Origin of the sequence: Acinetobacter sp. YH12094, from assembly GCF_013419295.1 — a bacterium.
GTDB lineage: Bacteria > Pseudomonadota > Gammaproteobacteria > Pseudomonadales > Moraxellaceae > Acinetobacter > Acinetobacter amyesii.
Genome location: NZ_VPAK01000002.1, coordinates 1 through 115,343 on the forward strand (window position 1 = coordinate 1; position 115,343 = coordinate 115,343).

The window sequence follows — 115,343 nt, forward strand, 5'->3', positions numbered from 1 at the left end:
GCTCCAGCACCTCAGCCAGTGGCAACGCAGTCAGCCGCAGAATATTTGGCAAACCCGCTTTAAGGTTTCCATTGAACAATAAAAAAGACGCCTCGGCGTCTTTTTTAAATTTAGGAAAACTAGGGCTTTTGCAGTTGTGTTAAGGTTTTGCGTGCCAGTCCCGGATCATCTGCAAATACACCATCTACACCAGCTTTATAGAAGTTTTCAAATTCTTTAGCCGCACCGGTATCACAACGTTCGGTTGCCACTGAGCTACATTTTAAATAGTCAGGTAAAAAACCATTTTCAGGTCTGAGCGTATAAGGATGGACTTTCAAACCAGCAGCATGGGCATCTTTGACAAAACTGGTTTGTTTAAACTCAGTGTTTGAAAAGATATACGTTTTACTAGGACCCACACCATCTGCATATTTTGCCACTGATTTTAGGCCTTCTGCTGTTGCTAAGCTTGCATAATTTTGAGGTGAGCTTTGTTGCTGTAAGTCACCCGGTATTGCAGTTGGGCTATCTAATAATTGAATAATTTTGCCATGTTTGAGGGTTTTCTTTTGCGTGAGTTGATCACGTAAGTATTTAAGATTGGTGGTTTCAAAGGACTGTAAATATACAGGCGCGATATCACGTGTATAACTGTATTTAGCAAGCGTGGAGAGTAAACGATCTTCCATGGCTAGATTTTGCTGTTGGAAAAATGTTGGGTGCTTGGTTTCAATATATAAACCAACAATTTTCCCAGTTTTTTTATAGTGAGCGTCGGCAAGTTCAATGATTTGTTCGAGCGTTGGGATGCTGTATTGATCATTATATTGAGTGTTATTAGGGCGATATTGAGCAATACGCTCACGTGCTTTTACATTTTGAGTCAGTTCATTCAAATTAAAGTCTTCCGTAAACCATCCTGTATAGTCGATACCATCGATTTTTTTGGTGGTTTTTCGATCCGCAAATTGTGACAGCGTACTAATATTGGTAGTCCCTGAAATTTCACTTTCATGGCGCGCAACCAGATAGCCATCCTTGGTTGGCACTAAATCGGGTTCGATAAAATCCGCACCATCATCAATCGCTTTTTGATATGCGGCAAGAGTATGCTCAGGTCGCAAAGCACTGGCACCACGATGCCCAACAATGACAAAACCTGTATCAGGCAAAATAGGGGGCTTGGTGACATGGGTTTTATCGTCATCCGAATTACATGCAGATAAACCAAAAACGCTAAAAAGGAGCAGTGAAGACACGCCCCATGAGGATTTCACTTTGCTAGTTATGGCTAGATTTAACTGTTTTGTTAATTGTTTTTGCATGGCTGCCTCTGCATCTTTTTATATAAATGAATGATGTTGCAGGCATACATTGCAGGGCAGTGGCTAAGGCTTCATGACAGAGGCGGTTTTGTCACATAAATTTACTAAAATAGCTGAAGTGGAGGCTCTCCATATTTTCTACATATTTCGCTTCAAGCAAGGTTTTTATGTAGTCTAGGCTTGTAATCAAGCTCATTGTGATTGATTATCAATAAGATTTTTTGAAAAAATTCAATCTATATTTTTTATTTCTTCAATTGAAAAGTGACATGGACTGATGCTGTCTAAGTTTTTTATTTATCGACCGATTTTTGCAGGTGTCTTGGCGATCATCGTCATGGCGCTCGGGCTATTTGCTGTGCTCAATTTACCGGTAGAGCGCTATCCAGATATTGCACCACCACGAATTACGGTCAGTGCAAGTTATAGCGGTGCGTCAGCAGAAACAGTCGAGGAAAGTGTCACACAAGTTCTTGAGCAACAAATTAAAGGAATTGATCATCTTTTATATTTTAGTTCAAGCAGCGACTCTTCAGGCCGAAGCCGGATCAGCATCAGTTTTGAAAATGGCACTGACCCAGATACCGCTCAAGTACAAGTACAAAATGCCATAAATGGAGTAATCAATCGGCTGCCTGAAGATGTGCAGCGCCAAGGGGTAAATGTCTATAAATCTTTGGGTGATACCCATATGGTTATCGGCCTCTATGATGAGACTGGCAAGAGTTCGAATATCGAACTTGGTGACTATATGATGACTCATCTAGAACAGGACATTGCTCGAATTGAGGGTATTGGTGAAGTCGATGTTTTTGGTTCGCAATTTGCCATGCGCATTTGGCTCAACCCACTGAAGTTAAAGCAATATAGCCTTATGCCCAGTGATATCCGTGCGGCTGTTGAATCACAAAATACGCAGGTTGCAGCCGGAGCCGTAGGTGAATTGCCCAGTGTTTCGGATCAATATCTCAATGCAAAAGTCACTTCAGGTACACGTTTAAAGTCAGTTGAAGAATTTGAAAATATTATTGTCAAATCTGCACGAGACGGCAGTTTTGTCTATTTAAAAGATGTTGCACGTGTTGAATTGGGTGCGGAAAATTATTCAGGGGTGAATACCATTAACGGGTATCCATCTTCAGGGATGGGGATATCATTGGCTTCTGGGGCAAATGCACTTGAAACCTCAGCCTTAATTAAGCAAGAAATTGAACAGTTAGCGAAGCAATTACCTGCCGGTTATAAAATCGTTTATCCACGGGATAACACGCCATTTGTACAAGAATCGATTAAAGAAGTGGTGAAAACATTATTTGAAGCCGTTTTACTGGTGGTTTTGGTGATGTTTATCTTCTTACAAAATTGGCGAGCAACGCTGATACCTGCGATTACCGTGCCTGTGGTGATTCTAGGGACTTTAGCGATTTTATATGCTCTGGGTATGACCATTAACACGCTCACCTTGTTTGCATTGGTACTGGCCATCGGTCTGTTGGTCGATGATGCGATTGTTGTGGTGGAAAACGTCGAACGTTTAATGCATGAACAACAGTTAACAGCAAAACAAGCGGCCATCGAGTCGATGCATGAAATTAGCGGGGCATTAATCGGGATTACTTTGGTATTAACCGCGGTATTTATTCCCATGGCGTTCTTTGGTGGCTCAACGGGCGTGATCTATAGACAATTTTCCATCACACTTGTGGCTGCCATGGGCTTGTCACTGATGGTTGCGCTGATTTTAACTCCTGCATTATGTGCCTTAATTTTAAAACCAAATCCGAAACCACAGCGCTGGGCGATTTGGTTTAACACCAAATTAGAGATTTTAAAAACCAAATATTTGACTCTTGCACAAGCCACGGTTCGTTATCGCTTATGGACGGTGGTTTTGTTTGCGGGGCTCATTACGGTATTTGCTTTGTTTTATCGTGCTTTGCCGACCAGTTTTATTCCTAGTGAAGACCAAGGTATTTTGAGTGTGCAACTTAAATTACAAGAAGGTGCACCGATGTCGAAAAGTCGTGAGGTCGGTGAACAAATTAGGCAGTACTTTTTAACTGAAGAAAAGCAAAATGTTGATTTGGTGATGATTCGTTATGGACGAAATTTTTCTGGTACGGGTCAAAACTTAGGGCAAGGCTTTATTGCACTGAAGCATTGGGATGAACGTTCAGGACAACACAATTCAGCGCAAGCGATTCGTGAACGTGCTATGAAACATTTTAAAAAATTTAACAATGCACAAATCAATGTCAGCATGCCGTCCTCTGTCAGTGGCCTTGGGCAAACCGATGGTCTGGAATTTTGGCTGCGAGATATGAATGGTGAAGGCCGTGCTTATCTCGATGCGCAATTTAAAAGCTTGCAAGAAAAATCTTCACAATTCAGCAGTTTCGAAAATTTAGACAAACGCTCTAACCCAGACAAAGCTGAACTAAAAGTGGATATTGATCAAAAACAAGCAATGGCCTTGGGGTTAACTCAAAATGCGATTAATAGCACCATGAGTAGCGCATGGAGCGGTAGCTATATCAACGATTTTATCGACCGTGGGCGCATTAAACGCGTCATGATGCAGGCAGATGCCGAATTCCGTTCTAAACCAGAAGATTTAGCTTATTGGCATGTACGTAATGACCAAAATGAAATGATTCCATTTAGTAATTTTTCAACCATTGGTTGGAGTGGTGGTCCAGAAGTTGTTAACCGTTTCATGGGCTATACCGCATTACAAATGGAAGCGGATACAGCCAAAAATGTCTCAAGTGGACAAGCCATGCAGGATGTTAAAGCTTTAGTTGATCAAGTGCCGGGTGTGGACGTGGCATGGAGTGGGTTATCCTTTGAAGAGCAAAAATCAAGTCATCAAGCGATTTGGCTATATTTGGTCTCGATTGGATTTATTTTCCTCTGTCTCGCTGCCCTATATGAAAGTTGGAGTATTCCAACTGCAGTCATGAGTGCGATTCCACTTGGGATAGGTGGTAATATTTTGTTTAGCTACATGACCGGTTTTCCAAATGACATCTATTTCCAAATTGCTCTACTGACAACAATTGGTTTGTCCTGTAAAAACGCGATCTTGATTGTAGAGTTTGCAGCGATGGCACAAGAAAAAGGCAAACATGTAATCGAAGCTGCAATGGAAGGCGCAGCACTTCGTTTACGTCCTATTTTGATGACCTCTTTGGCTTTTGGTGCGGGAGTGGTTCCTTTAGTTCTTGCTTTTGGTGCAGGTGCAGCCAGTCGCCAAGAGATTGGGGTGAGCGTACTCGGTGGGGTAATATTCGGTACGGTTTTGGTGCTGATCTTTATTCCGTTTATGTATGTCATGGTTCGTTCCATTTTTAAAATCAAACCGGTGTCTGAGTCTATGAAATAACCGTTAGACAGTATTTAGTTCTACAGAAATCCACCGTTAAAGCTTGGATACTTGGCGGTGGTTTTTTATTCTGGAGAATTTTTTGGCGGGGAAGAAATTCCACTGAGAACTTTTATAGATATAGAGATCATATTGAAGTGATTTGAAACTCTTCATTTTATCCTTCAAAATGTGTTTAACAAATAAAGATTAAAATTTGAGTGAGTTGAATGGCGGATTTAATACAAAGACAGCGTGATATTTCCGCTTTGTTGCAACAACAAAATTATACAGAGGCCGTTGGTGTTTTACAGCCTCTGAACTATGCTGATCAGGCCCGTTTAATTCAGCAATTTCCAATTGAATATCAAATTGAGTTACTTTCAGGTTTAGCACATCAAGGTTTGGTTTTTGAGTTTTTCCCTTTTGAGTCACAGCGACAGCTGATTTCGCGTTATCCACTGCGTCTACAAATTGAATTATTTGATGACATGCATTCTGATGATGCAACGGACTTATATAAAAGCTTAACAGATGCAGAACAAGATCGAATTTACCAACAACTTGATCAAGATACACAAGAGCATTTAAAGGCGTTATCTGCTTATGCAGAAGAGTCTGCAGGCGCAATCATGAGCTCAGACTATGTCAGTATGCCTGCTGACTTTACCATGCAACAAGCCATAGAGGCCTTGCGCCATGAACCGCATGACCGTGAAACCCTGTATTTAATTTATGTCACCAATGATCAGTCTCAATTAAATGGGGTGATTTCACTGCGGCAAATTTTGCAAGCCGACCGTGATGCACGGATTCAAGAGGTGATGACCAAAGATGTAGTGACTGGTTGGATAGACGAAGACCAAGAAAGTATTGCACGTAAACTGGCTGAATATGATTTTATGGCCTTGCCGATTGTGGATCATGCCAAGCGTTTGATGGGGATTGTCACCTATGATGATGCGATGGATGTGGTACAGGCTGAAACTACCGAAGACTTTTTAAAAGCTAGTGCAGTGAGTACCGAACCAGGTATGAGCATTAAGAAAGCACCGATTTTAAAGTTGTATCAAAAGCGGGTGTTTTGGTTGGTGATATTGGTCTTTGGCAGTTTATTGTCCGGTTTAGGTATTTCCTATTATGAAGATATCATTGCCGCACATATCGTCTTGGTTTTTTTCTTACCCTTACTGGTCGGAAGTGGAGGCAATGCAGGTTCTCAGTCTGCGACCTTAATGGTGCGAGCGCTTGCCACAGGGGATGTAAAGATTCGTGATTGGTTTTATTTGTTGGGGAGAGAGACGCTTGTTGCTCTTTGCTTAGGCGGAACCATGGCCATTGCTGTATCTATTTTAGGCTACTACCGTGGTGATGCAACCGTGGCCTTGGTCTTGGCACTGAGTATGATGGGTATCGTATTGCTCGGTTGTTTAATTGGCATGAGTTTGCCTTTCATACTCAATAAGTTAAAGTTCGATCCTGCAAGTGCTTCTGCACCCTTGGTAACCTCGATTTGTGATGCGACAGGCGTGGTGGTGTATTTGATGATTGCTTCACAATTGCTCAATTTATAGAGATTAGCATTTTGCTACAGATTGAAGACTTCTAATATGTTTTAATCTCAGTGATTTACACGGTTTTTATTGGATAAAACATGACTGAACCATTAAAACAAAAAATGTCAAAGCAAGAAGTCATTCGTCTTGAACGCGATCTCGCAAAGTTTGCCAATATGATGGACTCCGTGGTTCGGATTCCATTTACTCGACAAGGGGTAGGTGCGGACGTAGCGTTGAGTACCATTCCCGTAGCTGGTGATATCGCAGGATTTGTCTTGACCTGTTATGCCGTTTATAAAGCCAAACAGATTGGCGTACCACAAGCCAAATTAAATGGTGTGATGAAACTCGCAGTTATAGATGCTGTCGTGGGGTTTATTCCTGTTGCAGGGACGATCTTTGATGTGTTTATTCGACCGAGCCGTAAAGCTTTAGATGTTGTACATACGCACATTCGTGAAGAATATCAAATCAGTACAGATCAACATGTGGTACATCCGTTTTTACATGAAAAATTAGAACAGAAACAACAGCAATCTGCTTTTTGGCGCAACCCTGTGGTTGCATGGATATGGATCCATATCCCAGATATACTCGGGATGATTTTCTTATTAGTCTTTATCTTTGCAATTTATATGGGTGGTTCATTGCTTTGGCAATGGTTAAAGGCCAATGGAGTATTGTAGATAGAAATGCCTTGTTGCTTGAACGCGATCACTGAGACGCTATTCAATTGAAAGATCGTTCAGCTGAAAGATTATTGATAAGACAGTAAATGTTCGGAAAAAATTAGACTTAAAAAAGCCTCCATAGGGAGGCTTTTTTACGACATACATTAGATGCTCGATTATGGGCAATCTAATTGTTGTAATGCCGCAACACGTTGTTCAATCGTTGGGTGTGTTTGGAACAATGCAGCTAAACTGAAACCTTGTTCTTGACCCGCAGAAATTGCAAAGGCTTTCATTTCTTTTGGCATTTGATCTGGCATTTCAGATTCTGCTTGTAAACGTAACAGAGCAGAAATCATCGCTTGTTTACCTGCTAAACGCGCACCAGCTTCATCGGCACGGTATTCACGGTAGCGAGAGAACCACATCACAATGGCAGACGCTGCAATACCAAAAACAATATCTAATACAATCGTAATGACAAAATATGCGATACCCGGTGCTTCACCATCTTCACGACCAAAAACATTACGGTCAATGAAGTCACCTGCTACACGCGCAAAGAACATCACAAAGGCGTTGACTACACCTTGCACCAATGCAAGGGTTACCATATCACCATTGGCTACGTGACCAATTTCGTGAGCGAGTACGGCACGGAGCTCGTCTTTGTTCATACGCTCAAGTAGACCGGTAGAAACTGCTACTAAAGCATCATTTTTATTCCAGCCTGTTGCAAAGGCATTTGACTGGTACGATGGGAAAATACCCACTTCTGGCATTTTGATACCAGAACGTTGTGCTAGTTGCGCAACTTCGTTAAGTAACCATACTTCAGCTTGGTTACGTGGTGCATTAGGGTCAATCAGCTCTGTACCCGTGGTTTTCTTCGCCATCCATTTTGACATGAATAGTGAGATCATTGAACCCACCATACCGAACACAAAACAGATTACGAGCAAGTTGCCTAAATTTAAGCCGCCCGCACCGTGGTAACTACCGACACCGAAGAGTGACAAGATTATGCCAGCTACAACCAGTACCGCGAGGTTGGTCAGCAAGAACAAACCAATCCGCATCATTGGGTAAATCCTCTTATTATAGAAAAATGATCTGATTTACAAATAAAAATCATTAAACTCAATATGAGGTGAAAGTCTTAAAATTTCAAGGAAAAATTAGTAAAACAGATGCAATTTTACAAAATCAGTGAATTTATTCATTGAAATAAATACGCGCTGAAGCAGACGCATTTGCTGTGGCAAATGAACCTGAAGGTGCGTCGGTAAAACTACCATTGTCTGTTTGAATAATTTGACGTGCCGATGATTTAGCAACCGTAGGGGCAGCAGCATGATAATTATCCGAACTGGCAATAATCCGACCACTATTTGAAGCGATATTGGAATTGCTCGAACCTGATACACTTAAACTACCAGCATATAGGTTGTTGTAGCGGCTAGTGACACGGCGGACATAATCTTGTGTTTCGCGAAAAGGTGGGATACCACCATATTTTGCGACATTGCCTTCACCTGCGTTATAACCAGCTAAGGCAAGTGAGGTGTTACCATTAAAACGTTTCAGTAGCCAAGATAAATATCGCGCACCAGCCATAATGTTCTGATGAGGATCATAAGCATTTGTTACATTGAAGCGACGTGCCGTGGCAGGCATGAGCTGCATTAAACCTTGGGCGCCAACAGGTGAACGAGCATTAGTGTTAAAGCCTGATTCGGTATGCATCACCGCTTTGATTAGACCTTCGGAAACACCATGTTGGGCCGCTGCTTGTTTAATAATATTGTCAAAGGCATTTTTATTCCTACTATAGCTGGGTAACACAGACGCTTCATTTGAGCCCCAGTTACTATAACTATGGATATTACTGTCCGGATAGTAGGTTTTTTTTTCAACTTTTAGATTGCTATAGCGGCCTTGTTTATTGGTCAGTAACGTTGTGCCATTACTTTCACGCAATTGATAAATCGTTTGGCCGGCAAAAATGTTTGGTGCTGCTAAACTGATAGCCACACTTCCACCTAATAACAGCCCCAAAGTCCAAGTAATGTTTTTCATTTTATTGTGAAGAAAAATTCTGTCCCCAAACAGTTAAAGAGAGTTTATCAAAAAAAAATTAGATGAAAAGGCTTCAAGGACTGATTTCTTCTTTACTTTGTAAAAATCAAGTCATTTTGATGATTCAATAATCAAAAAAAATATTTATTTTTTTTTAAGGAGCTTAACTTGACACACTTAAGTTATTGATAATTAAATTTATTTAAATTGATCAAAAAATGATCAATTTAAATAAAAGCCTTAAAATAAGGGCGGCTCACCTTGTCAAGTCATTTAGAATCCACAAAGTTATCCACAGCTTTTGTGGACAACTGTGGAAAAGTCCAAAAGATAAGCATTTGGGCTAAAAAATGAACTGTACCGTATAGAATATTGCACTGAAGATTACGTGATCATGACAGTATTTCTACTTTTTTCGGAAATTACATTCTTTTGATGCGAGAAGTCTGCGAATCGGATAAAATTGCGCGGTATTTTTTTTTAGGTTTAACTCGTCTATGTTCTCGCCAGTTGAGTCCGAACAAGGATTTAATTTCAAACCAGAACTACCAACTAGCTCTGCGTATTATCGTCTATTGAAAAAGCTACGCCGTCAGGTCGGTCATGCCATTCGTGATTTTAAAATGATCGAAGAGGGTGACAAAGTGATGGTCTGTATTTCAGGCGGTAAAGACAGTTATACCTTGCTCGACATTTTGTTGCAGTTTAAGCGTATTGCGCCGATTAATTTTGATGTGGTTGCGGTCAACCTTGACCAAAAACAGCCGGGTTTCCCTGAAGACGTATTGCCACGTTATTTAGAAGAAAACAAAATTCCGTATTACATCTTAGAAAAAGATACTTACAGCATTACCAAACGTTTAACACCAGAAGGTAAAACGTACTGCGCAGTGTGCTCGCGTCTACGTCGTGGTTCGTTATACGGCTTTGCTCAAGAAATTGGGGCGACGAAAGTGGCTTTAGGTCATCACCGTGATGATATTTTGGCGACGTTCTTTTTGAACTTGTTCCATGGCGGCAGCTTAAAAGCCATGCCACCGAAATTATTGTCTTCTGACAAAAAGAACATTTTGATTCGTCCACTGGCTTATGTGGAAGAAAAAGACATTATCAAATATGCAGAAATGCGTAAGTTCCCAATTATCCCATGTAATTTGTGTGGTTCTCAGGAAAACTTACAACGTGCGATGCTAAATGACATGCTGCGTACTTGGGATAAAGAATTTCCAAAACGTTTACACAGTATTTTTGGTGCTTTGCAAAATGTTTCGCCCTCACAACTGGCTGACCGTGAGTTATTCGACTTTGAAGCCCTAGATGAACAACGCGAATTTGACTTTAAAAATAGCGAAAGTTGTTCAACTGAAGAAGGTGAGTCAGAAAGCAAACGCATTAATATGGTGAACTTAGGGTTTATGGCAGATTAAGTGGAAAACCTCATCACGCAAAAGGCATTCTACGGAATGCCTTTTTTATGCTTATGATTTTTCTCATTTTGTTATTAAACAGTTAAATATTGAACGGTGCGTACAAAAAACTTTAGCCTTTTAACAAATGATCATGCTATAACAAACCTCAAGCAAAATATGCTTGCACTGATGTTGTCCGGAACGGCAACACACACGAACAAAATAAATTGAGGAAAGATCATGCCTGCTTTTTTAACTGATGATTGGTTTTCAACTGTAGAAACTCTGACAGCTCAAGCTGGTGATTTAAACTTACCACCTGCATTGGCTAATCTTGCAATTAACCTTGTGGTTGCTGACGCTGCAGGCAATACTGAATTGTCATTAGACGGTGGTGCAATTAAAAAAGGTTTATCTTCAAACGCGAAAACAACTTTGAACATGGATGCTGAAACTTTACGTAAAGTATTCCTTGAATTTGATATGGCTGCAGCGATGCAAGCGTTTATGACAGGCAAAATAAAAGTACAAGGTGATATGTCACAATTGATGGCATTGCAAACAGCAAAACCAAGTACTGAGCAAAAAGATTTATTCAAAAAAGTACTTGAGCAAACTGCTTAAGTCTAAAACGAAAAAAGCTTACCCGAAGGTAAGCTTTTTTTTGTGCGCTCACATGTAAATGTTAGGTGGACGCATATTAGATATTCACCAGTTGAGGTGTGGTTTTAATATGTTCCAAATAAGCACGAATACGCGTGACATATTGCACAGCTTGACGATAACGACCATTGCTGGCCTTGTTACGGTCTAGATAAGCATATAAATTCACCCACTTATTCGGGTTTTTACCCTGAGATTGGATGCGCTTTTGAATCTGACTTACAGCACCAGGACCCATGTTATAAGCCACTAAGGCATACCAATTACGATCAGGGTACGGAATGTTACTATAACGGTTTAGCATTTGGTCATAGTACTTTGCACCACCTTGAATGCTTTGAGTCGCATCTGTACGGTTGCTCACACCCATGGCTTTTGCTGTACTGTTGGTCAGCATCATAATGCCACGAACACCCGTTGGGGATACCGAGTCAGGTTTGAGGTAAGACTCTTGATAACCAATCGCTGCCAATAAATGCCAGTCTAGATCGTATTGCTTGGCTGTGTTTTTAAAACTTGCCTTATAGATCGGCATACGTTTACTTAAATCACGTTGAATCACATTCCAAGAATCTTGTTTGACCACATTACGGTTGTAGAATGATGCCAACTGTCCAATTGCGCCATTTTGTTTGGCACGGCAAATAAAACCACTCGCGGTTTGGCTTAGTGGATCATCTGCATTTTTAAATACCCAGTTTAAGTTGCTGTTTAAACCATTCTTTTTTAAAGAAACGGTATCACCACAACTGGCTGAAAATGACGTCAAATGCTTGGCTTCAATGGTACTCATTTCGGCAGTGGTCATAGCAAAATTGGCTTGACCTTTGGCAACCATTTTTAAAGCAGTGGCATTATCATTCACTGTTTTAAAATCTAATTGGACATTTAAACTTTCTGCATAGTTACGTGCAAGGTCGTAACCAAAACCATGTCGATGTTTACCATCCTGAAAAACAATGGCAGGATTGGCAACTGCAACAACAGTGAGTTTATTACTGTTGACGACAGCATCATATTGATGTGCTGTTTTGCTGGCATTAATACTGTGAAAAGGAATTAAGATAGTACTAAGTGCAAGCGCTTTAAATGGGAGAGAGTTAAAAGAGTTAAGGCAAAGCCTCGACCCAGAAGTTGAACTACTGTGCATGTTGTCTCCGCTACAAGTAATTTATGCCCTAAAAAGCAAAGGCAAACAGGCCTCAGACTTTTTCAAGTTTGATAAATTCAATAAGGGTTGGGCAGTCATGACGTCATTCAAAAATGACTAGGGGGTTTCGGGAAATATGTAGAAAATCTACACTGGATAAAAATTAAACAAGCCTAAAAGATGTGCGAATAATAATGAGCAAAAAAATACTTGTCAAATTTTGTACGAAAAAATATTAAAATATGTAACATAAACAATTGATTTTGTTTGGGAATAAATTTTATATACTTTGCCTGTGTAGAAATGGAGGATAAAATAGGCATGTTTTGTAAAAATCAGCACTTGCTCAAGGCCTAAAAATCATCATGAAATCTAACTTAATTACCCGTGGTGGACACGATTTATTGGTCGCTGAACTTCAACATTTATGGCATGAAGAGCGACCTGAAATTACCAAAAAAGTGAACTGGGCGGCTAGTCTTGGAGATCGTTCGGAAAACGCGGATTATCAATATAATAAGCAATTGTTACGCAAAATTGATAGACGTGTACGCTACTTGGGAAAACGTTTGGAAGAGCTTCGTATTATCGATTACTCACCCGAACAAAAAGGGAAAGTCTATTTTGGGGCGTGGGTCGATATTGAAAATGAAGACGGCGAACAAAAAACGCTAAGGATCGTGGGGGTAGATGAAATTTATGATCATCATCCGCAACATATCTCAATTGATTCACCTATGGCTCGGGCACTCTTATCCAAGCAAGTGGATGATGAAGTCGAAGTCCTAACCCCGCTAGGAAAAAAATGTTGGTATATCAATTCAATTCGTTATGAAATGGGCGAAAGCACTGAAAAACAATAAACTGCTTTTATTTTGTTCAATTGGACGTGTTTTTTACAAAATAATTTGCCATTGCTGAATTTTATTTATATGATGGCGGCCATGGAAGCGTGGCAGAGCGGTTTAATGCACCGGTCTTGAAAACCGACGAGGGCGCGAGTCCTCCGTGAGTTCGAATCTCACCGCTTCCGCCAAATTGAAATTTCTAACATTGTTTAACGCTATGTGAAATTGATTTATTAGGTTAAAGTTAGAAACTTGCGGTATATTAAGTTATAACGTAAAAAAAGCAGTAAGACATGACCTTACTGCTTTTTTTACGTTATAACTATTCATTCAATTTTTAAAATGAAAGCTTTACAGCCTAAATAAAATTAATTCCAAATAAAATGTATAAGCTAACTCGTTATTTTACTCAGTAAGAATTAAAAAAAATTGATGAATTACGCCCGATTATAAAATATTGAATCGTTTAGAAAAAATACAATATAGACAAATTTAATAATCTATTGTTTATGTTTGCAGATCCTGCAGCAAGAGAATCGAAACCTCCACCAACTAAAGGATCATTTTTTCCAATGATATATTCACTAACGAAACTGAAATTTTTATAATCGAAAGATGAACCAATTACGCTTCGAGTTGAATTATTGGCATCACTATATCCTTTAGAATAGGTGCTATACATCGCATACGGCGATATATTTAGACCTTTATACACATCTCTGAAGGTATAGCTTAAGTCTACAGTATAAAAATCACCTTCATTTGCGACCATATATTTATCATCAAAAGAACCATAGGTTGATTGATTTGGATAAACCGTATCTTTAGAGTTAATGTCGTTTTTGCCAGCTGTAATCATAAGCTTCAAATCATCGTAGCTAACTTGGCTAAATAAACTCCATGCTTTATGATTTCCATCGAGATTTAAATTTTTATTTTCAATTGTAGAATACCAATATGATCCACCAAATGACGTTTTAAGATGATCAGAATTAAATAGGTCAACTTCTTGGTTAATCCGTGATACCCACATATCTTTTTCTTGCAGATTTGTATGTTCAGCTTGATTAGATTTAATTAGATTAGCCGTGTATCGTGCAGCTTCGCCATTTGATCCATGATATTTACCACCATCTTTTGGAAAGTAAGCTAATTCTATGGTTGTAGATTGACTTGGTTTAAATTGATAATTGACACCTAAATTATGAATGTCTTCAATACCAACTTGAGTATTAATACCACCAAAATAATTACTCTCCCAAAATCGTGAAGGACCAAATGGAAGGCTTTGGACGCCGACTTTAATTTCATGACTTTCATTGAAATTATAACTAAGCCAACCATCTACTAATGTCGAAAAATCACAGATTTTATCGAACTGATAACAGCGATATTCCATATGTCCTTTGATCAACTGATTTTCATAATCGAGATTAATTTTAGCAGTATCAAATTTTAAACTATGGTCATTTTTTGAGTAATCTTTATCCTGAATTTTTGCACGTAAAAATCCCGATAATTTAATTGAACCCGCTGTCGTTTCTTTGTCACCAAATTCAAAATTAGAGGCATGAGTTTGGGACACCATGACACCAAATGATATCAGGGTAATTTTCATTAATTCCATAGTAAACAATCCATTGCGCGTAAAAAGGCCATTTCAAATGAAATGGCCGTGTGAAATGTAAAATTAATTATTTGAGATACTGTTTGACGTTTGTGGCTGTGAAATTTTCACTTGTTTTGGAAATAATTTGACGCAGATAAAATAAAGAATTGCGGTAAAAATAAGACCTGCTATCCATGATAGATCTACATTACCTAACATTTTCGCAATACTACCCGTATAGAGTTTGGAGTCAATGAAAGGAAGCTGGAAAACAATACCTGCAACATAGCAACCAATTCCGACCATATTCCAGCGACCGTACTTTCCATTTGGGTCAGAAAGGTCCTTAATATCGCATTTCTCATGCGAAATAAAATAATAATCAATAAGGTTGATTGCGCTCCAAGGAATGAAGAACGTTAAAAGAAATAAAATAAATGATTTGAATGCACTAAGAAAAGAATGTTCACCCAAAATAGCGATAATTGTAGAAACAGCAACAATTCCAATAACGGCAAGAAGTCTTTGCGTTTTAGTGATGTTTAGTGTGCCTTTAAAACTACTATAAATAGTTGCAAGGCACATAAAGCAACCATATGAATTTAAGGTGGAAATTGTAAGTTTTCCAAAGGCAATACAAAAGTATAAAATAGCTGCTATCGTGCCAACACTACCTAAGCCAATCACATAAGCAACTTCATTTCCAACAAAATTACCTTGAGCAATTTGAGCAATAAATACACCTAGTGTCATCGAAATTTGTGAACCAATAAACGAACCTGCAGCAACAGCCCAAAAAACTTTGGAAGAGGAAGTTGAACTTGGTAAATATCTCGAATAATCGGCAACATATGGCCCGAAAGCAATTTGCCATGATGCAGAAAGTGAAATTGCTAATAAAAAAGACGACCAGTTGAAGTGTTTAACAGTAAACAGGCTGGCGATGTCAGCCAATAACATAATTTTTGCAAAAATAATGATGAATGTAATAATGCCTAACACACTGGCAAGTTTACCGATCCAGTGAATAACCTTATAACCGACGGTAGCCAACACGATAATAATTGCAGCGAAAATCAAAATACCGACAAGATTGCTAGTGTTCAACAGTTTGGCAATGGCTTGCCCAGAAAGGACAGTTCCTGTGGCTGTGAAACCGATATACATTAAACAGACCAGAATAATGGGTATACATGCCCCATATACTCCAAACTGAACCCGGCTTGAAATCATTTGAGGTAAGCCTAATTTAGGGCCTTGGGCCGCATGTAAGGCCATAATCGTTGCACCAAAAGCTTGGCCGATAATTAATCCAATAATGGACCAAAATACATCTCCCCCCAGCACAACAGCTAAAGCACCCGTGACGATAGCTGTAATTTGAAGATTTGCACCAAACCATAATGTAAATTGGCTAAAAACGCTGCCATGCCTTTCATTTTCAGGAATAAAATCAATTGAACGGTTTTCAATAAAGTTATTGCCTTGTTGTTTTTCCGTTTCTACATTTTGCGTCATACGAATTTCCTTTCGTCGTAGAGATTTATCCCGCGGTCTTATTTAGTGACCTATCTCAGTGATCTAATATAATTCACAAAAAATGATAACGAGTAACTAATATTTTTATGTGATATGGACTAGCATTTTTCAAGCAATAAGTTGTTAAACATGAGTAAACATGTATATACAATTAATTTGTTTATAAAATAACCTGAGCAAAAAACCAAAAGCAATAGTTAAAAGTACAATAATATAAAAATAAAAATAAAGTATTGAAAAATAATATAAATAAAAATTTAAGAATTTTATATTTTATTAAAAGATAAAATGTTTAAAAATATTTTGAAAAAATAAATCTACCTTAAACAAGGTGTTATACCTTTTTTTAGAAAAATGAGTTTACATTAATAATTTAATTGTATATACAAGTATATATATGTATTTATGTCATAAAATTTAAGGAAGAAATTATGCCTAATAGTTTTAACCCGCCACTTGGGGGTATCAAAATTTTGGATTTGAGTAGAGTATTGGCTGGTCCACACTGTACAGCACTACTCGGGGATATTGGTGCTCATGTCCTAAAAGTCGAGACACCAATGCATGGTGATGATAGTCGTCATCTTGGTCCTTTCAAAAATGGGGAGAGTGTTTACTTTGATTTGATTAATCGGGGTAAAGACAGCTTAGAACTTGATCTAAAAAATGAAAATGATTTACAATTTTTTTATGAACTCGTTGCTCAAAGCGATGTAATTGTTGAGAACTACAGACCAGGCGTAGCTAAACGTCTTAAAGTTGATTTTGATACTGCGAAAGAGATTAATCCTAAAATTATTTACGCAAGTATTTCCGGATTTGGTCAACAAGGACCTTTATCACAGTTTCCTGCTTACGATATTACTGTGCAAGCAATGTCTGGATTAATGAGCGTGACTGGCTTCCCTGAAACTGGACCAACCAGAGTGGGTGAATCTATTGGCGATATATTTGCGGGGACATACGCTGCTTGGGCAATTAGCAGTGCCTTATTTGCAAGAGAGCGTGGTGCTCAGGCTCAACATATTGATGTCGCAATGTTTGACGTTATGCTCAGCATGCAAATGACAGGATTGGCAAATTTCTTTGCTAATAAAAAAGCGCCTACGATTGTAGGTAACCGACACCCTGTATCGACACCTTTTGACACTTATAAAGCTAAAGATGGATTAATGGTCATTGCAGTGGCGAATGATAAATTATTTGCAAAATTATGCAGTGCAATGTCACGAGACGATTTGATCAATAGTGAATTATTTAAAACTGATCCACTACGTACAAAAAATGAGTCGAAACTTAAACAAGAAATGGAAAGTTGGCTTAGTGAATACTCTGTTGATGATGCATGTGAGCTATTACTAAATCAAGGTATTCCAGCGGCACCAGTGTGGAACTTAGAAAGTTCAGTGAATAGTGAGCAGTCGAAAGCGCGTGAACTATTTGTTGCAGTTGAGGGTTCGGATATCCCAATAGTTCCTCAACCTGTATTTTTCAATGGCGTCAAACCACACGCTACCCAGCCGTCACCTAAGTTAGGTGTATCAAACAAAAAATATAGAACCAATTAATATCATAAGGACATGAAAATGAATTTTTCAATGAATGAAACAGAACAAGCCATTGTTGATATTGCGACAGATGTATCTCGTAATGTACTCAAGGAAAATGCGCAAAAATATGATGAGGCTGAAACCTTTTGCGTAGATAGTCTAAAAGCACTTGGTGATCTAGGGTTTATGGGCATCAATTTACCTGAAGAATATGGTGGTTTAGGTATTTCAAGTATTGCAATGAGTCATATCGTAGCCCAGGTGACAGCAGGATGTGCTTCTACAGCCTCAACGTTAACAGCTCATTTTCTTGCGACAGACTCAATTTTAATTGGTGCTAATGAAGCGCAAAAACAAGAATATTTACCACGTTGTGCCGATGGAACCTTACTTGGTGCATTTGGTTTAACAGAGCCTGCCGCAGGTTCGAATCCAGCTGGAATGCTTACAAAAGCTAAAAGAGAAAATAATGGATGGAAAATTAAAGGAACCAAACATTATATTACCAATGCCGCTGAAGCTGATTTTATCGTGCTATACGCCAAAACCAATGAAGAATTAAAGCATAAAGGGATAAGTGCTTTTATTATTCCGAAGGGTACAGAAGGTGTCAGTTTTTCAAATCCTGAAAAAACCATGGGACTTAAAGGCAGCCATATTTATGAGGTTTCATTTGATTGTTGGGTACCAGAGTCAGCGTTGATGGGGCTTGAGGGCAACGGATTTAATACCGCAATGGAAGTATTAGATCGTGGTCGTGTAGAAGTAGCTGCAATGGCCTTAGGTATTAGTCAAGCTGCAATCGAGTATTCTCTACTATGGGTAAAAGAGCGAATGATTGGTGGAAAACCATTGTCGTCATATCAGAATACCCAATGGAAAATTGCTGAAATGCATACGCAATATGAAGCCGCAGAGTTATTAACGTTAAAGGCTGCATATGCACGTGATTTTCGCGAACGATACAGTTTGGAGTCGGCTACTGCAAAACTTTTTGCTTCAGAAGCATGTGCATTCATAACGGACAACGCTTTGCAATTACATGGAGGTTATGGCTTTATCCGAGACTTACCTTTAGAGAGATTTGTAAGGGATGCGCGTATTTTAAGAATATTTGAGGGAACTTCAGAGATTCAAAAACTGATTATTTCACGAGCAGTTATATTGGGCTAATAGTATTTCAGTCTATACATCTATTGTTATTTAAAGAGGCATATATTGCCTCTTTTTTTTGTTTTAATTTTAATTTAAGTAATACAAACAATACCTTAGGTTTAATTTTTAATATTTTTAAAATTAACTATTGCATAAGGCAAAATGATTGGTATATAAATGTATATACAAGTACATACATTCAAGATAATTATTTATAGTCAATAGAAAGGAGTCGATTCAATGACTAATTCAGCAAATGCTACTAAGTTTCGTGATGTCGAAATTCGTGCGCCACGTGGTACAGAACTCAATGCTAAAAGTTGGTTAACGGAAGCACCTTTACGTATGTTAATGAACAATTTAGACCCAGATGTTGCTGAGAATCCAAAAGAATTAGTGGTCTACGGTGGTATTGGTCGTGCCGCACGAAACTGGGAATGCTTTGATAAAATTGTGGAAACACTTAAAGAATTAGAAAATGATGAAACATTGCTTGTTCAATCAGGTAAACCAGTCGGTGTGTTTAAAACGCACAAAAATGCACCTCGTGTTTTAATTGCCAATTCGAATATTGTTCCTCACTGGGCAAATTGGGAACACTTTAATGAATTAGATGCGAAAGGATTGGCGATGTATGGTCAAATGACCGCTGGTTCTTGGATTTATATTGGTAGTCAAGGCATTGTACAGGGAACTTTTGAAACCTTCGTTGAAGCAGGTCGTCAGCATTATAATGGCAGTCTAAAAGGTCGTTGGGTTGTTACAGCAGGTTTAGGTGGTATGGGGGGGGCTCAACCACTTGCTGCAACTTTAGCTGGGGCATGTTCTTTAAATATTGAATGTCAGCAATCACGTATTGATTTCCGTTTACGTACGCGTTATGTAGACGAACAAGCCACTGATCTCGACGATGCTTTGGCTCGTATTGAAAAATACACGGCAGAAGGTAAAGCAATTTCAATTGCACTTTGCGGAAATGCCGCGGAAATTTTACCTGAAATGGTACGCCGTGGTGTTCGTCCAGACATGGTTACAGACCAAACAAGTGCACACGATCCATTGAATGGATATTTACCTGTGGGTTGGTCATGGGATGAATACCGTGAAAAAGCTAAATCACAACCTGCAGATGTAGTGAAAGCCGCTAAACAGTCTATGGCTGAACATGTAAAAGCCATGCTTGCTTTCCAACAACAGGGTGTACCTACATTTGACTATGGTAATAATATTCGTCAAATGGCAAAAGAAGAAGGCGTAGCAAACGCTTTTGATTTCCCAGGCTTTGTTCCCGCTTATGTACGTCCATTGTTCTGTCGTGGTATTGGTCCATTCCGCTGGGTTGCGCTATCGGGCGATGCAGAAGATATTTACCGTACGGATGAAAAAGTAAAAGAACTTATTCCTGATGACGATCATTTACACCATTGGTTAGATATGGCTAAAGAGCGTATTAGCTTCCAAGGTTTACCAGCACGTATTTGTTGGGTAGGTTTAGGTCAGCGCGCAAAACTTGGTTTAGCTTTTAACGAAATGGTGCGTCAAGGTGTGGTAAAAGCACCGATTGTTATCGGTCGAGATCACTTAGATTCAGGCTCTGTAGCTAGCCCTAACCGTGAAACTGAAGCTATGCAGGACGGTTCAGATACAGTGTCAGATTGGCCATTACTGAATGCTCTGTTAAATACTGCTAGTGGTGCAACATGGGTATCATTACATCATGGTGGTGGTGTGGGTATGGGCTTCTCTCAACACTCAGGCGTCGTTATTGTTTGTGATGGTTCAGCAGAAGCAGATGAGCGCATTTTGCGCGTACTCACCAATGATCCGGCGACTGGTGTAATGCGTCATGCAGATGCAGGTTATCAAATTGCGATTGATTGTGCGAAAGAGCAAAACTTAAATCTACCTATGGTTTAAGAACAATTTGAGAGGTTATTCATGCAAGTGAATAACCTCTTTTTAATTTAATTAATCTTTATAAATCAGGATGATTCGAATGAAAACGGTCTGGCAAAATTGTCACATTGCAACAATGGTAGATGCTCAATATTCAATCATTGAAGATGCTGCTATTGTGACTCATCTGGGTAAAATTGAGTGGATCGGATCAGTTGCAGATTTACCTAAAAATTTAAATGCCATCAATGTGGATTTAGATGGATTTTGGGTCACACCGGGCTTAATAGATTGTCATACGCATAGCGTGTTTGGCGGTAATCGTAGTGTCGAATTTGAGCAACGGTTGAAAGGTGTATCCTATGAGATGATTGCTGCACAAGGTGGCGGAATCGCAAGTACAGTAAAAGCTACACGTGAGACTTCAGAAATTCAATTGCGTGAACTGGCGATCAAACGCATAAGAAACTTGCTTAGAGAAGGCGTGACCACATTAGAAATTAAGTCTGGTTATGGATTGGATTTAGAAAATGAAAGAAAAATGCTACGTGTTATACGGCAAATTTCAGCCATTTTGCCTGTTACTATTAAGAGTACATGTTTAGCTGCACATGCTTTACCGAATCAATATAAGAATGATAGTGATACATATATAGAATTTATTTGTGAGACTTTACTTCCTCAACTGATTTCTGAGGGATTGGTTGATGCGGTAGATGCATTTTGTGAACATTTAGCATTTTCACCAGCTCAAGTTGAAAAGGTATTTCAGGTTGCTCAGAAACTAAATATTCCTGTCAAAATTCATGCAGAACAATTATCAGAATTGCACGGTTCAACATTAGCTGCACAATACAAAGCGCTATCCGCAGATCATTTGGAATATTTGACAGAAAGTGATGCCGAAGCAATGGCTAAATCTGGCACTGTAGCTGTGCTATTGCCAGGTGCATTTTATTTTTTGAGAGAAACCAAACACCCCAATATTGCAGCATTGCAAAAGCATAATGTGCGAATTGCCTTATCTACAGATTTAAATCCCGGAACTTCACCAGCTTTGTCACTTCGCTTAATCATGAATATGGGCAGTACATTATTTAGACTGACGCCTGAACAGGCTCTAGCAGGTGTAACTATTCATGCTGCACATGCATTAGGGCTAGGTCAATCTCACGGTAGTCTTGAAGTTGGTAAAGTTGCAGATTTTGTAGCATGGGATATTCAACATCCATCTGAAATTACCTATTGGCTCGGCGGTGATCTTGATAAGCGTACTATCTATCAAGGCCAAGAGCGCAAATTCTAATGTAATAAAGTTTCGAATCATTTTTAAAAATTACAGTTTATTCGAGCATATAAGTTATGGAAAACAACTTTATTTGGACTGGAAGATGTGATGGCAGTGATCCATCACAATTAAGAATTCATCAAATTATGAATCAAAGCAATTGCTTTGACATGGTAGTACCCACCTTTACACTCGTCGGCTTTTGTTCAGATGAGGGGGTTAATCGAAATTTTGGACGTGTGGGTGCTGCTGAAGCTCCTGATTTAATACGAAAGCAATTGGCAAGTTTGCCTATAGTGCATGAAGTTGCTTTGCACGATCGAGGTAATATTTCTTGTCTCGACGGTGATTTAGAACAAGCACAAACACATTTATCTGCTGAGTTAGTGGATCTACTAGAAAGTGGTCATGCGCCGATTGTTTTAGGCGGAGGGCATGAAGTTGCTTATGGCAGTTTTAAAGGTCTTTTTGATTTTGTTCAAAAAAATGAACCTCATAAAACAATCGGGATTATAAATTTTGATGCACATTTTGATTTGCGTAATCACAGTGTTGCAACATCAGGCACGCCGTTTTTACAAGCGGCAAAACTGAGTCAAGAATTTAATCAAAACTTTAATTATTTGTGCTTGGGCGTAGCACGACATTCCAATACCAAAGAGTTATTTTCAACTGCAGATCGATTAAATTGCACATACATTTACGATAACGAATTAAGACAACCTTCTAGTTCACAAGTATTGAGCACAATAAAGAATTTTATAGATCGAGTAGACATTTTATATGTGACAGTCGATTTAGATGTTTTTTCTGCTGCAATTGCACCCGGTGTGAGCGCTCCTGCTGTCAGGGGAATAGATGTAGCGTGTTTCGATGAACTTTTTAGTTTTATCCATTCATCTGGGAAAATTCGATTACTGGATATTGCTGAATGTAATCCACGTTATGACATAGATCAACATACTGCAAAATTAGCAGCTTACATCATTTTTAACTACATTTTTAAATAAGAAATAAATCTTAGGGAGTTATACTCAATGAATGAATTGAGTTATTTAAATGGAAGTTCAGGTGCTTGGCAGACATATTTAGCGCAAGTTGATCGAGTTGCACCTTATTTGGAGCATTTAAAAGATTATATCGATACGTTAAAACGACCAAAACGCGCTTTGATTGTTGATGTGCCGATTGTGATGGATGATGGATCAATTCGTCATTTTGAAGGATTTCGTGTGCAACATAATCTTTCGCGTGGTCCGGGTAAAGGCGGAATTCGTTTTCATCCAGGTGTAGATTTAAATGAAGTTATGGGGCTGTCGGCTTGGATGACGATTAAATCTGCAGTATTAAACTTGCCATTTGGTGGTGCAAAAGGTGGGGTACGCGTCGATCCATCAAGTTTATCTCCTAGAGAATTAGAACGACTTACTCGGCGATATACTAGTGAAATTGGACATATCATTGGACCGCAAAAAGATATACCTGCACCAGATGTTGGGACCAATCAGCATGTGATGGGCTGGATTATGGATACTTATTCATCAAGTCAGGGGTATACGGTTACAGGTGTGGTCACAGGTAAACCTGTGCATTTAGGTGGATCTTTAGGTCGAATTAAAGCAACAGGTCGTGGGGTATATATCTGTGGTGTAGAGGCCGCAAAAAAAATAGGGTTAGAATTAAAAAATTCAAAAGTTTCAATTCAAGGCTATGGCAATGTAGGTAGCGAAGCGGCATTACTTTTTTATATGTCACAAGCTAAGATAGTATCAATACAAGATCATACTGGAACTATTTTTAATGATCAGGGTATTGATATTACTCAATTAAATGAATATGTTAAAAAGTTTGGTGGTGTATCGGGCTTTCAGTATTCTACAGATTTGAGCAATGAAGAGTTCTGGGATGTAGAAACTGATATCGTCATTCCAGCAGCACTTGAAGGTCAAATTACATCAGATCGAGCTAAAAGAATTAAAGCTTCTATTATTTTAGAGGGTGCAAATGGTCCAACTTATCCAGAAGCAGATGACATATTAATTGAACGTGGCAAAATCATTGTTCCTGATGTGATTTGTAATGCTGGTGGTGTAACTGTGAGTTATTTTGAGTGGGTTCAAGATATTTCAAGTTTCTTTTGGTCTGAAGAAGAGATTAACCAAAAACTGGATACTTTGATGATTAATGCGATGAATGAAGTGTGGAACACTGCTACATTAAACCATTGCTCATTGCGTACAGCAGCTTATATTTTGGCTTGTGAACGAATTTTGACAGCAAGAAAAGAGCGAGGGATTTTCCCTGGATAAACTTAATAATTGTTTAGATTTTGAAATAGATTTAGCAAAGTGCATTCATTTATGCACTTTGTATCCTTAATACATCGATTGAAGTTGAATAATAAAATAAGAAAGGGAATCTCTTGAAATTTGAAAATCAATCTGAGATAAATCTTCGTTTTCAACTTTTAATAGTTCATATTCTTTTAAGCAAAAATGGGTCTGATTTACTTTAATAATTAAATCAGATTTGTCTGCATTGAAAATAAAAATTATTTTTAAGTCGCCATTTACACTAATATTCAAGTCTTTTGAATGATAGTTCATGGCCGCATTGAATAGGGTAGGATTATAGATCAAGTTAAAGTCACGAATGGGACCATCTATTAATTCAGAGGCAATGAATGCATCACCTGAAAAATGATAAATTTCATTCTTCTTTAAATTGACTTTATCTTGAGTCAACTGGTTATCTAAAATAAATCCTTTACCTTCTAATAAGCTAATTAATCTATACTTATTTTCAAATTTGGAAAAAACGCTATTTTGATTTACATCCGCAATGGATATACGCCAATCAAAGTTTTCCAGCGAGGAATGGCTAGACGCCAGTTGTAATGTATAACCTTGTTTATTTTTCCAAGGCATCCGCAGATATTCAGAAGTGTTGAAGACTTTTATCTTCATGAAGTGAATTTTCCTTCAAGTTGATAACGACTACCTGGATAGATCAATCGAGCACTTGAAATAACATTATTTTTCGCCCAAGTTCGGCGTTGAATAAATAAACAAGGTTCAGTTTTAGTGATTTTTAACCATTTGCATTCTTGAGCTGATGCTAAGATAGCTTTAACGGTATGTTCACCTTCAGTCATTGGAGCAAGTGACATAAGATAAGCATTTGGTGTAAGTTCAGTAAAATCTTGCTCAAGATAATCTGGAATAATTGCTGCGTTTACCAAGCGTTCTTCAATTTGCACAGGAATTTCATTTTCATAATGAACAATAATGGAGTGAAATAGTGTTTCGCCTTCACGTATTTGCATAGTCTGTGCTTGAGTGAAATCGGCTTTTAAACTTTCCAATACTAGAACTTGGGCGCGATGTTTATGTTTACGCGCTTTTATTTCATCAGCAATGTTATTAATTTCAAAAAGTGCAGTATGACGTTTTTCTTCGGCTACAAAAGAACCAATTCCTTGTACACGAACTAAAATACCTTCAGCCGTTAATTCTCTTAGGGCTCGATTTACAGTCATTCGGCTACAGCCAAGTAACTTTACCAGTTCACTTTCCGAAGGAATTTTTGTGTTTACCGTCCAGGTCCCATTGCTAATATTGTTGTTAATTAATTGTTTAACTTGCATATAAATGGGGATTGGAGAATTTTCATCAAATGTCAAATCAGCATTTTTATTATTTTGATTAATTTGAACCATTATTCACTCGGGTAATTAAGACTAATTGTACAATTTTACTTTTAATTTTTTAACTTGTATATACATCTGGATATTCTTTTAGTGAAATTAAAAAATTTAAATAAAATATATAGTTAATTAAATATTTAGATTCTCTATATGAATGTTGGTAGAAAATTTGAATCTGATCTCTTAGCGAAATTAAAATTTAAAATGTGAATTGGCTCTAGTTTTTATAGATAATATTTTAACTGTTATGTTGGCATGTGAGAGTGGGAACACGAATTAATATTTAGAATCGCCTAAATTTTGTATGAACGATTCGCCAAGTGTTCAAAATAAGGCAAAATAATTTGCCAATCTGAATTTTTATTTATATGATAGCGGCCATGGAAGCGTGGCAGAGCGGTTTAATGCACCGGTCTTGAAAACCGACGAGGGCGCGAGTCCTCCGTGAGTTCGAATCTCACCGCTTCCGCCATATTCAAAAACCCCAATGTTTTACATTGGGGTTTTTTTATTGCCTAAATTTTTGAATAGTTTTTTTCTACAGGCGAAGTTGATATACAGCATGAATATGACATGCTATTAATTATTCACAATAAACAGAAAACATAATTAATCGATTTAGAAAAGGAATTCATCCATGCAGAAACCAGAGCTTATTCATGAACTGGAATGGCAAGCGCGTTGTCAATTGGCGGCACTGTATCGCTTAGTGGCTTATTATAAAATGACCGACTTAATTGATACTCATATCAGTCTGCGTTTAAGTCATGAACCTGAGCATTTTCTGATTAATCGTTATGGTGTGACCTTTGACAAAATGACGGCTTCTGATTTGGTCAAAATTGATCATGAAGGAAAAATTATTGAAACTTATGATACAGGGAAGATGGTGAATGTTGCGGGCTTTGTGATTCATTCTGCCTTACATCATGCGCGTGCAAATATTAATTGTGTGATTCATACGCATACTGCCGATGGCGTGGCGGTTTCTGCACAGGAACATGGATTATTGCCAATCTCACAACATGCGTTAAAGTTCTATCAGAACATTGCTTATCATGAATATGAGGGCATAGCCTTTTCAACTGAAGAGCGTGAAAGATTGGTACAAGATATGGGCAATTTTCGCTGCATGATTTTACGCAATCACGGCTTGCTTGCGACTGGAGAGAGTGTAGCACGGGCATTTCATGAAATTTACTTTTTAGAACGGGCTTGTCAAATTCAAGTAAAAGCGTTGTCGAGTGATACATTGCATTATCCGAGTCCTAAGGTTTGTGAACATACGTTGCAGCAGTTTGAAAATCCGATGGCCGAGCCAATTATTCAAGCGGCTTGGCAGGCGGCTTTGTCTTTAATTGATGATCAGCAATCAGATTATTGTCGCTAATATAATTTTCAATCATCAAGGTTGTAGATTGAAGGCACTGTGCCTTATGTGCAGAAGAATAGTCATGGCATGAGCAACGCGTTATCATGTTCATAGTGGAATTATGAGATGAACTATGAAAATCGTTGCAGATGAAAATCTGGCATTTACTGAGTATTTTTTTACCGAATTTGGTGAAATAAAGCAAGCGGCAGGTCGAACATTGACCCATGAGGATGTCAAAGAAGCCGATGCATTATTGGTACGATCAGTGACTCAGGTAAATGCAGAATTAATTCAACAGACCGCACTCAAATTTGTCGGTAGTGCTACAATTGGAACAGATCATTTAGATATTACCGCTCTAGAAAAGCAGGGCATTGCTTGGTCAAATGCCGCAGGTTGTAATGCACAAGCGGTTGCCGAATATGTGATTACAGCATTGCTCTACATTAAACCTCAACTGTTGAATGCAAATGAACAATTTACCTTGGGTATCGTTGGTTTAGGTAATGTCGGTTCACGTTTGGCCGTCATGGCAGAATTATTCGGTTGGAATGTCATTGGCTATGATCCATTTGTGCAATCTGATCATGTGAAACAAGTTGAATTTGCAGAACTGTTAAAAAAAGCAGATGCGATTAGTATCCATGTGCCACTAACTAAAGTGGGGGAATATCCAACCTGTCATTTAATTAATGCTGCTGCACTTGCCGCTATGAAGCCTTCAGCGATTTTGATTAATTCCGCGCGTGGGCCAGTGGTCGAAGAAGCTGCCTTAATTGCCGATATTCAACAAACTCAGCGTAAAGTGGTCTTAGATGTTTTTGAACATGAGCCAGAGATTTCAGCAGCGTTGTTGGATTTAATTTACGTGGTGACACCCCATATTGCAGGCTATAGCTTGGAAGGTAAAGCACGTGGCACACAGATGATCTATGAAGCATTCTGTCAAACTTTCAATCAACCGATAAATAAAGCTTTTGAAAGTCAGTTGCCCGTCTGTGAGCAGTATTTTACTGGTGCTGACTTTAAGACGGTATTACAGCGTTATTTAAAAGATATTTATGATATCGCTCGTGATGATGCCAACTTACGTGCTTGCCTAAAAGACGGTAAGGTGGATCAAAAAGCCTTTGATTATTTACGGAAAACCTATCCTTTACGCCGTGAATGGGCTGCACATGGAGGCCCAGCAGCATGAGTCAAATGAACTTTCAACCGAGTTGTGAACTCACTGCACTTCGTGCACGTGCCACGATGTATGCTCAAATTCGCCAGTTTTTTGCTGCACGTGATGTGCTTGAAGTGGAAACACCTGTGCTTTCACAAGCGGGTGTCACCGATGTGCATTTAGCATCGGTACAAGCTCAGCGTCATGTGAATGGTCAAAAGCAAACGCATTATTTGCAAACTTCACCTGAATTTGCCATGAAGCGTCTGTTGGCAAGTGGCAGTGGGCCTATCTACCAAATCTGTAAAGTTTTCCGTGATGATGAACATGGACGTAAACACAACAGTGAATTCACCATGTTGGAATGGTACCGTCCGGGTTTTAGCTTAAAAGACTTGATGTTTGAAGTGACTGACCTATTGAATGAAACTTTGAAACAGCGCTTTGGTGAAATTCGTCCGACTATTTTGAGCTATAAGCATGCCTTTATGGATCGTTTGGATTTGAACCCGTTACAAGCTTCTTTACAAGATCTAAAAGATTGCTGTCGTCGTGTGGGGCTAAGCTTAGATTTGGGTGAAGACCGTTTAGGCTATATCGATTTATTGTTTTCGCATTATGTTGAGCCGAGCCTCGGTTTTGATACGCCAGTGTTCCTTACTGATTTTCCACCGGAAATGGCTTCTTTGGCGAAAACCCGTGTGGACGAAGATGGTGAGTTGGTTGCAGCACGATTTGAGCTGTATATCGAAGGTTTAGAGTTAGCGAATGCTTATGATGAACTGATTGATGCGGATGTTTTACGAAGTCGTTTTGAGGCAGATAATGCAGAGCGCGCTAAACTTGGGTTGCATGTGATGCCGATTGATGAATATTTGCTTGCTGCATTACCGCATATGAGCGAGTGTGCAGGTATAGCCTTAGGTATTGATCGATTGCTAATGGTGGCTATGAATCAGCTAAAGCTTGAAAAAGTCATTAGTTTTCCAGCAGCTGTGTCATAAGTGAACTGAATAGCTGCTGTCTATAAATGCTTATACATTTTAGACAGCAGCATAGCTTTCAAATTTAAAAAGGCCTATCAACGTATAGATTGTGATTTAGCGATAATATGTCTAAATATTTATAAAAGATGCAATTTAATTACAGCAGATTAGCTAAAATTTTATATAAATTATCAATGTCACAATAATAAAAAGAGTAATAAAGGCTATTTCAAGACCTTTATTTCTTTGAATTTTTTTATGATAGAAAACAATGCTGAGTGGGGAAAGAAAAAAGGAGACAATTATCGCCCACAGCCAGTTTAAATTTGGGCTTCTATCAATACTCCCGTCATTCTGTGTAGTCCAGTCTTGATGTGGATGAATAAAATCCACAGCAGCGCTCGCCAATAGAAAAATATTAATATATAACATAACTCCCAAAACTATATAAAAAGGAATAGAGCTTATAAATGAACGCTTAATTATTAAGGAGCCTAGGGCTAACATTCCAAAAAATATCATGATGAGCTGTGGCAAACTTTTTAAAAGGGTTTGGGTAAAGCCCATCCCTACTAGGAGTCCGCAAAAGACAATAGCAATCAATATATTGGAAAGTTGTTTCTTCATTATTTTTATTCTTTTTACCAGTCTTAAATTGGGTTGAGTATCAGTATTTAATTTTCAGAGATGACACTAGATTATTTCAATTTTTCATTTATTTCAAAATACTTCGGCAGGCTTAACAGCAATGATGAAAGTCAATCCTCTCATTTCTGAGAGGATTTATTTTAAGCTGTAGGCGTGTTATGGCCGAGTTCATGCTTGAATTGTCCGATAGCTTCAATTCGTTTCTGAATCAACATTTCACCAATATCAGGGCCTTTCACATCTGAAGGTAAGTCAGAAGCCTTGATATTACGAACCACCTGCATGGCATCTAAAACGTATTGAGCTTGCGGATAGGCACGATCCTCTAAACCTAAGCGACCACGTGAATCACATTCACAGGCTTGTACAAAGGCCTCTACGCGTTCAGGACGGCGTAGCACATCCAGACGTTGTAACAGGCGCCACAAGGTACCCGGTTTTAAACTCAAGGCTTGATGGCATTTTAAATGTTCTTTACACACTGAGATAGCCAATTGTTTGGTATTGGTGGGAACACGCATACGGTCACAGACATCAGTAACTGGTTTTACACCACGCTCTTCATGCATGATATGGCGCGGTAACTCATCTACTGGAGTAAGTGCTTTGCCTAAGTCGTGTACCAGTACAGCAAAACGAACATCCAAAGAATAATTTGCACGACACGCTTGTTGTAGCGACATCATGGTATGAATGCCACAGTCTATTTCAGGATGATATTCAGGACGCTGTGGAATACCGTATAACGCATCAATTTCAGGGAACAAGACTTTTAAAGCGCCACAGGCTCTTAATACCTCAAAATATTCATCTGCGTGGTCTTCCATTAATGCACGAGACGTTTCCTTCCATACACGTTCAGGTGTAAGGGCTTCAAGCTCGCCAGATTTGGCAAGCTCTTGCATCAGTTCCAATGTTTCATCAGCCACTTTAAAACCTAAAGCTTTATAACGTGCCGCAAAACGTGCAATACGCAAAACCCTTAATGGATCTTCGACGAAGGCATCAGACACATGGCGAAGGATGCGTCGCTCTAAATCTTGTTGACCATGGTAGGGATCATAAATCTGACCTGCATCATCCATGGCAATCGCATTGATCGTGAGGTCACGTCGAATGAGATCTTGTTCGAGTGTGACATTGACGTCGGTATAAAATTCAAAGCCATGATACCCATGTCCAGACTTACGTTCTGTACGGGCTAAGGCATATTCGTCTTTGGTCTCTGGATGAAGAAAAACAGGGAAATCTTTACCCACAGGTTGATAACCTTGAGCAAGTAATTGTTCCGGCGTTGCACCGACAACGACATAATCTTTTTCGTGATAGGGGTGCCCGAGCAAGTGATCTCGAACTGCACCGCCTACTAAATAAACTTGCATGAAAAAACCTCTATTCTTAGAGCAATCATGCTACAGAACAGAGGTTTTCTCAAGTCACAAAGTGTGTTCAGGTCAACTAAATTAGAGTGCTAATTTTTCGTTTTCTTGAATCTCTGCAACAGTTAATGCAGTCATATTCACTAAACGGCGAGTTGTCGCAGTTGGCGTTAAAATATGAACAGGTTTTGCAGCACCCAAAAGGATTGGGCCAATCGTCACGTTACTACCTGAAGTTGATTTCAACAAGTTGAACGAAATGTTCGCTGCATCCAGATTCGGCATAATCAGCAAGTTCGCAGAACCTTTAAAACGTGAGTTCGGGTATGCGAAATGACGAATATTTTCATCCAATGCAGCATCACCATGCATTTCACCTTCAACTTCAAGTTCAGGTGCAATTTCTGACAAAATATCATAAACCTTACGCATTTTTTGTGCGCTAGGATCATTTTGGTCAGAACCAAAACTTGAGTGAGAAAGCAATGCTACACGCGGCGTAATACCAAAACGGCGTACTTCTTCAGCCGCTAAAATAGTCATTTCAGCCAACTGTTCAGCTGTTGGATTACGGTTAATGTAAGTATCAGCAATAAACAAGTTACGATCTTCAAGCATCAATGCATTCAGCGTGAAGAAGTTATTGCGGCCTTCTTTTAACCCAATCACATTGCTGACGAAGTCTAAGTGAATGTCATAGCTAGAATAAGTACCACATAGCATACCGTCAGCCACACCATGACGAACCAGCATTGCAGCGATCAGGGTAGAGCGACGACGTGCTTCACGCTGTGCGTATTCAGGTGTTACGCCTTTACGCTGCATGATGCTGTAGTAATCATCTGCAAACTTATCGTAATCAGGATTTTTCTCTTGATCAACGATAGTGATGTTCACGCCATCTTCAAGACGTAGACCTAATTTTTTGATGTTTGCTTCAATGACTGCTGGACGACCGACAAGAATTGGTTTTGCCAAACCTTCATCAACAGCAATTTGTACTGCGCGAAGTACACGTAAATCTTCACCTTCAGCATAGGCAATGCGTTTTGGATCAGTTTTTGCTTGCGCAAAAATTGGTTTCATCATGAATGCAGAGTTATAAACAAACTCAGACAAACGTTGACGATACGCAGAGAAGTCTTGAATTGGACGAGTTGCAACACCTGAATCCATCGCTGCTTGTGCAATTGCAGGTGCAATCTCAAGAATCAAACGTTGATCTAATGGGCGTGGAATGAGGTAATCACGACCAAATGAAGCAGATTTTTCACCATACGATGCAGCGTCTGCTTCAACATGCGCCATGCGAGCAATCGCATGTACACAAGCAATCTTCATCTCTTCATTAATTGTGGTTGCGCCCACATCTAGTGCACCACGGAAGATATAAGGGAAGCAAAGCGCATTGTTCACTTGGTTTGGATAGTCTGAACGACCAGTTGCCATAATCACGTCTGGACGTGCTTCATGTGCATGTTCAGGAAGAATTTCAGGGTCAGGGTTAGCAAGGGCAAAGATGATCGGATCTTTCGCCATGACTTTAACCATTTCTTTGGTTAAAATACCTGCTGCAGAAAGACCAAGGAACATGTCCGCACCTTCCATTACATCAGCAAGCTGAGAGCCTTCGATGTCTTGAACGTATGCCTTTTTCGACTCATCCAAGCCTTCACGTTTAGTCGTCAATAAACCGCGTGAATCTGCCACAACGATGTTTTCTTTTTTTACGCCAAGTGCGCAAAGTAAGTTCAAACATGAAAGGGCAGCAGCACCTGCGCCAGAAGCGACAATTTTGATTTCTTCAATTTTTTTGCCATTGAGTTGAAGTGCATTCAGTAATGCAGAACCCACAATGATCGATGTACCGTGTTGGTCATCATGGAACACAGGAATATTCATGCGTTCACGAAGTTTTTGCTCGATGTAGAAACACTCTGGGGCCTTGATGTCTTCAAGGTTGATACCACCAAAAGTTGGTTCTAATGCTGCAACGATATCTACGATTTTGTCTGGATCGTTTTCAGCAATTTCAATGTCAAAAACATCAACACCAGCGAATTTTTTGAATAGAACGCCTTTACCTTCCATAACAGGTTTTGACGCTAAAGGACCAATGTTACCTAAGCCCAGTACGGCTGTACCGTTACTGACTACAGCAACAAGATTACCGCGCGCTGTGTAAAGTGCAGCAGTAGATGGGTCGCGTTCAATTTCTAAACAAGGTGCAGCGACACCTGGCGAGTATGCGAGGGCTAAATCGTGTTGGTTGACCAATTGTTTGCTTGGTGTAACGCTGATTTTCCCCGGAGTTGGAAATTCGTGATAATACAAAGCCTGCTGTTTTAAAGATTGATCGTCCATCTGTATCTCGATTGTGTTTTGTTTATCCAATATAAAGCTGCAATGCTTGCTTTATCCGCTTGAATATAACATTAGTTGCACAGTTGGGACAGTCGAAGTCGCGTCTTTTTCAGACAATCTTATAGCTCAGGCATAGTGACTTATATTAAGTAAGTATAAGCAGGCGAAGAGATATTATTTTCAAGGAACACGGTTGCCTCTTCTTGTGGCAGTGGCTTAGAGAAAAAATAGCCTTGAGCAATGTCACATTCTAAGTCTTGTAGATACTGTAACTGCTGTTCAGTTTCAATCCCTTCAGCGACTACCGTCATGCCCATCGCTTTACCCATGGCAATCATGGCACTAACGATGGCCAATTGTTTATTTTCACCAATTTTAGAGATAAAACTGCGGTCTATTTTTAATATATCAATTGGAAAATCAGCTAGATAGGATAGAGAAGAATAGCCCGTACCAAAGTCATCAAGTGAAATATTGATCTTACGTTTTTTTATTTCATTTAATAGTTCACGTACTGAATCTAGATTTTCGACCAAAGAAGATTCTGTAATTTCCAGTTCCAGACTGGCACCATCAATCTGATTGGCATCTATCGCTTCATCGAGATCATTTAATAATTGTCCACGGCGCAGTTGCTGTGCAACAATATTGACGGATACACAAATATTTTGATAACCCAAATTATTCCAAAAGCGAATTTGCTGCGCGGTTTTTTGCAGGACAAAACGCCCGATATCGGAAATTAAACTGGTTTGTTCTGCTAAAGGAATAAATAAGCCCGGTGGTATTAAGCCTTTTTCAGGATGATTCCAGCGCACCAAGGCTTCAAAACCGTAAATATTTTTATCACGGAAATTGATCTTCGGTTGGTAATACACCACCAGCTCATTATTTTGAATGGCTTTACGTAAGTCTCGTTCCAAGAAGATCCCTTGCTCTAATAATGCGGTATTTTCATTGGAATAATAACGTGTAGTATTGCCTCCCAAATTTTTGGCTTCACTCAGCGCTTGTTCTGCACAGTTATTTAGATAATCTAGCTGACGGCCATGCTCAGGGTAGAACGCTACACCCATAGATAAGGTGATGACATGATCTTGGCCAAAAATATTAAATGGAATGCTAAAGGCTTTATTGATGCGTTCACAATGCTCTTGCACAGAAGGGCGGATGTGTGAAATTTCATACACAATCGCAAAATCATCGCCATTTAAGTGTGCGACAAACAGAGCTTCGGCATTGGTTAGACGTAAACGCTGTGCGACTTGGCGTAACAGCTCGTCACCACCATTGTTGCTGAGATATTCATTTAATGGACGGAAACGGTCGATGTTTAAACGAATGACAGCCAACTGTTTAATCGAATCTTGCTGTGAAACTAAATATTGATGCAGTTGATAGTTGTAATAAAAACGGTTCGGTAAATCCGTTAAGGTGTCATAGTTTTCTAAATAAGATAATCGTTGTTCTTGCAATTTACGTTCGGTTAAATCTGAGACAATTCCAATGTAATGGGTGACGCGATTTTGATCATCGGTAATCGCATTAATATGCATCCACAGCGTCAGTTCTTTACCTGAAAGAAATTTTTCGTGCAATTCACCATCATACTCACCAATTTTCAGCACTTGTTTAATGATCGAGTAGTGCATACTGCGTTGAATTGATTTGTAATTTGCAGTGATATCAAAAAGATGTTTACCAATAATTTGGTCGTAGTTAAAGCCGGTTAATTGTTCGTAAAATGGATTGACTTCGATATAGCACAGCTCTTCATTTAAAATGAAAATCCCTTCAGCAGCTTGTTCGAGTACACTGGCTGCAAGTTTTAAACGTTCTTGAGACGTCCGTTCCTGATGAATGTCACGACGAATACCGACCATGCGCAAGGGCTTACGGTTATCTGGATCGCGTTGAATGACCCGCCCAATATCATGTACCCAACTCCATTTTCCTTGACTGTTTTGAATTCGATAGGTGGCCTCATAACGATCTTTAAATCCACGTAGATGTTGAATCATTGCCGACTTAAAATGAGGAATATCATCAGGATGGATCACATGCTGTAATTGTTGTTGATGCTCTTTCGAATGTCTAAGGGTTTTTTCTTGCTTATAGTTGGTGACAACGATTTTACGATCTTTGATATTCCAATCCCAAGGACGTAAACCGGCGATTTCATGCGCAAGGACTAAATTGGCTTGTTGGTTTTCTAAATCCTTGTTCATTTGCTCAATGTCGAAGGTCCGCTCTTTAACTTTCTGTTCAAGGATTTGGTTACCCAGTTGTAGCTGTAATTCGATGTCTCGTGATTTGTTGACTTCATCTTGGAGCTGCTGACACAGTTCATCAGTCCATTTGACTTGTTGCTTGGCACTATCGACCAGTAGGTTATTTTTAGCATGTAAGGTCGATACACGACGGTGAATCCGATACGACGTCATGGCGCACATTAGAATCACAATGAGCCCAAAATTAATACTCAGGCTAAATAAGTGATTTGAACCATCTAAGAAAAAGAACTGTGCAATCAGATACGGCACAATAGACGGGATGAAGGCCAAACAAAAATAATTGAGTTTTTGCGTTAAATAGGTCAAACCAAAGGTTTGTGTCACGATCAAGAGTAGGGCGGAGAGCGTTAAGGCCTGAATCGGTTCAAAGCTTTGATTGGTCGCAGGTAAATAGTAAAAAATTAAAAAGATACCGCTCGCAATCAACGTACCAACTGAAAAACACTGAAACTGTAGCCAACGATGCGCAATCATCAGTGAATATTGTTCGGGTTTAAAATAAACGGTGCTCATCAGCCAGCATAAACTGACAAAAACTTCTGTAAAAATAAACCAAATATTGAAATACAAAGATGGCGATTTATAAAAAATTTGATATATCGAAAAAATATATAAGCAAATAATCAGGATACTGACTAAAAAATAGCGGCTATGGCGAATCGTGTTCGCAATTTGAGCAGTATGATTGTACTGCTTGATATATTCATCTTGTTTATACGTCATGAATATAAAAACCCTGCCTTAACTAAATCTAGATCGTTGTATTTGTATTGTTCCTGAGAGTATTTGTTTATTCTTGGTAACAAATCATTTGTTTTTATTGACTCTAGGGTAATTGCGTTACAAATAAAAAGCAATATCAAGGATGCCATCATTGATGCTTTCAGATGAACTATCGAGTAAAAATTAAATAAATTTATAATTTAAAATTGAAAGTGCAACTACAGGTGCAGTTTCTGTGCGAAGGACACGTTCACCGATACACCAGTTCACGAAACCTTTCTCATTTGCTGCGCTGATCTCGGCTTCGCTCAAGCCACCTTCAGGGCCAATCAGTAAGGCAAATTGTGGGTCAGCATCAGCTAATACATCAATTTCATCTTTATTGGGTGCGAGTACCAATTTTGTTGTCGGTAGGTCACTTTCCAACCATTTTTCAAGGGAAAGAGGCGGAAGTACTTTAGGAACAATGTTGAGTCCACACTGTTCGCAAGCAGCAATAGCAATGCCTTGCCAATGGTCAAGTTTCTTTTGATCACGATCGTACTTCAAACGCATCTCACAACGTTCTGAAGTGAGTAGTTGAATTTCAGAAACACCGAGTTCCACCGCTTTTTGAATCGCATAATCCATGCGGTCGCCTTTGCTCATCACTTGACCCAATAGTGCCGTAAAATGTGGTGTGCGATTGCTTGGATTGAATTGCAAAACTTGGACGGCAGCCGACTTTTTAGCGATTTCAACCAATTCAATATGGTATTCGCCACCTTGCCCATTGAACAAAGTGGCTGTTTCGCCCACTTGAGCACGTAAAACTTTTACCCAGTGATGAAACACTGTTTCCGTTAATTCAACAGTCGTACCAACAGTTAAATCAGCTTCAATATAAAAACGTGGCATTAAAGTTTTACTCTCAAAAAGGTCGAAATGTCTTATGCAAGACCGAGGTCTTTCACAAGTTGACGTGTAGGGTCAGTGGTGTTCATGGTGTAGAAGTGCAGGCTTGGCGCACCACCAGCAATCAGGCGTTCGCAAAGTTTTACAATCACTTCATGACCAAAGGCTTTGATTGACGCTGTATCGTCGCCATAAGTCGCAAGCTGTTTGCGAATCCAACGTGGAATTTCTGCACCTGTACCATCAGCAAAGCGAATTAAATTACTTGCATTGGTAATAGGCATGATGCCTGGAGCGACAGGAATGTTCACGCCTTCTTTTTGAATGCGCTCTACAAAGTAGAAGTATGCATCTGGGTTAAAGAAGAACTGTGTCAAAGCTGCGTTTGCGCCTGCATTGGCTTTGTCGCAGAAACGTTTGATGTCGAGATCAAAGCTGTCTGCTTGCGGGTGCATTTCTGGGTATGCTGCAACTTCAATTTTGAAGTGATCGCCAGTGTGCTCACGGATGAAACGCACAAGATCTGTTGCATAAGGCAATTCGCCCAAGCCCACTTGACCAGACGGCAAGTCGCCGCGCAGCGCAACAATACGGTCAATGCCTTGCGATTTATACAAATCCAGCAATTCAGCAATACGTTCTTTGCTGTCACCAATACAAGACAGGTGAGGGGCAACCGGTGTGCCTTTACCGTTGAAATCATTCAATGTAGACAAAGTGCGTTCACGGGTAGAACCGCCTGCACCGTATGTTACAGAGAAAAATTCAGGATTTAATAATTGAAGTTCTTGGTGGACAACTTTAAGTTTTTCCGCGCCCGCATCAGTTTTAGTCGGGAAAAACTCAAAGGAAATAGGAATCTGTTTTGACATGTTCAAATCCTTTTTTATAAATACTTATTAATATTTTTGACCTCTCCTAAATCCTCTCCTGAAAGGAGAGGACTTACTCTCGTGAATATCCACATTTTAATGAATATTCCCTCTCTTGCACTGAGCTTCAAAGCAGTGCTTGAAGCTCGCTCAGGAGAGGGTTAGGGAGAGGTATTTATAAAACTTAGTATTTATAAGCCTCAGCTTTGAACGGGCCTTCAACTTGAACACCGAGGTAATCCGCTTGTTCTTGAGTCAAAGTCGTTAATACGCCACCGAAACCTGCAACCATTGCAGCAGCAACTTCTTCGTCTAATTTCTTAGGAATAAGTTCTACGCGGATCGCAGCTTGTTTTTGATCTTCAGGAAGATCAGCAAATTTTTCAGCGAATAGGTGCATTTGACCCAATACTTGGTTGGCAAAAGAACCATCCATAATACGTGAAGGGTGACCGGTTGCATTACCAAGGTTCACCAAACGGCCTTCTGAAAGAAGAATAAGGTAATCATTTTCATTTTCTGAACGATACACTTGGTGAACTTGTGGCTTAACTTCAACCCACTTGTAACCACGTAGGTAGTTTGTATCGATTTCAGTATCGAAGTGACCGATGTTACAAACCACAGCGCCCGCTTTTAATGAATCAAGCATTGCAGCGTCACATACGTGGTAGTTACCAGTTGTTGTTACGATCAAGTCAGTATTTTGAAGAAGATCAAGGTTGATGTCTTCTTTCTTACCCGTTTGAATGCCATTTTTATACGGAGCAACAACTTCGAAACCGTCCATGCATGCTTGCATTGCACAGATAGGGTCAACTTCAGTGACACGTACAATCATACCTTCTTGACGAAGTGATTGAGCAGAACCTTTACCTACGTCACCATAACCGATTACAAGTGCACGGCGGCCAGATAAAAGCATATCTGTACCACGTTTGATTGCATCGTTTAGTGAGTGACGGCAGCCGTATTTGTTGTCGTTTTTAGACTTAGTGACAGAGTCATTTACGTTAATCGCTGGAACTTTTAAAGTACCGTCGCGGTGCATTTCGTAAAGACGTTGAACACCTGTAGTGGTTTCTTCTGTAATACCGTGGATTTTAGCAATCACTTCAGGATATTTTTCGTGAACAAGCGCAGTTAAGTCACCGCCATCGTCCAGAATCATGTTGGCATCCCAAGGTGTACCGTTCACATTGATTTGCTGTTCAAGACACCACATGTATTCTTCTTCAGTTTCGCCTTTCCAAGCAAATACAGGAATACCCGCAGCAGCGATTGCAGCAGCAGCGTGGTCTTGAGTAGAGAAGATGTTGCAAGAAGTCCAGCGAACTTCTGCACCTAATTCAACTAGAGTTTCAATTAAAACTGCAGTTTGAATGGTCATGTGGATACAGCCAAGGATTTTCGCACCAGCAAGCGGTTTAGCCGCTGCATAGCGTTTGCGAAGACCCATTAGGGCTGGCATTTCTGCTTCTGCAAGTTTGATTTCTTTACGGCCGTAGTCAGCTAGTGAAATATCGGCAACTTTATAATCTGTAAATGAAGCATTAACCGCGTTCATCACGATCTCCTTAATAAAAACAATTGATCATTATGTTCGCGGATGCCGTTGTTGATTGGAACGAGTGTCCAACCGAATCGTCGAGCCTAGCGATCTTATATTTAGTGCCTATAAGAAAGTCGCAGCATCCCTCGACTAGGGCAGTATTGTACTTGGAAATAGAGTGAGTTCCAATCAAAAATTGGTTAATATGTAGATGAATAATCTGATAATAAAAAGATAATAACGTACATATCATGAATATATTAAAATTTAATATTTTCCTAGTTTTACTCGTATCTTCACAAGCTGTCTCAGCAAGGCGAGGCGACTTTTCACCACAAGATATTTTTTTTCTGCCTTTAATTTTGATTGGGGTTTTATCCTTATTTAAATTTTCAGGCTTTATTGAAAATTATACGAAAGGCTTAAATTTAACCCTTAGAGTAGTCATAAAAGCAGTGAGTTTTATTATTTTGATTGGCATCATTGCCCTTATAATTATCGGGATAGGGCTAATTTCTGAGTATATTCCTGAAAAATGGTCGATGATATTCTAGTGCAATTTTAAATATAAAAAATTGGAAGCTAATAATGAAAAAATTAACTGCATTCATATGCTTGTGTTTTTCAGCACTAACATATGCCAACGATTCAACAGGCTATGTGGCAACAGGCGGTGTGCAATACCTGAAAAATAAAGATATTCAAATGTTCAGTGAAGACCTGTTTATTAGTAAAAAAATCATCAAGGTCGATTACCAGTTCAAAAATTTAAGCAATAAAGATGTGACTGAAACGGTCTTATTTCCGCTGCCAAAAGTTGAAAACTTCTTTGAATCTGATTTTGCCAATACAGAAAAGCTGCTCAAAAGTTTTAAAGTTCAGGTGAATGGAAAAACGATTCAGCCAGAAATGCATGTGCGCACTTTTATTCAAAAAGATGAAAAAACAGCCCGATTGATATGACGGAGAGTTTTAAGCAATGCGGGTTTACGGAAAAAGACATGCTGAATCCGTGGAGCAGGCAAGATGATGAATATGAAACATTCGAGACAAAGCTCAGAAACTGTAAAAATGCAGCGCTGCAAAAAGTATTGCCCAATGATTCGAGTGAAGAAATTTCATGGTCATCTCAGGTGATTTACAGCTGGAAGCAAACCTTTAAAGCCAATGCGCTCACACGTGTACAGCATCAATATGCACCGCTGGTGGGCGGGTCTGTGGCTTTATATCCTGATGAATATAATCAAAGTTATTGTATGGATCAAAAGTTTAAGGCAGGACTCAGAAAGGCCAAATCACAGCATGCACCATTTCAAGCACTGGGCTATATCTTAAAAACTGGCGCCAATTGGGCAAAGCCTATTCAAGATTTTAAACTGACTATCGAGCGTGATGCAGGAGAGCTGGTTTCTTTTTGCTGGGCAGGTAAAGTGAAGAAAATCAGCGCTACGCAGTTTCAAATGGTTGAAAAGAATTTTGTACCGAAACAAGATTTGGACATTATTTTTGTGAGTAAACGTCCGTCATAAGACACAATCCAGCAAGAGATATAACCAAAGTAATGAGCCTAGAAAAATTTAAATCATATGCTGCATATTTCTTGGGAATGTGTGCCTGTTTATATGGTTGTTATACTTTTTTCTATGAAAATGACAAATGGCATTTGTTGCTGTTTTCAATAATGTTGTACGGCTTGCTGTATGCAGTATTTAGATTTATCAGCAAAAAATCATGGAGCTGGTTGTGTCATGGCCTCAGTTTTATTGTTTTGTATAGTACTGTTTTAGCCATATTTTTTAGTTCAAGTTTTTTACAAATTAAAGAATTTCAACTGACTCATCCCAACTGGATTTTGGCAGATCAGGTTCAGATTAATCAAGTTGAAATTGATGATTATAGGCAAAGGCGTTCACTGCAATATGCGTATACGCGAGTGCAATACCAATACATGCTGAATGAGCAAATAAGTACAGGTGTTGCAGATAAACTTGACCCGCAATATATGCTTTGGTTTCTTGAAACGTCGCAGGATTTAAAAGTCAGAGCAGCACTCAAAACTGAGCATGCAATACATCAGCAGCAGTATTCAGTGTATGTAAATACTCAAAATCCGAATCAATCACGATTTTTTCTTAACCAAGACTATTTTGAACTTCGTAATTCAGGGTTTGCATGGCTGATTTACGGCCTTCAAATGCTGTCCTTGGTTTTAGTTCTTATCGTTGTCATTTTGCTGTGGGATGCCTTTTCTGATTCGAAAGAATCTAAGACCGCTAAAAAAAGTAAGACTAAGCCTAAGGCAAAGGTGTAAAAAGCTAAACCTGATATGGAGTAAACATCTTCGTCCTAAAAAACTTCTGCACTAGGGATAAATTTTTTTTGATGCGGCATAACTATGTTTATAAAAATTGCCGTACAAATCGCGCTGATTTGTTTATTATCACTGCAAATTTAAGTTGTGAGTTCTTATTATGTCTTTGGAAATGCCTGAAGAATTAGCCAATCTTGAAGCCAATGGCGGCATTTTTGCAGTATGGATGCTGTTGCAGCATTTAGGCATTGATGCGGATGTTCAACAGTTGGTCGAAGTCTGCGGCTATGAGGCAGAGCATGGCACAACCACCATTGGTTTAGCTGTAGGACTGAGAAAGTTTGGCTTTCAAGTAAAGTTTTACACAGAGCATGATCCTGAGTTGCAAGACAGTGAAAAACGCAGCTATGCGGAAGCTGACCAATTGGAACTGCCTATATTGCCTGCAATTGGCTATGCACAAATTCAGCAGGCTTTTGAACAAAATCAGTTTGTGATTGTGTATTACGATACTCTAGAGGGCGTGGGGAATCATTCTTTGGTGTATGACATTGACGAAACTGAAATTAGTTTCTTTGACAGTTTTGATGCCATGCCAGCAGAGGTATTTGAACAGCAGCGTGGAGCAGAAGGCATTTGCCGACAAGTGATTACTGTAGATGTAAATGACTATGTGGCGAGCTGAGTCATTTTGTTAAAAGCAAAAAGCCCATCATGAGATGGGCTTTATTTTTTAGAAAATAATTGGATTACTGCTCAGCCACATTGGCTTTTTCATTCCAAAAATCTGCTTTTTCTTCATCAGCGTCGATGCCTAATCCATTAGCATAAATAAAAGCCAAATCACGCATGGCTTGAACTTCACCTAATTTTGCAGATTGTTCAACCAGTTCAATGGATTTAGCGACATCTTTTTCCACCACATCGCCGCGACGGTAAAAATTGGCCAATTCTAAAATTGCAGCAGGATGGTCATGTTTTGACGCTTGTTCTAACCAGCGGTGCGCATGCTCAAAATAGGTTTTAGATTCTTCAGGATCTTCTTCGAGCATGTCTTTGGCATAGACTGCATAGCCTTCACCCAGCCAATACATTGCTTCTACATGACCTAACTGAGCTGCTTTGAGTGCCCATTCTTCAGCAAGTTCAACATGCTCATCATTTTCACTTTGCATATAAATTTCAGCCAGTTCAAATTGAGCATCTTTATTGCCTGCCATAGCGCGGTTATATAAAGCAGGAGAGATTGAAAGTTCAGACATGTGTAATCCAAAAGAGCAGAATAGGCATAGCCTAATCGGTTGGCATGAAAAAAGCCAATCCGAAGATTGGCTTTCAATGTTTAGAGAAGCTTGTCTAATGAATTAAAATTTCAATAACACTGCTGACAATACAAATACGACAACCAATGCACCAATAATTTTCCAAAAGTATTCAGCGATATAACTAATACATAGCCCGACAAATAAAGCCGCAATGGTCAGAGCGCCAAACCAATAACTGATGTTATTGCTCGGCGTGCCAAGTGAGAGGCAAAGTAGTAAGGCGATGATCAATAGCGCCCAGCCGACTAGCGTGGCTAATCGTGTTTGGCCCACACTTAACTCTTTGCTGTGAAACTGCTTTTGATGTTTAGACATGCTGCATGCCAAGGCAAAAAAACCTAAGCTACTCAGTGCCCAAATCAGAAGAAAGAACATCATGCTTCAACCTCCTTTGTGCCACGTACTTTTTTAACAGGCAGCCCTTGATGCTTTTTCACTTTGTAAAATGAATAGGCAAACAAGATAGCCAAAAGCCACATTGCAAGATCAAAGGATGCAATCATCCATTGGCCATTTGCCATGGTATTCCAAAGCGCTTGACCACCAGTCATGAAGTTTACAATCGGCAGTAAGGCAAAAATTGCTGTGGCAAAAGCTAAAAGTTCTAGCCACGCTTGACGATGCGTACGGAACATCGCATAAATAAGCGTTAGTAGCCAAACAATAAAGAAACTACGAATTTCTAATTCCGAGCGGTTTTCAAGCTGTGCGGGAATAAAACGGTTGGCATAGAAAAATGCTGCGCAGGTAATGGGTAAACCAATAATCGCTGCAATATTGGTCACTTCAACCGTACGATAACCAAATGATTTAAAACCTTGTTTCTGTTGTTGCGGCGCACGTTTTACACACCACAGAATGAGACCTGTAGCGACCATCAAGGTGCCTACAATCCCTGAAATAAACAGCAGCCAACGTAGAGCTAAGTCTACACCACGTGCTTCATGTAGCGTGGTCACTACATTGTAAATACCCATCGGTACAGAAGGGTGCTTTAACTTGGCACTTTCGTCAGTTAAGTCTTTGCCTGTTACGCCATCAAATTGTTTACTTGCATAGACATTTCGATATGCAACACTTTCACCATGTAAGGCGCGTAGCTCAATTTTAGCTTGGTCTGTATTCGGTGCAATGATGCTAACGGTACTAATAGGATTAGTTTTCCATTCAGCCTGAACCGCAGTCACGATTGGTGCTAAGTTGGTCAACGGCGCAGCAACAACAGGTTGCTCTTCATGTTTAGAGCGACGATCTCCTCGACCTTCACCACGGCCCTCAGCGCGATTTTCACCTGGGTTTTGTGCAGAATTGGCACGGGCTTGCTGTGGGTGTTCGCCACGTTCTTCGCGTCCTTGAGCAGATTCACGTCCTTCAGGTTTATTTTCTTGAACCAAAGCACGATTTTGTTCTTGTAAAAATTGTCCCCGGTTTTCATAAATACGTTCAATCCCCCAAGGCATGATCGTAAATAACAGCAGCAACAGGCCACTAAAGGTAATCATGATGTGGAAGGGGAGCGCAAATACTGCGGTTGCATTATGTGCATCGAGCCAAGAACGTTGTCCTTTGCCTGAACGGAAGGTAAAAAAATCTTTAAAGATTTTTTTATGAGTAATCACACCACTAATGATGGCAACTAACATCAACAGTGTCGCTATCCCGACAAACCATCGCGTCCACATACGTGGCATACCATACAGTTCGAAATGGAAACGATAGAGAAAATTACCACCACGCGTATCGCGCGGCTCAAGCACTTCACCTGTAGCACTATCAATGTAGATTTGTTTACCACCACGGCGTGCGCGAGGGTCTTCACCTTGTTCACGAACGGTAATTAATGTGGCATTTTGACGCGTATTCGGCAGCAAAATATTCCAAGCACCTGCATTCGGATGATTTTGCTGTAAATAATTCAGTGCGACTTCAGTTTGTTGGACTTGTGAACTGGCTGGAACAGATTGATGCAGCTCAGGTGTCATCCAAACATTGATTTCATTTTTAAAGAAGCTCAGGGTTCCGGTCAGGAAAATAGCGTACAGCAACCAACCTAAGATTAGGCTAGCCCATGTATGCAGCCAAGACATGGACTGGCGCGGTCCCTCTACTTTTGCATCAACACGCATTTTAGCTTCCCATCATCATGTAAATGGCATACAAACATACCGCAGGGATCACAATGCCTAAAGTTGCTTTGAGGGTTTTATTTACCATAAAGACCCAAATAAATGCACAGCTCCACAGGATAAATGAAATTAAAGTTGCACTCATGGCTGCACTTCCACGGTCTCCGCTAAACACATCTGCGATCACGATGGCCGATAGCATCGCGACAACATATCCGCCCACTAAAGCGAGGGCAAAGCGATAGAAAATCATCAAGCGATAGGTAAATAGAGAAGGAGTGTCTTTACGCGTTTTAGGCAGCGCAGATGTGAGGGGTGTCACAAGTGCCTCAGGTGGTGAGCTATTCATAAAATACTTAAGCGCTTGGAAATTGTATTAAAGTTAATCTAAATGATAACAATTATTATTAATAATTAGAATAATGTATTCACAAAATTATTGATTTTTCAGTATGCTGAGTAGAAATTGATTTAAAAAGAGGGGAATTAAAGGCAAAAAAAATAGCGACCGGAGTCGCTATTTTAGAATGCAAGAATGCTTAATTGTCTACATTATTGCTCTTGTTGAATGCCTGCAACTAACCAGTCTTGATCAGAACCCGCAGGTTTAACAAAATGCCATACTTCAGCAAATGGCTGTGGCAGGCTATTTAAGTCTTCACTTACCGTACCTGTAAAACGCACACTTACAACGTATTGACCATTTTCGTTAGCAGAATCGACCACCATAGCATTTAAGTTAGAAAACTCAGCAACGTCTTCATCTTTATTCGCCATAATGTCGTTATACATAGACTGGTAAAGATCAGGCGTTAAGTAACGCTGAATTTCAGAAATGTTGCTTGCTGTATTCATCGATTGAATGTGGTTAAAACGCTGACGTGCAACACGTAAAAATGTTGCTGGTTCTGTACCATCAGGCAATTGATTGCCGCTGTTGGTATAGGCAGCACCAAAAGGCGCGTTCGTTGCTGCAGCTGTACCAAATGGAGCATTTGAAGCTGCTGAATTACCGCCTACAGAATTACCAAAAATATTCGTATTGTCATTACCTGCACGAGGTGCGCCATTTTGCTGGCCAAACGGTGCATTGTTTGCACCGCTGTTTGGCGCATACGGATTGTTAGTGGCTAGTTTTTTTTTTGCGCCCATCTTACGGAAAATGAAGAAGGCAACAGCAGCGGCAAGTAAAATCCAGATCCAGCCTGGAATACCACCTTTCTCTTCCTGTTGTTGAACTTGCGCTTCAGAAGCTGCTTGACCGTTATTGTCATCGGCCATCGCATTTGCAGCGACAGCACCAATTGCAGCACCAGCCACACCAGCAGCAACCATTCCGCCCACATTCGAGCCAGATTTTGCTGGAGCGCCAGCAGTTGCAGGCTGTTGAACAGGAGCAGATTGACGAGGTTGCTGATAAGACTGAGTTGGAGCAGCTTGACGGCTCATACCATGGCTTTTACCACCACCGGCACGTTTCGCTTCTGCAATCGGCGCTACCAAAAGGGCTGCTGTTAAAAGAGCAGTCATCAAACCACGCTGTCGAACTTCCATCAAATTTTCCTATATCTATATAAATTTAAAATAGCCATCTAGTTATGCCGCCATTTGTACTGAATTTCAATAGAATATCGGTAAAAAATTGAAAATTCATTCAAAATAAACGATTCAACGTGACTAAGACTCATCGGTAAGTGTAATTGCCTGACTCAACGCCTCATGTAAACGTGCCACAGAAATAATCTCTACACCTGAAATGGGTTTTTGCGGTGCATTACCACGAGGTAAAATAATGGTTTTAAACCCATGCTTAATGGCTTCTTTGAGTCGCTCCTGTCCATTGGGTACAGGGCGGATTTCGCCTGAAAGGCCGACTTCACCAAATACTGCCAAATGCTGTGGCAGGGCTTTAGCTCTTAAGCTAGAGGCGCAGGCTAAAAGTACCGCAAGGTCAGAACCGGTTTCTGTGATTTTTAAACCACCCACGACATTGACATAGACATCTTGTCCTGCAGTTTGTACGCCACCATGACGGTGCATAACGGCTAAAAGCATGTTTAAACGGTTTTGTTCTAAACCTAAGGCCACGCGTCGAGGTTGTCCGTGCGCATCATCTACCAAAGCCTGAACTTCAACTAAAAGTGGACGTGTACCTTCACGGCTAATCATGACAATGGAACCCGGAATGGCTTCATCATAACGACTCAGGAAAATAGCGGATGGGTTTGATACCTCGCGCAGACCTTTATCGGTCATGCCAAATACACCAAGCTCGTTGACTGCACCAAAACGGTTTTTCACTGCACGAATCATACGGAAGCGCGAGTCAGACTGACCTTCAAAATACAAAACACAATCGACCATGTGCTCAAGCACGCGAGGGCCTGCCAAAGAACCTTCTTTCGTTACGTGACCGACAATAAACAGTGCAGTGCCACTATTTTTGGCAAAGCGAGTCAGGAGTGCAGCCGATTCACGAATTTGGGAAACACCGCCCGGCGCAGACTGGAGTGTCTCGGTGTATAGGGTTTGGATCGAATCTAAAATGGCAACGGCAGGGCGTTCATGTGCCAAAACTTCACAAATACGCTCGACACAGGTTTCGGCCATGACTTTGAGTTGATCGGTCGGCAAATCTAGGCGCTGGGCACGTAGAGCCACTTGAGACAAAGATTCCTCACCAGTGACGTATAAGGCAGAACTTTTACTCGCCGCCATATAGGTTGCGGTTTGTAGCAAAATAGTGGATTTACCAATGCCGGGGTCACCACCAATCAGCACTACTGAACCTGTGACCAGTCCACCGCCGAGCACACGGTCAAATTCACCAATACCTGTTGCCATTCGAGTTTCATGCGAAACTGAAACTTGATTTAAGGTGGTCACAGCGGCAGCTTGGCCTGCATAGCCACCGCCCATTTTAGGTTGTGCACGGTGTGTAACGGCGGGTGCAATATTGACTTCGACTAATGAATTCCATTCACCACATTCGGTACATTGACCGGCCCATTTGGGATGATCAGCACCACATTGTTCACATCGATAGACACTTTTTGCTTTCGCCATAATATTTACTGTGCACAAACTCAAATTGAGTCACAGCATAGCGGTGAATACATCGAAAAACCAAGTTTTTATCGCATGAAATGACTGATGAAGGTCAATTGATGTCGTTTTATTTTCAATAGCTGCACTTTTACATAGTAAGCACTTTATAATAGCGCATTATATTTTTTGAAATGGGTCACCACATGACTGAACTATTACGACATATCGATGCCATCGCACGTGAAAAAAATCGTGATGTGTTATTTGTGCATTTTGAAGAATATGATCATCAACATCCTGAAAAAAATACGGTGCGTAATGATGTTATGCACTGGTTTGACCTGCAAAATATCGACTATTTCCCTTGTATGGGGCTAGAAGGTGAGTCTTTAATCGATAGCTATACAGGTGATTTATACCTTGACGTGCCTTTTGATAAAAGCAGCCCTGCATATAAAACCCTCAGTGAATACCTTGAAGATGAACAAGGGAACATGAAAATTCAGGGGGTATTGTTCTTTTCTTTATCTTTGGAAATTGCCCTAGAAATCGAAGCTGATCTGATGGAAGCCAGTGCTGTAGATTCTGAATATGCTGAAAATGAGTTTGGTGACCAATTTGGTGAAGGCTTTATTGAAGATGCTGAATCATATCCAAAAGATGAAGCAGCCAATGAAAGCAAGACGAAAAACGACAAATTTGATGATGGTCAAATTGGCACAATTCAATAAGTAAATATCGATTTTCAGTCCGAATAAAAAAGCCACGTGAATTCACGTGGCTTTTTGTTGAGCAGGATGCAGGTATTAGTACAACTCACCTGATTTACGACGTTCAATAAAATCTTTCGATTCTTTCACAATGATGCCTGAGAGCAATAACAGTGCAATACAGTTTGGTGCAGCCATCAAACCGTTAAAGGTATCGGCAAATAGCCAAACGAGATCAAGTGTTACAACACAGCCGACAAATACTGATGCGATGTAAATTAAGCGATAAATCATTACTGATTTTTCACCTAACAGGTAAGTACAGCATTTTTCACCATAATAGCTCCAACCCAGAATGGTTGAATAAGCGAAGAAAATAATACCGAAAGTCACGACCCAACCACCGAAGCCAGGAAGTAGTTTGTCAAAAACACTAATCGTCAGTACGGCACCCGTTTGATCACCAAAGCTTTGTCCCGCCATGATGAAGCCCATCACCAGTACGATACCTGTAATTGAGCAAACAATGATAGTGTCTAAGAACGTACCTGTCATAGAGACAAGACCTTGACGTGCTGGATGGTCAGTTTTTGCAGCAGCAGCGGCAATAGGTGCTGAGCCCATACCTGCTTCATTAGAGAATACACCACGTGCCACACCATAACGAATCGCGGCACCAATCGCACCACCCGCAGCAGCTTCGCCCGTAAATGCATAGCTAAAGATCATTTTTAGTGCAGGAATCACCAATTCAAGGTTGGTGAAAATAATGATTAAGCCACCCAATACATAACCTACCGCCATAATTGGAACAATAAATGAAGAGGCTTTAGAAATGGATTTGATCCCGCCTAAAATAACGAGGGCAGAGAATATGGTGATGACGATTGCAGTGGTGAGTGTGCTGATCCCTAAGCTGTTTTCCACAGCAAGCGCGACAGTGTTGGACTGTACTGAGCTACCAATACCAAAGGATGCCAAAGTACCAAATAGGGCAAATACCACTGCCAACCATTTCCACTTAGGCCCAAGTCCACGTTCGATGTAATACATCGGACCACCGTTCATTTCGCCATTTTCATTTTTATGACGAAACTTTACAGCGAGTACACCTTCACCATATTTGGTTGCCATACCAAAGAGCGCGGTTATCCACATCCAAAACACTGCGCCCGGACCACCGAGCACACAAGCGGTGGCTACACCGGCAATATTACCTGTACCAATGGTGGCAGAAAGTGCGGTCATAAGTGAGGCGAAATGAGAAATATCGCCATCATGTTGATTGGCTTTAGGATGCTTGCCAAAGACTTGTTTGAATGCGAAAGGCAACATGCGAAATTGCCAGAAAAGTAGTCGGAAGGTGAGGAATATACCTGTTCCGACAATGAGGACCAACATGTACGGGCCCCAGACCCATCCACTGAGTGTTTCCATGATATTTTGAATGTCTTGCATAGTATCTTCTTCTTATCGGCCCTGAGTGAGTGAATGCTACATTTTTGATATCTGTAGCAATTGATATGCCATTGTTAGAAACTTCCATGATTTTTGGCATAAATTTTTATCGTTGGTAAAATATTTTTTGCATAAAATTTAAGTTATTACAAGTAAATTGTTGTTTTATTGGTCGCTTTAAAATGTGAGCTGGCGCTAAGATTTTTATATATAAGAAAAATAAATTAACTTTGTCACTTAATCCGAAAATATAGATGATGAAAAATAATTTTGTATTTTCTGAAATTTTTACGTTAATTTGTCGCAATTGGAACGCGAAGTTGAATTAAATAATGTCAAATGAAATTCATGGATCGCACGCTGATAGCGGCGATTTGAAACGAAGCTTGTCCAACCGACACCTGCAATTGATTGCGATTGGTGGTGCGATTGGTACAGGTTTATTTATGGGGTCAGGAAAGACCATCAGTTTAGCTGGTCCGTCCATCCTTATTATCTATATGATTATTGGTTTTATGGTTTTCCTCGTCATGCGTGCATTAGGCGAGTTATTACTATCAAATCTTGAATATAAATCTTTTATCGATTTTGCAACCGACTTAATCGGCCCGTGGGCAGGTTATTTTGTGGGTTGGACCTATTGGCTGTGCTGGATCACTATAGGGATTGCAGATTTATCGGCCATCATTTATTACCTGCAATTCTTTAATGGAGGTAACCCGTTCTCGCCCGAAGAAGGGGTGATGATCAGTGTTGCCGCCATTGTTTTTATCATGGGTTTAAACCTTGTTACGGTTAAACTTTTTGGTGAATTAGAGTTCTGGTTTGCACTGATTAAGATTATTGCAATCGTGGTGCTTATTGGTGTTGGTCTTTGGATGATCTTTACCGGGTTTACCTCATCGACAGGTGAAATCGCATCATTCACACATTTATGGTCACATGGTGGTTTATTCCCAACAGGTGTTACCGGCTTCTTGGCAGGTTTCCAGATTGCTATTTTTGCCTTTGTCGGCGTAGAACTCGTTGGTACTACGGCAGCAGAAACCAAAGATCCAGAACACAACTTGCCTAAAGCTGTGAACTCGATTCCGATTCGTATCATTATTTTCTATGTGCTTGCACTTGTGATTGTGATGTCCGTTACGCCATGGAATGCCATTGACCCAAGCATTTCACCATTCGTGAACTTGTTTAGCCAAGCCGGTATTGCTGCTGCTGCGATTATTATGAACTTGGTGGTGTTGTCATCAGTTATGTCATCGATGAATAGTGGTGTGTTCTCGACTTCACGTATGTTGTTTGGTTTATCTCGTGAAGAGCAAGGTCCAAAAGCGTTTGGCCGTCTAAACTCACGTGCAGTTCCTGCAAATGCGTTGTATTTCTCGGCAGTTTGTTTGTTGTTAGGTGCTGCATTACAGTATTTCGTACCGAACACTGTTGAAGCCTTTACATTAGCAACCACACTTTCTACGATTTTATTTATTTGCGTATGGCTCATGATTATCTGGAGCTATATCGTTTACTATAAAACTCGTCCTGAGCTGCATGCGAAATCAACCTTTAAATTACCAGGTGGCTTATATACTTGCTGGCTTGTGATTATCTTCTTCATCGGCATGATTTATGTCTTGTCGCTAGAAGCAGATACCATGAAAGCGCTCATGGTGAGCCCAATTTGGTTCATCATTTTGATTATTGGTTATTTTGGTTTTTATAAGAAAAAGCACCATTAATTTACATTTTTGATCTGATGTAAAAACATAAAAAGTTGCTCCTGAGGGGGCAGCTTTTTTATTTGGATATGGACTTATTTTAAGTTAAAACAGACTGTTTATTAGCGTTTCGATTTGTATTAAACAGCATTCAAATTGATAAGCTATTTCAGTGAAATCAATAGCCTGATCGAGCTAGAAATAAAGACAAATAAGGATTGAAAACAGCACCATCAAATTTTGCTTAAATTTAGTGCAGAATGGCAAAAAGCTCACTTGGATTTACAGGGCTTTTCTTTTATCCGCGGGTTGATCACGTTATACTCGGAAAAATCTTTTCATTAGGTACGTTTATGTATCGTTTTATGAATTATAAAATTATTGTATTAGCAAGTGCTGTGCTGCTGACCGCTTGTGGTCAGTCTGGTGCATTGCATTTACCTTCAGATGCAAATGCAGATAAGCGCGCAAAATATCTGATTTATCCAGATACGCCTGCACAGCAAAAGCAGGAAAAACAAGCGGATTCTGTTCCAACTGAATCGGAATCTTCAAATTCTAACCCTACACCTTAATGCTTTTATAGAAAGGATACTTTCATGAGTTTCACCCGTACGAATGGGGTATTGCATGCAGAGCAATGTTCTTTACAACAGCTTGCACAGCAATATGGCACACCGCTTTATGTTTATTCAAAAGCTACTTTTGAAAAGCATTATTCAGATATGGATCGTGCATTTAGCTTTATCGACCATCAAATTTGTTTTGCGGTAAAGTCAAACTCTAATCTTGCGGTGTTAAACGTACTTGCCAAGCAGGGCGCTGGTTTTGATATCGTGACGGGTGGTGAACTCGCACGTGTATTAAAAGCCGGTGGTGAAGCTTCTAAAATTGTATTCTCTGGTTTGGGTAAAACTGAAGCCGATATCCAAAAAGCGTTGGACGTGGGTATTGCATGTTTTAACGTGGAATCTCATGCAGAGCTAGATCGAATCCAAAAAGTTGCTGCGGCAATGGGTAAGAAAGCACCGATTTCATTGCGTGTAAATCCAGATGTGGATGCCAAAACGCATCCTTATATCTCTACGGGTTTAAAAGAAAATAAATTCGGTATTCCTTCAGACAGCGTTTTTGACACCTATGCGTATGCGGCGTCATTGCCAAATCTTGAGATTGTCGGGATTGATTGTCATATCGGTTCACAGTTGACTGAAACTCAGCCTTTTGTTGATGCGCTTGATCGTGTCATTGTGATGATCAATCAACTGAAAGAGATGGGTATTCAGCTAAAACACATTGATATTGGTGGTGGTTTAGGTGTGACTTACAAAGACGAAGTTCCGCCTACCGTTGAAGAATATGCTCAGGCAATGCGTCCGGCTTTAGAAAAATTAGGCCTTAAGGTGTATATGGAGCCGGGGCGTAGTATTTCTGCAAATGCAGGTGTGTTGTTAACTAAAGTTGATTTGCTCAAACCGACCAATCATCGTAATTTTGCCATTATTGATGCCGCAATGAACGACTTAATCCGTCCCGCTTTATATGAAGCATGGATGGATATTCAGGAAGTAACGCCTCGTACAGATACAGAAAAGAAAGACTGGGATGTGGTTGGCGCGATTTGCGAAACCGGTGATTTCCTTGGTAAGCAACGTCAGTTGGCGATTCAAGAAAATGACGTGCTTGCAGTATTGGGTGCGGGTGCTTATGGTTTTGTCATGAGTTCAAACTACAACAGCCGCGGACGTGCTGCTGAAGTAATGGTTGATGGTGATCAGTCTCATTTGATTCGTGAGCGTGAAACCATCGAATCATTGTGGGAACGTGAGCGTTTATTGCCTTAAGGAGAAATTCGAGATGTTATTAGAATTTACCAAAATGCATGGCCTTGGCAATGATTTTATGGTGGTCGATCTAATTAGCCAACGGGCTTATTTAGATACAGTGACGATTCAGCGTTTGGCCGACCGTCATTTTGGTATTGGTTTTGATCAGCTTTTGATTGTAGAACCACCTGATTTACCCAACGTCGATTTTAAATATCGTATTTTTAATGCGGATGGTTCTGAAGTTGAACAATGCGGTAATGGCGTACGTTGTTTTGCGCGCTTTGTGCATGAACGTAAGTTGACCAGCAAAACCAAAATCAAAGTACAAACCAAGTCAGGTATCGTAGAGCCTGAATTAGGTGCGAATGGTTGGGTGCGCGTTAATATGGGTTATCCACGCTTTTTGCCGCATGAAATTCCATTTATTGCGGAAGAGCCTGAAAACTTATACGACATTGCATTGGCGAATAATGAACAACTCACCATTGATGTGGTGAGTATGGGTAATCCGCATGCAGTGACGATCGTTCCTGATGTCATTACCGCAGACGTTGCTAAAATTGGTCCACAAGTCGAATCGCATGAGCGTTTTCCACAGCGTGTAAATGCTGGTTTTATGCAAATCGTAGATGAGAAACATGCACGTTTACGTGTATTTGAACGTGGTGTCGGTGAAACGATGGCCTGTGGTACAGGTGCTTGTGCAGCGGCAGTATCTGGTATGCGTCGTGGCTTATTAGCCAATTCGGTCGAAATAGAGTTGGCAGGTGGTAAGCTGCAAATTGAGTGGCAAGAAGGTGGTGTGGTCTGGATGACCGGACCAACCGCAACAGTTTACGAAGGACGCTTAGATTTAAGTTACTTCCAAGGTTAAACTCCAAGCCCTGATTCATTCAGGGCTTTTTTCATAAAATAAAAAGTGAATAAAAAATTATAATTCAATTGGATTGGAATCAACATGGAACAAATAAACGAAGAAATAAAAGAAGAAATCTTAGAACAACTTTTTCATAAAGCCTTACATGAACCCGCGTATCGACCCGAATTTTTAGCTCAGTTATTGGCAGCCAATGTGTATTGTGTGGGAACAACAGGGGGACGTGATTCACGTATTGCCGAAGATTTGATCTTGGATGAAGGTGACAGTGTTCAATTGAAATCATGGGAAGATGAAACATATGATTGCGTCATTCCATTTTTTACGTCCTTGGAAAAAATGCGGTTGGCAATATCTGAAGAGGAGTCGTATATCCGGCTACCAACCAAGGCATTATTTGAAATGACTTTAGGAGCAAGGCTTGTATTGAATCCACAATCACCTGATGCGACGAAGGACTTTGTACCAGAAGAAATTCAACATTTGCTGAACGGGCAGTATATTCAGCCCTCAGAAAACTATGAAGTTACGGAAGATACGGAAGTTTTAATTGGTCAGCCGGCGGAATATCCGCAGTTTATGATTGATCAATTAAGCATTTTTTTCGGCACAGAGCGTGTGGTAAAAGCTGCTTATTTAGCGCAAATGCTGAATCAAGCTCGAGATGATTCACCGACTTTGTTGATCGGATTAGATTTAGAAGCAGGATTATCTGAACAACAAATTCAAGAATTGCACAGTAAAATTGGTCGTATCACACAGGATAGTTTAAAAGAGCAATGCCCAGTGGATCTGATCCATGTCAATACGCACAGTGTGGATGGTGTAGAAGGGTATTTGCTTAATGAAACGCAAGCTTTTTACCAACGTGTTGATGGTAAGCCTAAGGGGTTCTTTGCTAGACTCTTTTCATAAAATAGATATGTAAAATCGCTTTAGTGAACGTACTGCAACGCTAAAGCACATGTTGAAATGGGAGAAGACAGATGACGATGGATCAGAGTCAACTACTGACTATGTGGTTGAAGGAACGTGAAATTCAAAATCAGTCTAAACATACATTGCAAGCGTATGAGCGTGATGTCAGTGATTTTCTCCAATTTTGTACAATACGCAACTTGCCACTGCATGATGTCGAAAAGTCAGATCTGCGTGAATTTGTCGCTTATAAAGTGGAACAGTTTCAGCTCAGTCCAAGTAGTTTGCAGCGCATGTTATCTTCGATACGCCAATTTATGAAATGGGCAGAACAAGGAGATTATCTCAATTTTAATCCTGCAGATGACTTTCAGCTCAAACGCCAATCACGTCCTTTACCTGGATTGGTCGATATTGAAACCATTAAACAAATCATGGAACAGCCTGAGCCAGAAAGTGAAATTCAACGGCAGCTTTGGATACGTGATAAAGCGATTTTGGAGCTGCTATATTCAAGTGGTTTACGTTTGGCTGAAGTGCAGGGCTTAACCATTCGAGATATTGATTTTAATCGCCAACTGTTACGTATTACGGGTAAAGGGAATAAAACCCGCATTGTACCTTTTGGTTCTAAAGCCAAAGAGGCTGTGATGCATTGGTTGCAATTATATCCTGCATGGCATGGTGATTTTGTCCCAGAAGCCCAAGTTTTTATCACTCAAAAAGGTAATCCACTGGGGGTAAGACAAATTGAAAATCGGGTTAAATTTCAAGCTCAACGTGCAGGTGTAAATGTCGATTTACATCCGCACTTATTGCGTCATTGCTTCGCCAGTCATATGTTGTCCAATAGTGGTGACTTGCGTGCTGTACAAGAAATGTTGGGGCATAGTAATTTAACCACCACGCAAATTTATACCCATGTGGATTTTGATCGATTGGCACAAGTTTATGATCAAGCCCATCCACGGGCGCAGCATAAAGATTCGTAACAATTGCAAAAACGACTTTGGTACTCAGTGGTCTAAATTTTGCTTAAATTCACAGGCTAGATTTCACATTTTGCATCCTAAAGTGGTCTACTTCATGAAAATTAAATAAGGATGTGAAAAAATATTGGTAAAATTGACCGACATTTTGAACTATTGTCGCATTATAAAAATTCAAATTATCGGGTATAAAAATTGTCCATTATTGAATTGACGTAAGTGCCGAAGTGAAATTCGCTATTTACTAAATTGCTGTACCGTTAAAAAAATATATAGGCCATACCATGATTTCAGATATTCAAGAAAAATATGACCAGTTAAATGGTCAGCAAAAAGAAATTTTTGCAGGATACGGCTTACGCCAAATCAAGCACTTCGTTGAAATTGGTTTGCCTGAAATAGAAGCTGTATTACCTGAAGGTGCGCAGCTACAAGGGATTAATGCCGATGGAAAAGTTCAGGCGTTTAATGCGGCGACGGGCCAATACTTTATTTGGATTTCGGATAAACAATGGCAGCTTACCAATAAAGCAACTGCTAAATTTGACAGTAAAGAAGATGCCCTCACCATTTGGCGTATTTTTGATTTGGCAAAGTATGAACTTATTGACCTAAGCCACATCCATCGTGACTTTTTGGAAAATCAGCCAGCCTAAACCATTGGTCAAATAAACAACTCATGGGCTATCTTCATTGGTTTTGGATGTTTAGCCCTTATATCACCCGCACCATGACATGTTGTGATGTTTATGAGCAGAGCGTTAAAGTGTCTACCTCGTTTGGTTTTAAGCTTTCAAATAAACATTTGAGATAAGCTAGTGGACGTCTTTGCAAAACTTATGATGCTAAACAAAATCTCTAAATGCCAACCCTTTTCGCTGCTCAGTGATTTAATTCATTCAGTCTTGATAGTGTGAGCCTAAAAATCAATGGTTTTCCTACTTGAGCAATTGAGCTTAAAGACCTCCTTAATAGTTCTCATCCAATTGCCGCAAATCATTATTTTTCTTTGCTTAAAATATAATGAAATACCGCATAGCTAGGTTTTTGCATTCGAGGCTGTGAATAACTGCGTTACTACGTGGTCATTCTTGTAGTATCAGCCTCGTCGTTTCTAATGCTTGAGTTGCTCGTTGGCAGATCAATTGTTTGGTTACAAATCTTCTAACGGTAACTGGAAGCTTTGTTTGATGATTTGGCTAGGTAAATCAGTCTTTACACTAGTGATGCCATTTTTCTTGGTTAAGTGCGTAGACTGAAATTTACGGTAACTTTCTAGGTCAGGAACTACAACTTTGAGCATTGCATCGCACTCACCCAAAATAATGTAGCACTCCATGACTTGAGGAAGTTCTTTCATCGCTTCGATAAAAGTATCGATGGTTTCAGCATCTTGCCCAGTCAACCAAATACGAGAGAATAAAATCAATTGAAAGCCAATCTTTTGTGGATCGACCACGGTGGTGTAATTCTGAATCACACCTGCTTCTTCGAGTAATTTGACCCGACGTAAACAAGAAGAAGGAGAGAGTCCAATTTCCTTGGCTAAGTCATTATTTTGCATACGACCATTATTTTGAAGTGCGCGAATGATATTTTTATCAATACGATCCAGTTTAACTAGAATTGACTTAGAAGATGTCTTCATGAAATAGAATATAATTCTAAAAATAATATCTATTATAGAATATTTGATATCCTATTTTAAAGCGATTCAAACATACTAATTTCACTTTCAGGACATAGAAAGGGAAAATTGAAATGTCTGTATTTGCTTTATTTGCCTTAACGGTAATTCCCCTTATTTTCACACCAGGACCCGATATGCTTTTTATCCTGTCACAAGTGATGGGTAAGGATGCAAAAGCAGGCATGATGGCTACAGTAGGTGTGTGTTCAGGTTATTTGGTTCACTCGATTTTAGTGGCATTGGGTATTGCTGCGATTATCGTGTCATTTCCACTACTGTTTGAAATAATCCGCTGGTTGGGGATTGCTTATCTTTTATATTTGGCGACGCATTTGCTGCGTTCAGTATTTAGCAGTAAAAAATTAAGTATTGAGAAAAAGTCAGCGTCCAACCCGATTAAAAAAGGCTTTTTTACGGCTTTACTGAACCCGAAAGGAATGTTGATATATTTTGCAATTTTGCCGCAATTTATCGATAAATCAGCGAATACCGTGAGTCAAGGTTTGATTTTGTCCTTCATTTTTATTGGGCTGATTTTTGTGGTGTATTGTAGTTTAAGTGTGGTCTTTGCACGTATTACACAAAAAACTGAAATTGATGAACGCAAACAAAAGTGGGTTGATGGTACATCAGGTGGTTTGTTGGCTCTTGCTGCGACATGGTTAATTGCCAATTAAAAACAGCAAATGTAAATAGAAATAAATGCCTTAACTAAAACCTTCGTGAAAGCGGAGGTTTTTTTATATGTGCTGAATATCGACACATATTAAGAACAAGAAAGAGAGAAAAACCCACCAATTAGCTTCGGAAAAGTGAAATTAGCGCAAAATTCATTATGCTTCTATCTTAAATGACAAGTTTAGATATGTTGCCGAATGTGTAGAGGGAAAGCTCTATTTCAGAAAGATTGATCGAAAATTGATATTAAATCAGATCTTTTGATGAGCTAAATCAAGTAAAAAAATAATAAAAATCAATGCTTAAAAAATAACTGAATAATGCGTTTTTTTGGATAACTGAAGCATTCTTTAAAAAATGTGAACGATAAGTTCAAGGAAATTACGCTTTTTTACAGGTCTTTCGATAATTGTGACTTGACCGAAATGCCGTACACATTGCAAGATAGGGCACCTAAAAAATTTAAAGTGAAGAGTTAATATAACTTTTCTCAACATTTACATTTGCTAAAACAGCCGAGGATTACATGAAGGCTCTTGTTGCTGTAAAACGTGTGGTTGATGCCAACGTTAAAGTTCGCGTTAAGCCGGACAACAGTGGTGTTGACTTAACGAACGTTAAAATGTCAATTAACCCATTCTGTGAAATCGCAGTGGAAGAAGCGGTTCGTTTAAAAGAAAAAGGAACTGTTTCAGAAATCGTTGTTGTTTCTATTGGTCCTAAAGAAGCTCAAGAACAAATCCGTTCTTCTATGGCGCTTGGTGCAGACCGCGGTATCCTTGTTGAAGCTGACGACAGCCAGTTAGGTGCACTTGAAGTTGCAAAAATCCTAAAAGGTGTTGTAGACGCTGAACAACCTCAATTAATCCTTCTTGGTAAACAAGCAATTGATGACGACTCTAACCAAGTTGGTCAGATGCTTGGCGCGCTTTTAGGTGCTGGCCAAGGTACTTTCGCTTCAGAAGTTAAAGTTGAAGGCGATAAAGTACAAGTGACTCGTGAAATTGACGGTGGTTTACAAACTGTTGAACTTGCACTTCCTGCAATCATCACAACTGACTTACGTTTGAATGAGCCACGTTATGCTGCTCTTCCAAACATCATGAAAGCGCGTAAAAAACCGCTTGATACTAAGTCACCTGCTGATTATGGCGTTTCACCTGCGACTAAGCTTAAAACTGTTAAAGTTGAAGCTCCTGCAGAACGTAAAGCGGGCGTACAAGTGAAGTCTGTAGACGAGCTTGTAGATAAATTGAAAAACGAAGCGAAAGTGATCTAATACAGAAGGATAAAAATCATGAGTATTTTAGTTATCGCTGAGCACGACAACAAAGCACTAAATGGTGCAACTCTTAACGTTGTTGCTGCAGCGCAAAAAATCGGTGGTGATATCACTGTATTAGTAGCTGGTTCAGGCGCTCAAGCAGTTGCAGACCAAGCAGCTAAAGTTGCGGGTGTAAGCAAAGTATTACTTGCTGACGACGCAGCTTATGCTAATCAATTGGCTGAAAACGTTGCTAAATTAGTTGCTTCTATCGGTGCGGGTTACACTCACATCCTTGCTGCTTCTACGACAACGGGCAAAAACGTACTTCCACGTGCTGCTGCGCTACTTGACGTAAGCATGATCACTGACATCATTGCTGTTGAAGGTCCTAAAACTTTCAAACGTCCAATCTATGCAGGCAACGCGATTGCAACTGTAGAGTCTGGCGAGTCTGTTGTAGTTGCGACTGTTCGTGGTACTGCATTTGATGCTGTTGCAAGCGAAGGCGGCTCTGCTGCAGTTGAAGCTGTTGCATCTACTGGTGATGCTGGTATTTCTAAGTTCGTTTCTGAAGAAATCGTGAAATCTGAACGTCCAGAATTAACAGCTGCGCGTATAGTTGTTTCAGGCGGTCGTGGTGTTGGTTCAGGTGAAAACTATCACACTGTTCTTGATCCATTAGCGGACAAGCTTGGTGCTGCGCAAGGCGCATCTCGTGCAGCTGTTGATGCTGGTTTCGTACCAAACGATATGCAAGTGGGTCAAACAGGTAAAATCGTTGCTCCTGACTTGTACATCGCTGTAGGTATCTCTGGTGCGATTCAGCACTTGGCAGGTATGAAAGAATCTAAAGTGATCGTTGCGATCAACAAAGACGAAGAAGCGCCAATTAACTCAGTAGCTGACTACTGGTTAGTGGGTGACTTGAACACTGTAGTTCCAGAATTAGTATCTAAAATCTAATTTCTGAACACAGTTCAAGACGCTCCTAAGCTTATGGCTTAGGAGCGTTTTTTATTGCGGAATGAATAGTCTGGTAGATCTTCTTGATCATGCTTAATCGATTAACCATACGTGAATGTACATAAATATGCATTGCACTTTTATTTTTCATATTTATGAGAGTGGTGGATTCTTAATTTCGTACTTCAAAATTCTTACGATATTATTTCTTGTTGTCAGTATTAGGCACTACTGTAGCGTAAGCTAAACGTATGTTGAAACTTAAATGGTAAGTAAGCAGGCGCAATCGCTTGGTAATAGGATGGAAATTAATAAATTATAAAAATACAAAGATTTAAAATAAAATAATAAAAATTTATCCTTCAAGTTTGAATCTTAAACTTAAAGCAAGTTTAAAGGATTGTGTATTTTGTGTTAACATTGCTTTTTTATTGAACTTGCCCTCTAGGCGGAGTCTCCCTTTGAAATTTGATTTTCAGTTACCAGTCAGTGTATTGGTGCTGATGATCTGTTGTTTACTTTTTCCTGTTTTACAAAGTATCTCTTTTCCTTTATTTGATGGAATGACTGTTACAGCAGTTGAATCGGTCCAAGCATTGTTATTGCTGTTTTTTGCGATTTTTACTTTTTTCTATATTCGACCACTTGAAATGCAAGATGGAAAGAAACAATTTTGGTTGTGGGCTGTTGCATGGTGGTTGTTGCTATTTGGTCGTAGTATTAGTTGGGGGCGTGACTATTTTCCTGATGTGCCTAAACCGTATTTTCGTTTAATTTCGGTATTCATGATTGCACCAGTCGTCTTTATGCTATTTTCGCCTTATTTGCGTCAAGAAATTGTACATAAACTAAAAACCTTGGCTTTGCCAATTTGGCCATTCGGCTTGGTGATATTGGGCTTATTTATTTCTGATGCAGTTGAGCATAGTCGAAGTCTTAGTTTTTTATTTTTGTACGATTTGGCTTATAAAGATTTCATCGAAGAAGTTTATGAATTTCCGCTTATTTTTGGTTTGTTTCTAACAGCATACCCATGGTTGCAGCATGATCATGTGCCTCAAGAATTAGAGGTCATGCAATATCATAAAGAGTGATTTTTATCACATTTATGGGTCTAAATTTGAAGCTTCGAAAAGAAATATTTTGAACATTAAACAACCTCTATTCGTAGAGGTTTTTTTCACAGCAAATAAAATCAAAATGCTTAAAATAAATACAAAAAATCATGGTTCTAGTGCAAGATGATTGGCACAAAAATCAGGGTTTTTATGCTATACTGTCCGACTTGATTTTTGATATTGGTTCAGTATTTTTTGAACTAATTTTTACAGATTTACGATATATAAATGCGGGCAGAATTCTGCTTGTATAACAAGGAGTATGCATGAGCGTATCGGAAATTAGACCGATTGCCATTGAGGATGAACTGAAGAGCTCATATCTCGATTATGCAATGAGCGTGATTGTGTCACGTGCGTTGCCAGATGTCCGAGATGGTCTCAAACCTGTTCACCGTCGTGTGCTTTTTGCAATGCACGAATTGGGCAATGACTACAACAAAGCTTACAAAAAGTCTGCCCGTGTAGTCGGTGACGTCATCGGTAAATATCACCCACATGGTGACTTAGCTGTATACGAAACCATTGTTCGTATGGCTCAAGATTTCAGCTTACGCTATCAATTGGTTGATGGTCAGGGTAACTTTGGTTCTGTCGATGGTGACAGTGCAGCAGCAATGCGTTATACCGAAGTTCGTATGCGTAAATTAACCCACGAACTTTTAGCGGATCTTGAGAAAGATACCGTAGAGTGGGAAGACAACTACGACGGTTCTGAACGTATTCCACAAGTCATGCCAACACGTGTGCCTAACTTGTTGATTAACGGTGTAGCTGGTATTGCTGTAGGTATGGCAACCAATATGGCTCCGCATAATATGACAGAAGTCATTAATGCATGTCTTGCTTATGCCAACGATCCGCATATCAGCATTGAAGGGTTAATGGAACACATTTCTGGTCCAGACTTCCCTACAGGCGGCATCATTTACGGTAAATCAGGCATTGTCGATGCGTACCGTACTGGTAAAGGTCGTTTGCATATCCGTGGTAAATATCACATTGAAGAAGACCAAAAGTCGGGTCGTAGCACGATTGTCTTCACTGAAATTCCTTATCAAGTTAACAAAGCAAAAACCATTGAACGTATTGCTGAGTTGGTAAAAGAGAAAAAACTTGAAGGTATTTCTGAACTTCGTGATGAATCAGATAAAGAAGGGATGCGTATTGCAATTGACTTGAAGCGTGGTGAAAACGCTGAAGTGATTGTAAATAACCTATTCCAAAATACTCAATTAGAAAATTCATTCAGCATTAACATGGTTTGCCTCGATAATGGTCAGCCTAAGCTAATGAACTTGAAAGATATTATTGCAGCGTTTATCCGTCACCGTCAGGAAGTGGTTACACGCCGTACTATGTTCGAATTGCGTAAGGCACGTGAACGTGGACATATCTTAGAAGGTTTGACGGTTGCACTCGCAAATATCGATGCGATCATTGAAACCATCAAAACATCTGCAAACCCAAGCGAAGCACGCGAACGTTTACAAGCGGGCGAGTGGGCAGGCGGTGGTGTTGTTGCCTTGCTTGAAAAAGCAGGCGCGGTATCTGTCCGTCCAGATGAAATTGAAGGCGAAGATCCAGCACGTCCATTTGGTTTAACAGGTGATATTTATCGTCTGTCTCCAACTCAAGTAGGTGCGATCTTAGAACTTCGTTTACATCGTTTAACTGGTCTAGAACAAGACAAGTTACAAGCTGAATATACAGAAATTCTTGGTCAAATTGCTGAATACACTGCAATTTTGAACGATTTCAACTTATTGATGAACGTGATTAAAGAAGAATTAGCTTTAATCCTTCAGCAATATGGCGATGCACGTCGTACCGATATCGTGGAATCACGTATCGACTTCTCTCGTGAAGATTTAATCCCTGAAGAGCAAATGGTACTAACTGTTTCTAAATCAGGCTATGCAAAAACTCAACCATTGTCAGACTACGCTGCACAGCGTCGTGGTGGACGTGGTAAGTCTGCAACTTCAATGAAAGAAGACGATTACATCCAACATTTGATCGTGACTTCAAACCACGCAACAGTGCTTTGCTTTACCAATGTAGGTAAAGTTTATCGTCTGAAAGTCTATGAAGTGCCTCAAGCATCTCGTGGTGCGAAAGGTCGTCCGATGGTGAACTTATTGCCATTAGATGAAAACGAAACCATCACCGCTATTTTACCAGTGGTCGATGCGCCGAAGAAATTTAAAGAACGTTTGGCTGACTTTAAAGCATTTGTAAAAGCCAATAGTGCACAGTTACAAACCAATGAAGTGATTAATAGTCATTTTGCGGGCTTAGAAGCTGCACTTGCTGAGACTGAAGATGGTGCAGATGATTTATCTGACGCACTTCGTATTCAGTTGAAACAATTGGGTCTAGAGTTATCTACGACTGATCTTGATGATGAAATCATCAATGACTTTGCACAGCAAGCGGAAGCCGTTCGTAAAAACTTCTACGTATTTATGGCAACAGAATACGGTACGATTAAACGTGTTGAGTTAGAACAATTCTCGAATGTTCGTTCAAACGGTCTACGCGCGATTGAACTCAATGGTGATGACACCTTAATCGGTGTTGCCATTACCGACGGCGAACAACAAATCATGTTGTTCTCAAACGAAGGTAAAGCCATTCGTTTTGCAGAAACTGACGTGCGTTCAATGGGTCGTTCTGCCAAAGGTGTTCGTGGTATGCGCGTGACCATTGGTGCAGCAGCTCAAGCTGAAGACGCTGAGGATGCGGATGTAGAGTCTGATGATGACGATACATCTGATTCAGCTCTCATTAGCCGTATAGTGTCATTGGTGGTTGTTCCGGAAACTGGTGAAGTACTTTGTGCTTCAGCTAATGGTTATGGTAAACGTACACCAGTAGATGACTTCCCAACTAAGAAACGTGGCGGTAAAGGTGTTATTGCAATCAAAACATCTGAACGTAACGGTGAACTTGTTGGTGCGGTAGCGATTGATGCGTCTAAAGAGCTGATGTTAATTTCAGATGGTGGTACGTTGGTTCGTACACGTGCGTCTGAAGTGGCACAAACAGGTCGTAATGCTCAAGGTGTTCGTTTGATCCGTTTAGGTGAAAGCGAAATCTTAGTCGGTGTTGTGGCGATCGAAGCAGTTGAAGAAGACGAAACTTTTGAAGAAGTGGAAGCAATCGAAACTGAGCAACTTGTAGATGACTCAACGATTATTGATCAAAATGACAATGAATCAGATCTCAATGAGCCTGAAGAAGACTAATTGAAGATTGAGAAAAGAGGGCGCTACGGCGTCCTTTTTGATAGATGAATAGTATTAACAAAAATTTATATAAACAAGAATAGTGACTTAAATGTATTTCAAAAAATTAATTAGAACCAAAGGAATAGTCATTTGTTTTGCATTAATGGGATGTAGTGAGCCGACGTCTGTAGAGTTTAATGAAGGTATAAAAAAAGAATCATCTATTCCTTATAAGCTGACACCTTTGCAACTTAAACACATTGAGCAATTGTATGTTGCTATACGTGATAAAGATTTAGATCAAATCTAGAAAATAACAGATGAGAAGTTTTATCAAGCTTTGTTAGAAGATCCAACATTATTACCAGAAATATCTTCATATATTCCATATTTTGAAAAAGTTTTAGATTATAAAATGTTGGAATATAAAAGTATTAAAAATAGTGTGCATGGTGAACTAATTGAAGCAAACCTTAAGTATGAATACGAGCAGCAAACTGTATTTTACACCGTATTATTTAAACAAGATGATCCTTTGGCTAAAATTATCGGTAGTCATCTAAAGTTGGTACTTAAATAAACCCTTAGAATTTTCAGTGGTACTTTATTTAAATACATTAAAAGTGAAGCTCATTTACCTTGCGTAAGTGAACAGAGTTTAATTTAATGTACTGTCAACAAGTTGGAAAGAGAAAAGTTAAAGAGATATCTTAATTTTAATATCAACTTTGAAGTTTTATATATACTCAAAAGCTTAAATTAGGAATAAGTGTGGTTATGAAGGCAAATTTTTTGTTACTAGGTTGTGTCATAGCGTTGTCAGGTTGTGACCAAATTGGCCAAAAAGCATTAAATGCAATACCAGACCCAAGTGTTGAACAGACTGAAGTAGCCCAAGCTGCCTATGATCAATTACGTGAAGGCAATTTTGATAAGCTGTACACTTACTTTGAACCAGAACTCAAAGCGAAGTTTGAACAGAATGAAAAAGAGCTGCGTAAATTTGCACGAGGTATTCCGAAACAAGATTACTCACGTAAAAATATAGTGGCTAAGCACATTGAAAAATCGACTGAAAAGCCGTCTTTATATACAGTTACTTATGAGTACGGTTATACCAATAAAAACCTTGTACAGTATGATGTAAGTTTTGATAAACCCGCAGGAAGTAACAAAATTCGAGATTTTAATATTTCAGTTTTTGGCGAAAAAAATAAATAAAATTAGGTAAAAAATAAAACAAACCTGTAAAAAAGGACGCCTAAGCGTCCTTTTTTATGTCATCAAATTAAGCGGCATCTTTTAGATGAGAGGCATAATTTTTTTGTTTTTCAGTATCAAATTGGCCTTCCCATTTACTGATCACCAGTACCGCAAGCGCGTTACCAATCACATTCAGTACAGTACGTGCCATATCTAAAATACGGTCAATACCCGCAATGAATGCCAGACCTTCAAGTGGAATACCGACACTGCCGAGAGTCGCCAGTAAGACCACGAAAGAAACGCCAGGTACACCTGCAATCCCTTTAGAGGTAATCATCAAGGTCAGGACCAGAATCACTTGTTGGGTGATTGTCAGATCAATCCCGTAAAGCTGAGCAATAAAGATAGCCGCAATACTTTGATATAGGGTCGAACCATCGAGGTTAAATGAATAGCCAATTGGAATCACGAAACTGGTAATCGGTTTCGGAGCACCGTAAGCTTCCATTTTTTCCATAATACGGGGGAGGACAGTTTCAGAACTTGCAGTTGAATACGCGAGAATCAATTCATCTTTTAAGATCTTGATAATGGCCCAAACACTGAAGCCACAGAACTTGGCAACGGCACCTAATACTATGAAAATAAAGAAGAAGATTGCACCATAAACTAAAACTGCGAGCTTAAGCAGTGGCACAAGAGAGCTGAAGCCGAAATTCCCAACAGTCGCTGCAATCAAGCCGAATACACCAATAGGTGCAAACATCATGATCATGTGCGTAACTTTAAACATCGTTTCAGAAACAGCGGTCAACACTTTAATTAAAGGTTGTTTTACTTCTTGATCAAGCGCACCTAAACCTACACCAAACATCACAGAGAAAAAGATGATTGGGAGCATTTGACCACTCGTCAAAGCTGCAAAAAAGTTAGATGGAATAAGTGAAAGTATCGTTTGAACCAAACCATGAGAATGTTCACTGACTTCATGTGTTGTTTCTTGATACTTTGAAATATCGACTTGCGTCAATGCAGACATATCAATGCCGGCACCAGGCTGGAATACGTTGGCTGCAACTAAACCGACTATAATAGCAACGGTAGTAATGATTTCAAAATAAATAATTGTTTTGAAACCAAGTTTACCTAAGTTACTACCGTGACTTGTATTGGCAATACCTAAAATAAGCATCGACACAACAAGCGGAATAACGATCATCTTAATGAGGTTAATAAAAATTGAACCTAAAGGCGTCAAAAAGTTATTAACTAAAGCATCACGATATTCAGGAGAATAATGTAGGAAAGCACCAACAAGTATACCTAGAATGAGAGCAATCACGATTTGCCAGGCAAGGCTCACCTTAATCTTTTTCATACATCAGCTCTTATGTCAGATTTGGGAGAAAAAAGCCCACAGTCATCCACGAACAAATGTTGCAGACAGACTGAATCCGCCATGACAAAAAGTTCTGAATAATTTGGGAGATAAATACGATAATATTTTGCAGTTTATATGAGAATACAGCCAACGATTTTGATCAAAACCAAACTGTTTGATCGATAAATTATCATTTTTAGTTGTATAAGCGATTTGATTATTAAGTTTAATTTATAGAACGAATAAAATTGAGTTATTAATGAACACTTCACAAAATCTCTGATTTGCCTAGAAAGATCGAAAAACTAATTGTGAGCCTGTATTTTTCATTTTTATATAGAAGTTTGCTTTATACTTGTGAGGCAGATAAATCAGTGAAAATTCTATAAATCACACAGATTATCCGAACTAAATTTTAACTTTATATATTTTAATAATAACCAGAGGGCTTTTACGGTGTTGAAAAAATTACTCGTCATCATCACTTTAATCTTACCTATAACGGCTTGTGAAAAAATCGGCGATTTATTGATTGCAAAATTCGAATCAAGCCTACCAAGTGAGACAAGTTCACAGCGTGCGAAGTCAGAAAAATTATTCGCAGCACTACACCAACCCCATCAAGACAGCTTTTTAGCATTGGTTGAAGAAAATGTTCGTGATGCGATGCTAGCAGATCCAGAGCTGTTTTCACGTATGAAAAAGCTGATTCCTGCAGGTCAACCTAGCGCTGAAGCGGAAGTGATTCAGCGAATGGCAAATACTCGGCTGGGAGAAGGTAAGACCACAACAATTGTGTATAAATATGATTATCCGCAAAAAGAACTGTATATGAGTGTGGTCTTTGCAGGTCATGATGGAGACGATAAAGTGAAAGGATTCTGGCTTGAAAACGCTGCAGAAAAAGAATCAGATGATTTGGTTACTGAGATCACCTCAGATGCAGATGATTTTAATATTCAAGTGGATGAAGCATCGACTGTGACGCCAACAGCTTACAGTTAATAGGTGGCAGAAAGAATTAAAATTTGAGACATGCTAAGAAGCAAAGCGTTCGAGTCTATGATGAATAGGTTTGAACGCATTTCGCTTGAGACCAGACATGTCTTACAGCACAAACAGTTTTATCTTTTGGCAAAATTTAAACGCCAGACAGCAAGACATAAAAAAATCAGTCCAATAGCTGAAAGGTAAAGCAGTTTAGGAATGACGATTGCTGTTGGCACACCCATCTGATTGAGTTGAAGGAACATTTGAATGCCTTGGGTCGAAGGTAATGCTTGAGCGAGTATTTGCATCCATTCAGGCATAGCTGCATGTGGCCATGCCGTTCCCGAAAGTAAAAATAGCGGAATAGAACTAAAAACGATGACATGTCCTGCACGTTCTGGCAGGTCAAGAAAGGTGGCTAGATAGAGCGTCATCGCAATAATACAACTGAGGAAGATGGGTACAGCAATGAACATGCCCCACAAATTTCCACCCCGTGGATAGTCATTCAGCCAAAAGGTAAAACCAAATAAATAGAAGCACCCCAAAGTTCCAATGGTCAAAATACACAAGAAAATGCCAGCTAATTGTGTATAGCTTGGACGCCATGTGGTGTTTTGTCGATAGGTCGCAATAAGCATGCACAGACCCAATAAAATCGTCTGATGAATAATTAAGGGAGCAACCGCTGGGAAAATATAGCTGCCATAGCCTGAAAGTGGATTAAATAATGGAATCTTATGGATAGATAAAGCTGGGCTAAAATCGGATATGTTCTGAAATTTTTCTGCATATTCGCCGAGAGCATTTTCCATCGAACTGGCTAAACCTAAGCCAATTTTTTGCGTCTTTAGAAAGTTTGCAGCACTGAGATATAAACCAATTCCACCTGTTTCACCACGGCGAATGCTATTTGAAAGATTACTCGGCAACAGTAAAATCCCGTCAGCTTGCTGACTTCGGAGCATATTTTCAGCTTCCGCAAAATTACCAGTCACAGCTCGAATTTCTACATTGGGACTATTGGCTACAGCACCAATAATCGTATTGGTGAGTATGCTTTGTTCCTCATCCACCACAATGATAGGGAGCGATTCTGCGTGTTCCGCTTGATAAGCAATGGGATAAAAAAAACTGTAAAGAAAAACAGAAAGCACTAAGGTGGTAAAAATCGAACTGTGCTTCACAATATCTTTAAAGCTTTGAATATAGTGTCTGAGCAAAGTTGATAGAAATGACACGATTTTATTCATATGATTTGCTCCTTCAGTACTTTCCGTAAAAAGAAGCTGGCAAGAACCAAATAGAACAGACAGTAAATGATCAGGGTGACAAGCGGTGTGATTGAAATGGAGATTGGGCTACCAATGACCCATTGTTCTGTTTGTAATTTGGCATAAGGCGTATAGGGAATAATATTGGCCCAGAATTTTGTAAACATCGGCGCGTTATTCAGCGGCAATGTCACCCCTGCAAAACTTAGTGATGAGCCACCATATACCGCTATAAAACCAAAGGACTTGGTGAGATCACGTGTCGCCAAAACTACAGTAGAGCTGATAAAGGCATAGGCTGTATAAAAAAACAATTGCCCGAGCAAAATGAGCAATAATGAACCCTGAACAAACCAACCTCGAAACGCGATTAGCCACAACATCCACGCCCATGTCCAAGCGGTAAAAATGAAAACATAACTGAGATTTTTAGCGATTAAAGCTTGAAAGATAGAACTTGGATTCACCCATTGATTTACAGTGCCATATTTGATTTCTTGACCAACCGAAAATGCGACACAGCAACACAGTAATAAATGCAGAATCGCAGGAATCATATAAGGCTCTAAATAGAACTCATAATTTAAACCCGGATTATATAAGGGTGAAATTTTAACATTGGGCGTCGGTGCATCGAGGTAGGGGATGCTATTTTCTAAATACTGATGACCACTAAAATCGGCCATGGCTTGCAGTGTACTCAGTAACATGGCTGATGAAATACTATTGCCGACACTAAAATAGCTTTGGTTATAGGCAATGCTGATTTCTGCATCTTTTGCTTGAACCAGTCGTTGCTCTGCGCCAGCAGGAATATGAATATAGCCCCAAATGTGGGTTTGATTTATCAGCTTTTCAGCATCGTCCATACTAGGTGTAATGGTAGCTACTTTTAAAGTATGGTTGAGCTGCGCAAAATGAGTAATGTTACGGCTTAAACTGCTTTGATCTTGGTCTATGATCGCGATGGGTAAATGATCTGGTTTGCCTTGAGCAAACATATTAGTAAAGAGCAAAATCACAAGGGCAGGGGCAAGTGTGACCATACACAAGTCCCATTTATGCTGCATCAAATAGCGAAACTCACGCAGAATGCCCCTAAACATTATTTATGCTCTTCAATTTTAAACAAAACGCTCATACCCACTTTTAAGTCAGCAATCGGCTGAGCGGGTTTTAGTTGGACTTTAAAACTACGAATGTCATAGCCGCCCGTTTGTCGCGTGGTTTTAATCGTTGCAAATTCACCTTCGGCTTCTATGTGATCAATTTTAAAATCGGCAGATTTGTTTAGCGCCGGTATAAATCCTTGCATGGTCTTGAGTTGATACACTTGAGCATACTGGTCTTCACGAACATTTAAGCTAATCCACAAGCTATCATTTTGAATCAGACTCACTACGGGCACACCCATCGCAACTAATTCTGAAACTTTGCCATAGGTTTTTGAAATGGTGCCATTGGAGGGTGCAAATAACTTGGTTTCAGCCTCAAGTGCATTGGCTTCAGCCAACGCGGCTTGCGCAATCTTGACTTGGGCATCTGCCGAGCTTTGTTGTTGCGGTGTACTGCCACGTTTTGCACGCGCATATTGTTGATAAGACGCTTCTGTCATTTGTGCAGCAGACACTGCGGCAGCTTGCATTTCATCACGGCGTTGTCGTGAAATGACACCTTCTTTATAAAGGTTTTGACCACGTTGGTAGGTGGTTTGCGCCAATTGTTGCTGTGCTTTTAGACTTTGCCAATTGGCATATAAACTATCAATATTTTCTTGTTGAGAGCCACGTTCAGCTGTGGATTGCAGTGCTTGCGCAGATTGGAGTGCAGCTAAAGCCTGTTGTTTCTTTGCATCGACTTCGGGGCTGGTTAAACGAACCAGTGCTTGACCTGCTTGTACTTTTTCACCGTCATGCACATATATTTCTTCGATACGACTGGGTACTTTGGTACTAATGTGGATGGTTTCAGCCTCCACTCGACCTTGTAATTCAACCTGCTTGGGCTGATAACTTTTCCATAAGCCAAATGCAATCAATGCCAAAAGCAGAACTAAGACAATGCCAATCACGAGCTTGATCAAAGCAGATTTATTGCGACTTTGCACTGAGCTTTTTTTCGTCTCTGCATCAGTATTGGTATTCACTTTCTTTGGAGTATCCTCAGCAGTATTTGCTGTAAACGAAACGTTTGAACTCGAGACATTGGATTGGGATGTTTCAGCATTCGCAGAGGCATCTTCTTGGTGATCAGTTGGTTCCTGATTCATATTGTTTCCCCTCGGCTAAACTTAGCGAATATAGTCGGTGTGTGATTGATTGATATAGCTTTGGAACTGGTCAATGCTCCCGTGACTTTGTAGCAGTGTTGCGAGTGACATCACGTATTTATAAGCATTGAGCGCCATTTCACTTTGTAGCCCACTCAGTGCATTTTGTGCATCAATGACTTGTGTGGCTGTTCCCATATCTTCCTTAAATGAAAGTTGTTGGATTCTTAAATTTTCTTGTGCGGCTTTTAGATTTTGCTGTAACAACAGGTGACTTTGCTGAGCGCTGGTGACTTCATTAAATGAGCTATAAATCAGGCTTTCAATTTCTTGTTTGGTACGCTCAGTCATTAACTCAGATGCATAGCGTTGAAGTTCAGCAGCTTGTACGGATTTGTTTTTATCAATACCTGAAAATAAGTTGTAGCGAGCGGCAACACCAACGATCCAGTTTTGTTTATCGTCGAGACTATATTCGCCAAATGCAAAGACGTTGGGTTTTTTTGCTGCGCTTTGGGCTTTCACATTGGCACCGGCCAATTGACTGTCCAATTGCATTTTACGTACCAAACTAGACTGATCCTGATAACTTTTCAGCAAGGCGGTTATATTTTGATTGTGTTGCTGATTGATAAATAATGGCGTTGAAAGATCAGTAATTTGGCTGCTTTGCATTAAGTTGTTTAACTTAAATAAGCTAGAGCGAAAATTCGCTTCAGTATTTTGAAAAGTTCTGAGCGCATTATTCTTCGCCACTTCAAATTGCATACGCTGGCCTTTGCTAATAAAACCCTGTTGTTCCATTTTGAGTGCATTGGCATAGTGTTGTTGCATCGCATTTAAATTGAAGCGGCTGCTTTCGACTAATTTTTTTTGTAATTGAGCATTGAAGTAGGCTTGGATTAATTCAAAACGTTGCACATCTTGTTGTTGTTCACTGCTTATCGCGCTGCGTTTGGCTTGGATATTGGCAATTTCCTTGGCGCTAGACGTTAACCCACCGGTATACAGCGGCATCATTACGGAAACGGTAGGGCGGATCACTTGATCATCTAAGACCACTTGGGAAGAATCTGGAATTAATCCGACACCATCACGGATTGGCTGTTGCAGACTGTCTTTTAATGGGTCTGCCAAATCACTCGGTAAGCTTTCATCAATTTTATTATTAATGCCATTACTCAGCGTTTGTTCTAAGTTATTTTTTAAGGCACCGAGAGGAATATCGAGTTCATTATGAAAGGCATAGGCACGGACGTTTAAATCCACACGAGGTAAACCAAGCCCTTTAATGGCCTGAGCTTGAAGTTCGGCAGATTGTTGTAGTGCTTGGTTGGCCTGAGTACTATACGAACTAGTGAGTAGACTTTGTTCTGCTTGGCTATAACTGATACTTTGCGCAAGTACCGTGGGGCTAAAAAAGCCACTGAAACAACCAAGGCCAAGCAGTAAACCTGAACGAAATGTATGTTTAATTTTTATAGAATAATCTGTTCGAGGTAAAGGCATAAAAACACACTCACAGCTAGGATGGGTTCATTATAGTCATTGTGATGAAGTTGGGTAAATTCACTAAGTTGTTGTATTGTTTCATATACATATGTAAATAAATTTTATCTTTGCAGCGCACGTCATTTTTCGCACATCAAGACCTTAAATTAGCATCAATTCAAGGGATAAAAAATATCAGTAAATCTAATAATTTGAATTAAGAAGAATTAATTTTGATCTTTATTGAAATTTTGACTTTAAATGTCAGACAGCATTGGAATATTTTCAGCTTTAACTACTGCAAGCACGCGTCAGATATGGTTAAATGCCATCATTTTATTGTGTTTCACTTTGAAAGGAAAACTCATGCGCGCGTACAACTTCTGTGCTGGTCCTGCTGCATTACCCACTGCCGTTTTAGAAAAAGCTCAAGCTGAAATGCTTGACTGGCAAGGCAAAGGCCTTTCGATCATGGAAATGAGCCACCGTAGTAAAGACTATGTTGCTGTGGCAGAGAAAGCAGAAGCTGATCTTCGTAAGCTGATGAATATTCCAGACAACTATAAAGTGTTATTCCTTCAAGGTGGCGCATCACTTCAATTCTCTGCGATCCCATTAAACCTATTGGGTAAAAACAGCAAAGCAGACTATATCCACACTGGTATTTGGTCTGAAAAAGCGTTGAAAGAAGCACAGCGTTATGGCGACATTAATGTCGTTGAAGCGGGTACCACCATTGACGGTAAACTTGCGATTACTGATCAAAGCACTTGGAACTTATCTGATGATGCGGCTTATGTGCATTATGCAGATAATGAAACCATTGGTGGTCTTCAGTTTGCCAACATTCCTGAAACAGACAAACCATTGGTTGCCGATTTTTCATCAAGCATTTTATCTGCACCATTAGACGTCTCTAAGTTCGGTTTAATCTATGCAGGCGCTCAGAAAAATATTGGTCCGGCTGGTTTAACTTTAGTGATTATTCGTGATGATTTATTGGATCAAGCGAAAGCAGATATTCCAAGTATCTTGAAATATTCAGCTCAAGCGAAAAATGGTTCAATGGTGAATACACCATCAACTTATGCATGGTACTTATCTGGCCTCGTTTTTGAATGGTTACTTGAGCAGGGCGGTGTAGACGCAATTTATAAAGCGAATATGGCAAAAGCTGAATTGCTTTATGGTTATATCGATTCAAGCGATTTTTATGCAAATCCAATTGCAAAAGAATTCCGTTCAATAATGAACGTACCATTCACTTTGGCGAATCCAGATTTGGAAAAACAATTCTTGAAAGAAGCTGAAGAAAACCACTTGCTTAATTTAGCCGGTCACCGTTCAGTGGGTGGTATGCGTGCAAGTATTTATAATGCTGTTCCGCTAGAAGGTGTTCAAGCACTGGTTAACTTTATGGATGACTTTGCAAAACGCAACGCATAATTGTAAAGGCATAAAAAAACCGGCAAATGCCGGTTTTTTTATTGAATAGATTAAAAAATAAAAGTATGTAAAACGTATGCACAAATCAGCATACCTAACATAAAAAATAAGCAGGACATTGGCTCGATTTGATATCGAGATTCCATGTGATGGTCAACTTGCGATAAGTTTTCTTCTTGCACGACTTTCATAGATATTCTTTCCGATCTATTTATCGTTAATTACTATTTCTTAAACGCATTTTTAACATAATTATTTGATTAAATAAAGTACTATCTGCCGTAAACTTACTAAACTATTTAGTTTATTTAAAAATAAGCAACTGAATTGATAAATTTAGTTTCATAAATTTCCTATCTTATTTATTTATATTAGATTTTTATATTTTATCCTTTGTAGATGGATTTATTTAGCAGCATTATTTTGAATTTAATATTGTGGATAAGTTATTTTAATTTGAATTTAAAAATAGAATATATTGACTGGTTTATGGATAAGAAATATTCAATCATTTAAATATTCAGCGAATACACATGATTAGCGAGAAATAAAAAAACCGCACTGAGGCGGCTTTTTTTATTTGAAATAGGGTTTTTGAATTCAAATTAGGCAGATTTCGCGTAAATATTGGCTTGTATCCACAGGTTGCCACGAATATATTGCCCAACATTGAAATCTTTATGCGCCGGATTTCTTGTTGCAACACGAACAATCACCGCTTCTTGGTTTTCTTCGTGGATTAAGGTCACATCATACAGCGTATAGTCTTGCTCTTTAAATTGCATGGCAGTTTTGCCAACAATATGCCCTTGGAACCATGCTTCGTCTTCTTGTCCGAGGTTTTCACCATATAGGTATGCAACCATTTTAGAAAAATCGACGGTGACTGGTGCTTTGTCATCTTCAGACTTTGGTTGCCACGCTTTAATTTGTTCGTGTAAGTCTGCAGGGGCAACACCGTTGTTTGCTGCCAATATATCGTTTAAAGCACGATGATGTTTAATCGATGCAGGATCATCAACAACAAGCTGTTCATGTTCTGCGACAGCTTCGAGTTCATAGGCCCAAGCATTGAGTTGCACACTGTAGGTTACATCTTTTTCATATTGGTCGTGATTGACGCTATATAAACTATCAAAAGCATACACACTGGTATTTGCGCCTAAGTCGAGGCAAAGCACAGCTTGCGTATTGGATTTACAGGTAATAATACGTTCAATGGTGGCTTTGGTTTTATATGGGCTATCAAAACTTGGAAATGCAGTTTTAACGGCTTTAGGTTTATTATTTTCTACAGCAATCACTTGGCAAAGTTGAATAGACGCTAGAGATGGACCTTGAATCAGCCATGTACTTTGATCCATATCAGATTCTTGTGCACATAAGCCCATCGGCATAATGGGTGCATCCAATGCCTGACCCAGCCAAACTGGTACATCCGTTGTCGGGTTGCCTGTAAGCAAATTCCAATGTTCAACATGACTACCAAAAGTTTGATCTTCAATAGTGATAATTTCAGGGCTATTTTGTTTTTTCATATGCACAATTGATATTGGGTTGGTTTCATAATTAATAAATCGAGGGTTATTTGAAATTTTCAAGTCACCGACGTCATATTTATCATGAAATCATGCATAAAAAATGTTTTCAGTAGGATTTAAATGTTAAAGCATTGGAAAATAGGCTCAACTTTGGCTCATTTTGCAGCTTTTCGATTCTCATGATTAGAGAAATGTAGATCCATTCAGCGGATGCAGATCCCCAAATTGTCATGTAGATTTGTTACTATGAGTTATGTTTAAAAGTGAATGGAAAATCAGTGCTACCATTTAAATTATGGGTGGATGCAGATGCGTTACCACGCATTTTACGTGATGTAATTATTCGTGCTTCTGATCGTTACCAGTTAGAAGTCACTTTTGTCGCCAATCAAAATGTTGGGATAACGCCTTCGGTCCGAATTAACTCGATTCAAGTCATGAGTGGGGCAGATGCAGCGGATAAAGAAATTATTCAGCGCATGAAAGAGCACGACATCGTGATGACACAGGATATTCCACTTGCTGCTGAAGTGATTGAGCGGGGCGGTATAGCGATACATCCTCGGGGTGAGATTTATACCACAGCAAATGTCAAAGCACGTCTACACTTACGCGACTTTATGGATACTTTACGGGGCGCAGGTGTGCAAACCGGTGGTCCAGCACCGATTTCTGAACGTGATAAGCGCGAATTTTCTAGTAGCTTAGATCAAACCATTCAAAAGCAAAAACGTAAAACGGCGCAGAAGTAAAAACCATGCCATCTAAAACAAATCTAGCGACGACCTATGCGTTGTTGGTGTTCATTTGGTCGACTACGCCACTTGCCATCGTTTGGAGTGTCAGTGATATCAATGCGTTTTGGGCACTGACATTACGCTTTTTTATCGCATTACCCTTGGCTGTCGCATTATTGTTTATTTTTAAACATAAACTTCCGATGGATAAAACCTCGCTGCACAGTTATTTGGCGGGGGCATTTAGTTTTATTGGTTCTCAGATTTTTACCTATATGGCAACGGCCTATCTCAGCTCAGGCATTATTGCCCTGATGTTTGGTTTGGCACCAATTATGACGGGTCTGATCGGTCGTTTCTTCTTTCATACCTATCTGCATCGCTTGCAATGGATGGGGATGTTGATTGCCGTCTGTGGTTTAGCCATTATTTGCTTAGGCGGCAGTGATCAGCACGTACAGCCTGTTGGCATCGTCTTAATGTTAATGAGCGTATTCGTCTACTGTATGTCGATTTTTTGGGTGAAAAAAGTCAATGCGCCATTGCAGCCCATGTCTCAAGCCACGGGTTCGATTCTTATCTCAGCCCTATTTTCTGCTGCAATGCTACCGTTTATTTGGCAATATGCACCGACACAGATGCCTTCGACCAAAGCGCTCATCGGCTTATTTTATGCAGTGATTATGGCTTCATTGATTGCAATGTTTTGTTATTTCAAACTGGTACAAAACATTAAGGCGACAACTTTATCTTTAACAACAGTTCTCACACCCATGCTTGCTATGCTCTTTGGTGCTTTACTGAATGATGAAAAATTATCATTGATGGTTTTACTTGGTGCTGTGATTCTATTATCAGGCTTGTTTGTTTATTTTTATAAAGATTTTCGGGCGAACAGAGAGCTCGCCCACAAATTAAAACATTGATTAAAAATCACTCTTTGTTTTGGGTCAGTGCGATACACTCTGCAAGTTTGACGCGGTCTTGAGGGAGCAGTGTGATAAAATAGGCACCCGTACGGTACAAGTTGCTTTCTTCTTCACGGCTATAAACCACTTGTGCAGTTGCCGCAATATGGAAGAAATTTTCAGGGTGGCTTAAGGTCACATGGATATAAGTACCTTCTTTAATCGCGCGTTCGCTAAAAAAGCTCAGACCGGTCTCGGAAAAATTCACATGCTCAGGCACTGGTAACATGCTTTGTACAATTGCGTCGTATAAAGAACCCGTAATAAGGTTTAACTTTTGGTTAAATAAGGATAAGATTCGAGCAATTTGTTGATCTTTCTCAGCTAATTGTTCTAATTCGTAGTTGAGTGCATGATCAAATTGATCTAATTCAGCAAGTAGTAGAAAATAGCGCGGCAATACAAAATTAGGATCGTAAGGATCATTCAGTGCAACATCATCAGAGATAATCTGATAGTTGATGCGCAAAGCAGCATCGATACGCGACATTACACGGCGTTCAGTTTGAACGCTTTGATGCTGTAAGTTTTCCATAATATATATTACCTCGGACTAGATGGTTATGTTTAAACCAATCTCGCTGTATATAGGGTTGAGATACACTCGCGCTCGGCGCAGTAACCACTTTATTTCTTTTATTGCTCTGGTATCCATGATCGGCCTCACGCTTGGTGTGGCAGTCCTTATTACAGTTTTATCTGTGATGAATGGTTTCGATCGTGAGCTGAAAACTCGTGTCTTAGGAATGATACCTCAAGCCACTGTTTCTTCAACACAAATTTTAACAAATTGGCCTGAACTTGCAAAAAAAATTGAGCAGCATGAGCATGTTCAAGGTGTCGCACCATTCACCCAATTACAGGGAATGTTGACGGCACAAGGTCAAGTGTCTGGCATTATGGTCAGTGGGATTGAACCGCAGTATGAAAAAAAGGTATCAATTATCCAAGACCATATGGTGGAAGGTAGTATCGATAACCTGAAAAAAGGTGAATTTGGTATTGTGCTCGGCAAGCAAATGACAGATGCCTTGGGTTTAGGTTTGAATGACAGTGTGACCTTGGTGCTTCCTGAAGCAACACCTTCTCCGGCTGGGGTCGTTCCGCGTTTTAAACGATTTAAAATTGTTGGTATTTTCAGTATTGGTGCGGAAGTTGATTCGATGATGGGCTATGTGGCCCTGAACGATGCGTCGACTTTATTAAGACTGCCAGATGGTGCACAAGGCATCCGTATGAAGTTGGATGATATTTTTGCAGCGCCACAAGTATCTCAAGAAATTGTGCGTGATCTACCTGCAAACTTCTATGCTTCAGATTGGACTTATACGCACGGTAATCTGTTCAGTGCGATTCAAATGGAAAAGGCAATGGTAAGTTTATTGCTGTTCCTGATTGTATTGGTTGCAGCATTTAATATCGTGTCTTCATTAGTGATGGTGGTCACTGATAAAAAATCCGATATTGCCATTTTGCGTACACTAGGCGCTTCACCGGCTACAATCACACGAATCTTCATGGTGCAAGGTACAGTGATTGGGGTGATTGGTACGGTGTCAGGGGCGATTTTAGGGATTATCGCTGCATCGAGTATTAGTAATTTAGTCGGTTGGTTGAATACAACATTGGGCTTAAATATGTTTGATGCTTACTTCATCAACTATTTACCGTCTTATTTAAGATGGCAAGATGTTGTGGTGATTGTATCTTTATCATTGGGTCTTAGCTTTATCGCGACTATTTATCCGGCATTACGTGCAGCTAAAGTTCAACCTGCAGAGGCTCTACGCTATGAGTAATTTAGTTTTAGATGCCCAAAACATTACCAAATCTTTTACCGATGGGAAGTCTACAGTCGATGTGATTCGTGGACTTTCATTACAAGTCAAAGCAGGTGAGTTTGTTTCGATTGTGGGGTCAAGTGGTTCTGGTAAAAGTACGTTGTTGCATGTATTGGGTGGCTTAGATCGTCCAACATCGGGTCAAGTGATGATTAATGGTCAACGCTTTGACACTTTAGGTGAAGCAGAGCGTGGTTATATCCGTAATGAGCATTTAGGTTTTGTGTATCAATTCCATCACTTGTTGCCTGAATTTACCGCCTTTGAAAATGTGGCAATGCCATTGATGTTACGTAAGTCGAGTAACTTCAAAGAAGTGAAGCAGCAAGCTGAATATCTTTTGGAACGCGTTGGACTTTCCCACCGCATGACGCACAAACCGGGTGAGCTTTCAGGCGGTGAACGTCAACGTGTGGCTTTGGCTCGTGCATTGGTAGCAAGACCTAAGTTGATGATGGCTGATGAGCCAACAGGGAACTTAGACCGCAAAACCGCGGTGAAGATTTTTGAGTTGCTATCTGAGTTGCGTAAAGAATTTAACATGGCAATGCTAATTGTGACCCATGATGAATATTTAGCTCAATCTGCTGATGCGATTTTGCATATGCAAGATGGTTTATGGGTAGATGACTAAGCGCTAAATTGATTTTGTAAAAAAAATTAGTGGATTAAGATTGTTTGATTGAAGCTCACCGCGGTGGGCTTTATTATTGCCAGCACATAATAAAAATAATGACGACTCATGTTACAAAGTTTTTGTATTGGCTGGATTTTAGGTATTTCTTTTATGGGGTTCATGTTTTGGAATCCACAACTCTCGACAGCTCAGTTGCTTTTTATTGTCCTGATTTGGCTAGTGCTACAGCTCTACATTTCACCAAAACTAAAAAGTATCTTTTCGAAAATCTTACAGCTCAGTGCAAATCTTTGCATAGGTGCAATTCTCGGCTTTAGTTTCGCCAATACTCAACTCGATCAGCGTTTGGCATTGGTTGAACATCAGAGCAGACAAGGCGAGTTTATTGCGTATATTCCACAGATCAGCCAACTCAAAGACCAAGCAATTCAGCAAAAAATTGAAGTGCTCAATCTGAATCAGCAGATTCAATATTTTATGGCGTATTTACCCAATTCAATTTTGCAAAATAATGAACAGACGATTCAGTTGGTCCCTGGACAATACTATCGTATGTATGGTGAGTTAAGACCTACCCAAAGCTATGTGACCGAAGGTGCATTTGACCAAGAAAGGTGGAATATACAGCAAAATATACATGCCAGTTTAAAGGTGAAGTCGGTTGAATTGATACCACCTCAACATATGACTGCGATGGGTTATGGCCAGCAATATCAACGACATCAAGGTGTGTTACATCAGTTCAAAATAAAAGTCGAAAAGCAGCGTTTATATTTAAGAGCGTTTATATACCAACAACCTCTGCAGAATCATGGCTTGCTGTTAGCGCTGCTTACAGGTGATAAAAGTTTACTCACTGAAGGCACCAGTGAATTATTTCAACGCTTTGGGATGAGTCATTTACTGGCGATCTCTGGTCCGCATGTACTGGTTTTTGCCAGCATGCTTTGTTGGGCGATGCAGTTAGGTATCCGTAAATATTGTCCCAAAATTTATCTCAAATGGCCTAAACAATATGTATTGGTCGTGCCCTTTATCTTCTGTGTCCTTCTATATTGCGCATTTACTGGCTTTGAAATACCTGCACTGAGAACGCTGACGATCTGCCTAGTTGCCAGTAGCATGCTTTTGTTACGGCAAACCATTCAGCCTTTTCAACTGCTGGTTTTTAGTGCAGCTATTTTATTGCTCGTGGATCCCTTTAGTATTTTATCCGCGGCATTTTGGTTGTCTTATGGCGCCTGCTTTATTTTACTGCGGATTTATCAAACCTTAAGGAAGCATTTACTGGCTCAAACGGACGCCAGTTTTTGGCAAAAGTTAAAGCATTCAATGTGGTTGATGGTGGAATCACAATGGAAAATCTTTGTCGCCTTATTTCCATTGATGGTGATTTTTTTCAAGCAAGTGACTTGGATTAGCCCATTAAGTAATTTATTCGCCATCCCGTGGTTAGGGGCTGTGGTGGTTCCTTTAGATATCATCGGAGGGGCACTTTCTTATATTTCTACACCTTTGGCGCATTTGGTTTTTTTATTCAATGATCTGTGTTTGGAAATATTGCATGTGTTTCTCTATGGCTTAGATCGACTCTTTGCACCAAAAATGCAAGATGTCGCATTGACGTCAACTCAAATCATACTGTTGATACTCGTTATAGTAATCTTATTTTTACCTGAAGGTATCTTGCCAAAATATTGGGCGGTCATTGCCTTTTTTGTTCTGTTTATCCCATGGAGAAATTCAGCAAATTTTCAGCTTTCAATTTTAGATGTGGGGCAAGGGCAGGCGATTTATATCCGATCTGTAGATCATCATATGATGGTGGACTTCGGTGGAAACTATGATGAAAATAAATTTAGTGTTGGGCAAAATATCATCCGGCCATTTTTGAGTGTGCAAGGTGTCCATCGACTAGATTGGGTGTTATTGACTCATTTAGATCAAGACCATAGCGGTGGCTTTTTCTCATTGGAGCAACAGCTTGATATTGGGCAGCTTTCAAGTAATGAGCGGGTACAAACCACGAACCAAGCTCCACAGCGCTTATGTCAGCGTGGTCAGCAGTGGAATTGGGATCAGCAAGTCTATTTTGAAATACTCTCGCCAAAGCCTGAAGATCTGACAGATGCCAAATGGAATCCCAATGAACGTTCTTGTGTTCTATATGTCACGATCAAAGGCGTCAATGGCCCACGACATTTTCTATTGATGGGGGATGCGGGTTGGGAGACTGAATATCAAATATTAAGTGATTATCCAGACCTAAAAGTCGATGTCTTGGTGCTCGGACACCATGGTAGTCGGCACAGTTCATCCTATGCGTTTTTAAACCATTTTAAGCCCAAGTTGGCGATTGCTTCTGCGGGGCGATTTAATCGTTATGGACATCCTGCAAAGATGACCCAAACACGTCTCAAACAATTAGACATTCCACTTTTGCAAACTGAGCAAAGTGGAAGTATCCATTTCAAGCAAAATAAACAGCAAATTGAACTAATTGAAGAGCGGACAAAGTATAAATGGCTCGATCTATATCGCAGGCTATCTAAAGAATCTGAATAGAAAACTGCTTCAAGTATATTGCTTGAAAACGTCAATCTGTCACATTTTTCATTTTTTGCTGTCTTTGATATTCCTCACGAATATCACGAATGCGTTGAGCGGCTTCTTCATCACTAATATTGTATAGATTTCTCAATTTTGGGTTGGCTTTAAAGCGTTTATAGCTCCAGTGATAATGCTCTGGATAACGATGAATTAAATCTTCCACTGCTTTAAAAATAACTATCGAGCCATCATCTGCATTGCCTTGATAGATATTCTCATCCATAGGTTCGATATGCATATCAAAACCATGATTATCGTTTCGAATGGCATACAGTAAGAGCGCACGTGCTTTGGTTTTTTGAATTAATTTTGCACTTAAGTTGCTGGTTTTTAGTGGAATACCAAAGTATGGAATCATTTCGCCGCCGGCATTGGGGGTATGATCTGGCAAGATCACAGTCGTCCCACCTTGTTTTAATGCTTTGAAAATCTGACGTACACCTGATTCATCCGTAGGAACCAATATTGCTTGCTCACGGCTTCGAGCAGCACGGACAAAATTGTTGGCAGATTCGCTTTTTACCGGCTTGTACATGATGGTCATTTGAGTGTACTGCGCAACCCATGCATTCATGATTTCCCAAGTACCAAAATGTGGTACTACGAGTACAACGCCTTTTTGTAGGGCGAGCGCTTCATGTAAATATTCAGCGCCATGTACGTGATGAATTCGTTGAATATTTTTTTCTGTACTTGCACCCCAAATGTTAAAAAATTCAAAATAAGAACAAAGTTCGTTTCGAATCGCTTGTTTAGTGAGTTGAATGCGAGCTGACTCTGATAATTCAGGCAATGCAATTTTTAGATTGCGTTGAATCGTAGAGTAGGTTTTAGAGATTTTTAAAACATTGACTAACCCAGCCAAACCTTTTGCAATTAATCTTGAAATTTGAATAGGTTGACGGCTGATAAATTTTAACAGGTGATATGTGGTGTCCTGTGAATTTTGGTCGGTCATCTTATTTAAGTCTGAAAGAAATGAAAGAAAATTTAAAATAATTATAGGGGAAAATGAATTGATTAGACAGTTATAGCGATTAGCGTGTATATAATGACTACAAATTAACGATCAAATGGGTTTTTTTATGTCCGAATGGCCACCAAAACCTGAAGAAAAACAGCAAAGTTCTTCAAATAATATTCAGCAGCCAACTGGAAATGAATGGAAAATATTAGAAAAAGCGGTGCTTTCTTCCGTTGAAGAACAACGTAGGGCACGTAGATGGGGTATATTTTTTAAATTTTTAACCTTTGCTTATTTGCTATTTATTATCATTGCGATGGCAAAAAGTTGCAGCATGTCGTCATCTGATCCTGCAGCAACAGCGGGTTCACATATTGCCGTGGTTGATATCATTGGGACCATTGCAGCGGACAAGCAAAGTGTAAACAGTGCAAATACCATCAAAGCTTTGAAAAAAGCTTATGAAAATAAACAAAGCAAAGCGGTTGTTCTAAATATTAATTCACCGGGTGGTTCACCTGTTCAGTCTGATGAAATTTGGCAAGAAATTCAGTACTTGAAAAAAGCCCATACCGATAAAAAACTGTATGCCATTATTGGTGATACAGGCGCTTCAGGTGCGTACTATATTGCGTCTGCGGCAGATGAAATTATTGTCAATCCTTCAAGTTTAGTGGGTTCGATTGGCGTGATTATGCCGAATTATGGTGTTAGTGGTTTGATGCAAAAATTCGGTGTAGAAGATCGCACCATGACTTCGGGTGAGAACAAAGCCATTTTATCCATGACTCAACCTGTTGATGCAGCACAAAAAGCACATGTTCAAGGTGTACTTGATAATGTTCATGCGCATTTCATTAATGCAGTGAAGGAAGGTCGCGGTAAGAAATTAAAATCAAATGATCCAGCTATTTTCTCAGGTTTATTTTGGACGGGTGATCAGGCTGTGAAGCTAGGTATTGCTGACCGTACAGGTAGTTTAAATAGCCTGAAACGTGAATTGAAAACTGAAAAAGCCGTGAACTACACCATTGAAAATAGTCCGTTTGATTCTGTACTAGGTCGTATGGGGAGTTCATTTGGTCAAGGTTTGGCAAGCGCATTGTCACAACAGGTTCAATCTGAAAACAGCACGAAATTACAATGAAACCGTTAATTCATTTTGCGCACGCCAATGGCGTGCCATCACGGGTTTATCAAAAATTGTTTGATTTACTGAGTGATGAATATGATGTGATCTATGTGCCGTTACTTGGGCCTGATAAGCGTTACCCAATCGATAACCATTGGAAGAGCTTAACACAGCAAGTCATTGACAGTATTGTACGTCAGGCCAATGGTCGTAAGGTTATTGGATTAGGTCACTCATTAGGTTCGGTTTTAACATTTCAGGCTGCTTTACAACGCCCAGAATTGTTTGAACAAGTGTTAATGATTGATCCGCCTATGATCATGGGGAAAGAGTCTTTTGCTTTGCACATCGCAAAACTCCTCAAACTTAAAGTCCTCGATAAAATGTCCCCAGCAGGATTGTCGAAGCGTCGTCGTGATCATTGGGACAGCCGTGAACAAGCAGCAGAGCTTTTAAGGCCGAAAGGTTTTTATAAAGATTTCGATCCAGACTGTTATCAAGCTTATATTGATCATGCCTTGATGGACGATAAACTGCGTGGTGGGGTGGAATTGACGATTTCACGTGATGATGAAGTTCATATTTTTCGAACCAATCCTTCACTGTGGTGGTTACCTCATGCTCAACCGCAAGTACCTGTACAGCAGTTAATTGCAGAGCAGGGACCATTTTTAGCTCGGCACTTTCCACAAATGGTAGAGAAAAAATTTGCGATTCCATTTAAAGTTGCTGCGGGGAGTCATATGTTCCCCTTAGAACATCCTGTAGAAACTGTGGAATTGATCAAAGATTTACTTAAATTGCCTAAGCGTCATCATTGAACCTTAAAAACGACAACACAAAAAAACCACTCTATAGAGTGCTTTTTTATGAATGAAACATTCTACTTTCTACTTTTGAGATTTATTTCGCATTTTCAAATTGTAAAACAACTTTGTTGTTGGCATCTAAAAATTTCAAATGATCTTTAGAGGCATCATAATGAGTAACTTGGCTCAATGCCTGCGAAAAATGTTGAGGAATATTTGTCGCAGTCAAACACGCTCTTTGTGTTGTAGCAAGGTTTGAAAATTGGATTTTTGTGTTTTGCACAGCGTAACCGCCCATGAATCGATTACAACCATCAGAACCACTTACACGAGTATCGTCGAAAGTGATGGTGGGTACGTTCGAATTGTTAGGGTCAGCTTCAAGCTTAACGCCTTGAATTTCACTCGCAACCCAATTTTTGTTTTGTAATTTATCTAAATTACGATCAGTAGCCGGATTTGATGTCGTAGCACAACCAATCATACCCAGTGTTATACATGCACAAGTCGCCAGTGTGATGGATTTTAACATGTGATTTTCTCCACTTTTGTTTGAAGGATGTAATATTTCTAGATTTATAAGGTTTTCTAATTGCAATATAAGCTTATTATTTTAATGTTGCTAAAAGTTTTAATTTAACTAAAAACTACATATTGATCATAAAGTTGAACATTCTGCAAAAATGGATTTTAGATTTTAGATTTTAGATTTTAGATTTTAGATTTTAGATTTTAGATTTTAGTAATAAATAGAGTTTTATTTGGTCCTTAAAAAACAAAACGCACCCTAAGATGCGTTGATTGTTAAGTTATACAGTTGCTTAGAACTTACAGAATTGAACAGGTTGTTGCAAAGGCTCACCACGATATAAAACACCGTTTTCAGTGTGTTGAATGGTGCCATTACAAATCCATTCTGCCACTTGAGGGTAAATCACATGCTCAAGCACGTGAACCCGATCTGCCAGACTTTCAGCATGATCATGCACATTGACTTTAAGTACGCCTTGAGCAAGCGCTTGACCAGCATCCAGCTCTGCAGTCACATAGTGAACTGTACAGCCATGGAAGACATCACCGGTGTTTAAAACACGTTGATGAGTATGCATTCCTTTATAATTTGGCAGCAGAGAAGGGTGGATGTTAATCATTTTTCCTTCCCATGCTTTGACAAATTTTGCGCTTAAAATGCGCATAAAGCCTGCCAAAATGACCAAATCAACATCCCAGTCGAGCAGTTGTTGATGCATCACATCATCAAAAGCTTCACGACTTGGATATTGCTTATGTTCAATGACTGCAGTTGCAATCTTTGCTTTTCTTGCACGTTGCAGTGCAAAAGCGTCAGGTCTATTGGAAATCACCCCAACGATTTGACCTGATAGATTGGCATCGATCAGGGCTTGCAGGTTAGATCCGCTGCCTGAAACAAGTACAGCAATTTTAATCATGAACGTTGCTTATGCGAAAACTACACGGATTTTTTCGTCAGCGCCTTCAACAGATTCAGCATTATCTGCAATGTGACCCATTGTGAATGCTTTTTCGCCAAGGCTATTGAGTAATTCAACAGTTTTGTCAGCATCGGCTGCATCAACCACGAGAACCATACCTACGCCACAGTTAAATGTGCGGTACATTTCAAATTGTTCAACACCACCTTCTTTTTGAAGTAGTTTGAATAATTCTGGCCATTCCCAAGATGCTTCATTGACTACCGCTTGAGCACCATTTGGCAGTACGCGAGGTAAGTTACCCGGTAAACCGCCGCCTGTGATGTGCGCCATAGCGTGTACATCCACTTCTTTCAATAACTGAAGAATTGGTTTTACATAAATACGTGTTGGTTCCATTGCTGTATCTGCAAGTGGACGACCATCAACGATTTGAGTAAGGTCGACGTTTTTCACATCTAAAATTTTACGAAGAAGTGAGTAACCATTTGAGTGTGCGCCAGAAGATGCAACACCAACTAAAACGTCACCCGCTTTAACTTTAGAGCCATCAATAATTTTACTTTGTTCAACGACACCTACGCAGAAACCTGCAAGGTCATAGTCTTCGCCTTCATACATACCTGGCATTTCAGCAGTTTCACCGCCAACCAATGCACAGCCTGCAAGTTCACAACCCGCACCGATACCAGTCACAACATTTGCTGCAACGTCAACGTTGAGGTGGCCAGTTGCATAGTAGTCAAGGAAGAACAGTGGTTCAGCACCACATACAAGAAGATCGTTTACGCACATTGCAACCAAGTCTTGACCAATTGTGTCATGACGGTTCAAATTCAATGCTAAACGTAATTTTGTACCAACACCATCTGTGCCAGATACGAGAACAGGTTCTTCATAACCTTTAGGAATTTTACAAAGAGCGCCGAAGCCGCCTAGACCGCCCATTACTTCAGGACGTGCAGTACGTTTCGCGACAGATTTGATACGATCGACTAACGCGTCGCCCGCTTCAATGTCGACACCTGCATCTTTGTAGCTTAAACCAGTGTTTGGGGTAGAAGTTGAGTTGCTCATAATGAAGTCTCCGCATTCGCGCGGGGATTATAACCTGAATATGCAAAACTCTTATGCTATTTCGCACTAAAATGTTATCTTTATTAAAATATTTTCCTTTCTATAACGATTACATTGAAAAAAGGTGACTTTATATGGGTGATCGCACCTTGCGCCGAATATTTATTCTTGCTGGGATAGCATTGATCATATGGGTTTTATACTTATTAAAGCCTGTAGTTGTTCCTTTTATCGGCGCATTTCTAATTGCATATTTATTTAGCCCTTTAGTCGATAAATTACATAATATTGGCTTGCCGCGCTGGTTATCTATCAGTTTGGTCTTTATTGGAATTGGTGTCGCTATATTCCTTTCAATGTGGTTCCTCGTACCACTGGTATGGGAACAGTTGATGTATGCGAAAAACAATATTCCAAGCAATATTCATTGGGTCAACTATACATTCCTGCCGTGGTTATCAGAGACATTTAATCTTGTACCGATGGAAATTGATACAGAGCAAATGTCAGCAGCGATCATGGAGTATATTCAAACCAACTATAGTGCAGACAGTATCCAAGCCATGTTGTTAAAAGTGGCACAATCGGGTCTGAATTTCATACAGATTGGTGGCACGATTGTCTTAATTCCAATCATAGCTTTCTATTTCTTATTAGATTGGGAGCGTATGTTAGAAAACATGCGTCGACTTATTCCACGTAAATATGAAAAAAGCACGCTCACAATCGTGGGCGAATGTCATGAAGTTTTAGGTGCATTTGTAAAAGGCCAATTCTTGGTAATGTTCTTATTGGGCGTTGTTTATGCGGTTGGACTCCAATTAGTCGGTATTGAGGTTGGCATCATCATTGGGATGATTGCGGGTCTAGCCAGTATTATTCCGTATTTGGGTTTTGCGGTTGGTATTATTTCGGCAATTGTGGCTTGCCTGTTCCAATTCGGTTTGGATTGGGTGCATTTGGCCTTAGTATTGGTGGTATTCATGGTAGGGCAGGCAATAGAAGGTTATATTTTACAGCCTTTCTTATTAGGCGACAAAATTGGTTTGTCTCCTGTGGCAGTGGTATTTGCAGTCCTTGCAGGCGCGCAATTGGCAGGACTCCTCGGAATGCTCATTGCACTACCCGTTGCAGCGATTATTGTGGTCTTATTACGTCATGCACGCGAAAATTACGAGAAAAGTAATTTATACCGAAATGATGTACTGGTTGTAAATGATGCTGCAAGTGGCACTTTAAACGTAGAAACCAATCAAGTTGTTGTTGATATTGAGCTCAAAAATCAGTCTGCAAATTCGCTGCAAGATCCTGAAATTTCGAGTAACATTGAAAGATCAGAACATAAAGATTGATAAGGCTAAAATATAGATATGCGTCAATTGCAGTTAGATATAGAACCTCAACTCGATGCCCGAATTAGTGATTTTTCTGGGCCGAGTTGGGGGCATGTAATCGATGGTGTTCGTCAGTTACATGCTGGTTTAATGAATCGTTTCTATATCTATGGTGGAGCTGGCACAGGAAAAAGCCATTTACTGTCTGCAATATGTGACTCCTACTTAGAAATTGGCAAATCAGCAATTCAAGTTTCATTGCTTGAATTGCTAGATGCTCCCACTGAAGCGATTACTTCGCTCGATCGCTATGACTTGGTGGCTTTAGACGATATTGAAGCGATTAGCGGAGTTCCACATTGGCAAAAAGCTGTTTTTCACCTGATTAATTATAATAACGAAGAAGGTGGTCAATTGGTCTTTTCATCTCGGCTGGCGCCTATTGAACTCAAACTTGAACTGCCAGATTTACAGTCTAGATTAACTCAGGCTGTCAGTGTAAAAGTGCCAAATGGTAGTTTATACGCAGACCGACAAGCACTCGTAAACTCTGTTTTGGCACGACGTGGCATCCATATGGATCAACAAATTGTGGATTATTTGTTGGCACATGGGCCGCATCAGGCGTCTATTTTACTTCGCTCTTTAGAACAACTGATTCAGATGTTAAAAGGTGAAAAAGTTAAATTGAGTCATGCAAATTTAAGACAGATTTTTGCCCTAATTGATGAATATCGGTAAGCAATAAAAATTCTTGAGTAATTACTCAAGCTGTGACAAAGTACATAAAAATATTTTAATGTTGCAAGGATTGTGCAACTTAAGAATAAAAAGATAAAAAATATTTAAGGAGATGGATATGCTCAAACAGAGCATAGGCATTGGCATGCTTCTCATGGCAGGTCATGCATTTAGCGCAGAAATTACCGTTACAACCACTGAAGATGTTGTAAAGGATGACAAGGAATGTTCACTTCGTGAAGCCATAGAATATATCAATAATGGTATGCCAGAAGCCGGATATAATGGTTGCGGGGGTAAAGACGCCTATGCCTCAATTTCTCTGAAAAAAAATGAAGTTTATAAACTCACTAAAAAAATTGATATTAAAGCAGAACTGAATCTGAAAACGGCGTATGAAAGTAACGTCAATGAAGATGTTGTACTCGGTCTCAATAATGCCGTCATTGAAATGACCGGTAAGGATCAAATTTTTAATATTAATGATGGCGAAAAAGAACTACTTGCGATCAATTTTAAAGAAATTTCATTTAAAGGATGTAAGCAAGATCAGTGCGCTGATAAAGGCGGCATCCTTTTTAATAATGAAAAACTCACACTTGAAAATGTAAAGTTTGAAGATGGCTATGCACGACTTGGTGGTGCAATCTACAATGTTGGATTTTCAGAAGATGGTGCAGCTGTAGCAAGCCGTCTATATATACGAACCACGATTTTTCAAAACAACAAAGCGGTAGATGGTGGTGCAATTTACTCAGAAGCACCGGCTTATGAAATCTATACATCTTTGTTCAAAAATAATGAAAGCACTTCTGGTCGAGCGATTGTTTACAATCAAAATGGGCTCGCAGACATCAGCAAGTTGGTGTTCAGTAACCCTCAAAATATCATTGCCAATAGTACCTTTTTCAAAAACAAAGGTTTTGCTGTCAACTTACGTGATGGTTTAGCACTCAATAATATTACAGTACTGAAGAACAGTGGCGGTATCGAACTAAATAGTACCTCTGAGCATGCTTATTTAGCCAATAGTGTGGTGATTGGTAATGCGCTCAGTGGTACCGCTCAAGATTGTAAAGTCGTGAACTCAGGAACAGACAAATCTGTTTTTTATAACAACTTAGTGGCTGCGAGTTGTCCTGTTGGACCTGCTGCAAATTTAAATGATGTATGGTCTGGGACAAGTTTAATCGCGGGTGAAGATGAAGGTAGCTGTAAAACCTTAACAGAAGATCGTAATGCACTTTTCTGTCCATTTACCACAGCAAATAACGCATTTATTGGTTATTTACGTCCTCGTATTTTATTAAATTACGAAACGATTTTCTCAAGCTCGATATTAAATAAGGGGAAGACCACAGCAAATGGCAATGAGCATCATGTGTATTGTGAGTCTTCTGATCAGCGTGGAAAAAATCGTAATTTGGATGATGTTTGGTGTGATCGTGGGGCTATAGAAATTGTGGTTCCTGTGAGCATGCCTCGCTTAGGTAAAGACATACGTACAGGTGAAGTGGCGAAGTTTAATATCTTAGACGCTTTAGGTGACAGTGATTTAATTCCAAAAGAAGAATGTACAAAAGTGATGGGTATGGCAAATCCAACAGGTGAGCCATGGCAAGATGGTTGTCCAATAGTTGTACAAAGCACCGAATCAAAAGGTAAATTTACACTGAATTTGAATGGTGATTTTGAATACACGCCAAATGGAAATTGGCATGGCGCAGATATTTTTGAATTGCGTGTGGTGACGTCTTCAACCCGTTTTAATACTTCGGCAAAAAATTATTTAGCTGCAGAAGTGCGTATTTTCCAAGAACCAAACAATGAAATGGAAAGTAAAACAGTTAAAACATCAGGTGGTGCTCTAGGCTGGGCAGGTATTTTTGCACTACTTGGCTTAGTTGGATTTCGTCGCTTTAAAAAATAGTCTGGATAGAATTAAGGACAGCACATGAAAAATTATAAAAAAGGATTGCTGGCGGTCATGGTCCTTGCGGCTATGTCATCTATGGCAGCGACAAGTAACATCATCAAAGTTACGACCTTTGAGGATGAAAATGGTGAAAATCTCAATCAATGTTCTTTACGTGAAGCGATTGAAACTGCACGTAAAAACAAATCTTTTGGTGGATGTAATGTCGGTAACCCAAATAATGGGCAGACCGATTATATTCAACTTGAAGCAGGTGAATATCTTCTGACCAAAGGTGAGTTAGTTCCGCTCAATCAGATCGTGATTGAGGGGAAAAGTCGCTTTAACTATGATTCAAAAAATTTACTGACGCAGAAATTTCCTGCCTATGAAGATATTAGAACGACGATTAATGCCCAAGGCAAATCGCGTATTTTTAATACTTCACGCTCAGAAGCCAACTTTATCGTCAATAATGTACGCCTTACTGGCGGGATGGCAGAAGACCGTGGTGGTGCCTTGTATTTAGGGGGAGCATTTACTTTAAATAATGGTGCAATAGAAAACTCTCAGGCCAAAGTTGCTGGCGGTGCTATCTACTCCGTTGCGCATAATATGTCGAAAAAAACATTATTGGTGAGCAGTTTAGTTCAGGGTAACGTCGCACCTAAAGGTAGTGTTGTAGCTATGGACTGTATCGGGAACTTGGGGGATACCCAGCCTGAAATTGTGTTCCAGCAAAGCAGTATTATTCAAAATGGTTCATCGACGAGCAATAGTGTGATGGACTTCTGTGGAAATGCCAAGGTTGAACTGACAGCAAATACGATTGCAAAAAACCAAGCAAATCCAAGTACGGGTAGTATTATCCGTGCCATTTCTCAGGGAACGGAACGTTTAAGTGCTTTTTCTAGCTTCGTTTTAACCAGTAATACAATAGTCGAAAATAATGCGGCGAGTACCTATTATTATGACAAGAATGGTACGAAGGCTTGGTATTTCAATGTATTGGCCTACAATACTGGTGGTAAATCTTGTCGTTATCTCAATAACGCTGTACCTGATAATAGTCAAAAATTTGTTGCAAGTAATAATGCATTTGAACTGGCAGCCGCACAGTGTGATTTACCCGAAAGTGTGCTGAATAGTATGGAAAGCTTTCTGCAAAACCATGATGTAAGTAGCTATGCTATGGGGACTTTGTTAAGCGCCCTACAAACAAAATCTGCTTATAATTTGTATTTACCTTTGTATTATCCGAAAGCGATCGGCAGTGGTTTTGACTTAATCAATCTTGGCTTAGACGGCTGTAGTGATGCGGATCAACGGGGCATTTTGCGGATCACAGATGGTACTTTACAGTTATCACCTACGCAAAGAAACACATGTGATATTGGTTCGGTTGAGTTAATGAATTTAACCGCAGCAGATATGGCAGATATTACCAATGAGTCTTTAACAGCTCTGCAAGATAAGTATCAAAATACAATTGATGCTTTGAAAAAGGATATCGACGATCCAGATTATGCAGAATACAAACTTGCCAATCAGGATGATTTAACAAAATACGAAGCGGTATTAAGTGCATTAAAAAATAACCTCAAATATCGTGCGGTTTATTTTGATCCATTCCCAGCATCATTACCTCAAGAAGAGTCTGTGAACGGAAGTGCTGAAACACGACAAATTGCATTAAATGCTGACAACTATACCGTGACGACTTCACCAATCGGCATTGGTAGTGAAATTACGGTGTCTAGTACAGGCGAAGCAAGTATTGTGGGTAATCCACCACATGACCTGCACTGTGATTGGGATGCTGGAATAAAACAAATCGTTATATATCGCACCAGTGGGGCAACAACAGCACCTACCGAATACGGTTTTTGTAAATATACGCTAAAACAAAAGACAGGGAGTCAGGCGGAATCCTCTGGTGTGGTCCGTGTGGCATTTAAAAATATGACCCCAGTGGCCAAAGCTGCTCAATATACAATTAGTCCGTCAAATAATTTGTCTGTTACCGTCAATAATTTATTAGAGAATGCTAATGATGATGGTGATGGTCCAGTTGCATCTATGCCAGCGGGTAAATCGGTATGGCATAAAAATGAAGAAGGCCAAATTATTCCCATTCGCTTTACGAAAATCCCAGCAGGTTTAAACTTTGAAGCTGAGTATAGTGGCAGTTGCCCAGCAAGTTATTTAAAGGAAACCTGCTACGGTGGAAAAATTACCTTCTCAGTAAAAAATGGCTTTAGTCAGTTTGACTATCCTGTTGAATATAGCGTTGTCGATAGTGACGCCATTGCATCAAACAATGCAATTTTGACCCTTAAGAATACCGCGAAAAACACCAACTCTTCTTCTAGCGGCGGTGGTTCGATGGGATTATTTGGGCTGTTGACACTGATTGGTTTAGGTATGTATCGTCAACGTCGGTTGAGCAAGTAAGACAATAAAAAAGCCTCGATAAGAGGCTTTTTTATGGCTTAACTAATGTAATTGATTTGATTTTCACAAGATAATGTTGTTATTGATTAGTGAACGACAGCGATAGGCTGTAAATATTTGTTGATATACTCATCGCGAATAGCAGGTCGTTCATCAGGACTAGCTTTTTGCATACGTGTCGCGAGTTCTTTACGTTCTAAAGTACTCATTTTTTGCCAAGTTTCGCGCATACGCTGCTTTTCACTATCTGGAAGTTGAGTGAACCAATCCATGCGCTGTTGCAAGCTGACACGTTGATCTGCAGGAATCTCTTTGAGTGCCTGATACTTTTTAATTAAAGCCTGTTGTTCTGCTTCAGATAGCGAATCCCAAGTTTCATTGATTTGAGTATCTGCATCTTTTGAAAATATCCAAAAGCGATCAAAGCCAGCAAAACTGGTTTGCAAAAAACTAAAAGCACAGAATGCAATTGCTAATTTTTTAGCTGCCATGTGGAACTTTGTCCTCACCCAGAACCATCAACATTTCAAGATCTTCCACCATTTGAGGGGAGAGCTTAGGGGTTGAAATCACCTGATTTTGTGGTTTGTCATCCAGTACAGTCGCATTCGGTAAAATGACAAAACCTGCAATTGCTGCTGCAAGTGCAAAGCCAGACATTTTCCAGAAACCATAACGAGAAGTTTCGCGCTGATGAATATCTTCAAGCACGTTATTCATGACAGTTGCTTTGTCTTTATGGTGCTGTGCGAGTCCATCAAGTTTGGAAGTTACTTGCTTTAAGAAATCATCTTGTTTCATTCGGATGATCCTCCCATATGTGGATTCAAATGTGCCAAAGCGGTACGTAAACCTTGAATGGCACGGTGGTAATGTGTTTTCACACTGCCTTCGGAACAATTCATAATTTCTGCAGTTGTATGCGTATCAAAGCCTTCCCAAGCTCGCAACATAAATGCTTGTTGCTGGCGGACTGGAAGTTCTGCGATAGCATCTTGTATTTCCTCTGCAGTGACAGCCTGATCCAGAAAGTCGAAAGGGTTTGGTGTAGTTTCATCTACCACATCCTGTATCTCGACATCGTCGTCATCTAGGCTGACTTTTCTAAATAGGGAAAACGGCTGTGAACGACGTGCTTCTTTTCGACGCCAGTCTTGCAGCTTGTTATTTAAAATGGTGTAAAACAGGGGATACCATTCCTCTGTGGACTTTTCAGCATAAGCTTTATGTAAGGAAATAAAGGCTTCTTGCACCAAGTCCATGGCAATGCCATGTTGACCGTGCGTTGCACTTTCCATCATTACTAAAGCACGCCCCGTCACTTCATTCATGAAGTTTTTCAGGCGAGACTCAGCCGTGCTTTTTAAAACACTGCTGTCTTGCGTCTCGGACTTTTTGGGTGCTAAATCCATAGAGATGGAAAATCCTGTCATCGGATACCCACCATTATTTCCATATTCATATACAAATAACGATGGAAATAACGGTTAGGTTGACAAAAAGAATTATTATTTTTTCTAGTGTAGTCTATTTTTTTCAGGCTTAAGCGCTAAATACAATAAAATAACGATTTTACTGACGCTGACGTACCATTTCAAAAAAACAGATCGAGCCAGCAATGGCTACGTTTAGTGATTCTTGACCACCCGGTTGAGGAATCGCAACGGCTTCGGCATGTTGTAATGCATACTCAGAAACACCTTGACCTTCATTGCCTAAAATCCACACACATTGTTTGCGTAAATTTTTGCTATATAGGTTTTCAGACTGATGTGAGCTTGTTGCATACACTGGAATTTTGAATTTCGTCAAAATATCTTCAAGGGCAATATTTTCAAAGGTATTTAATGAAAAATGTGCGCCCATACCTGCGCGTAATACACGCGGTGACCAGAGCGATGCAGAGCCTTTGGTACAAACAACTTGTTCAATACCTGCTGCGGCAGCAGAACGGAGTAGGGTGCCTACATTTCCTGGGTCTTGAATGTTGTCTAAAATTAAGGTGTCTTCACTGAAGTTAAGCGCTTCACTAGAACTTGGTAAATCCACAATCGCTAAGCAAGCAATAGATGTTCCAAGTGTACTGATATCTTTATATAAAGATTCACTTAGAATGAACACAGCACCTTGATATTGTTCCGCAATGCGGTCGAAATCGGCATGGTTAATTGCTTGTTCAGTGGTGAAAATCGATTTGATTGGACGTTTTGAGTCTAACCATGACAACACCAAGTGTGTGCCTTCCAAAACAGTTTGACCTTGTTTTTTACGGTAGGCATTTTGTTCGATTAAGCCACGGAGGTGCTTAATTTTCGGGTTGTCTTTTGATTCGAGATAAATCAGAGCCATGAGGGAGATATCCACGAAAGTCAGCAAAAATACTGACTTTCGTTATAAGAAATTAATTATGGTATGACGTAACTAGGTCAACTTCGTTTTTAGAACCAATAATCACAGGAACACGTTGATGAAGTTCTGATGGTTGGATGTCTAGAATGCGGACACGGCCTGTTGTAGAAGCACCGCCAGCTTGTTCCATCAACATACTCATTGGGTTTGCTTCGTACATTAAACGTAGACGACCTGCTTTTTTCGGATCTTTGAAGTCGTATGGGTACATGAAGATACCGCTACGGCAAAGAATACGATGAATATCACCCACCATGCATGCGACCCAACGCATATTGAAGTCTTTTTCACGCGGGCCAGTTTTACCTGCAAGAAGTTCGTCGATATAACGTTTTACAGGTTCTTCCCAGTGACGCTGGTTCGATGCATTAATTGCATATTCTTTAGTATCTGCTGCAACCGCAATCGCATCTTTAGTTAATAAGAATTCTTTGCTTTCTGGATCAAAAGTAAAAAAGACTACGCCAGCACCGACAGTTAGAGCCATCATTGTTGATGGGCCATACAGTACATAACCTGCAGCCGCTTGGTTAACACCCGCTTGCATGAAATCTTCAGCTTGTGTTACGGCATTTTTTGCAGGAAGAATTGAGAAAATTGTGCCAACACACATATTGATATCAATGTTGCTTGAACCATCTAATGGGTCAAACAAGACAAGATAATCGCCATTTTCTTGAGCTGGCGTGAATTCATCTAATTCTTCAGAAGCCAAACCACCGACATGTGGATGAACTTTCAATGCATCGATGAGGTAATCATTTGAAATGACATCAAGTTTCTTTTGTTCTTCACCTTGAACGTTTTCGTGTTGCGCGCTACCCAATACACCAGCCAAAGCACCTTTTTGTAATAGAAGGTCAATGTCTTTGCATGTATTACCAATTGTTTCAATAACTTGTGCTAATGCAGGAGTAAGATTACCACTTTGTTGTTGTAGAAATTGGGAAAGGGTGAGATTTGACATAACCGGAAAACTCCAAATATTAATTTATCAAAAATGATAAAAATGTGATTGTGCAACATTTTAGATGAGAACGAAGGAAAAGAAAAATTAAACTAGACTATTTGTCGTGATTTTACCCTTGCAAGTCCTGAATAACATGCTATGTTGAATCTAATGTATAAATCGAAAGACAGGGAGCACAACAATGACCACACAAAAATTTGATGCGACTCCGACTGCAACTGAGGGATTGAATTTAGACGATATTTCTGCGGATACCGTTAAAGCTGCATGGAGCAGTTACGAAGCAAAAGCAGAGTATAAAAAGTTCAATAAACATGACCTCATTGAGTCGATGCAAACAGAAAAAGAAAATGCTGAACATCCGGAAGCAGAAGCGTAATGATTTGGATTGTTAAGCTAATTTTCTAGTTGGTAAAGCTAAGGATCTCGTTTTAAAAGTCGTTCATTTGCATTTTTAATTGGATATTTTCTTAAAGTTCTAAAGTTGCTAACTGAATTTATCCTGAGTTAAAGGGCTAAATTGAGTTAAAGCAAAGAACGTTGAATAGAACGATGAAAATGAAACAATATAAATTAAATGATACGGGTTAAATAAAAAAGCACTCATTAATGAGTGCTTTTTTATTTAGCTCAGAATTTTTTCAAGTCTTATTTAAGCAGCGGAGGAACAGCTTCGTAGTTAATTTCTACGCGGCGGTTTTCTTTCCATGCATTTTCATCATGACCCGCATTGATTGGCATTTCTTTACCATAGCTAACTGCTTCAAGCTGATTTGGACTTACACCCGTTGTAATCAGGAAGCTTTCAACAGCTTTGGCACGACGTTCACCAAGTGCCATGTTGTATTCACGAGTACCACGTTCATCGGTGTGACCTGTTAAAGCAACGCGTGAGTTTGCATTAGCAACAAGGAACTGTGCATGAGCTTGAAGGGTTTGTAAGTCTTCATTGCTAAGCTCTGTACTGTCGTAGTCAAAGTGTACTACGCGCTTCGCTAAAAATGCTTTATTCGCTTCAGTTACACCTTTAGATGATGCACCCGCTAGGTTTTGTGCATTGAGTGCTGCATCTTCACTTAAACCAGAAGTGTTTACAGTGGTTGAGCTATTTGGGTTTTGTCCTGCTTGTACGTCTGCTGCAGGTTTACGGCTGGCACAACCAGTCATTACTAATGCTGTAGCTAAAACAGGTAGCGCAATCAGTTTCATTGCTTTCATATTGGTCTCCATGACGGTTATTTATGATGTTTCATTAAAAAGTTATTGTTGAATAAATCATGCAGTGTTTATTTCGGTGCCCAAGCTGGTTCACGAACTTCACCTTGTTCACTTGGTAAGTTCATGCGGAAACGACCATCTAAAGACATGATCGAGAGCAAACCACGGTTTGCTTCACGTGTTGCATACACCACCATTTGACCATTTGGAGAGAAGCTTGGGGATTCATCTAAACTTGTTGGTGTTAAAATATTGGTTACACCAGAACCAATGTCTTGAACCGCAACTTTATAGTTACTACCGCTAGGACGATGCACCAAAGCTAATTTTTTACCGTCCGCACTTAACGTACCACGCGCATTGAAAGCGCCACGGAAAGTTAAACGTTTTACACTTTCAGCACTTAAGTTGTAGGTATAAATTTGTGGAGAGCCACCACGGTCAGAGGTAAAAATAAATGATTTACCGTCAGGGGCATAACGTGCTTCTGTATCAATCGCTGTGTCATTGGTCATGCGTTTTAATTGGCGAGTCTGTAAATCCATTTGATAGATTTCAGGATTGCCATGCATTGAAGCGGTAAACAACATCGATTTACCATCAGGTGAGAAGCTTGGTGCACCATTTAGACCACGGAAACTTGCAACTTTTTCACGGCTACCAGTTGCTAAGTCTTGAATGTAAATTGCAGGGCGTTTGGTTTCAAAAGAAACATAAGCTAGCTTTTTAGCATCAGGTGTCCACGCAGGGGACAGGATTGGATCACGTGAAGTCAAAATGGTACGGGGTTGTTCACCATCCGTATCTGCAATTTGTAGGGTATAGCGCTGATCTGGTGTTGCTGCATTACGCAATACATAGGCAATACGGCCGCTGAAGTCACCTGGAATGCCAGTTAAAGCTTGATAGATCGCATCACTGATCATGTGCGCTGCTTGACGGTAACGTGAAGCAGGTACAGTAAGTAGTTCATTTAACAGGTATTGTTTTTTTTCAACATCATACAGTTGGTAGTGAATTTCATAAGAGCCATCTGCCGTTGTTTTTGATGTACCTGTCACGACATAGGGTACGCCCGCAGCTTTCCATGCTTCTGCATTAGGTGAATTTATTGTTGCAGTTGCAGGCAAGTTTTTAGAAGCACTGGTAAATTTACCTGAGCGGTTCAAGTCATTTTCAACCACTGGATAAATATTTGAGTCATTACTAAAAGGCACGATCGCAATTTTAGGTGCTTCTTCAGGAGCTTTAGTGATTTCGAGGTGAAGCTGCGCATGCGTTTGAGTCACTAAAACTGGGCTCAAAGCAGTGAATACGGCTAAGCAAAGAAGATGTTTACGCGTCATTTCCATCATTCGCTAATTACTCTAAAAATGTGAGTTATTGTCTGTATTTGGTTGTGTCACATAATGGCATGATTTTGGGATATTGAAAGCACAACATTATGATTAATCTGTTATTCGTCTGTGAATTCGTGTCTAAATGTTTGCCTATTTTGATGATGCTTAATTATAAAAATATAAGGTTCTGCTGAACTGATGTCCTTATTTAGAGTGGAAAGACATATAAATCAACCGAGATTCACGGAGAGCATCTGGATTATCTGGTAAGTCAAAAGGCGCAGAACGGCGTATGGCTTTTTCAATACTGTCTTTAAATTCCTGATTTAGTGTGTCTCTAATGACTATAGATTGAATAGAGCCTGATGGCGTTAGCGTAATTCTCGTGTGGGATTTTTGCCCAGTTGATTCTGCTGGCGCTTGCCAGTTGCTAAGGATAGTTTGCTGTATTATTTTTTTTGTATTAGATGCAATTTTTTTTGCTTCAGCTTTTTTTTCCGCACTTGCTTCAGCTTTCCGTTTCGCTTCAGCAATTTTGTGTCCTTTTTCGAGCCTGTATTGCTTAGAATCTACATTTGCTGTAGACATGGGGGCATTCGCGGAACTCACCGCTACTTTTTTGGGCGGAATTTGGGCAGCTGTTTGAATGCTGGTAGGGGTTGCAAAGGTTAATGATGAGCCTGCGATTACAGAAAATAGAAACGAAAATTTAAAGAAATACATGAGTTGAGCTCAGTCCAATTGGAAAATTAAAGATTTTGATCGGCAGTATTATTTAGAAATAAATCTAGAAGTGAAGCTTTGCACTTGTTTACGTTCCTCTGAATCAGATGGCATAGGAAAAGGTGCTGCATCTCGGATCGCGGTTGCAATACTGTTTTTCATATCGAGATCATCTGAATCTATATTAATAGAAAGAACGGAACCGTTGTCTGCGAGTTTGATATGAGCAGTTGCAGCTTGCCCCGCAGAACCTATGGGAACATGCCAAGCACGTCTAATTTTATGTTCAAAATCTCGTTTAGCGGATAATCTAATATTTTTTAATGCCTCGTTTTGCTGTTTGGCGTCTTTATCTAATAATTCAGAGGGCGTTTGTGAAATGGCTTCTGGTGACTTCTGTATTTCTTTATGAGGCGCATTAAGATTATTTTTAGGCTCATTTTTTGTTAACAAACTATTAAATTGATTGGCAGAAACATGGTCAGGCATGGTTGAAGAGTGGATGTAAATTGAACGACTTTCAGCAAATGTCTGGGTGCTTATAAATAAGAGTGTCGAAAATAAAAATAATGTTTTCATGTTTTATGATTCGGCCAAGTAAATAAAAAATCCCCACAAGGTTTGCAGGGATTTTAAAAATTAACGTGCAGATGTGAAAGTTGAAGTAAAGTTTCGCGCTGCAGCTCTAGCATCAGGATCGCTTGGCATTGGATAAGGTGCAGCAGCATGTACGGCAGCTTTAATACTGGCTCTCATATCAGGATCACTAGAGTCGACCAAGACAGAATAAACAGAACCGTTATCTAAAAGTTGTACTCGGGCTTTCGCCGTTTTACCAGCAGAGTCAAAAGGTGTATCCCATGCACGGCGGATTTTGTTTTCAAAATCACGTTTAGCAGTTGAGGCAATTTTCTTCGCTTCAGCCTTTTTCTGTGCGGCTTCTTCAGCTGCTTTTTTAGCTGATGAAGCTTTGGCTTCTTCGGCTGCACGTTCGCGTGCTTCGGCATCGGCTTTAGCCTTTGCATCTGCCTTGGCTTTTGCATCGGCATCTGCTTTACGTTTTGCAGCTTCTGCATTGGCCTTGGCTTTCGCATCAGCATCTGCTTTACGTTTTGCAGCTTCCGCATCAGCCTTAGCTTTGGCATCAGCATCTGCTTTACGTTTTGCAGCTTCTGCATTGGCCTTAGCTTTGGCATCAGCATCTGCTTTACGTTTTGCAGCTTCCGCATTGGCCTTGGCTTTCGCATCAGCATCAGCTTTACGTTTTGCAGCTTCTGCATTGGCTTTAGCTTTTGCATCAGCATCAGCTTTACGTTTTGCAGCTTCCGCATTGGCTTTAGCTTTGGCATCGGCGTCTGCTTTACGTTTCGCCGCATCTGCATTGGCCTTGGCTTTTGCATCTGCATTGGCTTTTGCCGTTGCTGCAGCTTTGGCTTTGTCAGCTTCTGCTTTTCTTAATGCATCGGCACGGATTTTTTCAGCCTTGGCTTTTGCATCAGCATCTGCTTTACGTTTTGCTGCGTCAGCATTGGCTTTCGCCGTAGCATCTGCTTTTGCCTTAGCCGCATCCGCTTTGGCTTCTTGTTGCGCTTTTAGTTTTGCAGCTTCAGCCGCTTTAGCTTGTTCTTGAGCACGCTTTGCATTGTCCGCAGCTTTTTGTTCAGCAAGCTGCTGTGCTTTTGCCGCAGCGCGTGCCTGTTGAGCAGCAATCTGTGGATCTGCCTTAGGTGGTTCTGCTGGCTTAGGTGGTGCAGCCGTTGGAATCTCGGGTGCTGGTTCAACGCTAGGTTCTGCTGTTTGCGTGATTTGTTCAGCTACATTTTCATGCGCGGTTTCATCAAACTCTGTGACTTCACGTGTTACAGGTTTTAAATCTTCCGGTTTTACCAAAACAGTGGTTATTTTTTTAGGGGGCTCAGGTGGTTTACTCATGCCCAGATAAAGCAAGCCAACCACTGCAATGACATGCACGCCAAGCGTGAAGCCTATTGCAACAGCTTTTTGTTTAAACGGTGGCTTTTTCAAATTGTTCATAAATTACTTTAATGGCTCAGTCAGTAAACCTACTTGTGTTAAACCTGCATCTTGAAGGGCAGACATGAGTTTCATGACTTCACCATAAGGACGAGATTCACTGCCGTTAATCAGGACACTCATTTGCTTTTTCTGTTCGTTGGCTTCATTTTGCGAAGCAGTTAAAACAGATTTTAGTTCATCGAGTGTGAGTACATCATTCTGATGATTTTTATCTTCGAGTTTGATCGTCCCATCCGCCTCAAGTGTAACAATCGCAGGGCGATCTTCCGCTTGCATAGGCGTGCCATTTGCCTGTGGTAAGTCGACTTTGACACCTGTGGTGATCATAGGTGCAGTGACCATGAAAATCACCAATAGAACTAACATGACATCAATATAAGGTACGACGTTCATGTCACTTTTTAATGGTTTTTTGATGCGCTCAAAGCGTCCAGAACGTTGAATAGCCATTAGTCATTGTCCTGAGTTGAACCTACAGACTGGCGTTGTAATAACGCAACCATTTCTTCGGCAAAAAGCGCACGATCGTTATAAACGGCTTCACCTTTGGCTGTGAAATGGTTAAATGCAAGTACAGCAGGAATTGCCGCAAAAAGACCAATGGCCGTTGCAATCAATGCTTCTGCAATACCCGGAGCAACCGTAGCAAGGGTGACTTGGTCAACATCTGCCAAACCAATAAAAGCGTTCATAATGCCCCAAACAGTACCGAATAAACCGACATAGGGTGCAACCGAGCCAATACTCGCAAGCGCGCCTAAACCATTTTCTAAATGTCCTTGGTCACGGCTTAAACCCACACGAAGAATACGTTCTGTACCTTCAATTGATTGTTCTGCGCTGGCATTACGTTTTTTAAGTTTGAAAAACTCGCCTAAACCTTGATAGAAGACATCTTCAAGGCCAACACGTTTCGAGTTGAGCTGAGCATTGTTGTATAAAGTGTTGAGTTCGGCGCCAGACCAAAAGATTTTTTGGAAATGTTCATCATCGGCCTGCGCTTTTTTATAACTCATGTGTAACTTGGCAATCAGATACCAACTGAATAACGAAGCTAACAGCAGCAGGAGCATTACCAGTTGTACGACAGGACTTGCTTGTAAGATGAGGTCTGAAACTTTGAGTGTTGATTCTAGTTGAGTTGCCATAGTTACTACATGTGCCAAATAATTTTTTTAATCTTGTTCCAATTCTTTCAGAATCAGTTCACGTATTTCATCAGGAAGGCGACGGGGTTTCATCTCTGCACTGATACATGCCAATTCTACCTCACCTGATGCCAGCATAATATCACCACGATAAATATTTTGTTGCAACACAAATGACGTAGCCTTACACGAAACTACACTTGCTGTAACAGTAATCAGGTCATCCATTAATATAGGACGTGAATATTTCACATTAATTTTATGAACGACAAAGTTGTAATCTTTTTGATGCCAATAATGGTCTACACCTGAAGCGCGCAGCCATTCTGTGCGGGTACGTTCCATAAAGCGAATATGATTTGCGTGGTAAACAATGCCACCTGCATCTGTATCTTCAATATATACACGAATGTTGAATTCGAATTTATTCGCCATGAGAGTGTTCCGTCTTTATAAAATCTGAAAAATATTGTTCTGCACTTCAGCATAGAATTAGAGCATTTAAAAATGGCGATAATTCAATGATTCGTCAAGTGCTTCAATGACGGGCAGTTTAGCACCGTGAGTCATCAGTCCAATGGCACAAGGTTTCAACTCACGTAAATCTTTAACTTTCGTAGTTGTCATTATTGGTTAAAAAAGAGACTACTTTTAATTTGTTTGTTCATCTAATTTAAATTTTGCATCGACAAAATCCTGTAGATGAGCTGCTAAATATCCCGCAATATGAAAGTGAGTTTCTTCCATTTTCTTTTTCTGTTGCTTTGGGAGTAATGCCTTTAAAGATTCATACATATACGTTAAGCAGCAAAAGCCAAGGCCAATAACTAACATAAGTAAAAGTTTATTAGCTAGATCTATCCAGAAAAACACATAAACGAGTATGACTAAAGCAAAGAATGAGAGGCTGAAATAAAATGTATTAATTTTTGCTGGCTTAAAGTTTTCCTTGACCAAAACTTGTACGTCGTCGTGATAGTACGTCCCAATAAAAATGAGGGCAGAAGTATAGTTGAAGCTCAGGTTTTTTATACGATATGCAGAAGGCGATTGTTTAATAGTTAAGATATTATCTTCACTTACTTCTATGGTTTCTTTGCTAAGAATGTTTTCACATTCGACAGTGATAAAATAATTGTATTCGGTGTGGAATAAACTTTCAAAATCACTCATTTGTTTAGGGCTAAATGAACTGATGGGTTGTTCTCTGGGAATGTTTTCAATGGCACTGTCTAATGGAAGGTTTTGAATGTATTCGCTATTAATTTTGTTAATTATTCTATTCTCAAGATTTATCATTTTAGTTTGCTGTTTGTAGTGGATTGAATTTATTTAAAAATTTAAATAAACATTCAGGGAGAATTTAACTCCCTGAAGTCGTTTGGTGAATAATCAGCTATTTATCTTTAGGTTCGGGAGGCGTCATCCCAAACTGTAAATACGCCATATTGGTGGCAATACGCCCACGTGCAGTACGCATGACATAGCCTTGCTGAATGAGGTAGGGTTCGATCACATCTTCAAGCGTACCTGAGTCTTCTGCCATAGCTGCAGCTAGAGCTTCTACACCTGCAGGGCCACCATCAAAACGCTCTAGAAGCATTGATAAATAACGACGGTCTAGCGTATCTAAACCATCTTTATCAACATTTAGCATGTCCAAAGCACGTTGCGCCATTTCTTGGGTCACTTCGCCTGTACCTTTGACTTGGGCATAATCTCGAACACGGCGTAATAAACGGTTGGCAATACGTGGCGTACCACGTGCACGGCGTGCAACTTCTTGAGCACCTTCGGCAGTCATGGGTACATCCATCAAGTTTGCAGATCGAGTCACAATATGCGTTAAGTCTTTGACAGAATAAAACTCTAAACGTTGCACAATCCCGAAACGATCACGCAAAGGTGAGGTGAGTAGTCCCGCACGTGTGGTTGCTGCAACTAATGTAAATGCAGGTAAGTCGAGTTTGATAGAACGGGCAGCTGGTCCTTCACCAATCATGATATCCAACTGATAATCTTCCATGGCTGGATATAAAATTTCTTCAATCACCGGTGAAAGACGATGAATTTCGTCAATAAACAGTACGTCACCTTCTTCAAGGTTGGTCAGCATTGCAGCTAAGTCACCTGCACGTTCAAGAACAGGGCCAGAAGTGGATTTTAGGTTACCACCCATCTCACGGGCAATAATATTGGCCAGTGTGGTTTTACCTAAACCCGGTGGGCCAAAAATTAAGGTGTGATCGAGTGCTTCTTCACGGCCACGTGCAGCACCAATAAAGATTTCCATTTGTTCACGGACGACAGGCTGCCCGATGTAGTCATCGAGGGATGTTGGACGGATGGCACGGTCGAAGTGGTCTTCGGGTTTTTCTGAACCACTGATAAGACGGTCTTGCATATAATTAAATCAATCTCTGGCTGAACTTTCGAGGCACAGCCTCAAGTTGTGATTTGTGTTTAGGTGCCATTGTGTAGGCATTGCTTTACTTTTGAAAGATCAAAAGTAACAAAAATCTTGTGTTGGATTGAGGATATATCCTTATATCCCAATCCAACATGGCGACATCCATGTCGCCTTCGTGTATCCAATTTAGGTGTATTGGTATGTCTATTTGAATTATTTATTCATCGACTTAAGTGCTGCACGGATAATGTCGCTGGCTTCAGTATAATCAGCTTTGACGGCATTAATTAGCTTTTGTGCTTCAATTGGTTTGTAACCTAATGATTGCAATGCAGCTTCAGCTTCAGCAACGGCAGAATTACCAGTAAATTGGATTTGCTCCGAAGTTGAATTGCTTGGTACTGTGCCAGATGACATCGCTTTAAAACGGTCACGAAGTTCAATCATCAAGCGTTCTGCGGTTTTTTTACCTACACCCGGAACTTTGACTAAAGTGTTTACATCTTCATGTTCAACCGTGTGAATCAGCATTTCAACACTTAATGTTGATAAAATACCCAGTGCCATTTTAGGGCCTACGCCGTTAACTTTTAAAAGTGTGCGAAAAATCAGTTTTTCTTGAGCATTGCTAAATCCATACAGCAGTTGTGCATCTTCACGAACAGCCAGATGTGTCCACAGGGTAATTTTTTGACCTTTCTGTAGTTGGCAAAATGTAGAAAGCGGAGTGTCAATTTCGTAGCCTACGCCATTTACATTGAGTAATACTGTTGGTGCTTCCAATGCTAGCACTTCGCCAATTAAGCATCCGATCATGTCATTTATTCACTTTATTTCAGTTTAGTCTGAGCTATTTGCTCAATTTCAATTTGTTGTCAGATTAGCGTGAAGGATAGTGAATTGCTAGCCTTCGATATTTTTAATGGTTTAAAAGAAACCAACTTTATTCCCTTGTAACTCTTGCGCTAAATTATAGGCTTGATGGTCTGAAAACTTAGAGATGATATCGAGTACTTGCATAATATTGTCATAATGCGACATACCAAAATGTGCTCCTGAACGATGTAAAATAGACATCAATCGTTGCTCTTTAAAGCTCAAAGTTTTATTGGGCGTGGTCAGTGGAATAAAGGCATCCAAAATATTTTGCAAACTTTGGTGTGCAATAATTTCCAAACCTGCCTTATGCGGATGTTCAAAGATTTTATCACGAGCCAGTTCTTTGGCACGGTTAATCCCGATTTCAATATCTTCACTGCAATATTGCAATAAACTGCCTTTAAGTTGGCCAGACAAAATTTCATTATGATGACGTGCAAAAGCTGTAGTTACTTCTTCAACCAAACGCTTCATCACACGGCCACGCAAAGCGGCAATTTTCTGCTGCCATGTGGTATCCGTCATTGCAAGTTCGGCAGGAATACCATAATCACCAATCAGGTCAAGGAAAATTGGCTCAACTTCATTATAACTCAACATATTGAGAATAATGCCATCTTCCAAATCAATCAGGGCATAACAAATATCATCTGCGGCTTCAAGCAAATAGGTCAACGGATGACGACAGTAGTGATATTCGCCCAGTTGAATTAAACCCAATTGTTCTGCAATTTGCTGCAAGATTTCTTTTTCTGCTTGATAACAACCAAACTTTGCTCGTTGGCTTGCAGGTTTATTGCCTTGCGATGCAATGGTTTTTGAAAGCCACGGGTATTTTAAATATGCACCTAAAGTTGCATAGGTTAAACGCATACCACCATCATTCGGGTGATAGTCAATTTTAGTCAGTAAACGTAAGCCTTGTGCATTACCTTCAAACTGACGCACATCGGCTTCTTCTTCAGGGCTTAAGTCCTGTAAAAAGTCTGTATGTGATGCATCATCAAACCATTCGCGAATGGCATATTCACCAGCATGCCCAAAAGGCGGGTTGCCAATATCATGTGCCAAGCACGCAGCTTGAATAATTGCACCAACATCTGCAGGCGAAATCCACATTGGCAATTCATCTTTAATTTTTTCAGCCGCCAGCATCCCCAATGAACGTCCAATACAAGACACTTCTAAAGAGTGAGTCAGGCGAGTATGAATACCATCGTGTTGGGTGAGGGGATGGACTTGGGTCTTGCGGTTTAATTGTCGAAAGCTTTGCGAAAAAATAATGCGGTCGTAGTCTTTGTGGAAGGGGCTACGTGCCTGTTCAGAACTGTGTTTATTGCTACCAATACGAACTGTAGAAAGAAGTTCAAGCCAACGCATTTGAGTCATTTATCATTATTCAATTATTACTTGAATTGAATAATGCCAAACTTAGCAGAAAAGCACTAGTGTGGGACGACACAACTTGTCTTAAAAGATGTATGAGTGATTTGCCTTAATGAAATGCAAAACAAAACAGAAATTTAAAAAAGGGCTGTTAGTATAGATGGGCAAATTTTACCTTTTATCCCATTTTTTAATTTTTAATGAGAATAATTTAAATGTATAGAAAACAATTTCTTCCTACGTTGACTGCACTAAGTTTGGGCGTGACATTTTTTTTGTCAGGTTGTACAAGTTTCAACACAGAAAAAAATATAACGAAAGTGCAGCCAAACCAAAATGTTGCTGCATCAGAAAATAGCATGATGCATCATTTACAAACATTTGAAGAAATTGCAGAACAAAATGGTGGCAATCGTGCAGTAGGTACAGCAGGTGGATTGGCTTCTGCACAATATATTCTTGAACAAGCCAAGAAAGCAGGCTTGCACGCGCAAATGTTGCCATTTGAAAATCGAGAAAAGACCGTTGGGCAAAATATTGTGATTGAGATTGAAGGACAATCCAAAGATACCGCTGTGATAGTCGGCGCACACTATGATTCGGTGAAAATGGGGCCTGGGATTAATGATAATGCTTCAGGCGTTGCAGTATTGTTAGCATTATTACAAGACTATGCGAAGCAAAAGGTAAAACCTAAACACACACTATATCTTGCCTTTTGGGATTCGGAAGAGGTTGGTATTGCAGGTTCACAAGTTTTTGTGAAATCACTCAGTGAGAAACAGCTTCAAGGCATTCAAGCCTATATCAATGTTGATATGGTGGGAACAAAGAATCCGAATATCATGATTGCCGATGGAGACCATTCATCAATTGCAGAAATGGCGGCACAGTTTAAAGCCAATGGACTTGCACAAAGTGATTATCAGCCAATCTTAGACAGCATCAGCCAATTACCTAAGCACCCGCAGGATGCTGCATTAGAACAAAGTATGCGTCAATATTTTAAAACCAATAATATTCAGATTAAAGATGATGTAACGACTTTAACAGCAAGCGATACTTTGCCATTTTTAGGGAAAGTTCCCGTTACTTCACTAATTTTATTTAATGAGCAAATGAAAGGTGATGAACTCGAATTTGCACCGTGCTATCACAAGGCTTGCGATACGATTGATGGTGTAGATGTAAACTCACTGAACTTAGCCCTTAATGTAATTCAACATCTATTGTCAGATTTGAATAAATAAAATGTTTCAATTTCAAATGTGAAATTATTTTAGTCTTTTATGAATTTCAGGTTTAAATCTCACACATTTAGACCTGAAATTCATTTTCAAATATGGTTTTAAAGCTTGATTAAAAAGTGAGTTGTTGTTGAAAAATAAAACATTTTTCTAGTTTGAATATTATTCTTAGGATGAAATGAAAAAATCAGATAATTTTGTGTTAATCTGTGCGACTAAATTCAATTTTATTATTTAAAAATAAAAGCATTGTTGCCTAAACTTCCCGATATAAGCACTACAATTTCACTTTCACATCTAGCTGATTTAACTAATACACAGTAGAATATGCGCTCTCTCAAGTCACATTGTGGCATGGTCTTTTCGATCATCCCGTGGAGCCAAAATCAGCATGTTTATCGTTGCCGGTGCACCTGCACATTCTTCATTTAAGAAAACTCAACTATTATCACGTTTAACGTCAATTAGTTCTGTTCAATCAATTGAAAGTCAATGGGTTTACCTTTTTGACCAAGCGCTCAACGAGCAACAACAGCAATCCGCTTTACAGCTTCTCAACGATGGTCAATCTTTTGAATTGCGCCAAGCAGCAAGTGACGAAGTCCAAATTTTAGTGACGCCACGTGTTGGAACCATCTCTCCGTGGTCGTCTAAGGCAACAGACATTTTTGCCAACTGTAATACACCGGTTCATCGCCTTGAACGCGGTGTTTTGTTTACTTTGAAGGGCGTAAATGCTGTTTCTGATGAAGTAAAACTAGCATTACATGATCGCATGACAGAAAGCGTTTTCAATGCTATTGAAGATGCTGCGGCACTTTTCTCTGAAACTGAACCAAAGCCTTTAAACTCAATTGATATTTTGGGTCAAGGTAAAGAAGCGTTGGTGAAAGCTAACTCTGAATTTGGTTTTGCGCTTTCTGATGAAGAAATCGATTATTTAACCGATGCATTCACAAAAATGGGTCGCAACCCGCATGACATCGAATTGATGATGTTTGCTCAAGCGAACTCAGAGCATTGCCGTCACAAAATCTTCGGTTCTGAATGGACAATTGATGGTGAAGTTCAACCATTATCATTGTTCCAAATGATTAAAAACACCTATAAAGAATCACCTACAGATGTATTGTCGGCATATAAAGACAACGCTTCTGTAATTGTGGGTTTTGACACACAACGCTTCTATCCAAAGCAAGATGCTGAAACAGGTCACCATGTTTATAAGTATAAGAGCCAAGCTGCTCACATTCTTATGAAAGTGGAAACCCATAACCATCCGACAGCGATTGCACCATTTGCTGGTGCAGCAACAGGTTCGGGCGGTGAAATCCGTGACGAAGGCGCAACAGGTCGTGGTGGTAAGCCAAAAGCTGGTTTAACAGGTTTTACCGTATCTAACTTGAATATTCCAGGCTTTGAACAGCCTTGGGAAGAAAACTACGGCAAACCATCTCGTATGGCATCTCCACTTCAAATTATGATTGAAGGCCCATTGGGCGGTGCAGCCTTTAACAACGAATTTGGTCGTCCTGCTTTAAATGGTTACTTCCGTACATTTGAACAAAATGTAAATGGTGATGTAAAAGGCTTCCATAAGCCAATTATGATTGCCGGTGGTTACGGTAACATCCGTCCTGATCATGTAGAAAAAGATGCGATTCAACCAGGCGATTTACTCATCGTACTGGGTGGTCCTGCAATGCTTATTGGTTTAGGTGGCGGTGCAGCGTCTTCTGTAGACAGCGGTAAGTTGGGTGAAAACCTAGACTTTGCATCTGTACAGCGTGAAAACCCAGAAATGGAACGCCGTTGCCAAGAAGTGATTGATGCGTGCTGGCGCATGGAAGATCATAACCCAATCGTGTCTGTACATGACGTAGGCGCGGGCGGTATCTCAAATGCAATGCCTGAACTTGTGAACGATCACGAGTTAGGTGCGGTACTTGATCTGCGTAAAATTCCATCGCTTGAAAAAGGCATGTCTCCGATGGAGATCTGGTCGAATGAAGCGCAAGAACGCTATGTATTGGCAATCCGTCCATCATCTTTAGAACTCTTTGAATCACTATGTGCACGTGAACGCTGTCCATTCGCCGTACTAGGTGAAGCGACTGAAGCGCGTCATTTGACTGTTGAAGATCCATTATTCGGCAACAAAGCTGTGGATATGCCAATGCAAGTGATGCTTGGCGGCACACCGCGCATGAGCCGTTCATACGAAACGATTGAACGCAAAGGCGATGACTTTGATGCGTCTAAAGTGACTGATCTAAAAGATGCAATTTACCGCGTTCTTAAGAATCCAACTGTTGCATCTAAATCGTTCTTAATCACCATTGGTGACCGTTCGATTACAGGTATGGTTGCACGTGATCAGTTCGTCGGTAAGTGGCAAGTGCCTGTAGCGGATGCTGCGGTAACAACAACTAGCCTTGTAGGTTATACAGGTGAAGCAATGGCAATGGGTGAACGTCCGCCAGTTGCATTGTTAAATCCTGCTGCGTCTGCACGTTTATCAGTAGCAGAGTCCATTTCAAACATCATGTCTGCAAAAATCGACCAGATCAGCGACATTAAATTGTCTGCAAACTGGATGGCTGCTGCAGGTCAACAAGGTGAAGACCAAGCATTATTCGAAGGTGTTAAAGCCATCGGTATGGAAATGTGTCCTGCACTAGGTATTGCAATTCCAGTAGGTAAAGACTCATTGTCTATGCGTACAACGTGGAATGACGAAGGCATCGATAAATCTGTAACTTCTCCAATGTCAGGCGTGATCACTGCATTTGCACCTGTGACTGATGTTCGCAAAACATTGACACCTGAATTGAAAAATATCGAGTCTGTACTGGTACGTATTGATTTGTCTAAAGGTCAATTCCGTCTTGGCGGTTCGATCCTTGCTCAGGTTTATAAAGCAATTGGTTCTGTAACACCTGACGTAGACAGCTTCGATGACTTCAAAGCATTCTTTGCATTGGTTCAAGACTGGAACAACC

The 115,343-nt window shown here is 39.9% G+C and carries 100 protein-coding genes, 2 tRNA genes and 2 pseudogenes (1 of these 104 running past the window's edge); 52 read left to right on the top strand and 52 right to left on the bottom strand.

The features are described 5' to 3' along the window. Positions 1–119 precede the first annotated feature (119 nt). Positions 120–1,307 carry a glycerophosphodiester phosphodiesterase gene (locus FTU34_RS01570; protein WP_180034431.1) on the bottom strand — a complete coding sequence of 396 codons (1,188 nt, stop codon included), beginning with the start codon at positions 1,305–1,307 and terminating at the stop codon, positions 120–122. A gap of 277 nt (positions 1,308–1,584) precedes the next feature. On the opposite strand from FTU34_RS01570, the gene FTU34_RS01575 reads away from it, so the two are divergent. The 3 genes from FTU34_RS01575 to FTU34_RS01585 all read left to right on the top strand — a co-directional run bounded on the left by FTU34_RS01575 (position 1,585) and on the right by FTU34_RS01585 (position 6,916). Beyond that, positions 1,585–4,692, top strand: a complete 3,108-nt coding sequence (locus FTU34_RS01575; RefSeq protein ID WP_180034430.1) for a multidrug efflux RND transporter permease subunit — start codon at positions 1,585–1,587, stop codon at positions 4,690–4,692. Between the two features lie 209 nt (positions 4,693–4,901). Then, positions 4,902–6,245, top strand: coding sequence for a magnesium transporter (mgtE, locus tag FTU34_RS01580; RefSeq protein ID WP_180034429.1), 1,344 nt, complete (start codon positions 4,902–4,904; stop codon positions 6,243–6,245). Positions 6,246–6,325: 80 nt separating this feature from the next. After that, entirely contained in the window at positions 6,326–6,916 is a 591-nt protein-coding gene (locus FTU34_RS01585; RefSeq protein WP_180034428.1) for a DUF4112 domain-containing protein, read from the top strand. Positions 6,917–7,077: 161 nt separating this feature from the next. Here FTU34_RS01585 and htpX read toward each other — a convergent pair whose 3' ends face one another. Next, positions 7,078–7,983, bottom strand: a complete 906-nt coding sequence (gene htpX, locus FTU34_RS01590) for a protease HtpX (protein WP_180034427.1) — start codon at positions 7,981–7,983, stop codon at positions 7,078–7,080. Between the two features lie 133 nt (positions 7,984–8,116). Further along, the gene (locus FTU34_RS01595; RefSeq protein WP_180023271.1) at positions 8,117–8,980 is read right to left on the bottom strand and encodes a lytic transglycosylase domain-containing protein; all 864 of its coding nucleotides are present in this window, start codon (positions 8,978–8,980) and stop codon (positions 8,117–8,119) included. Positions 8,981–9,477: 497 nt separating this feature from the next. Here FTU34_RS01595 and ttcA point away from each other — a divergent pair, with 497 nt between their 5' ends. Both ttcA and FTU34_RS01605 read left to right on the top strand, forming a co-directional pair. Then, on the top strand, positions 9,478–10,407 hold the full coding sequence (gene ttcA, locus FTU34_RS01600) for a tRNA 2-thiocytidine(32) synthetase TtcA (RefSeq protein WP_078192144.1): 930 nt from the start codon (positions 9,478–9,480) through the stop codon (positions 10,405–10,407). Between the two features lie 222 nt (positions 10,408–10,629). Continuing rightward, positions 10,630–11,013 carry an SCP2 sterol-binding domain-containing protein gene (locus tag FTU34_RS01605; protein ID WP_078190434.1) on the top strand — a complete coding sequence of 128 codons (384 nt, stop codon included), beginning with the start codon at positions 10,630–10,632 and terminating at the stop codon, positions 11,011–11,013. A 76-nt stretch (positions 11,014–11,089) separates the two neighbouring features. Here FTU34_RS01605 and FTU34_RS01610 read toward each other — a convergent pair whose 3' ends face one another. After that, positions 11,090–12,202 (bottom strand): transglycosylase SLT domain-containing protein, encoded by a 1,113-nt coding sequence (locus FTU34_RS01610; RefSeq protein ID WP_078192143.1) that lies wholly within the window; start codon positions 12,200–12,202, stop codon positions 11,090–11,092. Positions 12,203–12,567: 365 nt separating this feature from the next. Between FTU34_RS01610 and greB the strand changes: the two genes are divergently transcribed. Both greB and FTU34_RS01620 read left to right on the top strand, forming a co-directional pair. Further along, positions 12,568–13,065 (top strand): transcription elongation factor GreB, encoded by a 498-nt coding sequence (gene greB, locus FTU34_RS01615; RefSeq protein WP_180034426.1) that lies wholly within the window; start codon positions 12,568–12,570, stop codon positions 13,063–13,065. Positions 13,066–13,148: 83 nt separating this feature from the next. Further along, a tRNA-Ser gene (locus tag FTU34_RS01620) sits at positions 13,149–13,238 on the top strand. A gap of 278 nt (positions 13,239–13,516) precedes the next feature. On the opposite strand, the gene FTU34_RS01625 is transcribed toward FTU34_RS01620, so the two are convergent. Together FTU34_RS01625 and FTU34_RS01630 are read right to left on the bottom strand one after the other, a co-directional pair. Next, a complete protein-coding gene (locus FTU34_RS01625; protein WP_257226190.1) occupies positions 13,517–14,677 on the bottom strand; it encodes a hypothetical protein in 1,161 nt (386 codons plus the stop codon). A gap of 63 nt (positions 14,678–14,740) precedes the next feature. Continuing rightward, positions 14,741–16,177 carry a cytosine permease gene (locus FTU34_RS01630; protein WP_180034425.1) on the bottom strand — a complete coding sequence of 479 codons (1,437 nt, stop codon included), beginning with the start codon at positions 16,175–16,177 and terminating at the stop codon, positions 14,741–14,743. A 452-nt stretch (positions 16,178–16,629) separates the two neighbouring features. On the opposite strand from FTU34_RS01630, the gene FTU34_RS01635 reads away from it, so the two are divergent. The 6 genes from FTU34_RS01635 to FTU34_RS01660 all read left to right on the top strand — a co-directional run bounded on the left by FTU34_RS01635 (position 16,630) and on the right by FTU34_RS01660 (position 24,396). Continuing rightward, on the top strand, positions 16,630–17,766 hold the full coding sequence (locus FTU34_RS01635; RefSeq protein ID WP_180034424.1) for a CaiB/BaiF CoA-transferase family protein: 1,137 nt from the start codon (positions 16,630–16,632) through the stop codon (positions 17,764–17,766). A gap of 18 nt (positions 17,767–17,784) precedes the next feature. Next, on the top strand, positions 17,785–18,921 hold the full coding sequence (locus FTU34_RS01640) for an acyl-CoA dehydrogenase family protein (RefSeq protein ID WP_180034423.1): 1,137 nt from the start codon (positions 17,785–17,787) through the stop codon (positions 18,919–18,921). 222 nt (positions 18,922–19,143) lie between these two features. Further along, positions 19,144–20,820, top strand: coding sequence for a urocanate hydratase (gene hutU, locus FTU34_RS01645; protein ID WP_180034422.1), 1,677 nt, complete (start codon positions 19,144–19,146; stop codon positions 20,818–20,820). 79 nt (positions 20,821–20,899) lie between these two features. Further along, entirely contained in the window at positions 20,900–22,105 is a 1,206-nt protein-coding gene (hutI, locus tag FTU34_RS01650) for an imidazolonepropionase (protein WP_180034421.1), read from the top strand. A 56-nt stretch (positions 22,106–22,161) separates the two neighbouring features. Then, entirely contained in the window at positions 22,162–23,097 is a 936-nt protein-coding gene (gene hutG, locus FTU34_RS01655; RefSeq protein WP_180034420.1) for a formimidoylglutamase, read from the top strand. 27 nt (positions 23,098–23,124) lie between these two features. Next, the gene (locus FTU34_RS01660; RefSeq protein ID WP_180034419.1) at positions 23,125–24,396 is read left to right on the top strand and encodes a Glu/Leu/Phe/Val dehydrogenase; all 1,272 of its coding nucleotides are present in this window, start codon (positions 23,125–23,127) and stop codon (positions 24,394–24,396) included. Positions 24,397–24,462: 66 nt separating this feature from the next. Here the strand turns inward: FTU34_RS01660 and FTU34_RS01665 are convergent, their stop codons facing one another. Both FTU34_RS01665 and hutC read right to left on the bottom strand, forming a co-directional pair. After that, on the bottom strand, positions 24,463–25,053 hold the full coding sequence (locus FTU34_RS01665; protein WP_180034418.1) for a HutD family protein: 591 nt from the start codon (positions 25,051–25,053) through the stop codon (positions 24,463–24,465). After that, positions 25,050–25,805 (bottom strand): histidine utilization repressor, encoded by a 756-nt coding sequence (hutC, locus tag FTU34_RS01670; protein ID WP_180034417.1) that lies wholly within the window; start codon positions 25,803–25,805, stop codon positions 25,050–25,052. The genes FTU34_RS01665 and hutC overlap by 4 nt, the downstream gene beginning before the upstream one ends. 370 nt (positions 25,806–26,175) lie before the next feature. Between hutC and FTU34_RS01675 the strand changes: the two genes are divergently transcribed. The 4 genes from FTU34_RS01675 to epmA all read left to right on the top strand — a co-directional run bounded on the left by FTU34_RS01675 (position 26,176) and on the right by epmA (position 29,340). Next, positions 26,176–26,265: transfer RNA gene (locus FTU34_RS01675), tRNA-Ser, on the top strand. Positions 26,266–26,430: 165 nt separating this feature from the next. Then, positions 26,431–27,183 (top strand): class II aldolase/adducin family protein, encoded by a 753-nt coding sequence (locus tag FTU34_RS01680; protein WP_180034416.1) that lies wholly within the window; start codon positions 26,431–26,433, stop codon positions 27,181–27,183. Between the two features lie 115 nt (positions 27,184–27,298). After that, complete coding sequence (locus tag FTU34_RS01685) at positions 27,299–28,366, top strand: 4-phosphoerythronate dehydrogenase (RefSeq protein ID WP_180034415.1); 1,068 nt, start codon at positions 27,299–27,301, stop codon at positions 28,364–28,366. 5 nt (positions 28,367–28,371) lie between these two features. Continuing rightward, positions 28,372–29,340: an EF-P lysine aminoacylase EpmA gene (gene epmA / locus FTU34_RS01690; RefSeq protein WP_373684210.1), complete on the top strand. Its 969-nt coding sequence runs from the start codon at positions 28,372–28,374 to the stop codon at positions 29,338–29,340. 153 nt (positions 29,341–29,493) lie between these two features. On the opposite strand, the gene FTU34_RS01695 is transcribed toward epmA, so the two are convergent. From FTU34_RS01695 to ahcY, 7 genes are all read right to left on the bottom strand, one after another. Beyond that, on the bottom strand, positions 29,494–29,949 hold the full coding sequence (locus tag FTU34_RS01695) for a hypothetical protein (protein ID WP_180034413.1): 456 nt from the start codon (positions 29,947–29,949) through the stop codon (positions 29,494–29,496). A 161-nt stretch (positions 29,950–30,110) separates the two neighbouring features. Further along, the gene (locus FTU34_RS01700) at positions 30,111–31,352 is read right to left on the bottom strand and encodes a multifunctional CCA addition/repair protein (protein WP_180034412.1); all 1,242 of its coding nucleotides are present in this window, start codon (positions 31,350–31,352) and stop codon (positions 30,111–30,113) included. 81 nt (positions 31,353–31,433) lie between these two features. After that, positions 31,434–33,713 (bottom strand): NADP-dependent malic enzyme, encoded by a 2,280-nt coding sequence (locus FTU34_RS01705; RefSeq protein ID WP_078192090.1) that lies wholly within the window; start codon positions 33,711–33,713, stop codon positions 31,434–31,436. Positions 33,714–33,853: 140 nt separating this feature from the next. After that, positions 33,854–36,730 (bottom strand): EAL domain-containing protein, encoded by a 2,877-nt coding sequence (locus tag FTU34_RS01710; RefSeq protein ID WP_180034411.1) that lies wholly within the window; start codon positions 36,728–36,730, stop codon positions 33,854–33,856. A gap of 183 nt (positions 36,731–36,913) precedes the next feature. Then, the gene (locus FTU34_RS01715; RefSeq protein ID WP_180034410.1) at positions 36,914–37,627 is read right to left on the bottom strand and encodes a 16S rRNA (uracil(1498)-N(3))-methyltransferase; all 714 of its coding nucleotides are present in this window, start codon (positions 37,625–37,627) and stop codon (positions 36,914–36,916) included. 32 nt (positions 37,628–37,659) lie between these two features. Continuing rightward, positions 37,660–38,496 carry a methylenetetrahydrofolate reductase [NAD(P)H] gene (metF, locus tag FTU34_RS01720; protein WP_168378282.1) on the bottom strand — a complete coding sequence of 279 codons (837 nt, stop codon included), beginning with the start codon at positions 38,494–38,496 and terminating at the stop codon, positions 37,660–37,662. Positions 38,497–38,680: 184 nt separating this feature from the next. Then, positions 38,681–40,063, bottom strand: coding sequence for an adenosylhomocysteinase (ahcY, locus tag FTU34_RS01725; RefSeq protein WP_078192086.1), 1,383 nt, complete (start codon positions 40,061–40,063; stop codon positions 38,681–38,683). Positions 40,064–40,299: 236 nt separating this feature from the next. On the opposite strand from ahcY, the gene FTU34_RS01730 reads away from it, so the two are divergent. The 4 genes and pseudogenes from FTU34_RS01730 to FTU34_RS01745 all read left to right on the top strand — a co-directional run bounded on the left by FTU34_RS01730 (position 40,300) and on the right by FTU34_RS01745 (position 43,044). Further along, positions 40,300–40,602 carry a hypothetical protein gene (locus FTU34_RS01730; RefSeq protein ID WP_111883908.1) on the top strand — a complete coding sequence of 101 codons (303 nt, stop codon included), beginning with the start codon at positions 40,300–40,302 and terminating at the stop codon, positions 40,600–40,602. Between the two features lie 34 nt (positions 40,603–40,636). Then, a pseudogene (locus FTU34_RS01735) lies at positions 40,637–41,577 on the top strand (DUF4424 family protein). A gap of 152 nt (positions 41,578–41,729) precedes the next feature. Further along, positions 41,730–42,359: a hypothetical protein gene (locus tag FTU34_RS01740; protein ID WP_180034409.1), complete on the top strand. Its 630-nt coding sequence runs from the start codon at positions 41,730–41,732 to the stop codon at positions 42,357–42,359. Between the two features lie 160 nt (positions 42,360–42,519). After that, positions 42,520–43,044 (top strand): cysteine peptidase family C39 domain-containing protein, encoded by a 525-nt coding sequence (locus FTU34_RS01745; protein WP_180034408.1) that lies wholly within the window; start codon positions 42,520–42,522, stop codon positions 43,042–43,044. A gap of 64 nt (positions 43,045–43,108) precedes the next feature. Here the strand turns inward: FTU34_RS01745 and FTU34_RS01750 are convergent, their stop codons facing one another. The 6 genes from FTU34_RS01750 to radA form a co-directional block, all read right to left on the bottom strand. After that, entirely contained in the window at positions 43,109–43,621 is a 513-nt protein-coding gene (locus tag FTU34_RS01750) for a tetratricopeptide repeat protein (protein ID WP_180034407.1), read from the bottom strand. A 102-nt stretch (positions 43,622–43,723) separates the two neighbouring features. Further along, positions 43,724–44,062 carry a DUF3325 domain-containing protein gene (locus FTU34_RS01755; RefSeq protein WP_180034406.1) on the bottom strand — a complete coding sequence of 113 codons (339 nt, stop codon included), beginning with the start codon at positions 44,060–44,062 and terminating at the stop codon, positions 43,724–43,726. Further along, positions 44,059–45,810 (bottom strand): PepSY domain-containing protein, encoded by a 1,752-nt coding sequence (locus tag FTU34_RS01760; RefSeq protein WP_180034405.1) that lies wholly within the window; start codon positions 45,808–45,810, stop codon positions 44,059–44,061. The genes FTU34_RS01755 and FTU34_RS01760 overlap by 4 nt, the downstream gene beginning before the upstream one ends. A 1-nt stretch (position 45,811) precedes the next feature. Beyond that, positions 45,812–46,159 (bottom strand): hypothetical protein, encoded by a 348-nt coding sequence (locus FTU34_RS01765; RefSeq protein WP_180034404.1) that lies wholly within the window; start codon positions 46,157–46,159, stop codon positions 45,812–45,814. Between the two features lie 203 nt (positions 46,160–46,362). Further along, on the bottom strand, positions 46,363–47,364 hold the full coding sequence (locus FTU34_RS01770) for a Tim44 domain-containing protein (protein ID WP_180034403.1): 1,002 nt from the start codon (positions 47,362–47,364) through the stop codon (positions 46,363–46,365). Positions 47,365–47,487: 123 nt separating this feature from the next. Further along, a complete protein-coding gene (gene radA, locus FTU34_RS01775; protein WP_180003350.1) occupies positions 47,488–48,876 on the bottom strand; it encodes a DNA repair protein RadA in 1,389 nt (462 codons plus the stop codon). 185 nt (positions 48,877–49,061) lie between these two features. On the opposite strand from radA, the pseudogene FTU34_RS01780 reads away from it, so the two are divergent. Beyond that, positions 49,062–49,418 (top strand): annotated as a pseudogene (locus FTU34_RS01780) (hypothetical protein); the annotation flags it as partial. Positions 49,419–49,664: 246 nt separating this feature from the next. On the opposite strand, the gene FTU34_RS01785 reads toward FTU34_RS01780, so the two are convergent. Beyond that, positions 49,665–51,026: a sodium:alanine symporter family protein gene (locus FTU34_RS01785; RefSeq protein ID WP_180034402.1), complete on the bottom strand. Its 1,362-nt coding sequence runs from the start codon at positions 51,024–51,026 to the stop codon at positions 49,665–49,667. 332 nt (positions 51,027–51,358) lie between these two features. Between FTU34_RS01785 and FTU34_RS01790 the strand changes: the two genes are divergently transcribed. From FTU34_RS01790 to FTU34_RS01820, 7 genes are all read left to right on the top strand, one after another. Next, a complete protein-coding gene (locus tag FTU34_RS01790; RefSeq protein WP_078192075.1) occupies positions 51,359–52,762 on the top strand; it encodes an amino acid permease in 1,404 nt (467 codons plus the stop codon). A gap of 344 nt (positions 52,763–53,106) precedes the next feature. Continuing rightward, positions 53,107–53,316 carry a lipoprotein gene (locus FTU34_RS01795; RefSeq protein ID WP_373423566.1) on the top strand — a complete coding sequence of 70 codons (210 nt, stop codon included), beginning with the start codon at positions 53,107–53,109 and terminating at the stop codon, positions 53,314–53,316. A 24-nt stretch (positions 53,317–53,340) separates the two neighbouring features. Further along, positions 53,341–54,585: a diaminopimelate decarboxylase gene (gene lysA, locus FTU34_RS01800; RefSeq protein WP_180034401.1), complete on the top strand. Its 1,245-nt coding sequence runs from the start codon at positions 53,341–53,343 to the stop codon at positions 54,583–54,585. A 13-nt stretch (positions 54,586–54,598) separates the two neighbouring features. Continuing rightward, the gene (gene dapF, locus FTU34_RS01805) at positions 54,599–55,444 is read left to right on the top strand and encodes a diaminopimelate epimerase (protein ID WP_111883917.1); all 846 of its coding nucleotides are present in this window, start codon (positions 54,599–54,601) and stop codon (positions 55,442–55,444) included. An 84-nt stretch (positions 55,445–55,528) separates the two neighbouring features. Next, positions 55,529–56,362, top strand: a complete 834-nt coding sequence (locus FTU34_RS01810; RefSeq protein ID WP_180034400.1) for an enhanced serine sensitivity protein SseB C-terminal domain-containing protein — start codon at positions 55,529–55,531, stop codon at positions 56,360–56,362. Positions 56,363–56,433: 71 nt separating this feature from the next. Beyond that, positions 56,434–57,357 carry a tyrosine recombinase XerC gene (locus FTU34_RS01815; RefSeq protein ID WP_168378268.1) on the top strand — a complete coding sequence of 308 codons (924 nt, stop codon included), beginning with the start codon at positions 56,434–56,436 and terminating at the stop codon, positions 57,355–57,357. A gap of 281 nt (positions 57,358–57,638) precedes the next feature. After that, complete coding sequence (locus FTU34_RS01820; RefSeq protein ID WP_168378267.1) at positions 57,639–58,010, top strand: hypothetical protein; 372 nt, start codon at positions 57,639–57,641, stop codon at positions 58,008–58,010. A 497-nt stretch (positions 58,011–58,507) separates the two neighbouring features. On the opposite strand, the gene FTU34_RS01825 is transcribed toward FTU34_RS01820, so the two are convergent. After that, positions 58,508–59,002: an Lrp/AsnC family transcriptional regulator gene (locus FTU34_RS01825; RefSeq protein WP_078190405.1), complete on the bottom strand. Its 495-nt coding sequence runs from the start codon at positions 59,000–59,002 to the stop codon at positions 58,508–58,510. Positions 59,003–59,115: 113 nt separating this feature from the next. Between FTU34_RS01825 and FTU34_RS01830 the strand changes: the two genes are divergently transcribed. The 7 genes from FTU34_RS01830 (at position 59,116) to FTU34_RS01860 (ending at position 67,524) form a co-directional block, all read left to right on the top strand. Then, positions 59,116–59,721 (top strand): LysE family translocator, encoded by a 606-nt coding sequence (locus tag FTU34_RS01830; protein ID WP_180034399.1) that lies wholly within the window; start codon positions 59,116–59,118, stop codon positions 59,719–59,721. Between the two features lie 527 nt (positions 59,722–60,248). Beyond that, positions 60,249–61,001, top strand: a complete 753-nt coding sequence (locus FTU34_RS01835) for an electron transfer flavoprotein subunit beta/FixA family protein (RefSeq protein ID WP_078192067.1) — start codon at positions 60,249–60,251, stop codon at positions 60,999–61,001. Positions 61,002–61,019: 18 nt separating this feature from the next. Then, positions 61,020–61,952 (top strand): FAD-binding protein, encoded by a 933-nt coding sequence (locus tag FTU34_RS01840; RefSeq protein ID WP_111883923.1) that lies wholly within the window; start codon positions 61,020–61,022, stop codon positions 61,950–61,952. Positions 61,953–62,413: 461 nt separating this feature from the next. Continuing rightward, positions 62,414–63,046 (top strand): hypothetical protein, encoded by a 633-nt coding sequence (locus tag FTU34_RS01845; RefSeq protein WP_180034398.1) that lies wholly within the window; start codon positions 62,414–62,416, stop codon positions 63,044–63,046. A 290-nt stretch (positions 63,047–63,336) separates the two neighbouring features. Further along, complete coding sequence (gene gyrA / locus FTU34_RS01850; protein WP_180034397.1) at positions 63,337–66,321, top strand: DNA gyrase subunit A; 2,985 nt, start codon at positions 63,337–63,339, stop codon at positions 66,319–66,321. A 322-nt stretch (positions 66,322–66,643) separates the two neighbouring features. Further along, positions 66,644–66,883: a hypothetical protein gene (locus FTU34_RS01855; RefSeq protein WP_180034396.1), complete on the top strand. Its 240-nt coding sequence runs from the start codon at positions 66,644–66,646 to the stop codon at positions 66,881–66,883. A gap of 197 nt (positions 66,884–67,080) precedes the next feature. After that, the gene (locus FTU34_RS01860; protein ID WP_111883927.1) at positions 67,081–67,524 is read left to right on the top strand and encodes a DUF3887 domain-containing protein; all 444 of its coding nucleotides are present in this window, start codon (positions 67,081–67,083) and stop codon (positions 67,522–67,524) included. A 67-nt stretch (positions 67,525–67,591) separates the two neighbouring features. Here the strand turns inward: FTU34_RS01860 and gltP are convergent, their stop codons facing one another. Next, positions 67,592–68,887, bottom strand: coding sequence for a glutamate/aspartate:proton symporter GltP (gene gltP, locus FTU34_RS01865; protein WP_180034395.1), 1,296 nt, complete (start codon positions 68,885–68,887; stop codon positions 67,592–67,594). 462 nt (positions 68,888–69,349) lie between these two features. On the opposite strand from gltP, the gene FTU34_RS01870 reads away from it, so the two are divergent. Beyond that, positions 69,350–69,895: a hypothetical protein gene (locus tag FTU34_RS01870; protein ID WP_180034394.1), complete on the top strand. Its 546-nt coding sequence runs from the start codon at positions 69,350–69,352 to the stop codon at positions 69,893–69,895. A gap of 119 nt (positions 69,896–70,014) precedes the next feature. Here FTU34_RS01870 and FTU34_RS01875 read toward each other — a convergent pair whose 3' ends face one another. From FTU34_RS01875 to FTU34_RS01890, 4 genes are read right to left on the bottom strand one after another with little or no spacing between them, the layout of a single operon-like run. Then, positions 70,015–71,133: an ABC transporter permease gene (locus FTU34_RS01875; protein WP_180034393.1), complete on the bottom strand. Its 1,119-nt coding sequence runs from the start codon at positions 71,131–71,133 to the stop codon at positions 70,015–70,017. Continuing rightward, positions 71,130–72,260 carry an ABC transporter permease gene (locus FTU34_RS01880; RefSeq protein WP_180034392.1) on the bottom strand — a complete coding sequence of 377 codons (1,131 nt, stop codon included), beginning with the start codon at positions 72,258–72,260 and terminating at the stop codon, positions 71,130–71,132. Before FTU34_RS01880 ends, FTU34_RS01875 begins: the two co-directional genes overlap by 4 nt. After that, positions 72,260–73,423: an HlyD family secretion protein gene (locus FTU34_RS01885; RefSeq protein WP_180034391.1), complete on the bottom strand. Its 1,164-nt coding sequence runs from the start codon at positions 73,421–73,423 to the stop codon at positions 72,260–72,262. The genes FTU34_RS01880 and FTU34_RS01885 overlap by 1 nt, the downstream gene beginning before the upstream one ends. Before the next feature lie 21 nt (positions 73,424–73,444). After that, the gene (locus tag FTU34_RS01890; RefSeq protein ID WP_180034390.1) at positions 73,445–74,932 is read right to left on the bottom strand and encodes a TolC family protein; all 1,488 of its coding nucleotides are present in this window, start codon (positions 74,930–74,932) and stop codon (positions 73,445–73,447) included. A gap of 348 nt (positions 74,933–75,280) precedes the next feature. Between FTU34_RS01890 and serC the strand changes: the two genes are divergently transcribed. Then, the gene (gene serC, locus FTU34_RS01895; protein WP_111884024.1) at positions 75,281–76,360 is read left to right on the top strand and encodes a 3-phosphoserine/phosphohydroxythreonine transaminase; all 1,080 of its coding nucleotides are present in this window, start codon (positions 75,281–75,283) and stop codon (positions 76,358–76,360) included. Between the two features lie 605 nt (positions 76,361–76,965). On the opposite strand, the gene FTU34_RS01900 is transcribed toward serC, so the two are convergent. Further along, complete coding sequence (locus FTU34_RS01900; RefSeq protein ID WP_180034389.1) at positions 76,966–77,898, bottom strand: hypothetical protein; 933 nt, start codon at positions 77,896–77,898, stop codon at positions 76,966–76,968. A gap of 266 nt (positions 77,899–78,164) precedes the next feature. On the opposite strand from FTU34_RS01900, the gene FTU34_RS01905 reads away from it, so the two are divergent. Further along, on the top strand, positions 78,165–78,653 hold the full coding sequence (locus FTU34_RS01905) for a YaiI/YqxD family protein (RefSeq protein WP_372491130.1): 489 nt from the start codon (positions 78,165–78,167) through the stop codon (positions 78,651–78,653). Between the two features lie 5 nt (positions 78,654–78,658). Continuing rightward, positions 78,659–79,564 (top strand): DMT family transporter, encoded by a 906-nt coding sequence (locus FTU34_RS01910; RefSeq protein ID WP_111883935.1) that lies wholly within the window; start codon positions 78,659–78,661, stop codon positions 79,562–79,564. A gap of 7 nt (positions 79,565–79,571) precedes the next feature. Here the strand turns inward: FTU34_RS01910 and FTU34_RS01915 are convergent, their stop codons facing one another. Further along, complete coding sequence (locus tag FTU34_RS01915) at positions 79,572–80,141, bottom strand: PilZ domain-containing protein (RefSeq protein ID WP_078192054.1); 570 nt, start codon at positions 80,139–80,141, stop codon at positions 79,572–79,574. A 28-nt stretch (positions 80,142–80,169) separates the two neighbouring features. Here FTU34_RS01915 and FTU34_RS01920 point away from each other — a divergent pair, with 28 nt between their 5' ends. The 3 genes from FTU34_RS01920 to FTU34_RS01930 all read left to right on the top strand — a co-directional run bounded on the left by FTU34_RS01920 (position 80,170) and on the right by FTU34_RS01930 (position 84,649). Continuing rightward, positions 80,170–81,405 (top strand): lipoprotein-releasing ABC transporter permease subunit, encoded by a 1,236-nt coding sequence (locus tag FTU34_RS01920; RefSeq protein WP_078190389.1) that lies wholly within the window; start codon positions 80,170–80,172, stop codon positions 81,403–81,405. Then, the gene (gene lolD, locus FTU34_RS01925) at positions 81,398–82,081 is read left to right on the top strand and encodes a lipoprotein-releasing ABC transporter ATP-binding protein LolD (RefSeq protein WP_180034388.1); all 684 of its coding nucleotides are present in this window, start codon (positions 81,398–81,400) and stop codon (positions 82,079–82,081) included. Before FTU34_RS01920 ends, lolD begins: the two co-directional genes overlap by 8 nt. 108 nt (positions 82,082–82,189) lie before the next feature. Next, positions 82,190–84,649 (top strand): DNA internalization-related competence protein ComEC/Rec2, encoded by a 2,460-nt coding sequence (locus FTU34_RS01930; RefSeq protein ID WP_180034387.1) that lies wholly within the window; start codon positions 82,190–82,192, stop codon positions 84,647–84,649. 31 nt (positions 84,650–84,680) lie between these two features. On the opposite strand, the gene FTU34_RS01935 is transcribed toward FTU34_RS01930, so the two are convergent. Next, a complete protein-coding gene (locus tag FTU34_RS01935) occupies positions 84,681–85,652 on the bottom strand; it encodes a lysophospholipid acyltransferase family protein (protein ID WP_180034386.1) in 972 nt (323 codons plus the stop codon). Positions 85,653–85,779: 127 nt separating this feature from the next. Here FTU34_RS01935 and sppA point away from each other — a divergent pair, with 127 nt between their 5' ends. Further along, complete coding sequence (sppA, locus tag FTU34_RS01940; RefSeq protein WP_078190385.1) at positions 85,780–86,805, top strand: signal peptide peptidase SppA; 1,026 nt, start codon at positions 85,780–85,782, stop codon at positions 86,803–86,805. Further along, positions 86,802–87,611, top strand: a complete 810-nt coding sequence (locus tag FTU34_RS01945) for an alpha/beta fold hydrolase (protein WP_180034385.1) — start codon at positions 86,802–86,804, stop codon at positions 87,609–87,611. Before sppA ends, FTU34_RS01945 begins: the two co-directional genes overlap by 4 nt. 82 nt (positions 87,612–87,693) lie before the next feature. Here FTU34_RS01945 and FTU34_RS01950 read toward each other — a convergent pair whose 3' ends face one another. The 3 genes from FTU34_RS01950 to purM form a co-directional block, all read right to left on the bottom strand. Continuing rightward, complete coding sequence (locus tag FTU34_RS01950) at positions 87,694–88,131, bottom strand: META domain-containing protein (protein ID WP_078192049.1); 438 nt, start codon at positions 88,129–88,131, stop codon at positions 87,694–87,696. A gap of 289 nt (positions 88,132–88,420) precedes the next feature. After that, entirely contained in the window at positions 88,421–89,050 is a 630-nt protein-coding gene (purN, locus tag FTU34_RS01955; RefSeq protein WP_111883942.1) for a phosphoribosylglycinamide formyltransferase, read from the bottom strand. 9 nt (positions 89,051–89,059) lie between these two features. Further along, entirely contained in the window at positions 89,060–90,130 is a 1,071-nt protein-coding gene (gene purM / locus FTU34_RS01960; RefSeq protein WP_078190382.1) for a phosphoribosylformylglycinamidine cyclo-ligase, read from the bottom strand. 134 nt (positions 90,131–90,264) lie between these two features. Between purM and cxpE the strand changes: the two genes are divergently transcribed. From cxpE to FTU34_RS01980, 4 genes are all read left to right on the top strand, one after another. Continuing rightward, on the top strand, positions 90,265–91,482 hold the full coding sequence (cxpE, locus tag FTU34_RS01965; RefSeq protein WP_180034384.1) for a chloramphenicol efflux transporter CxpE: 1,218 nt from the start codon (positions 90,265–90,267) through the stop codon (positions 91,480–91,482). A gap of 18 nt (positions 91,483–91,500) precedes the next feature. Further along, a complete protein-coding gene (gene hda, locus FTU34_RS01970) occupies positions 91,501–92,205 on the top strand; it encodes a DnaA regulatory inactivator Hda (RefSeq protein WP_078190380.1) in 705 nt (234 codons plus the stop codon). 118 nt (positions 92,206–92,323) lie between these two features. Next, complete coding sequence (gene rbtA, locus FTU34_RS01975; protein ID WP_180034383.1) at positions 92,324–94,135, top strand: rhombotarget A; 1,812 nt, start codon at positions 92,324–92,326, stop codon at positions 94,133–94,135. 24 nt (positions 94,136–94,159) lie between these two features. Further along, the gene (locus FTU34_RS01980) at positions 94,160–96,574 is read left to right on the top strand and encodes a CSLREA domain-containing protein (protein WP_180034382.1); all 2,415 of its coding nucleotides are present in this window, start codon (positions 94,160–94,162) and stop codon (positions 96,572–96,574) included. Positions 96,575–96,660: 86 nt separating this feature from the next. On the opposite strand, the gene FTU34_RS01985 is transcribed toward FTU34_RS01980, so the two are convergent. The 5 genes from FTU34_RS01985 to FTU34_RS02005 all read right to left on the bottom strand — a co-directional run bounded on the left by FTU34_RS01985 (position 96,661) and on the right by FTU34_RS02005 (position 99,950). Then, positions 96,661–97,065, bottom strand: a complete 405-nt coding sequence (locus tag FTU34_RS01985) for a DUF3106 domain-containing protein (protein WP_180034381.1) — start codon at positions 97,063–97,065, stop codon at positions 96,661–96,663. Beyond that, positions 97,055–97,375, bottom strand: a complete 321-nt coding sequence (locus FTU34_RS01990) for a hypothetical protein (RefSeq protein ID WP_078190377.1) — start codon at positions 97,373–97,375, stop codon at positions 97,055–97,057. Before FTU34_RS01990 ends, FTU34_RS01985 begins: the two co-directional genes overlap by 11 nt. Continuing rightward, positions 97,372–97,986, bottom strand: a complete 615-nt coding sequence (locus tag FTU34_RS01995) for an RNA polymerase sigma factor (protein ID WP_180034434.1) — start codon at positions 97,984–97,986, stop codon at positions 97,372–97,374. Before FTU34_RS01995 ends, FTU34_RS01990 begins: the two co-directional genes overlap by 4 nt. 160 nt (positions 97,987–98,146) lie before the next feature. Continuing rightward, positions 98,147–98,923: an RNA methyltransferase gene (locus tag FTU34_RS02000; RefSeq protein ID WP_078192042.1), complete on the bottom strand. Its 777-nt coding sequence runs from the start codon at positions 98,921–98,923 to the stop codon at positions 98,147–98,149. 52 nt (positions 98,924–98,975) lie between these two features. After that, complete coding sequence (locus tag FTU34_RS02005) at positions 98,976–99,950, bottom strand: class 1 fructose-bisphosphatase (RefSeq protein ID WP_180034380.1); 975 nt, start codon at positions 99,948–99,950, stop codon at positions 98,976–98,978. Positions 99,951–100,134: 184 nt separating this feature from the next. Here FTU34_RS02005 and FTU34_RS02010 point away from each other — a divergent pair, with 184 nt between their 5' ends. Beyond that, on the top strand, positions 100,135–100,332 hold the full coding sequence (locus FTU34_RS02010) for an NF038105 family protein (protein WP_078190373.1): 198 nt from the start codon (positions 100,135–100,137) through the stop codon (positions 100,330–100,332). 269 nt (positions 100,333–100,601) lie between these two features. Here the strand turns inward: FTU34_RS02010 and pal are convergent, their stop codons facing one another. The 13 genes from pal to FTU34_RS02070 form a co-directional block, all read right to left on the bottom strand. Further along, complete coding sequence (pal, locus tag FTU34_RS02015) at positions 100,602–101,171, bottom strand: peptidoglycan-associated lipoprotein Pal (RefSeq protein WP_180034379.1); 570 nt, start codon at positions 101,169–101,171, stop codon at positions 100,602–100,604. Positions 101,172–101,239: 68 nt separating this feature from the next. Next, entirely contained in the window at positions 101,240–102,523 is a 1,284-nt protein-coding gene (tolB, locus tag FTU34_RS02020) for a Tol-Pal system beta propeller repeat protein TolB (protein WP_180034433.1), read from the bottom strand. A gap of 192 nt (positions 102,524–102,715) precedes the next feature. After that, positions 102,716–103,234 carry a TonB C-terminal domain-containing protein gene (locus FTU34_RS02025; protein WP_180034378.1) on the bottom strand — a complete coding sequence of 173 codons (519 nt, stop codon included), beginning with the start codon at positions 103,232–103,234 and terminating at the stop codon, positions 102,716–102,718. A gap of 48 nt (positions 103,235–103,282) precedes the next feature. Further along, positions 103,283–103,813: a cell envelope integrity protein TolA gene (locus FTU34_RS02030; RefSeq protein WP_180034377.1), complete on the bottom strand. Its 531-nt coding sequence runs from the start codon at positions 103,811–103,813 to the stop codon at positions 103,283–103,285. 60 nt (positions 103,814–103,873) lie between these two features. Next, complete coding sequence (gene tolA / locus FTU34_RS02035; protein ID WP_180034376.1) at positions 103,874–105,268, bottom strand: cell envelope integrity protein TolA; 1,395 nt, start codon at positions 105,266–105,268, stop codon at positions 103,874–103,876. A 3-nt stretch (positions 105,269–105,271) separates the two neighbouring features. Continuing rightward, on the bottom strand, positions 105,272–105,721 hold the full coding sequence (gene tolR, locus FTU34_RS02040; RefSeq protein ID WP_078190369.1) for a protein TolR: 450 nt from the start codon (positions 105,719–105,721) through the stop codon (positions 105,272–105,274). Next, on the bottom strand, positions 105,721–106,419 hold the full coding sequence (gene tolQ / locus FTU34_RS02045) for a protein TolQ (RefSeq protein ID WP_078192037.1): 699 nt from the start codon (positions 106,417–106,419) through the stop codon (positions 105,721–105,723). Before tolQ ends, tolR begins: the two co-directional genes overlap by 1 nt. A 27-nt stretch (positions 106,420–106,446) precedes the next feature. Next, entirely contained in the window at positions 106,447–106,854 is a 408-nt protein-coding gene (gene ybgC / locus FTU34_RS02050; RefSeq protein ID WP_078190367.1) for a tol-pal system-associated acyl-CoA thioesterase, read from the bottom strand. Positions 106,855–106,920: 66 nt separating this feature from the next. Beyond that, a complete protein-coding gene (locus FTU34_RS17815) occupies positions 106,921–107,046 on the bottom strand; it encodes a hypothetical protein (protein ID WP_257223222.1) in 126 nt (41 codons plus the stop codon). A 24-nt stretch (positions 107,047–107,070) separates the two neighbouring features. Then, the gene (locus FTU34_RS02055; RefSeq protein ID WP_111883948.1) at positions 107,071–107,718 is read right to left on the bottom strand and encodes a hypothetical protein; all 648 of its coding nucleotides are present in this window, start codon (positions 107,716–107,718) and stop codon (positions 107,071–107,073) included. Between the two features lie 97 nt (positions 107,719–107,815). Beyond that, a complete protein-coding gene (gene ruvB, locus FTU34_RS02060) occupies positions 107,816–108,823 on the bottom strand; it encodes a Holliday junction branch migration DNA helicase RuvB (protein WP_180034375.1) in 1,008 nt (335 codons plus the stop codon). A gap of 219 nt (positions 108,824–109,042) precedes the next feature. Continuing rightward, complete coding sequence (gene ruvA, locus FTU34_RS02065) at positions 109,043–109,645, bottom strand: Holliday junction branch migration protein RuvA (RefSeq protein WP_180034374.1); 603 nt, start codon at positions 109,643–109,645, stop codon at positions 109,043–109,045. Positions 109,646–109,756: 111 nt separating this feature from the next. Further along, positions 109,757–111,097, bottom strand: a complete 1,341-nt coding sequence (locus tag FTU34_RS02070; protein ID WP_180034373.1) for a deoxyguanosinetriphosphate triphosphohydrolase — start codon at positions 111,095–111,097, stop codon at positions 109,757–109,759. Positions 111,098–111,309: 212 nt separating this feature from the next. Between FTU34_RS02070 and FTU34_RS02075 the strand changes: the two genes are divergently transcribed. Then, on the top strand, positions 111,310–112,344 hold the full coding sequence (locus tag FTU34_RS02075) for a M20/M25/M40 family metallo-hydrolase (protein WP_373686461.1): 1,035 nt from the start codon (positions 111,310–111,312) through the stop codon (positions 112,342–112,344). A gap of 388 nt (positions 112,345–112,732) precedes the next feature. Further along, positions 112,733–115,343: the 5' portion of a phosphoribosylformylglycinamidine synthase gene (purL, locus tag FTU34_RS02080; protein ID WP_180034371.1), read on the top strand. It continues 1,226 nt past the right edge of the window; the window shows 2,611 of its 3,837 coding nt (coding positions 1–2,611); its start codon is at positions 112,733–112,735; the stop codon falls past the right edge of the window.

What these genes read in the sequence shown, in the direction of transcription:
- FTU34_RS01785 (WP_180034402.1), bottom strand. Translation starts at nt 51,026, where the DNA reads ATGCAAGACATTCAAAATATCATGGAAACACTCAGTGGATGGGTCTGG.
- FTU34_RS01880 (WP_180034392.1), bottom strand. Translation starts at nt 72,260, where the DNA reads ATGTTTAGGGGCATTCTGCGTGAGTTTCGCTATTTGATGCAGCATAAA.
- gyrA (WP_180034397.1), top strand. Translation starts at nt 63,337, where the DNA reads ATGAGCGTATCGGAAATTAGACCGATTGCCATTGAGGATGAACTGAAG.
- FTU34_RS01915 (WP_078192054.1), bottom strand. Translation starts at nt 80,141, where the DNA reads ATGGAAAACTTACAGCATCAAAGCGTTCAAACTGAACGCCGTGTAATG.
- FTU34_RS01610 (WP_078192143.1), bottom strand. Translation starts at nt 12,202, where the DNA reads ATGCACAGTAGTTCAACTTCTGGGTCGAGGCTTTGCCTTAACTCTTTT.
- FTU34_RS01755 (WP_180034406.1), bottom strand. Translation starts at nt 44,062, where the DNA reads ATGATGTTCTTTCTTCTGATTTGGGCACTGAGTAGCTTAGGTTTTTTT.
- FTU34_RS01570 (WP_180034431.1), bottom strand. Translation starts at nt 1,307, where the DNA reads ATGCAAAAACAATTAACAAAACAGTTAAATCTAGCCATAACTAGCAAA.
- FTU34_RS01920 (WP_078190389.1), top strand. Translation starts at nt 80,170, where the DNA reads ATGTTTAAACCAATCTCGCTGTATATAGGGTTGAGATACACTCGCGCT.
- FTU34_RS01820 (WP_168378267.1), top strand. Translation starts at nt 57,639, where the DNA reads ATGATTTCAGATATTCAAGAAAAATATGACCAGTTAAATGGTCAGCAA.
- hutG (WP_180034420.1), top strand. Translation starts at nt 22,162, where the DNA reads ATGGAAAACAACTTTATTTGGACTGGAAGATGTGATGGCAGTGATCCA.
- FTU34_RS01625 (WP_257226190.1), bottom strand. Translation starts at nt 14,677, where the DNA reads ATGGAATTAATGAAAATTACCCTGATATCATTTGGTGTCATGGTGTCC.
- FTU34_RS01640 (WP_180034423.1), top strand. Translation starts at nt 17,785, where the DNA reads ATGAATTTTTCAATGAATGAAACAGAACAAGCCATTGTTGATATTGCG.
- serC (WP_111884024.1), top strand. Translation starts at nt 75,281, where the DNA reads ATGCGCGCGTACAACTTCTGTGCTGGTCCTGCTGCATTACCCACTGCC.
- FTU34_RS01680 (WP_180034416.1), top strand. Translation starts at nt 26,431, where the DNA reads ATGCAGAAACCAGAGCTTATTCATGAACTGGAATGGCAAGCGCGTTGT.
- FTU34_RS01875 (WP_180034393.1), bottom strand. Translation starts at nt 71,133, where the DNA reads ATGAATAAAATCGTGTCATTTCTATCAACTTTGCTCAGACACTATATT.
- mgtE (WP_180034429.1), top strand. Translation starts at nt 4,902, where the DNA reads ATGGCGGATTTAATACAAAGACAGCGTGATATTTCCGCTTTGTTGCAA.
- sppA (WP_078190385.1), top strand. Translation starts at nt 85,780, where the DNA reads ATGTCCGAATGGCCACCAAAACCTGAAGAAAAACAGCAAAGTTCTTCA.
- radA (WP_180003350.1), bottom strand. Translation starts at nt 48,876, where the DNA reads ATGGCGAAAGCAAAAAGTGTCTATCGATGTGAACAATGTGGTGCTGAT.
- FTU34_RS01585 (WP_180034428.1), top strand. Translation starts at nt 6,326, where the DNA reads ATGACTGAACCATTAAAACAAAAAATGTCAAAGCAAGAAGTCATTCGT.
- FTU34_RS01815 (WP_168378268.1), top strand. Translation starts at nt 56,434, where the DNA reads ATGACGATGGATCAGAGTCAACTACTGACTATGTGGTTGAAGGAACGT.
- FTU34_RS01695 (WP_180034413.1), bottom strand. Translation starts at nt 29,949, where the DNA reads ATGAAGAAACAACTTTCCAATATATTGATTGCTATTGTCTTTTGCGGA.
- FTU34_RS01930 (WP_180034387.1), top strand. Translation starts at nt 82,190, where the DNA reads ATGTTACAAAGTTTTTGTATTGGCTGGATTTTAGGTATTTCTTTTATG.
- FTU34_RS02030 (WP_180034377.1), bottom strand. Translation starts at nt 103,813, where the DNA reads ATGAAAACATTATTTTTATTTTCGACACTCTTATTTATAAGCACCCAG.
- hutC (WP_180034417.1), bottom strand. Translation starts at nt 25,805, where the DNA reads ATGGTTCAAATTAATCAAAATAATAAAAATGCTGATTTGACATTTGAT.
- FTU34_RS01605 (WP_078190434.1), top strand. Translation starts at nt 10,630, where the DNA reads ATGCCTGCTTTTTTAACTGATGATTGGTTTTCAACTGTAGAAACTCTG.
- gltP (WP_180034395.1), bottom strand. Translation starts at nt 68,887, where the DNA reads ATGAAAAAGATTAAGGTGAGCCTTGCCTGGCAAATCGTGATTGCTCTC.
- cxpE (WP_180034384.1), top strand. Translation starts at nt 90,265, where the DNA reads ATGGGTGATCGCACCTTGCGCCGAATATTTATTCTTGCTGGGATAGCA.
- FTU34_RS01665 (WP_180034418.1), bottom strand. Translation starts at nt 25,053, where the DNA reads ATGAAGATAAAAGTCTTCAACACTTCTGAATATCTGCGGATGCCTTGG.
- ahcY (WP_078192086.1), bottom strand. Translation starts at nt 40,063, where the DNA reads ATGAACGCGGTTAATGCTTCATTTACAGATTATAAAGTTGCCGATATT.
- ybgC (WP_078190367.1), bottom strand. Translation starts at nt 106,854, where the DNA reads ATGGCGAATAAATTCGAATTCAACATTCGTGTATATATTGAAGATACA.
- FTU34_RS17815 (WP_257223222.1), bottom strand. Translation starts at nt 107,046, where the DNA reads ATGACAACTACGAAAGTTAAAGATTTACGTGAGTTGAAACCTTGTGCC.
- FTU34_RS01730 (WP_111883908.1), top strand. Translation starts at nt 40,300, where the DNA reads ATGAATATATTAAAATTTAATATTTTCCTAGTTTTACTCGTATCTTCA.
- FTU34_RS02025 (WP_180034378.1), bottom strand. Translation starts at nt 103,234, where the DNA reads ATGTATTTCTTTAAATTTTCGTTTCTATTTTCTGTAATCGCAGGCTCA.
- lysA (WP_180034401.1), top strand. Translation starts at nt 53,341, where the DNA reads ATGAGTTTCACCCGTACGAATGGGGTATTGCATGCAGAGCAATGTTCT.
- FTU34_RS01860 (WP_111883927.1), top strand. Translation starts at nt 67,081, where the DNA reads ATGAAGGCAAATTTTTTGTTACTAGGTTGTGTCATAGCGTTGTCAGGT.
- greB (WP_180034426.1), top strand. Translation starts at nt 12,568, where the DNA reads ATGAAATCTAACTTAATTACCCGTGGTGGACACGATTTATTGGTCGCT.
- FTU34_RS02075 (WP_373686461.1), top strand. Translation starts at nt 111,310, where the DNA reads ATGTATAGAAAACAATTTCTTCCTACGTTGACTGCACTAAGTTTGGGC.
- FTU34_RS01995 (WP_180034434.1), bottom strand. Translation starts at nt 97,986, where the DNA reads ATGGATTTAGCACCCAAAAAGTCCGAGACGCAAGACAGCAGTGTTTTA.
- FTU34_RS01990 (WP_078190377.1), bottom strand. Translation starts at nt 97,375, where the DNA reads ATGAAACAAGATGATTTCTTAAAGCAAGTAACTTCCAAACTTGATGGA.
- hutU (WP_180034422.1), top strand. Translation starts at nt 19,144, where the DNA reads ATGACTAATTCAGCAAATGCTACTAAGTTTCGTGATGTCGAAATTCGT.
- FTU34_RS02000 (WP_078192042.1), bottom strand. Translation starts at nt 98,923, where the DNA reads ATGGCTCTGATTTATCTCGAATCAAAAGACAACCCGAAAATTAAGCAC.
- FTU34_RS01835 (WP_078192067.1), top strand. Translation starts at nt 60,249, where the DNA reads ATGAAGGCTCTTGTTGCTGTAAAACGTGTGGTTGATGCCAACGTTAAA.
- FTU34_RS01985 (WP_180034381.1), bottom strand. Translation starts at nt 97,065, where the DNA reads ATGGCAGCTAAAAAATTAGCAATTGCATTCTGTGCTTTTAGTTTTTTG.
- FTU34_RS01885 (WP_180034391.1), bottom strand. Translation starts at nt 73,423, where the DNA reads ATGAATCAGGAACCAACTGATCACCAAGAAGATGCCTCTGCGAATGCT.
- FTU34_RS01660 (WP_180034419.1), top strand. Translation starts at nt 23,125, where the DNA reads ATGAATGAATTGAGTTATTTAAATGGAAGTTCAGGTGCTTGGCAGACA.
- ttcA (WP_078192144.1), top strand. Translation starts at nt 9,478, where the DNA reads ATGTTCTCGCCAGTTGAGTCCGAACAAGGATTTAATTTCAAACCAGAA.
- FTU34_RS01770 (WP_180034403.1), bottom strand. Translation starts at nt 47,364, where the DNA reads ATGGAAGTTCGACAGCGTGGTTTGATGACTGCTCTTTTAACAGCAGCC.
- FTU34_RS01795 (WP_373423566.1), top strand. Translation starts at nt 53,107, where the DNA reads ATGAATTATAAAATTATTGTATTAGCAAGTGCTGTGCTGCTGACCGCT.
- FTU34_RS01705 (WP_078192090.1), bottom strand. Translation starts at nt 33,713, where the DNA reads ATGGACGATCAATCTTTAAAACAGCAGGCTTTGTATTATCACGAATTT.
- FTU34_RS01750 (WP_180034407.1), bottom strand. Translation starts at nt 43,621, where the DNA reads ATGTCTGAACTTTCAATCTCTCCTGCTTTATATAACCGCGCTATGGCA.
- purM (WP_078190382.1), bottom strand. Translation starts at nt 90,130, where the DNA reads ATGAGCAACTCAACTTCTACCCCAAACACTGGTTTAAGCTACAAAGAT.
- tolQ (WP_078192037.1), bottom strand. Translation starts at nt 106,419, where the DNA reads ATGGCAACTCAACTAGAATCAACACTCAAAGTTTCAGACCTCATCTTA.
- tolA (WP_180034376.1), bottom strand. Translation starts at nt 105,268, where the DNA reads ATGAACAATTTGAAAAAGCCACCGTTTAAACAAAAAGCTGTTGCAATA.
- FTU34_RS02005 (WP_180034380.1), bottom strand. Translation starts at nt 99,950, where the DNA reads ATGTCAAATCTCACCCTTTCCCAATTTCTACAACAACAAAGTGGTAAT.
- FTU34_RS01935 (WP_180034386.1), bottom strand. Translation starts at nt 85,652, where the DNA reads ATGACCGACCAAAATTCACAGGACACCACATATCACCTGTTAAAATTT.
- FTU34_RS01740 (WP_180034409.1), top strand. Translation starts at nt 41,730, where the DNA reads ATGTTGTACGGCTTGCTGTATGCAGTATTTAGATTTATCAGCAAAAAA.
- FTU34_RS01945 (WP_180034385.1), top strand. Translation starts at nt 86,802, where the DNA reads ATGAAACCGTTAATTCATTTTGCGCACGCCAATGGCGTGCCATCACGG.
- FTU34_RS02055 (WP_111883948.1), bottom strand. Translation starts at nt 107,718, where the DNA reads ATGATAAATCTTGAGAATAGAATAATTAACAAAATTAATAGCGAATAC.
- pal (WP_180034379.1), bottom strand. Translation starts at nt 101,171, where the DNA reads ATGAAAGCAATGAAACTGATTGCGCTACCTGTTTTAGCTACAGCATTA.
- FTU34_RS01715 (WP_180034410.1), bottom strand. Translation starts at nt 37,627, where the DNA reads ATGCCACGTTTTTATATTGAAGCTGATTTAACTGTTGGTACGACTGTT.
- epmA (WP_373684210.1), top strand. Translation starts at nt 28,372, where the DNA reads ATGAACTTTCAACCGAGTTGTGAACTCACTGCACTTCGTGCACGTGCC.
- FTU34_RS01630 (WP_180034425.1), bottom strand. Translation starts at nt 16,177, where the DNA reads ATGACGCAAAATGTAGAAACGGAAAAACAACAAGGCAATAACTTTATT.
- FTU34_RS01700 (WP_180034412.1), bottom strand. Translation starts at nt 31,352, where the DNA reads ATGCAAGTTTATTTAGTAGGCGGTGCAGTTCGAGATCACTTGCTCGGG.
- FTU34_RS01635 (WP_180034424.1), top strand. Translation starts at nt 16,630, where the DNA reads ATGCCTAATAGTTTTAACCCGCCACTTGGGGGTATCAAAATTTTGGAT.
- FTU34_RS01765 (WP_180034404.1), bottom strand. Translation starts at nt 46,159, where the DNA reads ATGAATAGCTCACCACCTGAGGCACTTGTGACACCCCTCACATCTGCG.
- purN (WP_111883942.1), bottom strand. Translation starts at nt 89,050, where the DNA reads ATGATTAAAATTGCTGTACTTGTTTCAGGCAGCGGATCTAACCTGCAA.
- hda (WP_078190380.1), top strand. Translation starts at nt 91,501, where the DNA reads ATGCGTCAATTGCAGTTAGATATAGAACCTCAACTCGATGCCCGAATT.
- FTU34_RS01825 (WP_078190405.1), bottom strand. Translation starts at nt 59,002, where the DNA reads ATGAAGACATCTTCTAAGTCAATTCTAGTTAAACTGGATCGTATTGAT.
- FTU34_RS01900 (WP_180034389.1), bottom strand. Translation starts at nt 77,898, where the DNA reads ATGAAAAAACAAAATAGCCCTGAAATTATCACTATTGAAGATCAAACT.
- FTU34_RS01910 (WP_111883935.1), top strand. Translation starts at nt 78,659, where the DNA reads ATGCCATCTAAAACAAATCTAGCGACGACCTATGCGTTGTTGGTGTTC.
- FTU34_RS01710 (WP_180034411.1), bottom strand. Translation starts at nt 36,730, where the DNA reads ATGACGTATAAACAAGATGAATATATCAAGCAGTACAATCATACTGCT.
- ruvA (WP_180034374.1), bottom strand. Translation starts at nt 109,645, where the DNA reads ATGATCGGATGCTTAATTGGCGAAGTGCTAGCATTGGAAGCACCAACA.
- FTU34_RS01790 (WP_078192075.1), top strand. Translation starts at nt 51,359, where the DNA reads ATGTCAAATGAAATTCATGGATCGCACGCTGATAGCGGCGATTTGAAA.
- ruvB (WP_180034375.1), bottom strand. Translation starts at nt 108,823, where the DNA reads ATGCAAGACCGTCTTATCAGTGGTTCAGAAAAACCCGAAGACCACTTC.
- FTU34_RS01685 (WP_180034415.1), top strand. Translation starts at nt 27,299, where the DNA reads ATGAAAATCGTTGCAGATGAAAATCTGGCATTTACTGAGTATTTTTTT.
- tolR (WP_078190369.1), bottom strand. Translation starts at nt 105,721, where the DNA reads ATGGCTATTCAACGTTCTGGACGCTTTGAGCGCATCAAAAAACCATTA.
- hutI (WP_180034421.1), top strand. Translation starts at nt 20,900, where the DNA reads ATGAAAACGGTCTGGCAAAATTGTCACATTGCAACAATGGTAGATGCT.
- FTU34_RS01840 (WP_111883923.1), top strand. Translation starts at nt 61,020, where the DNA reads ATGAGTATTTTAGTTATCGCTGAGCACGACAACAAAGCACTAAATGGT.
- tolB (WP_180034433.1), bottom strand. Translation starts at nt 102,523, where the DNA reads ATGGAAATGACGCGTAAACATCTTCTTTGCTTAGCCGTATTCACTGCT.
- htpX (WP_180034427.1), bottom strand. Translation starts at nt 7,983, where the DNA reads ATGATGCGGATTGGTTTGTTCTTGCTGACCAACCTCGCGGTACTGGTT.
- FTU34_RS01745 (WP_180034408.1), top strand. Translation starts at nt 42,520, where the DNA reads ATGTCTTTGGAAATGCCTGAAGAATTAGCCAATCTTGAAGCCAATGGC.
- lolD (WP_180034388.1), top strand. Translation starts at nt 81,398, where the DNA reads ATGAGTAATTTAGTTTTAGATGCCCAAAACATTACCAAATCTTTTACC.
- FTU34_RS01595 (WP_180023271.1), bottom strand. Translation starts at nt 8,980, where the DNA reads ATGAAAAACATTACTTGGACTTTGGGGCTGTTATTAGGTGGAAGTGTG.
- FTU34_RS01890 (WP_180034390.1), bottom strand. Translation starts at nt 74,932, where the DNA reads ATGCCTTTACCTCGAACAGATTATTCTATAAAAATTAAACATACATTT.
- FTU34_RS02010 (WP_078190373.1), top strand. Translation starts at nt 100,135, where the DNA reads ATGACCACACAAAAATTTGATGCGACTCCGACTGCAACTGAGGGATTG.
- dapF (WP_111883917.1), top strand. Translation starts at nt 54,599, where the DNA reads ATGTTATTAGAATTTACCAAAATGCATGGCCTTGGCAATGATTTTATG.
- FTU34_RS01760 (WP_180034405.1), bottom strand. Translation starts at nt 45,810, where the DNA reads ATGCGTGTTGATGCAAAAGTAGAGGGACCGCGCCAGTCCATGTCTTGG.
- FTU34_RS02070 (WP_180034373.1), bottom strand. Translation starts at nt 111,097, where the DNA reads ATGACTCAAATGCGTTGGCTTGAACTTCTTTCTACAGTTCGTATTGGT.
- FTU34_RS01810 (WP_180034400.1), top strand. Translation starts at nt 55,529, where the DNA reads ATGGAACAAATAAACGAAGAAATAAAAGAAGAAATCTTAGAACAACTT.
- FTU34_RS01575 (WP_180034430.1), top strand. Translation starts at nt 1,585, where the DNA reads ATGCTGTCTAAGTTTTTTATTTATCGACCGATTTTTGCAGGTGTCTTG.
- metF (WP_168378282.1), bottom strand. Translation starts at nt 38,496, where the DNA reads ATGTCAAAACAGATTCCTATTTCCTTTGAGTTTTTCCCGACTAAAACT.
- FTU34_RS01950 (WP_078192049.1), bottom strand. Translation starts at nt 88,131, where the DNA reads ATGTTAAAATCCATCACACTGGCGACTTGTGCATGTATAACACTGGGT.
- rbtA (WP_180034383.1), top strand. Translation starts at nt 92,324, where the DNA reads ATGCTCAAACAGAGCATAGGCATTGGCATGCTTCTCATGGCAGGTCAT.
- FTU34_RS01980 (WP_180034382.1), top strand. Translation starts at nt 94,160, where the DNA reads ATGAAAAATTATAAAAAAGGATTGCTGGCGGTCATGGTCCTTGCGGCT.
- FTU34_RS01830 (WP_180034399.1), top strand. Translation starts at nt 59,116, where the DNA reads ATGTCTGTATTTGCTTTATTTGCCTTAACGGTAATTCCCCTTATTTTC.